Below are 112,401 nucleotides of genomic sequence, written 5' to 3'. Positions count from 1 at the left end.
AGTAGCCAATGCCGGAGGGGTTGCTGGTAGGTATGAATAAAAGGCTTTTAACGAGCAATTCTTGGTCGAACAGCGTCAGTGGAATTACGCCTGGCATATAGATCAACAGTGCCATGGTAATGATCGTGAAGATCCAATAGGCCGGCACAATGCGCGCAATCCGGTGTTTGGCGAATGTAACAGGCGTTACGATTTGCTTGGAAGCGGACAGGTAGATGACGAAGCCGCTGATGACAAAGAACAGATCCACGCCGATTGCACCGTATCGGTGAAGGGCGGTGGAGATCGGGTCTGTAGGCATTGTGCTGTACGTGACCTGTAAGTAGTGATGAAGCACCACTATCCATGCCGCGATCGCCCGCAGGATTTGGATTGAATTCAGCATTTTTCTGTTTTTCACTCGAATCAGAATGCTAGTCATCTAATGAATGCGGCAGCATCGTCACTGCCAGCCGCATGGCAAGCGGGCATAGTCTAACAAGGGAGCGGGGCATGCGCCCGTGCTGCTGATGCCTGGCGAACAATGCCCCATGCTAACCTACGTGCTCCTTACTCTCAGGCCCTGACGTCCATGTCCATCGCCGAAAACCTGATCGCCTTCACTTTCGCTGCCACGTTGCTGACCGTTACCCCCGGCCTCGATACGGCGCTGATCCTGAGAACTTCCACCGTCGAAGGCCGCAAGCAAGGCATTTACGCCGCGCTGGGCATCAATGCCGGTTGCATGCTCTGGGGCGCAGCGGTCGCGTTCGGCCTCGGGGCGTTGATTGCCGTGTCGGAATTGGCCTATGACATCCTCAAGTACTGCGGCGCTGCCTACCTGGCGTGGCTTGGCGTAAACATGCTGCTGCGGCCAAGGCAGTCACTGGGCACAGTCGAAACGGACGCTCGGCCACCAGCCAACTGGTTTTTGAAGGGCATGCTGGGCAATCTGCTGAACCCGAAGGTCGGGATTTTCTACGTCTCGTTCCTGCCCCAGTTCATCCCGCAAGGCCAGCCCCTGGTGGCTTGGACATTTGGTCTGATCAGTATCCACGTGATGCTGGGCTTGCTCTGGGCGATGATTCTGATTGGTGCAACTCAGTCGCTAGCGGGTGTGTTGCGCCGTGAAAAGGTCATCCAGTGGATGGACCGGGCGACTGGCCTGGTCTTTGTGCTATTTGCCGCGCGCCTGGCGCTGAGCCGGCGCTGACGGCTTCATCGTTTGTCGACACCTGCGCAAAGTCTTTACCAATACTTTCAGAGTGCTGTTTTTAACGGCTTTCTACATATTTAGAATCAGATTTACCCTCTAGTTTGTAGTCCCTTTCTGAATCACCCTTTGGGCCATTGCGGTGGATAACCGAGCGTCCTAGTCTCGCAGGGTCGCTGGCATCAGCGGCCGGGTCTGCAAGCCCGAACTTGGTTTGGCTTCAGCTTCCATTGGCTTTGCTCAATGGTGGCTGCGTGCGGGTGGTCTTCGGGCCAGCCGGATGTATGGCCTCCAAGTCCGGTCTTGCAGGCCCGCACGTAGCCGCCACCCAATCATCTGCAAGTGATATGGCGACGGCCCCACTCATTGTGTTTGGAGTTGCCATGATCAAAATCGTCCCCGATCCACCTTACTCCCCAGATGCCTCCCATTACCTCGAAGACACCCTGATCGAAGCCACCGAATGCGTGCTCTGCGGCCTTGCCGTGGCCCATCAGGCCATCACCACGTTACCCAAGTCTCCCGCCACGATCATGACAATGACCGTGATGCACGAGAGGGAAGCGGTGCGTACGTTGCTGGAGTCGGCAATTGCGCAGGTACAGTCGAAGAGCCAGCGACAGCTGCGCACGATGCATTGAAGTTTTGACGGTCTATGCGCCGCTCTTCGCGGTGTAACGCGAAGAGGACCGCTTAGCCCCAACAGGTCTGGAGGATTGAAAATGGATAAGGAACGCCCAGAAGACACCGGCAGGATGGGCTTCACAGTAGGCTCCGCTGTCTGCATGGCTAGCGGGGTCGAAGGCAAGCGATTGTTCCGCGTCGAGCCCGGCAATTGTTGTAGCCATGCCATCGAACAGGCGTCGCTACTGATGGACTGCTCGCGACGGGCGTCATTCATCGGGGTGATGGACAACGAGCCCTCTCTGGTCTGGGCTTCGCATTACCTGTGCGAGATGGCCAAGGCGTTGATGGATGATGCGCATATGGGGATGCGCAAGCACAGTTCCCACTGACTCGCTGGTCGGTTTCAGGATGCGCCTGGTCGCTCGCGCGCATCCCTTCGGCGCCACAAGTGCCATGCTTGTGAGATGCCCGTGAGCCCAGTGCGCGCAGACGCACGGCCATCGGCAAGGAGGCTGCCGACAACCACGCAACCGTGACGTGGGCGGTGTGCCGCAGCAGAACACGCCGGTCACCTGCCCACTACACAACAGGCGGGGCCGTGATGCCGAGGTCCGCTGTATGCCTGATGAACTGCTCCACCTGCCCGTGATTCATAGCATCCTGAGCCGCCACAAGGACACTCCCGGCGCGCTGTTGCCGATCCTTCATGCCATCCAGGAAAACATCGGTTACGTCCCCGATGGCGCCGTCGACGACATCGCCCATGCCCTCAACCTCAGCCTGGCCGAGGTGCGCGGGGTGATCAGCTTCTACCACGACTTCCGTACCTCACCGCCTGCACGTCACACCCTGCGTCTGTGCCGCGCCGAGTCGTGCCAGAGCCGGGGCAGCGAGACCTTGGCCGCGCAGTTGCGCGAACAGCTGGCGTTGGACGACCACGGCACCAGTGCCGACGGCGCTATCAGTTTGCGCCCGGTTTACTGCCTGGGCGCCTGCGCCTGTTCGCCGGCCCTTGAACTGGATGGCCAGGTGCATGCGCGCCTGACACCCGAGCGGTTGCGCTCGCTGGTCAACGGTTGCCTGGAGGACCCAGCATGCTGAAGTTGTTCATTCCCTGCGATTCGGTGGCCCGCGCCGTGGGTGCCGATCAGGTTGCCGAGGCCTTGCAGCGCGAGGCCGAACGTCGTCAGTTGCCACTGGACATCCAGCGCACCAGTTCACGCGGTTTGTACTGGCTGGAGCCGTTGCTGGAGTGTGAAAGCGCAGAGGGCCGCCAGGGCTTCGGCCCGGTCACGCCTGAAGACGTACCTTCGTTGCTGGATGCTCTGGCGGGCCTGCCCGGTGGCCACTCGCTGGCGCTGGGGCTGGTGGAGCAAATCCCTTATCTGAAAACCCAGCAGCGCCTGCTGTTCGCCCGTGCCGGTATTACCCGGCCACTGTCGCTGGATGACTACCGCGCGCACGGTGGTTTCAAAGGCCTTGAACGTGCTCTTGCGCTGGGCGGTGCCGACGTGGTCGCCGCCGTGCTCGATTCCGGCCTGCGTGGCCGTGGCGGCGCGGCGTTTCCGGCGGGCATCAAGTGGCGCACCGTGCGCGATGCCGGGGCAGGGCAGAAGTACGTGGTGTGCAACGCCGACGAAGGCGACTCGGGTACCTTCGCCGACCGCATGCTGATGGAGGGCGATCCCTTCCTGCTGATCGAAGGGATGATCATCGCGGGTCTGGCTGTCGGCGCCGACAAAGGCTACATCTATGTGCGCTCGGAATACCCCGACGCGATCCGCGTGCTCAACCAGGCGTTCGCCATTGCGCGTGACGCCGGGTACCTCGGCACTGACGTGGCTGGCAGCGGTCAGGCCTTCGACCTGGAAGTGCGTGTCGGCGCTGGCGCCTATATCTGCGGCGAAGAAACCGCGCTGCTCGAATCCATCGAAGGCAAACGCGGCATCGTTCGCGCCAAGCCGCCATTACCCGCGCTCGAAGGTCTGTTCGGCCTGCCGACACTGGTGCACAACGTGCTCACCCTGGCGTCGGTGCCGACCATCCTGGCCAAGGGCGCGGCGTTCTACCGCGACTTCGGCATGGGCCGTTCGCTGGGCACCATGCCGTTCCAACTGGCCGGCAACATTCGCCACGGCGGCCTGGTGGAGCGCGCTTTCGGCCTGACCCTGCGCGAACTGGTCGAGGGTTATGGTGGCGGTACCGCCAGCGGTCGGCCACTCAAAGCCGCGCAGGTCGGCGGCCCGCTCGGCGCCTGGGTGCCGCCCAGTCATTTCGACACGCCACTGGACTACGAGGCCTTCGCCGCCATGGGCGCGATGCTGGGCCACGGCGGCGTGGTGGTGGCCGACGACACCTTGAACATGGCCAGCATGGCGCGCTTCGCCCTGCAGTTCTGCGCCGAGGAATCCTGCGGCAAGTGCACGCCCTGCCGCATCGGTTCGACTCGGGGCATGGAGGTGGTCGACCGCCTGATCGCGACCAGCGATTTCACCGAGCGTCACGACCAGGCCCTGCTGCTGCGCGACTTGTGCGACACCATGCAATACGGCTCGCTGTGCGCCATGGGCGGCATGACCGCCTACCCGGTGGCCAGCGCCCTCAAGTACTTCCCCGCCGATTTTGGGCTGACCACCACGGAGGCCGCGCAGTGATCAACTACTTCGACCCCGAGAGCGACCTGGGCACGCCCGCTCGCGAGAGCGACGTGCAGATCAGCCTGAACATCGACGGCCGCAGCATCAGCGTGCCGGCAGGCACTTCGGTGATGCGCGCCGCCGCCATGCTCGGCACCAGCATCCCCAAACTCTGCGCCACCGACAGCCTGGAAGCCTTCGGTTCGTGCCGGATGTGCATGGTCGAGATCGACGGCATGCGCGGCTACCCGGCCTCGTGCACCACGCCGGTCAGCGAAGGCATGGTGGTGCGCACGCAAACGCCACGCCTGGCCGGCCTGCGCCGCAACGTGATGGAGCTGTACATTTCCGACCATCCGCTCGATTGCCTGACCTGCTCGGCCAACGGCAACTGCGAACTGCAGACGGTGGCCGGCCAGGTCGGCCTGCGCGAGGTGCGCTATGGCTATGACGGTGCCAATCACCTGGCTGAGAAAAAAGACGTTTCCAACCCGTACTTCGACTACGAACCCAGCAAGTGCATCGTCTGCAGCCGCTGCGTGCGCGCCTGCGAGGATATCCAGGGTACGTTCGCCCTGACCATCACCGGGCGCGGTTTCGAGTCACGGGTGGCTGCAGCCGGTGGCGACGACTTCCTCAGCTCCGAATGTGTGTCGTGCGGCGCCTGCGTGCAGGCCTGCCCGACCGCGACCCTGACTGAAAAAAGCCTGGTGCAGATCGGCCAGCCCGAGCGCGCGGTGATCACCACCTGTGCCTATTGCGGCGTCGGTTGTTCGTTCCGCGCCGAGATGAAGGGCGACCAGCTGGTACGCATGGTCCCGGACAAGAACGGCGGCGCCAACCACGGCCACGCCTGCGTCAAGGGTCGCTTCGCCTGGGGCTATGCCACCCACCCCGACCGCATCACCAAACCGATGATCCGCAAGCGTCTGGAAGACCCGTGGCAGGAGGTCAGCTGGGACGAGGCCGTCACCTACGCAGCCAGCGAGTTCCGGCGCATTCAGCTCAAATACGGGCGCGACTCGATTGGCGGCATTACCTCCAGCCGCTGCACCAACGAAGAAGCCTACCTGGTGCAAAAGCTGGTGCGCACGGCGTTCGGCAACAACAACGTCGACACCTGCGCGCGGGTTTGCCATTCGCCGACCGGCTATGGCCTGAAGCAGACGCTGGGCGAGTCGGCTGGCACCCAGAGCTTCGATTCGGTGATGCAGGCCGATGTGGTCCTGGTGATCGGCGCCAACCCCACCGATGCCCACCCGGTGTTCGGTTCGCAGCTCAAGCGCCGCCTGCGCCAGGGCGCGCGGCTGATCGTCATCGACCCACGGCGCATCGACCTGGTCGACTCGCCGCACGCCCGCGCCGACCTGCACCTGCAGCTGCGCCCCGGCACCAACGTGGCCATGCTCAATGCCCTGGCCCATGTGATCGTCAGCGAAGGGCTGCTGGCCCAGCGCTTCATCGACGCCCGTTGCGAAACCGAGGATTTCGCCCGCTGGCGCGACTTCGTCAGCCTGCCTGAAAACGCCCCGGAAGTGTTGGGGCCTGTGTGCGGCGTGCCCGCCGAGCAGATCCGCGCCGCCGCGCGGCTGTATGCCACCGGTGGCAATGCGGCGATCTACTATGGCCTGGGCGTGACCGAACACAGCCAGGGCAGCACGGCCGTGATGGGTATCGCCAACCTGGCCATGGCCACCGGCAACATCGGCCGTGAAGGGGTGGGGGTGAACCCGCTGCGTGGGCAGAACAACGTGCAGGGCTCGTGCGACATGGGCTCGTTCCCGCACGAACTGCCGGGCTACCGGCATATCTCCAACGAGGGCGTGCGCGCCGAGTTCGAGCAGGCCTGGGGCGTGACCCTGCAGCCCGACCCGGGCCTGCGCATCCCCAACATGTTCGAAGCCGCGCTGGATGGCAGCTTCAAGGCGCTGTACTGCCAGGGCGAGGACATTGCCCAGAGCGACCCCAACACCCAGCACGTTACCGCCGCGTTGCGTGCGATGGAGTGCGTAGTCGTGCAGGACATCTTCCTCAACGAAACGGCCAAGTTCGCCCACGTGTTCTTGCCGGGTAGCTCGTTCCTGGAAAAAGATGGCACCTTCACCAACGCCGAGCGCCGCATTTCACGTGTGCGCAAGGTCATGGAGCCGCTGGCCGGCAAGGCCGACTGGGAGGCCACCGTGGCCCTGGCCAACGCCCTGGGCTACCCGATGAGCTACCGCCACCCGTCCGAGATCATGGACGAAATCGCTCGCCTGACGCCGAGTTTCCACCGCGTCAGCTATGCAGAGATCGATCGCCACGGCAGCCTGCAGTGGCCGTGCAACGACGCCGCGCCCGATGGCACGCCGACCATGCACATCGACCAGTTCGTGCGCGGCAAGGGCCGCTTCATGCTCACCGGTTACGTGCCTACCGACGAGAAGGTCAACAGCCGCTACCCGCTGCTGCTGACCACCGGACGCATCCTCAGCCAGTACAACGTCGGCGCCCAGACCCGCCGCACCCGCAACACCGCCTGGCATGACGCGGATCGCCTGGAGCTGCACTCGAACGATGCGGAAAGCCGTGGCATCCGCGATGGCGATTGGGTTGGCATCGGCAGCCGCGCCGGCCAGACCGTCCTGCGTGCCAAGGTCAGCGCGCGGGTTGCGCCGGGGGTGGTGTACACCACCTTCCACTTCCCCGAATCCGGCGCCAACGTGATCACCACCGACAACTCCGACTGGGCCACCAACTGTCCTGAATACAAGGTCACGGCGGTGGAGGTGGTGAAGGTTTTCCATCCGTCTGAATGGCAGAAGCGTTACCAGGACTTCAGTGATGAACAGCGGCGCTTGCTCAAGGAGCGCCGTACAGCGGAGAAAGCCGAGGTGCGCCGATGAGCAGCGATAGCTTGGTCAAGATGGCCAACCAGATTGCCCATTATTTTGATAGCGAGCCGAATCATGAGCTGGCGGTGAAGGGGGTTCGGCAGCATTTGCAGAGTTTCTGGACACCGGCGATGCGACAGCAGTTGGGGGAGTGGGTGGAGGCCCATGCCGGGGAGGGGTTGGACTCGAAGGTGCTGGAGGCACTGGCTACATGAAATGTCCGTCATATTTGCCAGCCGAATCCCCGCGCAATGCTACGCTCGCGGAAACACTCGTCACGGACATCCACCATGGACATGAACTGGCACCAGGCCCTGCAAGAGAGCCTGAGCTGGCTTGCAATCGCTTCGTTCATCACGCTGATCGGCTTCACCGCCGCCGCTGCCTTGGCCGTGCGCTATACGCGCTGGGGCAGCCAGTTCTGGCAGCTCGCCGGGCCTTATTTCACCTTCCGGCGCAGCTGGAGGCCACTGCTGGTGTTCGCCGTGCTGCTGGTGCTGACGTTGTTCTCGGTGCGCATGAACGTGTTGTTCTCGTTCTGGTACAACGGCTTCTACAGCGCCCTGCAAGCACTCGATCAGACCGCGTTCTGGTATTTGCTCGGAGTGTTCGCGGTGCTGGCAACCATCCACGTGCTGCGCGCGTTGCTCACGTTCTACGTGACCCAGGCTTTCAGCATTCAGTGGCGGGTGTGGCTGACCGAGCGCCTGACAAGCGACTGGATGCACGGCGATGCCTACTACCGTGGGCAGTTCCTCGCCGAGCCGGTGGACAACCCTGACCAGCGTATCGAGCTGGACGTCAACGCCTACGTCACCAACTCGGTGTCGCTGGCCCTGGGCGCGGTCAGCGCGCTGGTGTCGTTGGTGGCCTTTACCGGCATCCTCTGGGGGCTGTCGGCGCCGCTTACGTTGGCCGGCATCGAGATCCCGAGGGCGATGGTGTTTGCGGTGTACGTGTATGTGCTGATCGCCACCTGGATCGCCTTCCGCCTCGGGCGGCCGTTGATTCGCCTGAACTTCCTCAACGAAAAACTCACCGCCAACTTCCGTTACGCGCTGATGCGCCTGCGCGAGAATGCCGAGAACATCGCCTTTTACCAGGGCGCGCAGGTGGAGCGGGGCACCTTGCTTGGCCGTTTCGGCGCGCTGATCGTCAACGCCTGGGCCTTGGTATTCCGGAATCTGAAGTTCAGCGGCTTCAACCTGGGCGTCAGCCAGGTGGCCGTGGTGTTCCCGTTCATCCTCCAGGCGCCGCGATTCTTCAGCGGTGCGATCAAGCTTGGCGATGTCATGCAAACCTCCCAGGCCTTCGGCCAAGTGCAGGATGCGCTGTCGTTCTTCCGTGAGTCCTACGACACATTCGCCCAGTACCGCGCCACCCTCGACCGTCTGACCGGCTTTCTCGATGCCAACCAGCAGGCCAGCGCGTTGCCGCGGGTCAATACTCATGCACAGTCGCAGGCCTTGGACATCGCTGGCCTGCAGGTGCTGCGCCCGGACGGGCACACGCTGATCGCCGACCTCGACCTGCGCCTGCACGCTGGCCAGGCACTGTTGATCAAGGGTCCTTCGGGCAGTGGCAAGACCACCTTGCTGCGTTCCCTGGCGGGCTTGTGGCCGTACGCCGAAGGCGAAGTCAGACGGCCCACGGGTACCCAGGCGTTGTTCCTCTCACAGCGTCCGTACTTGCCGTTGGGCGACTTGCGTACCGCCATTGCCTACCCGGCCGACAGCACATTCGACGACGAGCCGCGCATGCAGCAAGCGCTGCGTCAGGTCAACCTGGCGCACCTGGCCGAGCGGCTGGCGGTCAGTTGCGACTGGTCGCATATCCTGTCGATCGGCGAGCAGCAGCGGCTGGCCTTTGCCCGGGTGCTGTTCAACCGGCCGCAGGTGGTGTTTCTCGACGAGTCCACTTCGGCGATGGATGAGGGGCTGGAGCATGCGCTGTATTCGCTGTTGCGCAACGAGATGCCGCAGACCTTGCTGGTAAGCGTCGGGCACCGCAGCACGCTGGCCGGGTTCCATACCCATCGGCTGGAAGTGGACGGGCAGGGCGGTTGGTCGTTGCTGGAGCAACGGCCGGAGGTTGAGCTGCAGGTCTAGTTGGCCAATATGGCCCTTTCGCGGGGCAAGCCGGATCGCCGGACCGCCGCTCCCACAGGTACCTCATTGTTCTTGAGATCAGTGGGGTCCTGTGGGAGCGGCGGTCCGGCGATCCGGCTTGCCCCGCGAAGGGCCGGCACAGCCACTACAAAATCAGGGCTGCATCACGATCAGCTCTGCCCCCTCATTACGCACATTCCCGACCGCCTTATTCACTGCAAACCATTCGAACGCCTCCACCGGCAGGCACCGCTCACGCGCCAGCCGTTCGGCCTCTTCGGCAGGCACTTCGGGGTCGATCCACTGCCGCGCATCCACCGCCCCCAACACCAACGGTCGACGGTCATGGATATCGACCATCCCTTCGTCACTCGCCGCCGTGATGATCACGAACCCATCCCCCTCGTTCGGCTCAAGCCCGGCATGCACCTCGGCCAGTGCCGCCATGAACATCGGTGCCTGGCTTTTCAGGCGGATGAAGTAGGGCTGCTTGCGCTTGGGGTCATGTGGGTCGGTTACCCATTCGTACCAGCCATCGGCCATGACCAAGGCGCGCCCTTGTGGCCACAAGGCCTTGAAGAACTTGCCGGTGGTCACCGTCTCCACCCGTGCATTGATCGGCGCCGGCCGTTTGCCGGTGGCCCAGAACGGCGCCCAGCCCCAGTGGCACGGGTCGATGCGCAGGCCGTCGGCGGCGCTGTGCAAGATCAGCACACGGCTGCCGGGTGCCACGTTGTAGCGGCCGATGGGCACGTTGTCGTAGCCGCTGATCACATCCTGCTCGGCGTCCAGTTCACGCAGGTAGTCAGCCAGGCCCTGATACTGGGCGAAGCGTCCGCACATGGTATGTACCCCCTCCCGCTTGTCGAAATTTCCTACAGCTAAATTGCCGGATACCCGGCGCACCGATTACTGTATATGCATACAGTTTATTTTCAAAGGCCGTGTCATGACTACCATCCTGGGCCCCATCTCTGGCGGCAGCGCTGCCGTGTCGCGCTACCTGTTCCATGTGCCAGCGGGCTTCCCGTCGCCGGCTGCGGACCACATGGAGCAACCCATCTCGCTGGACGAGCTGTTCAACCTGCGCGCGCCGCACATGTATCTGGTCAGGATAGACGGCGACAGCATGCAGGGTGCTGGCATCTTCGACGGTGACCTGGTGCTGGTCGACCGCTCGATCGACGCCCGCCATGGCCATATCGTGATCGCCGCGGTCAACGGCGAGCCGCTGTGCAAGCGGCTGCAGCAGGTGGGTGGGCAGGTGCTGCTGCGCTCGGAAAACCCGCGCTTCGCGCCACGCTACATCATGGAGGGTGACGACTTCATGATCTGGGGTGTGGTGACCTTCAGTGTGCGCACCCATGACCCGCACTCATGACGGCCTCAGCGCCACCCCCGCCAGCGTGGCGCCAGCCAACCCCGCTCCGACCAGGAAGGTGGCCTGGAAGCCGACGCCATCCCACAACAGCCCGGCCACCACACTGGCAACCAACAACGCCACCCCGGTCAATAAGTTGAACAGGCCGAAGGCCGTACCGCGCAGGTTGGCCGGTGCACTGTCGGCGATCAGCGCGGCGAAGATGCCTTGGGTGAAGCCCAAATGCAGCCCCCAGGCTGCCACTCCGAGCGCCAGGCCGGCCCAGCCCGGCATCAGTGCCAGCAACAGGTCGGCGGCGATCAGCAGCCCAAGGCCGAGCATCAGTACGCCACGGCGGCCCACGCGGTCCGAGAGCGCCCCGGCGGGGTAGGCCGAGAGCGAGTAGGCCAGCGCCATTAACACCAGCACCGCCGGTGCCCACAGCGGTGCCAGCCCCATGTCCTGGGCGCGCAGTAACAAAAAGGCCTCACTGAAGCGGGCCAGGGTGAAGATCATCGCCAGGCCGATCAGGCGCCAGTAGCGCGGGCCGAGGCGGGCCAGCTCGTGCAGTGCCAGCGGTGCGCGGACGGAGCGTGCCGCAGGTGGTGTGCCCGGCTCACGCACGAAGGCCACGAGGATGTATACGGCAATGAACGCCGGGATTACCGCCACCCAGAACACCGTCTGGAAGTGGCTCGCCGTCAGCCACATCAGCGCTATCGCCAGCAATGGCCCGAGGAAGGCGCCGACCGTATCCAGCGCCTGGCGCAGGCCAAATGCCGCGCCGCGCAGCTCGGGCGGGGTAATGTCGGCCACCAGCGCGTCTCGCGGCGCCCCGCGAATACCTTTGCCGATACGGTCGACGAAACGCGCGCCGATCAGCCAGTCCAGCCCCGAGACCATCGGGAACACCGGCTTGGTCAGCGCCCCCAGGCCATAGCCCAGCACCGTCAGCAGTTTGCGCTTGCCCAGCCGGTCGCTGAGCGCACCAGAAAACACCTTGGTGATCGATGCAGTGGCTTCGGCGATGCCTTCGATAACGCCCACCGCCACCACCGAGGTGCCGAGCACGGTGACCATGTACAGCGGCAGCAGGGCATGGATCATCTCCGAGGAAATGTCCATGAATAGCGACACCAAACCCAGCGCCCAGACGCTACGGGGGATTTTCGGTATGGCCATGGGCTGGGTTTTTCCGACGCTGCGCATCGTGGGCCTCGGCAGTGTGGCTACGTTCGAACTGTAGGAGCCGGTGCGCAGGATGCAAATCGGATGAGTGGGTAGGGGCAACGACGCATTGGCATGATTAACTGTATATAAGTACAGTATTGGTGATGCCGCCAGATGAAACCGTTACCTGTTTTTGCGCTGATCGATTGCAACAGTTTCTACGCCAGTTGCGAGCGCGTCTTCCGCCCCGACCTGCTGCGTACGCCCATCGTGGTGTTGAGCAACAACGACGGCTGCGTGATTGCCCGCAGCGCCGAGGCCAAGCCGCTGGTGAAGATGGGCCAGCCGTACTTTCAAGTGAAGGACCTGCTGCGGCAGCACGGCGTCGTGGCGTTTTCGTCCAACTACGCGCTGTACGGTGACATGAGCCAGCGGGTGATGACGGTGATCGAGGGCATGGTCCCCGCTGTGGAGGTGTACTCCATCGATGAAGCCTTCGCTGACCTCAGCGGCATGCCCGGCGACCTCGACCGCTTGGGCCGCGATATCCGCGCCCGGGTGCTCAAGCACACGGGCATCCCGGTCGGCGTCGGTATCGCCAGTACCAAGACCCTGGCCAAGCTGGCCAACCACGCCGCCAAACGTTGGGCCTCGCACAGTGGCGGGGTGGTCGACCTGCGCGACCCGGTGAAGCGCAACTGGGTGTTGAAGAAGTGCGAGGTGTCCGAGGTCTGGGGCATCGGCGCCCGCATGACCGCGCATTTGCGTAGCCTCGATATCCGCAGCGCCTGGGACCTGGCGCACGCCGACCCCTGGCGCCTGCGCAAGCAGTTCAGTGTGGTGGTGGAAAAAACCGCCCGCGAGCTGGCTGGCACACCTTGCCTGCAACTGGAGGAAGTGGAGCCGCCGCGCCAGGAAATCTGCTGCAGCCGCATGTTCGGCCAGCGCCTGACCGAGCTGGCGCCAATCAAGGAAGCAGTGGCCACCTACGTGATGCGTGCAGCCGAAAAACTGCGCAAGCAGCGCTCGCTGGCGCGGCGCATGCGGGTGAGCATCCGCACCGGCATGTTCAACCCTGACGAGGCCAAGTACGCCAACGGTGTGGTGGTGCAGTTGCCGTACCCCACCGATGACGAACGGCTGCTCACGCGCATGGCGCTGGAGGCGGTGGCGCGGGTGTACCGCGAGGGGTTTCGCTACAGCAAGGCGGAGGTGCTGCTGATGGAGCTGTGCCAGCGGGGGGAGGTGACGGACGACCTGTTTGCGCCGGCGCAGACGGTGAAGGCGGAGCGGGTGATGGGGGTGATCGATGGTGTCAACGAGCGCTGGGGGCGGGGTACGTTGCGCAGCGCGGCGGTGCCGGCGGCGGCACAGTGGGCGATGCGGCGGGAGTTGATGAGTGCGGGGTTTACGACGCAGATGGCGGGGTTGTGGCGGGTGAGTCTGTGAGGGGCGGCGGGGGCGACTTTACACACTGTTCTGGCGCGTAAATTGAGTTGATGTGATTTTGAAAGCTCGCATTTTTACATGTGTCGTAGTAAAGCTTTGACATAAGACAGGGACTTGAGTATGTTTCGCCGCCGCAGTAAATTCAGCGGCACGGGATTGGCGTCCCGAGACAGATCCGCACCCAGCGGCTGCGCCCTGCATGGCTGCACCCGTTATGGGCGGGCCGTGTGTGGGAGCCTTCTGGCTCACCGGCCCTCTGTCCGGCACGCCAACCCGCACGGCACCGTCCACCCATATTGGCGTATGGGCTCGGAGCGTCATACAGAGAGCTGCAAGAAGTCGCACCATGCTCAAGAAGATCGTTCCAGATCCACCTTCAATCCTGGGCCACACTGAATCCTCATCGATACAATCACGCCAATCGGCGCTGCGAGAGGTCTGCCGATGACTCCGGAAAATCCCCTCACTGTGGGTACCCGCAAACCTCGCCCACTGACTATCAGATCTCAGTTCGGCACTTGTCATAATGCCCATCAACCGATGTTCTCGGTCCATGCCGGTATCGAGGGGGAGGATGCGATGGTTTGTGCAGTCGCGGCGTTAAAGGCCGCCTATGAAACCAATGCTCTGGCGTTGGAAAATGCAAAGGAACCAATGCGCAGCCTTCTGGCGGCAACGGAAAGCTCGCTGGAGAAAGGCTTGGCGCTGGCTGAGGCTGTGCTTCTAGGAATGGAACACGGGTAGGGGTTGCTGTACGGGCCGCAGATGCGGCCCATTCTGGTAGCGAAGTGAAGTGGGATGAGGATCGAAAGCCGGTCAACGAGCCTGAAGAACCTCACGAAACACATCCGGGCGAGAAGCCGCGATATGCAGAAGCGACCGGGCTGCCCCCGATGGCATGCGCCTCCCTTGCTCCCACTCTTGAAGTGTACGCACCGATACGCCCAGTAACTCGGCGAACTTCAGTTGAGAAAGCCCAGTCCTGCTCCGAGCCTCGGCTGCTTCGGTGACTTCCACTTGGTGCACCGCACCATAGCGACACGCTTTCACATCGCGGATGGACTCCAGCAATTCTTCGCCAATGTTGCGGGTGGCATCGCGCAGCATCAGTTCTTTTTCAGTCAGGGGCATAGTTGAGCTCCTTCGCAATCTTGCGCAGCACGTGCGCGGGTATATTCTCGGTGGCACCTTTACAATAAATCAGCAGTGCAACCAACGAACCGTTGGCTAGCTGGGCCATGTAAATCACCCGGACTGCTCCTCGCTTGACTTTGCCTTCCATGCTCCAGCGCACCTTGCGGCATCCACCGGAACCGGGAATCACTGCGCCGGCATCAGGTTCATTCGCAAGGAAGGACATGAATGCCCCGTGCTCTTCTGCGGTCCAGTAATCGGGCCATAGCCTTGAGAAAAGTGGAGCTTCAATGATCGTCAGCATACTGCATCCCTACGTCCCTGACGTAGAGATTTTGCTTGGAATGGTCAAAACCAAGAAGCATGAGGTTGTTTCGAGTGGTTGCCGACATCGCCAGGGACGTCAAAGCAGCCCCGTCAATCTCAAAGGCTCAACCGCACCGCCAACGCCGCCAACGTCACCAGCAACACCGGCACCGTCAACAACACCCCGACCTTGAAGTAATACCCCCAACCAATCGTGACCCCCTTGCGCGCCAGCACATGCAGCCACAATAGCGTGGCCAGGCTGCCGATCGGGGTGATCTTCGGCCCCAGGTCGCAGCCGATGACGTTGGCATAGATCATCGCCTCGCGCACCACCCCCTCCGCTTCGCTGGCCTGAATCGACAACGCGCCGATCAGCACACTGGGCAGGTTGTTCATTACCGACGACAACAGCGCCGCAATCAACCCGGTGCCGAGCGAGGCGGCCCACACGCCATGCTGGGCCAGCCCATTCAGCACATGGGTGAGCGAGTCGGTCAGGCCGGCGTTCCTCAGGCCGTAGACCACCAGGTACATCCCCAGCGAAAACACCACGATCTGCCACGGCGCTTCGCGCAGCACGCGGCGGGTGGAGATCACATGGCCGCGTGCGGCGACGGCGAACAGCACAGCCGCGCCGGCCGCGACCACGGCACTGACCGGGATGCCCATGGGTTCGAGCACGAACAGGCTGGCCAGCAATGCCAGCAACACCACCCAGCCGACACGGAAGGTGGCGCGGTCGCGCACGGCCATGGCCGGCAGTTTCAGCTCATCGAGGGCATAGCGCAGCGGAATGTCGCGGCGAAAATACAGCCACAGCACCAGCAGGGTGGCCGCGACTGCCGCCAGATTCACCGGCACCATCACAGAGGCATAGGCGTTGAAGCCCAGGTCGAAATAATCCGCCGAGACGATGTTCACCAGGTTCGACACCACCAGCGGCAGGCTGGCGGTGTCGGCAATGAACCCTGCGCCCATGACGAAGGCCAGGGTCGCTGCCGGGGAGAAGCGCAGCGCCAGCAACATCGACATGACGATCGGGGTGAGGATCAGCGCCGCACCGTCATTGGCGAACAGTGCCGACACCGCCGCGCCCAGCAGCACCATGAAGGCGAACAGGCGCCGGCCATCTCCCCGCGCCCAGCGCGCCACGTGCAGCGCCGCCCATTCGAAAAAGCCCGCTTCGTCCAGCAGCAGGCTGATGATGATCAGGGCGATGAAGGTGGCGGTGGCGTTCCAGATGATCGCCCACACCGCCGGAATGTCGTGCAGCGATACCACGCCGAACACCAGCGCCAGCACGGCGCCGAGGGTGGCGCTCCAGCCAACGCCGAGGCCTTTGGGTTGCCAGATGACCAAGGTCAAGGTGAACAGGAATATCAGCGCGGCTGGGAGCATGAAGACATTGTCTCGACGCAGTGAAAAGGGCTGACACGACTGTACACGGGCGGCGACAAACTCTGAAAAGTTCCGTTACAAACATGTAAGTTTCGTAAATAAGATTTAACCACAATTGAGAATCACTATATTTACCAACCCTGTTGGCCTCCAAGCAGTGTTTGCGGGGCCGGTGGGCGAGGGCCCCCGGCTTCCTGGCAGGGATGTGCCTTTTCGCTTACCGATAGCAGGAGATGTGTCGATGCAGTGCAGAACCTCACCCAACAGTCTGGCCCTGGCGTTTGTCGCGCTGGCGTCGCCGGCGATGATGGCGACCGCGGCTGAAACCGAAGAACGGCGCGCCGGTGAGGTGCTGGAAGTGCCGGTCGCCGACAATGCCCTGGTGATCCAGGACACCTTGGTCACCGCCGAGCGCGAGGCGCGCCAGGCCTTGGGTTCGTCGGTCATTACCGCCGAGGACATCAAGCGCCATCCACCCGCCAATGACCTGTCCGAGCTGATCCGCCGCGAGCCGGGGGTCAACCTGACCGGCAACAGCGCCAGCGGCGCGCGCGGCAACAACCGGCAGATCGACCTGCGCGGCATGGGCCCTGAGAACACCCTGATCCTCATCGATGGCAAGCCGTCCAGCGCACGCAACGCCGTGCGCTACGGCTGGAACGGCGACCGCGATACCCGCGGCGAAACCAACTGGGTGCCGGCCGAAGCGGTCGAGCGCATCGAGATTCTGCGTGGCCCGGCTGCCGCGCGCTACGGTTCGGGTGCCATGGGTGGGGTGGTCAATATCATCACCAAACGCCCCACCGAAGAATTCAAAGGCAACCTCAACCTTTTCACGCAAATGCCGGAAGACAGCGCCGAGGGCGTCAGCCGCCGTGTCAACTTCAACCTGGGCGGCGGCCTCACCGACAACCTCGGTTTCCGCCTGTACGGCGGCCTGGCCAAGACCGACGCCGACGACCTCGACATCAACGCCGACCACGCCAACAGCGCGTTGGTCGCCGGCCGCGAGGGTGTGCGCAACAAAGACATCAACGGCCTGCTGAGCTGGAAGCTCAACGACGAGCACCGCCTCGAAGCCAGCGCTGGCTACAGCCGGCAGGGCAACATCTACGCTGGCGACACCATGAACAGCAACGGTGGCGGCAACCCCGACTTGATCAACAGCCTGTATGGCCACGAAACCAATGTCATGCAGCGCAACACCTACGACCTGACCCACTTGGGCGATTTCACCTGGGGCACCAGCAAGACCAGCCTGGCCTACGAGTACGTGCGAAATTGGCGCCTCAACGAAGGCCTGGCCGGTGGCCCGGAGGGTGCGATCAACGACAGCGGCGCGGCCATGTCGCGGCTGCGCAATACCCGCCTGAGCAGCGAGGTGAACCTGCCGTTTGCGATGGGCAGCACCGAGCATGTGCTGACCCTGGGCGGCGAATACCTGTATGAGTCGCTCAACGACCAGGGCTCGTTGCGCCCACAGAGCTTCGACCCCAGCGGGGGTGGCAGTGACGTGATCAGCGGCTTCGACCGCGGCAACTCGAAGATGACCGCCAAGAGCTATGCGTTGTTCGTCGAAGACAACATCATCATTGGCGATACCACCGTGACCCCGGGCCTGCGCTTCGATCACCATGAAACCTTCGGCGACAACTTCAGCCCGAGCTTCAACCTGTCGCACAAGCTCACCGATGCACTGTCGCTCAAGGGCGGTATCGCCCGGGCGTATAAGGTGCCGAACCTGTACCAGTCCAACCCCAACTACCTGCTCTACAGCCGTGGCAACGGCTGCAGCGTGCAGCAGACCAACTCGGGCGGCTGCTACCTGCAGGGCAACGCCGACCTGAAGCCGGAAATCAGCGTCAACAAGGAAATCGGCCTGCTGTATGACCGCGGCACCTGGCGCACCAGCGCGACCTACTTCCGCAACGACTACAAGAACAAGATCATCGGCGACACCGATGTGCTCTACACCATCAACAGCGGCCGCCGCGTGACCCAGTGGGAGAACGCCGGCGAGGCGCGGGTGGAAGGCATCGAGGGCAACCTGTTCGTCGAACTGACGCCGACCCTGGACTGGAACACCAACCTGACCTGGATGCTCGACAACGACAACCGCGAGACCGGTGAGCCGCTGTCGGTGATCCCCGAGTACACCGTCAACAGCACCCTGGACTGGCGCGCTACCGACAAGCTGTCGTTCCAGGTGGCGGGTACGTACTACGGCAAGCAGAAGTCGCCGAGCTACAACTACCGGACCCAGGAAGACTACGACGTCGAGGCGCAACAGGATGTCGAGGCCTATGGGCTGGTGGACGTGAGCGCCGGGTACAAGTTCAACGCCAACTATGACGTGCGGGTGGGGGTGAACAACGTGTTCGACAAGCAGATCTACCGCGGCGGCAATGCCAGCAGTTCGGGTGCCAATACCTATAACCAGCCGGGTAGGGCGGTGTTCGCTTCGCTGAATATCTCGTTCTGATGCTGGGGCCGCTTTGCGGCCCATCGCGGATGAATCCGCTCCTACAGAATGGGGTGCCCTGTAGGAGCGGATTCATCCGCGATGGGCTGCAAAGCAGCCCCCGAGGAAACCTCAATGAACAACAAAACCGCCTGGCTGCAGATCCTTTCCCGCAGCGGCGCCGCGCTGCTCGGCGGCTACGCCTTCAGCTATGCCGCCAGCGCCTGCCTGGCCCGACTGCTGCCACTGGCCCCCGCCGACGCGGTCATCGCCGCGACCTTGCCGTCTTTCATCTTCTACACCGCAGCCATCCTCTGGGCCTTCGCCAGCCGTGACGCCTTGCGCGCCTGGGCGCCGCTGGCCGTGGCCGCGCCGTTGGCGCTGATCGGTTTTTGGCCGCAGGCTCTGGAGTGGCTGGCATGAAAAACACCTTCACCCAATCGATGGCCTGGCTGCACACCTGGGGCGGCCTGATCTTCGGCTGGCTGCTGTTCGCCATCTTCGTCACCGGCACCCTGGCGGTATTCGACAAGGAACTCAATCATTGGATGCAGCCGGAAATCCCGGCTCGTCAGGTGACCCAGGCCGAGGCCGCGCAGCGTGCCATCGCCTATCTGCAGCAATATGAACCGCAGGCTGGCAACTGGGGGATCAGCCTGCCCACCGAGCGCTCGCCAGGTTTGCGCGTGTCCACCGGCGACCGCCGCCATGGGGAAAGCGTGCAGCTCGATCCGCTGACCGGCGAGGCCATCCAGGTGCGTGACAGCGTCGGCGGCAATTTCTTCTTCCGCTTCCACTTCACCCTCGACCTGCCACGCAACTGGGGCATCTTCGTGGTCGGCGCGCTGGCGCTGGTGATGCTCGCGGCGCTGGTCACCGGCATCGTCATTCACAAGAAGATCTTCAAGGAGTTCTTCACCTTCCGGCCAAACAAGGGCCAGCGCTCCTGGCTGGACTTTCACAACGCCAGCGCGGTGCTGTTGCTGCCGTTCCACCTGATGATCACCTACACCGGCCTGGTGATCTTCATGCTCATTTACATCCCGGCGGGTGTCGATGCGCTGTTTGCCGGTGACAACCGCGCCTACTTCCAGGCCCAGGGCAACGCGCGCATGGAGCAGCCGCGCAGTCTGGCCAAACAGCCGGGTCAACTGATCGATGTGCTGCCGCTGCTGGCCCAGGCCGAGGCTCGCCTGGGGCCTATCGCCGGCTTCAACATTCGCAACCCCAACACCGCCGGGGCACGCATCGAAATTCGCCCGGAACTGGGCAATCGCATCGCCTTGTCCAAGGGCCAGGCGATGGTCTTCGACGGCGTCAGCGGTCAACTGCTCAGCGACGTCACCGAATGGCGCGCGGCTCCCTTGACTCAGCGGGTGATGGTCGGCCTGCATTTCGCCCAGTTTGGGGGTTACCCGATGCGCTGGCTGTACTTCGTCTGCGGGGTGGTCAGCTGCGTGATGATCGCCAGTGGCCTGGTGCTGTTCTGCGTCAAGCGGGGGCGCAAATACGCCACGGCCAGCGCGGACGCAGCGGCGCGACGTTGGTATCGGGTGGCCGAGGTGTGCAATGTCGGCTTCATCACCGGGCTGTTGCTGGCCTGCGTAGGCTTGCTGTGGGCCAGCCGGTTGCTACCGGTCGAGCTGGCGCAGCGCGAAGCCTGGGAGGTGCGAGCGTTCTTTGGCGTATGGCTGCTGGCGCTGCTGCATGCGGGTTTCAGGCCGGTGCGCCGGGCGTGGGTCGAACAGCTGGGGCTGACCGCACTGCTTTGTGTTGGCCTTGGACTGTTCGGCGGGATGGGTGATGCCCTGCGCCTGGGCGTCGTGGCTTGTGCGCTGGTGCTGGGTGTACTGCTCAGCGTGGTGGCGTGGCGTGTGCAGCACGCAGTGCCGGCGCCGCTCAAAGGCAGGGCGGGGCGAAGCGTGGAGGCGGGAGCATGATGCTGGTCGCGGGTGGTGTGCTGTTTGCCTACGCTGGAATGCTCGGGCTGTGCCAAGGGCTGGAGCGGCATTACAAGCAGGTCTGGAAAAAGGCCTGCCCAACGCTTTTGCGTCGTGCGCTACGCGCAGGGGGTTGGTTGTCACTGGCCTTCAGCCTGCTGCTCTGTGCCCAGGCATGGGGCTGGGCGATGGGGCCGGTGGCCTGGTTTGCGGTGATGTCGCTGGCGGGGCTGGTGTTGGTGATGCTGTTGCCCTATTGGCCACGCGTGGCAGTGGGATTGGTGGCGATGTTACCGGTGTGGGGGCTGCTGCAGGCATTTGCCTGAACCGACGGCAGGGCCGGTTCAGGCGGCTGACAGTCAGCTGGCAGTCACCTGGGCAAACGCTTCGCGAAAGCGCTGCATGTCGTGTTCGTCCCCCACGCTGACGCGCACCCAATTCGGCCAGCTCGGCCACACCCGGCCCACCAGCACGCCCTGTTTGGCCAGGCGTTCGACCACCGGCTGGGCGGGCCCGCGCAGGTCGATCATGAAACAGTTGGTGTGCGACGCGGTGCAACGCCAGCCGCGCTCGCCAAGCCAGGTCATGGTCTGGTCGCGCAGGCGTGCATTGTCCGCTTTTCGGCGGGGGATCAGCTGGCGGTCCTGGAGGCTGGCCAAACCGGCCAGCAGGGTGGGTGCGGGGGCGACGTTGTCACCATCATAGGTTTCCAGGCGCTGCAGCAGTGGCGCCTGACCGATGGCCAGCCCCAGGCGTGCGCCCGCCATGCCGTAAAGCTTGGAGAAGGTTTGCAACACCAGCAGCTCGGGGTGGTCCTTGACCAGATTGATGCAGCTCTGGGCATCGCTGAAGTGAATGTAGGCTTCGTCCACCAGGACCACGCTGCCGGTTGGTTTTTTCGCCAACAGGCGTTCAATGTCGCGGCGCGGGGTCAGGGTGCCTGTGGGGTTGTTCGGGTTGCACAGGTAGATCAGGCCCGGTGTGCTGTCGGCAGACAGCATGGCGTCGATGTCGTGAGCGTGCCGCGCATCCAACGGGACGAAGTGCACCGCTGTGCCACGGCCTGCGGCGGCATCGGAAGCCGCTTCGTAGGAAGGTTCGGCCAGCACCAGGCTACGTTGCCCGGTAAAGGCCATCACCGCGTGCTGCAACGCCAGCTTCGAGCCGCAGAACACCTGCACATGTGTCTGATCCAGGCCATGTTCGGCGGCGAAGGTATCGATCAGGCGGTACTGCGCTTCGTACGGGTAGCGCCCGCACTGGCTGACGCCTTCGCGCATCGCCGCTTGGGCGGCAGGGCTGGGCCCCCAGGGGCTTTCGTTGTAATTGATGCGCACCGGGCCGCGAGTGGGGGCTGGCGCGGGAGAGGGTTCATTGGCCCAGCTGAGCTGGCCGAGCAGCGGCAACGCCATGCCCAGGCCCACCAACGAGCGACGTGTCATATCGGTCATGGTTCGACTTCCCTGTTGTCATTGGACATAACAAGGGACGAGACACGCGCTTCGGGATTAATGGTGGCCAATTGCTCGATTTGTTGAGAGCGCCGCTCTAGCTCAATACGTTGCGCTGCCCGAGCCAGTGTTCGAAGCATTGGAATGTTTCGACGGCCGCTTGCACGGTGGCAGCTTGTGCGGCGGGTGCAGTCGATGCCTGACCAAGCCGATCGAGGAAGTCGCGCCAGTAGTTGCCGGTCAGTGCGCCATACACGTCGAAAAAGCCTGTGCCAGTTGCAGGCCCCATCCCAAAGCGTTCGGCCATTGCCCGTTTCAGCACCTGGCCGCCCAGGGTCGAGCCTTCCAGCACGTACATCACCCCCAGCGCGCAGGCCTCGTTGCGGATGGTCGGCAGTGCCTGACACAGAGGCAAGGCGTCGATGTCGGCAGCGCTTAATTGAAGGGCTTGCAGATCAAGGGTGAGTGCCGGTGTCTTGGCGCGAAGGGGCTCCTGATACTCACCCAGGCAGGCTTCCAGCGGGGCATGAAACCCATAGTAGGCCTGGATCAGTCGGCTGTAGGCGGCGACATCGAAGTCAGTGTCAAAGAAGGGTAGGCGTGCTTCCAGTGATTTGTGACAGTCACGGGTGCCTTCGCGCAGGGCGAGCAATAGAGGGCTGGGGGAGGAGGGGCTGACGGGCATCGGGTGGGCTCTGGTGGCATTTCGCCTAGGTAGGAGTGGTGATCGTAGCGCAGTGTTCCTCACCTGTTGCGACATTGTTGCGGAAAAAAACCGGTTGGCGTGATAAACCAGTCGGCCCAACCTTTCGAAGAAGCCTTCTGGTGAAAGCCATACGCCTGACGTTGATCTGCCATGCCCTGACCCAGGCCCAGAAGACCGGGTGCCTGCATCGTTTCCTCGACGGTATCTTGCCGCTGGACGATCAGCCATTTGCGGTGGTGCCCGACGTGCACGTGCTGGCTGCACCTGAGCGGCGCGCAGGGGAAACGGCGGCGTGGTTTTCGCCGCAGGCGAAGGTCGAGCCGGCCTTGGCCGATTGCGACCTGGGCAGTTGGCAAGGCCTTGCACTGAAGCAGTTGCAGGACGAGCAACCTGAGGCGTTGGCGCTGTGGCTGCAGGATCCGCACAGTGCGCCCCATGGCGGCGAGTCGTTCGCCGCACTGTGCCAGCGTATGGCGGGCTGGCTGGCGGCGTTCGATACCCCGGGCGAGTGGTTGGCGGTGACGCACCCGATGGTGATTCGTGCGGTGATGGTGCAGGTGCTGGGTTGCCCGATGTCGGCCGCGCGGCGAATCGATGTGTTGCCGTTATCTCGTCTTGAGCTGAGTTTTACCGAGCATTGGCGTTTGCGGCTTGTTGGCTTGAGAGAGGGTGGGGGCTAGAGGGTGCCCGTCGTGCGTTTTTTAGCGTTTTCGAAATCGAGCGCCGCCCGCGCGGTGCATCGCGGATGAATCCGCTCCTACATGTGTTGCAACGTACCTATGCCTGCAAGGCCATGGTTGTTCGCTTTGGCGCCAGTCGAAAAATCGTGTCGTGCTACCCAGGCCATGTAGGAGCGGATTCATCCGCGATGCGCCGCGCAGGCGGCGCTCGATCTGTGCGCCACTACAAATCTCACGACTGGCACCTAAACCTCAAAACGCCAATTTGTAGCCGATCAGCAGCAGCATCGTAGCCAGGCAAGGGCGCAGCACCCGGTCGGAAATGCGCCCGGTGAGGTGGCTGCCCAGGTAGATACCCGGCAGCGAACCGAGCAGCAGGTAACCCAGCAGCGACCAATCCATGTTGCCCATGCCAGCGTGCCCCAGGCCTGCAACCAGCGTCAGTGGCACGGCGTGGGCGATCTCGGTGCCGACCAGGCGGCGGGTGACCAGGAAGGGGTAGAGCAGGAACAGCGCCACGGTACCCAGCGCGCCAGCACCAATCGAGGTGAGCGTGACCATCACGCCCAATATCACGCCGGTCAGAACGGTGAGGATGTTCAGGTTGCGGTCGCTGAGGTGGTAGTGGTCACCGGCATGGCGATTGGCGAAGGCCTGCAGGCGCGACTTGAACAGGATCGCCAGCGCGGTGAGGATCAACACCACTGCCAAGCCTTGCTTGATGATGGCGTTGAGCGCCGAGGTGTCGGTGTGCAGGGTGCTGAGGAACCACAGCGTCACTGCTGCAGCCGGGACGCTGCCCAGGCTGAGCCAGCCAGTGATCTTCCAGTCGATGTTCTTGTTGCGACCATGAACCCAGACGCCACTGGCCTTGGTAATGGCGGCGTAAAGCAGATCGGTGCCGACGGCGGTGGCCGGGTTGATGCCAAACCACAACAGGATCGGCGTCATCAGCGAGCCGCCACCGACGCCGGTCATGCCGACGATGAAACCCACAACCAATCCGGCAAGGGTGAAACCGAAAGAACCTACATCCATACGCTACTCGACCGCCCAGCTTTGCCCGTTATCGGATGGGTGCCAGCATATAGATAGTTTTTTATAGCCAAATAGACTTGTTCGTTATTAGGTTATAACCACCCCATCGCCGGCAGGCCGACGATGGGGTTTGGCTCAGATTCTGAAGCTGCCCACCAACTGCTTCAAGCGCCCGGCCTGCTGCGCCAGCGCATCGCAATGCTGCAACGTCTGGTTGAGGTTCTCCACCCCTTGCTGGTTGAGGGCGTTGATCTGAGTGATGTCCAGGTTCAGGCTCTCGACCACGGCAGTCTGCTCTTCGGTCGCCGTGGCCACCGACTGGTTCATGCCATCGATTTCGCCAATGCGCTGGGTGACGCTGGCCAACCGCACGCCGGCCTGGTTGGCCACTTGCACGGTCTGTTCGCTGGAAACCTGGCTGGTGTTCATGGTGTGTACCGCTTCGCGGGAGCCGACCTGCAGGCTGGTGATCATGCGGTGGATCTCTTCGGCCGATTCCTGGGTACGGTGCGCCAGGTTGCGCACCTCGTCGGCGACCACGGCGAAACCACGCCCAGCCTCGCCGGCACGGGCTGCCTCGATGGCGGCGTTGAGTGCCAGCAGGTTGGTCTGCTGGGAGATCCCCTTGATCACGTCGAGAATCTTGCCGATTTCGTCGGTGCTGGCATTCAGCGTTTCGATCTGCTCGCACGACTCGCTGATGCGCTGCGACAGCGCGGTCATGGCGCTGATCGCCTCATCGACCACCTGCCGTCCGCCATTGGCCTGCTCACTGGCACCACTGGCATGTTGCGAGGCATCGGCGGCGTTGCGGGCGATTTCCTGGGTGGCGGCGCCCAGCTGGTTGATCGCCGCCGCCACGCTGTTGGTGCGCATGCTCTGCTCTTCGGAGCCGGTGATCGACGCATTCGAGGCGTAGACCACTTTTTCCGACAAGTCGTGCACCAGACGTGTGGCCGAGGACACTTCGCTGATCGAGGTGTGAATACGTTCGACGAAGCGGTTGAACGAGGTGGCCAGTTCGCCGAACTCGTCCTTGTTCTGCACATCCAGGCGGCGGGTCAAGTCGCCTTCACCCTCGGCAATGTCGCGCATGGCACGGCCCATGGTGGTCAGCGGGCGCATCAGCACCGGGATCAGCAGGCCCAGCAGGCCAGCGATGGCCGCGACGGCGATGAGCATGGCGATGATCGCCGAGGTGCGGAACTGGCTGAGTGCGGCGTAGGCCTTGTCCTTGTCGATCGACAGGCCAATGTACCACTGGGCCGAAGGCAGGCCGGCCACCGGGGTGAAGGCAATCAGCCGCTGCTGACCATTGAGGGTGACATCCTGCAGCTCGGCAGAGACGCGCAGCCCGGAGCCTGGGTAGATGTCCTTGAGGTTCTTCATCACCTGGTCTTTGTCGGGGCTGACGATGACCTGGCCGCTGCTGTCGGCGAGGAAGGCGTGGCCGATGCCGCCGAAGTCGACCGAGTTGATGATCTGCACCAGGGTGTCGAGGGTCAGGTCGCCGCCGACCACGCCGATCAGCTCGCCGTTCTGCTTGCTTTTGACCGGCGTGGCGATGGTCACCATCAGGCCGCCGACGGCGCCTTGGTAGGGGGCGGTGAGCACGGTCTGCCCGGCGCTTGCCGCACTCCCGTACCACGGCCGTTGGCGTGGGTCGTAGCCGGCCGGCATCTGCGTGTCGGGGCGCTGGGTGAATACACCATTGGCCTGGCCGAGGTAGGTGAACAGGAAGTTTCGCGTGTATGAAGGCTGCTCGATCAACCCTGCGAGGGTGTCGCCGGCCCCTTGTTGGGCGATGTCCTGAGCCAGGTTTTCCAGGACTAGGATGCGCCCGCTCATCCAGTTCTGCACACTGCTCGCTGTTAGCGCGCCGGACTGTTGCACCGACGATTCGATGTTCTGGCGCAGGGTGTTGCGTTGCAGGTAATCGTTGTAGAGCGTGAACAGGGCAAATGCCAGCACCACGACGCCGCAGGCGCTGAGCAGGATCTTGTGGCGGAATTTCAGGTTCATGTTTCGAGACCTTGAGCCAGGGAGGGTAGGGCGCCGCACGCTCGTGGCGCGATGGCGGGTCCTGTCCTCCGTGATATCGGCAATTGGCCTAGAAAATTGAAGCGCTTGGCGCTACAAACCGAAGCGCTTTCGACGGACGGTGCGCTAGCGTTTGGCTAGCTGTTCGATCAGCCAACGTGCGGCCTGACGCAACGGTTGCTGCTTGCGCCAAAAGGCATGAATCGGCAACTCAAGCTCGTTGCGGGTATTGCGAAAGTGCAGGCGCACCAAGCGCCCGGCGTCGATCAGCGGTGCCACCCGGGCCAACGGCAGGTCACCCCAGCCAAGGCCGGCCTCGACCATTTGCAAAGCGAAATCGAAACTGTCGGTGGACCAGTGCGTGGCACCAATGAGTGCGCGTGGGTCGGCCATTGGCAGGTCGCGGCTGCGCACCAGGATCTGGCGCACGTTGATCAGGTCTTCCAGATAGTGAATGCGCCCGTCGAGCAACGCCGGATGGGCGGGTGACAAGGTAGCCACCAGCGATTCCATGCCGATGTGCTGAAACCCCCGGCGGGCATCGACCTGCAGGCCGGCGAAGGCCAGGCACAGGTCGGCGCGGCCACTGTCGAGCAACTGCAGTGCTTCTTCTTGCGGGGCGCTGAGCAGCTGGATGTCCAGCAAGGGATAGCGCTCGCCGAGTCCGGCGATGGCGGCCAGCAGCGGGCGGTGGTCGATGTCGGGGACCACGGCGAGGGTCAGGCTGCTTTCCAGCCCTTGTGACAATTCCAGGGCGTGAACCTGCAGCAGCCCAAGTTGTTCGGCGATCAGCCTGGCGTGCGGTTCGAGTGCCCGGGCCTGGGCGGTGGCTTGAACTTCGCGCGCGCCGCGCTCGAACAAGGCATAACCCAGCTCGGCCTCAAGGTTGCCGATCGCCATGCTGACCGCCGAGGGCACTCGGCCAAGGGTGCGCGCAGCGGCGGAAAACGAGCCGCGGTCGAGCACGGCGAGAAATAGCTGAATGTTGTCGCTGGAAAAGTTCATGGCAGCCTCCTGTCAATGAATCTGAAAGCTGCCGACTTTATCTGTCAATAAGTTTGAAGCATTCTCCTGCGTCTTGGCTTTGTGACACATGAGGAAAAATCCCGTGCAGGGAGTGAAACGCAAACTGGTCTACGTGACCTTCTATGAATTGATCGGCCTGTGCATGTCGACCCTGGGTCTGGCCTACCTGTCGGATACCGAGGCTTCGCACACTGGGCCGCTGGCGGTGATGATCACCACCATCGCCATGCTCTGGAACCTGATCTACAACAGCCTGTTCGAGTACTGGGAAAGCCGCCAGGCCAAGCGTGGCCGCAGCGTGGCGCGGCGGGTGGCGCACGCCATCGGCTTCCAGTTGACCTTGGTGGTGTACCTGATCCCGCTGATCGCCTGGTGGCTGGACATGAGCCTGGTCGAGGCGTTCCTGGTGGACCTGGCGTTCATCATTCTGGTGCCGTGCTACACCTTTGCCTACAACTGGGCGTTCGACCGTATCTTCGGTTTGCCGACATCGGCGATGGCCACGGCCTGATCCGCACTAAGGGGGCAGGCGAATCAACAAAGGCTCTTGTCGTGCAGGTTGGATCGGCTGCTGTTGCTCTTGCCGTGGTCTTGGCGCACTGGCCAGCAAGCTGTCCTCGACCTGCCCCGAAAGGTAGTAGACCCCCGCCATGGCGCCGCTCTGGCGGTTCTCCATCAGCTCCTGCCACTCCTGGTTCAGCGCCACGTTGAGGATCACCCGCAGCTGCTCGACCATCTCCGGATGCTCGCGGTCATGGGTGACCATGCCATAACCCGCCGCCGCTATCGAAATCATCGCCCCAGCCACCTTGCCCACCGCGCTTGCCACGGCGCTGGCGATGCCGCGTGGGGCCAGGGTGGCCCCGAGCTTTTCGCTGGCGCGGGTGGCCACCGATGACAGGCCCACGTCGGTCTTGCCGGGGCCTTTGGCGGCTTGCTGGTGCAGGTGCTCGCGCAGAGCCGCCCAGGCAGGCTGCTGGTCGAGCGGCTTGGCCTTGAGCAATTGATAGAGGCTGGCGTTGCGCGCGGCCGGTGGCCCCAGGTTGATCGCGGGGATGCGGTTGAGGCGCTGGCTGAGCTGGTCGGCCGGAGCGTTGTAGCGCTCGATGATGGCTGGCAATTGCTGGCCGAACAGCTGCAGGTACAGCTCGCAAGCCCGGTCGCGAATGCCTTCGGGGTTGATCTGCTCGGCCACCGGTTCGATTACACGTTCCTGGTACTGCTCCTGCAGGTACAGGGCCAGGCGTTTTTCCGCCGGCTCGCGGCCCTCGCCGCTGTCGAGCTTGTACCAGGCCACTTTCAACGTCAGCCATTGCTGGGTCCAGTAGCCGGTGAACCACGGAATGAAATCGCTTTCGGTACGTTGTTGCACCTGCTCTTTCCACACGCGCATCGAGCGGCGTGCGTAGTCATTGGCTGAACCGGCGGCGCCGACGGAGGCGTCGATCAGTTCCTGGTCGATGCGTTGCCAGGCGGCGGGGGTCAGCACGGCGGGCGGCGGCGGGGCAGGCGGGCGCTTGCCGGCGCAGGCAGCGAGGGCCAGCAGAAGGCACAGCAGCAAAAGGATGCGCCGGTTCACGCGACCGCCTTCCGGGGCTGGGTGTGTTTACCGCAGTATAAGGGTGGCGCTGACGGGCTGCCGTGCAGCCCATCGCGTCACTGCCCCAGGTCGAGCTTTTCTTCCAGGCGGTCCAGGTGGTCGTGCATCAGCGCCAGGGCGGCCGCGGCGTTACCGGCCTCGACGGCGTCGATGATCGCGGCGTGTTCTTCCCAGGCGCAGTGGTCGCAGCAGGGTGATTCGTAGCGGGCGATGATCAGCGAGGTCATCGGCACCAGGCCATTGAGAAACCGCTCCAGCGGCGCGTTGGCGGCCACTTGAGCAAGCTTGAGGTGAAACTCGCCGCCCAGGCGGATGGCTGCGCAGCGCTCGCCACGTTCGTGATGCTGGCGCTCACGCTCGACCAGTGAACGCAGCTGCCGGACTTGCGCTGGCCGTGCGCGCTGTGCGGCCAGGCTGATCAAGGTGGTTTCGGCCAGGCGCCGGGCACTGAGCACTTGCCGCGCCTGTTGCGGGTCGGGCGCGGCCAGGTGCGCGGTGTGGCTGGGGCGCTGCACCACCACTTGCTGGTCCGACAGGCGCCCGAGCACCCGGCGGATCACCGTGCGGCTGACGCCGAAAGCGTTGCCCAATGCCTGTTCGGGCAGCAGGCTGCCGGGTGGCAGGCGTTGTTCGAGAATGGCATCGAACAGCCGCGGGTAGATCTGCTCGGCCGACAGGCGGGTTTCACCGGTGGCGAGCAGGGCAGGCAGGCGGGGTGCGCAGGCGGTCATGGGCACTGTCCTCGGGTCAGGGGCGCGGATGGTCGTCGGGGATGTTCAGTTCGATGCCCATGCGCTGGCCTTCGGCGAGGATGTGCTGGCGCATCTGGGCGCTGGCCTGGGCACTGTTGCGGTCGCGGATGGCGCGCACCACCGCTTCGTTTTCCTTGAGCCGCGCGGCCAGGTGTTCGGGGGAGTTGCGCAGCATTTCGGCGCTCTGCTTGAGGGCATTGCCGGTCTGCTGCACCACGCTCTGGAAGATCGGGTTGGTGGTCAGGGCGAACAGCGCCTCGTGGAAGGCGATGTAGGCCTTGGCTCCGGCTTCGCTGTCATCGGCGTCCAGGGCTTCGCGCATATCCATCAGCGTCAGGCGTAACTGGCCGATGTCCTGGCTGTTGGCCGATTGCGCCACCAGGCCGACGATGAACGGTTCGAGGGTGTAGCGCAGCTCCAGCACGTCGGCCAGGCTGGCAGCGGCGCTGTTGTCGACGGCCGGTTCCAGCTGTGCTGTTTCGGGGTCGAGCACCAGCACGCCCTTGCCCGGCAGCGAGCGCACCAGGCCCAGGGTTTCCAGCACGGTCACTGCTTCGCGCAGGCTGGGGCGGCTGATGCCCAGTTGTTCGGCCAGTTCACGCTGGCCGGGCAGCATGTCGCCGGTGCGCCACTGGCCGCGGGCCAGGGCTTGGCGCAGTTTTTCCACCACTGAGGTGACGACGGTTGATGAGCTGATCACGGTTCGCTCCTGAAAGGGCCGGCGCCAGCGCCGGCCTCGTGGGCTCAGAATTCCTGTTGATGGGCGTTGGGCTGTTTGCGCGACGCTGGGGCGAAGCCGGGTTTGTTATCGAGCACGTTCTGCGCACGTTCCAGGTCGATGTCTTTTTCCCAGCGGGCAATGGCCACGGTAGCGACGCAGTTGCCGATCAGGTTGGTCAGCGCCCGGCCAATGCCCATGAACCAGTCCACCGCCAGCACCAGCACCAGGCCCACTACCGGGATCGCCGGCACGGCGGTCAGGGTGGCGGCGAGGATCACCAGCGCCGAGCCTGGGATGCCGTGAGCACCCTTGGAAGTCACCAGCGACACCAACAGGATGGTCAGCAGATCGGTCATCGCCAGCGGCGTGCCAGTGGCATTGGCAATGAACACGATGGCCAGGGTCAGGTAGATGGAGAAACCGTCGAGGTTGAACGAGTAGCCGGTCGGGATCACCAGGCCCACGGTGGAGCTGCCGATACCCAGGTGTTCGAGCTTGCGCATGATCTGCGGCAGCACGGCGTCGGAAGAGGCGGTACCGAGAACGATGGTCAGCTCTTCACGCAGGTACTTGATGAACGGCAGCAGCTTCAGGCCGGAAAGGCGCATCACGGTGCCGAGGATGATCAGCACGAAGCCAGCGCAGGTCAGGTAGAACAGCGCCACCAGGCCGCCCAGGTGCTGCAGCGACTCAAGGCCATATTTGCTGGTGGTGAAGGCGATGGCGCCGAACACGCCGATCGGTGCCAGGCGCACGATCATGCCCATGATGCGGAAGATCACGTGGCTGAGTTCGTTGATCAGCCGGGAAATGCCGGCGGCCGAATCGCCCACCAGGTTCAGTGCACTGCCGAACAGCACCGAGAACAGCAGCACCTGCAAGATGTTGTTGTCAGCAAAGGCACCGACCACCGAGGTCGGGATCAGGTCCATGAAGAACGCGGTGGCGCCATGGATATGCTGGCCACGTTCGGCCAGGCCATTGGCGTCGGCGGTGGACAACTGGTCCAGATGGATGTTGGCGCCGCTGCCGATGCCGCTGCTGAAGGCGAACACCAGGCCGATCACCAGGGCGATGGTGGTCAGCACTTCGAAGTAGATCACTGATTTGAGGCCGATGCGTCCGACCTTTTTCAGGTCGCCGGCACCGGAAATGCCGCTGACCACCACGCAGAAGACGATCAGGCCGATGAGCATCTTGATCAGCTTGATGAAGCCGTCGCCGAGGGGTTTGAGTTGCAGGGAAAGGTCGGGGAAGCTGAGGCCGCAGGCGATGCCGAGGGCAAGGCCGAGCACGACTTGCAGGAAGATCGAACGCGAGCACCATTTGAGCATGGGAGTGATCTCTGATCGGTGTCCTTGCTTCGGTGCCGCACGGGGCGAAAGAGCGCAGGACTTCATTATTTTTGTGGTCTTACCGGTTTGTTCAGCGCTGGACCATAAAAGCGCGAAAAATCCGACATTGCAAGGGTTTTTGGCCTTACCGGTCTGACCAGTTGTGGGGCAATTCAGCTGGGCAAGCTCTAGTTCGGTGCGTGCTGTGCATTGCCACCGCATGTCGCCAGGCGCTTCTGCCAAGCCTCGCGCTATTGGTGCAATTGGCCTGCCAACCTGTGGCGAGTCAGGGCTGCAGCGCCATACGTTTGACTGAGGCCAGTTCCGGGTGAGCGACCAGTTTGTCGATGTGCAGCGCGGCGTCGTTCATCCAGCTTTCGCTCAGCACCCGGTAGTGCTCCATGTCGCGACAGCGCACGCGCAGGCTGTAGTCGAAATGGCCACTGATCAGTTGGCATTCATGAACGTCCGGGCAGGCCAGCATGGTGGCTTCGAAGGCCTTTTGCGCGGCCCGACCGCTCTGGCCGGACAGCGCCACCAGCACCAGCAGCGATAGGCCCGGAGATACTTTCTGCAGGTCGATGATGGCGCCGTATCCGAGGATCACGCCACGCCGCTCCAATTTGCGCACGCGCTCCAGGCACGGGCGCGGGGTGAGGTGGACCAGGGTCGAGAGTTTTTCGAAGGTGATGCGACCATCGACGCGCAGGACGTCGATGATCGCCTGGTCGATGCGGTCCAGCGTGTCTTTGGTGTCCATGCGCTGTGCTTCTTTGAAGACGGGGCATGGATAGGGTAGGCGTTTATTTAGCAGATGCCGCAATCAGAGCGCCGCTTACCCGGTGGGAGCGGCTTTAGCCGCGAAGCGAGCGACGCAGTGGATGGCACCGGCTTTGCCGGTGTTCGCGGCTGAAGCCGCTCCCACAGCAGCAGCGCATACAAGTCCTTCGGATCCTGCAGCGTCGGCACCAACGCAATGTCCTTCCCAATCCCCAATGCCCGCGCGGTATCCAGCACGTAACGCAGCGCCGAGTAGTCCTCTAAGGCGAAACCGACCGAGTCGAACAGGGTCACCTGCTCGGCACTTTCACGGCCTTGAACACGCCCAGCGACGACTTGCCAGAACTCGGTGACCGGCGATTTCGCTGGCATCTGTTGAATCTCGCCTTCAATCCGGCTTTGCGGTTCGTACTCGACGATCACCCGCGCCCGCTTGACGATCTCGCGGTGCAGCTCGGTCTTGCCAGGGCAGTCGCCACCGACGGCATTCAGGTGCATGCCTGGCTCGATCATGTTTGGCGTAAGGATCGTCGCATAAGCCTTGTCTGCCGTAACCGTGGTGACGATATCAGCGCCACGCACCGCCTCGGCGACCGAGTTGGCAACGATCAGCTTGAGCCCTGGGCGGCCCGAGAGGTTGGCCACCAGCTTCGCCGTGGCTGCCGGGTCGATGTCGTACAGGCGGATTTCGTCGATACCCAGCAGCATCTTGAAGGCGATGGCCTGGAATTCACTTTGCGAGCCGTTGCCGATCAGCGCCATGCTGCGGCTGTCTTCGCGCGCCAGGTAGCGCGCGGCCAAAGCCGAGGTGGCGGCGGTACGCAGGGCGGTGGTCAGGGTCATTTCGCTGAGCAGCAGCGGCGCACCGGAGTCGACATCGCTCAAGGCACCGAAAGCCATCACCGTGGGCAAGCCATTGCGGGTGTTCTTCGGGTGGCCATTGACGTACTTGAAGGCGTACAGGCTGGCGTCGGAAACCGGCATCAGTTCGATCACGCCGTCGCTGGAATGGTTGGCCAGGCGGGAGCATTTCACGAAGTCGTGCCAGCGCAGGTAGTCCTGGCGGATGTACTCGGCCATCTCCACCATGCAGGTGGCCAGGCCCTTGCGATTGGCCAGGCGGGCGAGGTCTTGCACATCGATGAAGCGGGTCATGGGGTTCTCCCTGCAGCGGTGATTCCTGAGTGGGCTGCAGGGATATTGTCGACGGGCGAGGGGGTAGATGTTGGCTGAAGTGGCTGCGGCGGGCAGCCGCTCCGGTCGATTTCACAAGGGCGGCAGCCGATTCGGCTGCGGGCTTGCGATCATTGCTCGCGCAGGCGCTTGTAGAGCGTTGTCCGGCTAATGCCCAGTGCTCTGGCCACGGCCGAAAGGTTGCCATTGGCGCGTTCGAGCAGGTCGTGCAAGTCCGCCTGATCAGTACTGTCGTTCATCACGACGGGAGGCTCATGTGCCTCGGCCAGAAAGCCAGCCGGCAGGTGCTCGACGCTGACCGGCGCATCGCCCGCCAACGCCAGCGCCACCTGTATCACGCTGGCCAGCTCGCGAACATTGCCCGGCCAAGGGTGACGGTCGAGCAGGTCGATGATGGCGTGCGACAAATGCATTGGCTGCTGAGGGTCGCGATAACGCGCATGGAGGTGCTCGATCAATTGCCGGCGGTCACTGCGTTCACGCAACGGGGGCAACACCACGGCCATCGCGGCGATGCGGTAATAAAGGTCCTGGCGAAAACGCCCGGCGCGGACTTCTTCTGCGAGGTCGCGATTGCTGGCCGAAACCACGCGGATGTCCACCATTACCGGCTCACCGCTGCCCAGTGGCTGGATGCTCCGCGATTGCAGCACGCGCAGCAGCCGCGCCTGGGTCGGAAGCGGCATGTCACCGATTTCATCGAGGAACAGAATGCCGTGGTCGGCCTTGCGGATCAGCCCCGGGTTGCCCTTGTGATGAGCACCGGTGAAGGCGCCTTTGTCATAGCCGAACAATTCCGATTCGACCAGTTCTGCGGGGATCGCCGCACAGTTGACCGCGATCAGCGGCTGCTGGGCGCGGCTGCTGGCGCGGTGCAAGGTTTCGACGAAGATCTCCTTGCCGACCCCGGTTTCACCCTGGATCAACACCGGGATGTCTTTTTCCAGCAACAGGCTGGCCTGGGCCAGGGCTTTCTCCAGGCGTGGGTCAGCCCCGCCCTCTACCGGACGCGCGGGGCTTTGCCGAGGTGCCTGCCATTGGCAATGGAAACGGTTGCGCCCGGCCGCTTGCAAGGGGAAGGGCTGCTGCTGTGCATGGGCGAGCAACTGGCGCAGCGGCATCTGGAACAACTGCTCGATATTGTGCCGCAGCGGGTTGCCGCCCAGCAGGCTGTCGGCGCGGTGATTGGCGGCGAGCACCTGGCCGCGTTCATCGAACACCAGCAGCCCGGCCCAGGGGCTGTCGAGGTTGTCGGAGGCGCTGTTGAACAGTAGCTGCGCGTGGTGGTCGGCATGTTGCGCGAGGATCAGGCGGTTCTCCAGGCTCTGGCCCATCATGCGCACCAGGCCCAGGGTCTGGGTCGCCGGCAGATAGCCGTCGCTGGCCACGTCGAGCACCCCGACCAGTTGCCGATCACCATCGAACAACGGTGCCGCAGCGCTGGACAGGTAGCGGTTCTGGCGCAGGAAGTGTTCTTCCTGGCCGACATGGATCGGCTCGGCGCAGACCAGCGCAGTGCCCAGGGCATTGGTCCCCACGCCGCGCTCGTGCCAGTGGGCACCGGGGTTGAAAGCATGCTGTTGCTGCGCTGCGACGAAGCGCCGCGAGCCCCAGGTGTCGAGCACGCAGCCGCTGGCGTCGGCCAGCATCACCAGGTAGCTGGCGTTGCCCAGCAGGTGGGTGTATTGCGGCAGCACTTGTTCACGGGTGAGGCGCAGCAGCGCTTCGCGCCGTTCCAGCAGGGCGTTGAGCTCGGCGCGTGTGAGGCAGTCGAAATCCGGCGCGCTCTGCGGCTGCAGGCCCTGTTCGCGGCAGCGGGCCCAGGAGGCCTGGATCAGTTGGGCATGGGTCGAAGCGGATGCGGCCATGGGCCTGTCCTGTGTGATTGTTGTTTTCAGACGACCGCTGTTCAGTGTTGTCCAGGGTTGTTCATTGTCAAACCCGCAACTGTTCAAGTGTTCAGCGAAACTGTCCAGAGGCGAACGAGGGGTGGCGGGTGTGCACCGTTGAAGCGCTGCGCCAGAGCCTTGGCGAGCAACTGGCACGGAACTGGCTGTGGCTGGCGCACAACAATCACAAGAAGGCCACGCCATGACCCTGGTGTTGGAGCAGGTCAGCCGTAGCGTCGATGGCCAGGACTGGATCATCGACGCGTCCCTGCGTTTCGAGCCCGGTTCGTTCAATGTGCTGCTGGGCCGGACCCTGGCTGGCAAGACCAGCCTGATGCGCCTGATGGCCGGCCTCGACCGCCCGGACCGTGGGCGCGTGCTGATGGCGGGGGAGGACGTCACGGGGGTGCCGGTACGCCGGCGCAACGTGTCGATGGTTTATCAGCAATTCATCAATTACCCGACCCTGAGCGTCTTCGAGAACATCGCCTCACCGTTGCGCCAGGCACGCCTGGGCGATGGGGAAATTCGTCGACGGGTGCAGGAAACCGCCGAGATGCTGCGCATCGAACCCTACCTGCAACGACTGCCGCTGGAACTGTCCGGCGGCCAGCAGCAGCGAACCGCGATGGCCCGGGCGCTGGTCAAGGATGCCGGATTGATCCTGTTCGACGAGCCGCTGGTCAACCTCGATTACAAGCTGCGCGAGGGGCTGCGCCAAGAGTTGCGTGAGCTGTTCGCGGCGCGCAACTGCATCGCCGTGTATGCCACCACCGAGCCCAACGAAGCGCTGGCCCTGGGCGGCACAACGACGATCCTGCACGAGGGTCGCATCATCCAGAGCGGCCCCACCGCCGAGGTTTACCAGCGGCCCTGCAGCGTGCTGGCCGCCGAGCTGTTTTCCGAGCCGCCGATCAACCTGGTGCCCGGGCGCATCAACGGCAACGAGGTGAGCCTGGCCCAGGCCGTGCACTTTGCCCGCAATGCCGACCTGCAGCGCTTGGGCGATGGCGACTACCGCTTCGGTGTGCGCCCCAGCCACATCACCCTGGTGCCGACCCACGATGATGACCTGGAACTGGCCGTGCTGGTGGAGTTGGCTGAGATCAGTGGTTCGGAAACCTTCTTGCACGTCCGTAACGAACACTGGCGGATGGTCCTGCATTTGCCGGGTGTCCATGAGTATCAGGTGGACACGCCCATCCGCGTGTTCATCCCCACCCACAAGCTGTTCATCTTCGACAGCGCCGGGGCACTGGTGCAGGCACCGGGCCTGCGTCAGGCGAGGAGTGCCTGATGGCCGAGATCCGTTTGCGCCAACTGGCGCACAGCTACAGCCGCCAGCCCAGCGCCGAAGGCGACTACGCCCTGCATGAGCTGGAACACGTCTGGGAGCAGGGCGGTGCCTATGCCTTGCTCGGGCCTTCGGGGTGCGGCAAGTCGACCTTGCTCAATATCATCTCGGGCCTGCTGACGCCGTCCCATGGCCAGGTGCTGTTCGACGGCAAGCCGGTCAACGACCTCACGCCGCAACAGCGCAACATCGCCCAGGTGTTCCAGTTTCCGGTGGTGTACGACACCATGACTGTGTTCGACAACCTGGCGTTCCCCTTGCGCAACCAGGGCCTGGACGAGGGCCGGGTGCGCACCCGGGTCGAGGAAATCGCCGAGGTGCTCGACCTGTCTGCTGTGTTGAAAAAGAAGGCACGCAACCTCAGCGCCGACGAAAAACAGAAAGTCTCCATGGGCCGTGGCCTGGTGCGCGACGATGTCTCGGCGATCCTGTTCGATGAGCCGTTGACGGTGATCGACCCGCACCTGAAGTGGAAGCTGCGGCGCAAGCTCAAACAGATTCATGAGCAGTTCAACATCACCATGATCTACGTCACCCACGATCAGCTGGAGGCTTCGACCTTCGCCGACAAGATCGCGGTGATGCACGGTGGGCGCATCGTCCAGTTCGGCACCCCGCGCGAGTTGTTCGAGCGGCCCCGGCATACCTTCGTCGGCTACTTCATCGGCAGCCCCGGCATGAACCTGATCGACGTGCGCGCCGAGGCGCAAGGCGTGGCATTCGGCGATATTCGACTGCCCTTGCCCGAGGGCTTGCGCGAGCGGCTGGCGGCAACCGGGGGCGGGCGCCTGCAAGTGGGTATCCGCCCGGAGTTCGTGCAACTGTGGGACAGCCCTTTCGATGACACCTACCCGGTGCAGGTGCTGGACATCGAGGACCTGGGCACCTACCGCATCGTCACCCTGATGCTCGGCGGCGTTTCGCTCAAGGCGCGCCTGGGCGAAGACCGACCTGTGCCAGTGGGGCAGGCCTGGGTCAGCCTGCCGACGCAGTGGCTGATGCTGTATGTCGATGACGTGCTGCTGGAGGCCGCGCCATGAACAAGGTGCCGAACAACAAGGCCTGGTGGCTGGTACTGCCGGTGTTCCTGCTGGTGGCCTTCAGTGCCGTGGTGCCGATGATGACCGTGGTCAACTACTCGGTGCAGGACATTTTCGACCAGTCCAACCGCTACTTCGTCGGCGCCGACTGGTACCGCCAGGTGCTGCGCGACCCGGCGCTGCACGACGCCTTGCTGCGCCAGTTCATCTATTCCGCCTGTGTATTGCTGATTGAAATTCCCTTGGGTATCGCCATTGCCCTGACCATGCCGACCAAAGGGCGCATGGCCTCGGTGTGCCTGATCGTCATGGCCATCCCGTTGCTGATCCCGTGGAACGTGGTCGGCACCATCTGGCAGATCTTCGGCCGCGCCGATATCGGCCTGCTCGGCGCCACGCTGGCCAAGCTTGGGGTCAGCTACAACTACGCGGGCGACCCGTTCGATGCCTGGCTGACGGTGTTGGTGATGGACGTCTGGCACTGGACCTCATTGGTGGCGCTGCTGTGCTACTCGGGCCTGCGTGCCATTCCCGACGTGTACTACCAGGCCGCGCGTATCGATCGTGCCTCGGCCTGGGCGGTGTTCCGGCACATTCAGTTGCCCAAGCTGAAGAACGTGCTGCTGATCGCGGTGATGCTGCGCTTCATGGACAGCTTCATGATCTATACCGAGCCGTTCGTACTCACCGGCGGCGGCCCCGGCAACGCCACCACGTTCCTCAGCCAGACCCTCACGCGCATGGCCGTGGGGCAGTTCGACCTGGGGCCGGCGGCGGCGTTTTCGCTGGTGTACTTTCTGATCATCCTGTTGGTGTCGTGGCTGTTCTACACAGCCATGACCCACGCCGACAAGGACTAGGCCATGAGCACGCGTAAAACGCTGGTCCTGCTGCTGTACTTCTTCTTTTTGCTGGTGCCGATCTACTGGCTGCTGAACATGTCGTTCAAGAGCAACAGTGAAATACTCGGTGGCCTGACCCTATGGCCACAGGCGTTCACCCTCGACAACTACCGGGTGATCTTCACCGATGCCAGCTGGTACAGCGGTTACATCAATTCGCTCTACTACGTGTGCTTGAACACGCTGATTTCGCTGCTGGTGGCGCTGCCGGCGGCCTATGCCTTCTCGCGCTATCGCTTCCTCGGTGACCGCCATCTGTTCTTCTGGCTGCTGACCAACCGCATGGCACCGCCAGCGGTTTTCCTGCTGCCGTTCTTCCAGCTGTACTCGTCCATCGGCCTGTTCGACACCCATATCGCCGTGGCCCTGGCCCATTGCCTGTTCAACGTGCCGTTGGCGGTGTGGATTCTCGAAGGGTTCATGTCGGGGGTGCCGAAGGAAATCGATGAAACCGCGTACATCGATGGCTACAGCTTCCCGCGTTTCTTCGTGAAGATTTTCATCCCGCTGATCGGCTCCGGCATCGGCGTCACGGCGTTTTTCTGCTTCATGTTTTCGTGGGTAGAGCTGCTGCTGGCGCGCACCCTGACCTCGGTGAACGCCAAGCCGATTGCCGCAGTGATGACCCGCACGGTGTCCGCTTCGGGGATCGACTGGGGCGTGCTGGCAGCGGCCGGGGTGCTGACCATCCTGCCGGGCATGCTGGTGATCTGGTTTGTCCGCAACCATGTGGCCAAGGGCTTTGCTCTGGGCCGGGTGTAAGGAGGGTTAGCGATGGAGTGGATGGCCTGGACCTTGCCCACGGCGCTGTTCTTCGCCGCCGTTGGGGTATTGCTGTTGTGCATGACTTTGTTCGAACTGCGCCGCCCCTGCGTGGAGCGGCGCGGCTTTCTGCCGATCGTCACCAGCCGTGGCGACCGGTTGTTCATCGGCCTGTTGGTCAGCGCCTACCTGCACTTGCTGGTGGTCGGGGTCAGCGACTGGCCGTTGTGGGTCGCCTCGCTGCTGTCGCTGGGCTGGCTTGTGGTGGTGCTGCGCTGGGGCTGAGCGACGGCTCCGGGGAATAACTCAATCGGGAGATCACAATGTTCCAAAACAAACACAATCGGCGACATTTGACCCTGGCCGCGTTGTTGGTGCTGGCTGGCGTACAGGGCTCGGCGTGGGCCGACCAGTACCAGGACGCGGCGAAAAAGTGGATCGGCAGCGAATTCAAACCTTCGACCCTGACGCCCGAGCAGCAACTGGCCGAGCTTGAGTGGTTCATCAAGGCCGCAGAGCCGTTCCGTGGGATGAAGATCAACGTGGTGTCGGAAACCATCACCACCCATGAATACGAGTCCAAGGTGCTGGCCAAGGCTTTCAGCGAAATCACCGGCATTCAGCTGACCCACGACCTGCTGCAGGAAGGCGATGTGGTGGAAAAGCTGCAGACGCAGATGCAGTCGGACAAGAACATCTATGACGGCTGGGTCAATGATTCCGACCTGATCGGTACGCACTTTCGTTACGGCAAGGTGGAGTCGATCACCGACCTGATGGCCAATGAAGGCAAGGCCTACACTTCACCGACCCTGGATCTGAAGGATTTCATCGGCATTTCCTTCACCACCGCACCGGACGGCAAGGTTTATCAGCTGCCCGATCAGCAGTTCGCCAACCTCTACTGGTTCCGCGCCGACTGGTTCGAGCGGCCCGACCTCAAGGCCAAATTCAAGGAGAAGTATGGCTATGAGCTGGGCGTGCCAGTGAACTGGTCGGCCTACGAGGACATCGCCAAGTTCTTCACTGAAGACGTCAAGGAGATCGACGGCAAGCGGGTCTATGGCCATATGGACTACGGCAAGAAAGACCCCTCACTGGGCTGGCGCTTCACCGATGCCTGGTTCTCCATGGCTGGCGGCGGCGACAAAGGTTTGCCCAATGGTCTGCCAGTGGATGAGTGGGGCATCCGCGTGGAGGATTGCCACCCGGTCGGGTCCAGCGTGACCCGTGGCGGCGACACCAACGGCCCGGCAGCCGTGTATGCCACGCAGAAGTACGTCGACTGGATGCGAGCGTACGCACCCAAGGAAGCGCAGGGCATGACCTTCTCCGAGGCCGGCCCGGTTCCGGCGCAGGGCAACATTGCCCAGCAGATCTTCTGGTACACCGCGTTCACCGCCGACATGACCAAGCCGGGCTTGCCGGTGGTCAATGCCGACGGCACGCCGAAGTGGCGCATGGCACCGTCACCCAAGGGGCCGTATTGGGAGGAGGGGATGAAGCTCGGTTACCAGGACACCGGCTCCTGGACCTTCTTCAAGTCGACTCCCGAGAAGCAGCGCCTGGCCGCCTGGCTGTACGCGCAGTTCGTCACCTCCAAGACCGTATCGTTGAAAAAGACCATCGTTGGCCTGACGCCGATCCGCGAGTCGGACATCAACTCCCAGGCCATGACCGACCTGGCGCCCAAGCTCGGCGGCCTGGTGGAGTTCTATCGCAGCCCGGCGCGGGTGCAATGGACGCCGACCGGCACCAACGTGCCTGACTATCCACGGCTGGCGCAGTTGTGGTGGAGCCATATCGCCGAAGTGGCCAGTGGCGAGAAAACTCCGCAGGAAGCGCTGGACGGCCTGGCCCGCGATCAGGACCGGATGATGGAGCGGCTGCAGCGCTCCAATGCCCAGGCCACCTGTGCGCCGAAGCTCAATCCGGAGAAGGATGCGCAGTACTGGTTCGACCAACCGGGTGCGCCGAAGCCGAAGCTGGCCAACGAGAAGCCCAAGGGCGAGACGGTCAGCTACGACGAGCTGTTGAAGTCGTGGGAGGCGGCGCGCAAATGATCCATTGCTAGCGCCGTTGCCGCATCGCAGTGATGCGGCACGGGCGTCATCCTTGTGGCGTCGTGCGTCACAAGGATGAAGCATGGCCGGGTGCTTATTGCCGGTTCAAGGTCTGCATGGTCAATTGCTCAACCAGCATTGCATCAGCGCGGGCGCGGGTCTGCAACAACAGGCGAGACACGTCGTCATAGATCGCGTTTTCGCCAGGATAGCGCCCCGATACCAGATCGACCCGTTGCAGTACACCGTTGCGCCGCCAGGCGACCTCTGGATGAGCAGCGCTTAACGCATCGATGAACGGCTCCGGTACCGGCGAACCGCTGTAAACGATGTCTGCATCGCCAGGCTCGGTCAAGGTATCAAAATACTCGGATGTTCCTGACCATTGGTTCGCCAGCTCGGTAAAGCGATCACTGTACAAGCGCCGCATCCACGCCTGCCAGAAGGACTGCTCGGCGGCCCAGTCGGCCAGATGCGTTGGGTCCACATAGGCTTCAACGCCCGTTGCCAGACGGTCCAGCGTTGCTGGCGACAGCTGCGCCAGATGGCCGAACATGATCTGCTCGGGCTGTGCAGGCAGTGCCAGGCGCTGACGAAGCTGCATTCGAGCGTCCAGCACCATTTCCACCTCGTCGAGCAGAAAGTCGGGGTTTGTAAGCTGCGCGTCGCCCAGGTCGTCGTCCGCATCCAGGGCCGGTGCGTTCTCGCGCGCAATCGGGTCCTGTGCGGCGGCGAGGGCGCGGCGCCTGGCCACCCGGTCGTTGAACAACTCGCCGACGCGGGTATCCAGATGCGTTTGGCGCAGCAGCGCGGTGGCGGTATCGATTGCCACTTGCAGGTCATCGAGGTGCGCTGGCGCGGTGGCCACGGCGCGCCATACCGTGGTCTGCGTCTCGACCTGCTGGAACAACAGCTCGGCCTGGTCGACACATTGCTCACCTGCATCGCGCAGCAGGTCGTTAACCTGTTGCTGCAGGGCCGTGCGCCCCCAGCCTGGTACGTCCTGGAGACCGGGCTCCAGGCCTGCCAGGGTGCTCAGGGCATGTTGCATGCGGCGGTTCATGGCAAGCGGGTGACGAACGTAGTCCGGTGTATTCTGCAAGCGCTCGAACAGCCCATACAGAGGTTGCCAATGGGGGTCCTGATCGGTTTCAGCGACGTGCTCTTGCAGGTTCTCAGGCCAGTCCAGGCGCCAGGCGTTCAATTCCGGCTGTGTTCCGGTCCTGTGCGTTGTCCCACAGCCAGCCTTGCTCGGCAGGAGGAAGCGCCTGTGCGGGGTACCATTGCGGCAGTGCTGCTTCGAGCAGTTGTTTGCCAAAGGTCTCCAGCGGTGCAACCTTCGCCAGTTGGTTGTTTACCTGGCGAGCAGCTCGCTGGCTGGCCAGAACGCGTTGCTCGAGCCTGGCGATTTCGCTGCGTGTGGCTCGGCGCAGCCAGGTGGGTAGGCGAGCATCGACGAGCGCGCTGATGGGGGGGAGGTTGGCGGGCATGGGCGGCAGTCCTTTGAGGGAAAGGCCGCCAAGCTAGCGTGTCAAGGGTGGCTGTTGTGGTAGAAGGAAACTACCCAGCCCACGGAAAAGAAAACGGCACCTGCGAGAGGTGCCGTTCGGGCGTGGCGCGCGGGGTGTTACGCGTGCAGCTCTTCTGCCGCATACAGCGTGTTTTCCAGCAGGCATGCCCGGGTCATCGGCCCGACGCCACCCGGCACCGGAGTGATCCAGCCAGCGCGCGGCAGGGCGGTCTCGTAGACCACGTCGCCGACCAGCTTGCCGTCATCCTGACGGTTGATGCCGACGTCGATGACGATGGCGCCTTCCTTGATCCACTCACCCTTGACCAACCCCGGCTTGCCGGCGGCTACCACCACCAGGTCGGCACGCCCGACGTGGCCAGCCAGGTCCTTGGTGAAACGGTGGCAGACGGTCACGGTGCAACCAGCCAGCAGCAGCTCCATGGCCATCGGCCGGCCAACGATGTTGGAGGCGCCGACGATCACTGCGTCCATGCCGTAAAGGTCCTGACCGGTGCTTTCCAGCAAGGTCATGATGCCTTTCGGCGTGCATGGGCGCAGCAGGGGGATGCGCTGGGCCAGGCGGCCGATGTTGTACGGGTGGAAGCCGTCGACGTCTTTGTCCGGGCGGATGCGCTCGAGCAGCAGAGACGCATCGAGGTGCGCCGGCAGCGGCAGTTGCAGCAGGATACCGTCGACTGCAGGATCGTCGTTGAGGCGGTCGATCAGCTCGGTCAGGGCTTGCTGCGTGGTATCGCTGGGCAGGTCGAAGGCCTGCGAAATGAAGCCGACCTCTTCGCAGTCCTTGCGCTTGTGCGAGACATAGACTTGGGAGGCGGGGTCGGTGCCGACCAGGATCACCGCCAGGCCCGGCGTGCGCAGGCCTTGCTGGCGACGCTCCTCGACACGTTGAGCGATCTGCTTGCGCAGGTTGGCGGCGATCGCCTTGCCATCGATTAGGTGTGCAGTCATAGACGCGTGATTAACCATCGAGAAAGGAACAATAAAGAAGGCGCATTCTCGCACGACACGGCCCGAGGGCAAAGGCGCGTGGTCGGGCAAATCCTCTAACCCCTTAAATATTTTGAATTTTTTAGAAAAAGGTGTTGACGCTCTTAGGGCTCGCCTATAAGATTCGCCGCACTTGTCGGGCACAGCCTAGCACTGGTTGGCGAGGTCGGGCAGAATGAGTGGTTTGTTTATTGCTCGTTCGGTTAGGCTTTATGCTTATGCGCCCGTAGCTCAGCTGGATAGAGCATCCGCCTTCTAAGCGGATGGTCGCAGGTTCGAGTCCTGCCGGGTGCGCCATTAGGCAGCTTGGTCAAGTAAGTCTGTATAGCGATATGGTGGGCGTAGCTCAGTTGGTAGAGCGCCGGATTGTGATTCCGGTTGTCGTGGGTTCGATTCCCATCGTCCACCCCATATTCTGCAAAGGCGCTCGATGTAGATCCGGCGCCTTTGCTTTAAGCGTTACGCGGACGTGGTGAAATTGGTAGACACACTGGATTTAGGTTCCAGCGGCGCAAGCTGTAAGAGTTCGAGTCTCTTCGTCCGCACCATGCTTCTGTAAAGTTGTACCGCAACACTGCATTATGGTGGGCGTAGCTCAGTTGGTAGAGCGCCGGATTGTGATTCCGGTTGTCGTGGGTTCGATTCCCATCGTCCACCCCATATATATGAAGGCGCCTTGGTCGTGAGATCGGGCGCCTTTTTTGGTTTTAGTCTTGCGGGTATCGCGCCCCTTGCAATCCTCTGGTGGCACCCCAATAAAAGCTGATAGATTTCAGCCGGTTGAAACACCGGCCCGGAGGCTGGTAGAGGATTACCCCATGATTGCAAAAGAAGCTCGACAGGCCCTGGCGCTGCAGCGCTTCGCCGAAGCCAATCCGCAATTGCTCGAAGAGATTCGCGAGTTGGATGCCCGTGAGCAGGCTCAGCAGATCGAGTGGGCATTCGAAGATGCAGCCGACGAGCAGGGCATTCAGCCTTGGGAGCTGGCGCTGCAACTGATCGCTGAAAACCCCGAGCAACTGCAGGCCATGCGCCTGGAGACCCATCGCGAAGTGGCCGAAGCGCTGGGAATGGAGTGGGAAGAGTACTGTCAGTTCAACGAGATCGACCCTGAATAAGGGCGTTTTCGCACGCTGCAGTTGTTTGACAAGGTATTTCGGTAGCGTGGCGCCGACGGCGTTGCGCAACCTCCATATATGAAGAGGCTCGGCGGTACGCCGCTTGGGCCTTGCAAGCTAATCGACCGGCGTGGTTTCCCGTCGTCCCGAGTGGGGTGACTTCTGCTGCGTGACTCACTAGAATGCTTGCCCTTGATTCTGGAGTCGGGCTAACGCCGGCTAACGTCTGTGCAACGAGGAATATCCATGCAAGTTTCTGTTGAAAACACTTCCGCTCTCGAGCGCCGCATGACCATCGCCGTTCCGGCCGAGCGCGTCGAGAACGAAGTCAACAAGCGTCTGCAGCAGACTGCCAAGCGCGCCAAAGTCGCGGGCTTCCGCCCAGGCAAAGTGCCGATGAGCGTGATCCGCCAGCGTTTCGAAGCCGATGCACGTCAAGAGGCGTTCGGTGACCTGGTCCAGGCTTCCTTCTACGAAGCCATCGTCGAGCAGAAGCTGAACCCTGCCGGCGCTCCGGCTGTCGAGCCGAAGTCCTTCGAGAAGGGCAAGGACCTGGAGTTCGTCGCCATCTTCGAAGTGTTCCCAGAGTTCGCCGTTGCCGGCCTGGAGTCGATCAACGTCGAGCGCCTGAGCGCCGAAGTGGCTGACGCCGACCTGGACAACATGCTGGAAGTCCTGCGCAAGCAGAACGTCCGTTTCGAGGCCGTCGAGCGCGCCGCCGAGAAAGACGACCAGGTCAACATCGACTTCGTCGGCAAGATCGACGGTGAAGCCTTCGCTGGCGGTTCGGCCAAGGGCACCCAGCTGGTGCTGGGTTCCGGCCGCATGATCCCAGGCTTCGAAGACGGCCTGGTAGGCGCCAAAGCGGGTGAAGAGCGCGTTGTCAACGTGGCCTTCCCTGAGGACTACCAGAACCTGGACCTGGCTGGCAAAGCTGCCGAGTTCACCATCACCGTCAACAGCGTTTCGGCCCCTGTGCTGCCAGAACTGAACGAAGAGTTCTTCGCCCAGTTCGGCATCAAAGAGTCCACCCTGGAAGGCTTCCGCACCGAAGTTCGCAAGAACATGGAGCGTGAACTGCGCCAGGCGATCAAGACCAAGGTGAAGAACCAGGTCATGGACGGTCTGCTGGCCGCCAACCCGATCGAAGTGCCGAAGGCGCTGCTGGAAAACGAAGTCAACCGTCTGCGCGTCCAGGCTGTTCAGCAGTTCGGTGGCAACATCAAGCCTGAGCAACTGCCGGCCGAGCTGTTCGAAGAACAAGCCAAGCGCCGCGTGGTGCTGGGCCTGATCGTCGCCGAGGTGGTCAAGCAATTCGAGCTGAAGCCAGACGACGCCAAGGTTCGCGAGATGATCGAAGAAATGGCTTCGGCTTACCAAGAGCCTGAGCAGGTCATCGCCTGGTACTACAAGAACGACCAGCAACTGAACGAAGTGCGTTCGGTTGTGCTGGAAGAACAAGTTGTAGATACTGTTCTGCAGAAAGCGACTGTGACCGACAAGTCGGTCTCGTACGAAGAAGCGGTAAAACCAGCCCAGGCGCCTGCCGAAGCTGAGTAATACGGTTTTCTCGTAGGAAGCCCCCACAAGCCAGCCTTCGCGCTGGCTTGTGCGTATTCAAGCCATGACTATTTGGGAGTGAGCGCAGGACATGTCCCGCAATTCTTATATTCAGCAGAGCTCTGACATCCAGGCCGCAGGCGGCCTGGTCCCGATGGTTATCGAGCAGTCCGCCCGTGGCGAACGTGCCTATGACATTTACTCGCGCCTGTTGAAGGAGCGAGTGATCTTCCTGGTTGGCCCGGTAGAAGACTACATGGCCAACCTCGTCGTAGCGCAGATGCTGTTCCTCGAAGCGGAAAACCCGGACAAGGATATCCATCTCTACATCAACTCCCCAGGCGGCTCGGTGACTGCTGGCATGTCGATCTACGACACCATGCAGTTCATCAAGCCGGATGTCTCGACCATCTGCATCGGCCAGGCCTGCAGCATGGGCGCCTTCCTGTTGACCGCAGGTGCCAAGGGCAAGCGTCACTGCCTGCCGAACTCGCGCGTCATGATCCACCAGCCGCTCGGCGGCTTCCAGGGCCAGGCTACCGACATCCAGATCCACGCCCAGGAAATCCTCAGCATCAAGGCGCGTCTGAATGAGTTGCTGGCCTACCACACCGGCCAGGACCTCGAGACCATCCAGCGTGATACTGAGCGTGACAACTTCATGAGCGCCTCGCGCGCGGCCGAGTACGGCCTGATCGACTCGGTATACGACAAGCGGCAACTGGTCTCCTGAACCCAGGCGCCAGAGCAGGTAGGTGCCGAAAGCGCCTACCTGCGGACTTGAAAAAGCCCGCAATTGCCTTCATCTTGTGTTGCAAGCCTACCGGATTGGATCGATCGAATGACTGACACCCGTAACGGCGAGGACAGCGGCAAATTGCTTTATTGCTCCTTCTGCGGCAAAAGCCAGCACGAAGTGCGCAAACTGATTGCCGGGCCCTCGGTATTTATCTGCGACGAGTGCGTCGACCTGTGCAACGACATCATCCGCGAGGAGGTGCAGGAAGCCCAGGCCGAAAGCAGCGCGCACAAATTGCCTTCGCCGAAAGAAATCAGCGGCATCCTGGACCAGTACGTGATTGGTCAGGAGCGCGCGAAGAAGGTGCTCGCCGTAGCGGTGTACAACCACTACAAGCGCCTGAATCAGCGTGACAAGAAGGGTGACGAGGTCGAACTCGGCAAGAGCAACATCCTGCTCATCGGGCCAACGGGCTCGGGCAAGACGCTGCTCGCCGAAACCCTCGCACGCCTGTTGAACGTGCCGTTCACCATTGCCGACGCCACCACCCTGACCGAAGCCGGTTATGTGGGTGAGGACGTCGAGAACATCATTCAGAAACTGCTGCAGAAGTGCGACTACGACGTGGAAAAGGCCCAGATGGGCATTGTCTACATCGACGAGATCGACAAGATCTCGCGCAAGTCGGACAACCCGTCGATCACCCGTGACGTCTCGGGTGAAGGCGTGCAGCAGGCGCTGTTGAAGCTGATCGAAGGCACCGTTGCCTCCGTTCCGCCGCAGGGGGGCCGCAAGCACCCGCAACAGGAGTTCCTGCAGGTTGATACCCGCAATATCCTGTTCATCTGCGGTGGCGCCTTCTCGGGCCTGGAAAAGGTCATCCAGAACCGCTCCACCAAAGGTGGTATCGGTTTTGGCGCCGAAGTGCGCAGCAAGGAAGAAGGCAAGAAGGTCGGCGAATCGCTGCGTGAGGTCGAGCCGGACGATCTGGTCAAGTTTGGCCTGATCCCCGAGTTCGTTGGCCGCCTGCCGGTGCTGGCGACCCTCGATGAGCTGGATGAGGCTGCGCTGATGCAGATACTCACCGAGCCGAAGAACGCCCTCACCAAGCAGTACGCCAAGCTGTTCGAGATGGAAAGCGTGGACCTCGAGTTCCGCAGCGATGCCCTCAAGGCCGTCGCACGCAAGGCTCTGGAGCGCAAAACCGGGGCCCGTGGCCTGCGTTCGATCCTCGAAGGCGTGCTGCTCGACACCATGTATGAGATCCCTTCGCAGAAGGATGTCAGCAAAGTGGTGATCGACGAGAGCGTCATCGAAGGTACTTCGCAGCCGCTGATGATCTACGAGAACAGCGAGCCGCAAGCCAAGGCCGCACCCGACGCTTGAGTTGGGTAGTGGTAGCAAGCAAGAAAGGGGCCTACGGGCCCCTTTCTGCTTTTCCTGCGCAAGCGCTTGTAATTTCGCAAGCGTGCCCCCACATTAGGTCCAAGCAACATTTCCACCGGTTTCCGGCCTTATGGCCGCTGTAGAGGCGAAATCATGAAGACCACCCTCGACTTGCCTCTTTTGCCATTGCGCGATGTCGTTGTTTATCCGCACATGGTCATCCCGCTGTTTGTGGGGCGTGAGAAGTCCATTGAGGCCCTTGAGGCCGCGATGACTGGCGAGAAGCAGATCCTTCTGCTGGCCCAGAAAAACCCTGCCGACGACGATCCGGGCGAAGACGCCCTGTACCGCGTTGGTACTGTCGCAACCGTGCTGCAGCTGCTGAAGCTGCCCGATGGCACCGTCAAGGTGCTGGTCGAGGGTGAGCAGCGTGGTGCCGTCGAACGCTTTACCGAAGTAGAAGGGCACATCCGTGCCGAAGTTTCCCTGATCGACGAAACCGATACCGCCGAGCGCGAATCGGAAGTGTTCGTGCGCACGTTGCTGTCGCAATTCGAACAGTACGTGCAGCTGGGCAAGAAAGTGCCCGCTGAAGTGCTGTCGTCGCTGAACAGCATCGAAGAGCCAGGGCGCCTGGTCGATACCATGGCCGCGCACATGGCCCTGAAGATCGAGCAGAAGCAGGAAATTCTCGAGATCGTCGACCTGTCGACCCGTGTTGAACACGTGCTGGCGATGCTGGATGGCGAAATCGACCTGCTGCAGGTCGAGAAGCGTATCCGTGGCCGGGTCAAGAAGCAGATGGAGCGCAGCCAGCGCGAGTACTACCTGAATGAGCAGATGAAGGCCATTCAGAAAGAACTCGGCGATGGCGACGAAGGCCACAACGAAGTCGAAGAGCTGAAAAAGCGCATCGAAGCTGCCGGCCTGCCAAAAGACGCGCTGGCCAAGGCCCAGGCCGAGCTGAACAAGCTCAAGCAGATGTCGCCGATGTCGGCCGAGGCCACCGTGGTGCGCTCTTACCTCGACTGGCTCGTGCAGGTGCCGTGGAAGGCTCAGAGCAAGGTACGCCTTGACCTCACCAAGGCCGAGGAGATCCTCGATGCCGACCACTATGGCCTGGACGAGGTCAAGGAGCGCATCCTTGAGTACCTCGCCGTGCAGAAGCGGGTGAAAAAGATCCGCGGTCCGGTGCTGTGTCTGGTTGGCCCGCCTGGCGTGGGCAAGACGTCGCTGGCCGAGTCGATCGCTGCCGCCACCAACCGCAAGTTCGTGCGCATGGCCCTGGGTGGCGTGCGTGACGAGGCCGAGATCCGTGGACATCGCCGTACCTACATCGGTTCGATGCCTGGCCGCCTGATCCAGAAGATGACCAAAGTGGGTGTGCGCAACCCGCTGTTCCTGCTCGACGAGATCGACAAGATGGGCAGCGACATGCGCGGCGACCCGGCCTCGGCGTTGCTGGAAGTGCTCGACCCCGAGCAGAACCACAATTTCAACGACCATTACCTGGAGGTCGACTACGACCTCTCGGACGTGATGTTCCTGTGCACCTCGAACTCGATGAACATCCCGCCGGCGCTGCTCGACCGCATGGAAATCATCCGCCTGCCGGGCTACACCGAGGACGAGAAAATCAACATCGCGGTCAAGTACCTGACACCCAAGCAGGTCAAGGCCAACGGTTTGAAGAAGGAAGAGCTGGAGATCGACGTCTCGGCGATTCGTGACATCATTCGTTACTACACCCGGGAAGCCGGTGTCCGTGGCCTTGAGCGGCAAATTGCCAAGGTCTGCCGCAAGGTGGTCAAGGAACATACCGGGCAGAAGCAGGTCAAGGTCAAGGTTGCCAGCGAGCAGCTCGAACACCTGCTGGGCGTGCGCAAGTTCCGCTACGGCCTCGCCGAGCAGCAGGATCAGATCGGCCAGGTAACAGGCCTGGCCTGGACGCAGGTGGGCGGTGAGCTGCTGACCATCGAGTCGGTGGTCATCCCTGGCAAAGGCCAGTTGATCAAGACCGGCTCGCTGGGTGACGTCATGGTCGAATCGATCACTGCCGCACAGACCGTGGTCCGCAGCCGTGCTCGCAGCCTGGGAATTGCCGCCGACTTCCACGAGAAGCACGACGTGCACATCCATATGCCAGAGGGCGCTACGCCGAAGGACGGCCCAAGCGCCGGCATTGGCATGTGCACCGCGCTGGTGTCCGCGCTGACGCAGATTCCAGTGCGGGCCGACGTCGCCATGACCGGTGAAATCACCCTGCGTGGCCAGGTGTTGGCCATTGGCGGTCTGAAGGAAAAACTGCTGGCGGCACACCGTGGCGGGATCAAGACGGTGATCATTCCCGAGGAGAATGTTCGCGATCTGAAGGAGATTCCGGAAAATATCAAACAGGATCTTCAGATCAAACCGGTCAAATGGATTGACGAAGTCCTGCAAATTGCGCTGCAATACGCCCCGGAGCCCTTGCCAGATGTGGCTCCTGAGATTGTCGCGAAAGATGAAAAGCGCGACGGCGATGCTAAGGAAAGAATCAGCACGCATTAGTAGTTTTTGGCTGGGGGGCTTTCCTTGACAGTTTTTTCGGGGCCTTGCTATAAAGCGGCACGCTATTGTCATTAAGCCACCCAGCACACGTTTCATAAGCTTTTCATTACATACTTAGAAACAAACTCAATAGAGAAATTAAGGGGACTTCGAGTGAACAAGTCGGAACTGATTGACGCTATCGCTGTATCGGCTGACATTTCCAAAGCTGCCGCCGGCAAAGCACTGGACGCTGTGATCGACTCCGTGACCGGTGCCCTGAAAGCAGGCGACGACGTCGTACTGGTTGGCTTCGGTACCTTCTCGGTCAAAGAGCGCGCTGAGCGCACCGGTCGCAACCCGCAAACTGGCAAGGCGATCAAGATCGCTGCCGCCAAGGTTCCAGGTTTCAAGGCAGGCAAAGGCCTGAAAGACGCCGTCAACTAAGTCGTCTCTTTCAGCCGGACCGGGCCTTGCCAGGTTCGAGCACGCTGAAGGCGGGTCGCAAACGTTCCCGCCTGACACGTTTGCTAAGAAAAGGCGCATCCTCGGATGCGCCTTTCTTTTATCAGGATTCTACCCACGCTCCGCGGTTGTCGACGCAGTGGTACAGCCGTTTCTGGGGGACGCATGCTGCAAAATATCAGGGACAATTCACAAGGTTGGATTGCCAAGACCATCATCGGCCTCATCGTCGTACTGATGGCGTTGACCGGCTTTGAAGCCATTTTCCAGGCCGCTACCCATAGCCAGGATGCCGCCAAGGTAAACGGCCAGACCATCAGCCAGAATGAGCTGAGCCAGGCCACAGACATGCAGCGCCGCCAGCTGATGCAACAGCTGGGCAAGGACTTCGACCCGGCACTGCTGGACGAAAAACTGCTGCGCGACGCCGCGCTCAAAGGGCTGATCGATCGCAAACTGCTGCTGCAGGGTGCCGAAGACGCCAAGTTCGCCTTCTCCGAGGCTGCGCTGGACCAAGTGATCCTGCAGACGCCGGAATTCCAGGTCGATGGCAAATTCAGCGCCGACCGCTTCGACCAGGTCATCCGCCAGATGGGCTATGGCCGTATGCAGTTCCGCGAAATGCTTGCCGAAGAAATGCTGATCGGCCAGGTGCGTACCGGTATCGCCGGTAGCAGTTTTGTCACCGACAAGCAGGTCGACGCCTTCGCTCGCCTGGAAAACCAGACCCGCGATTTCGCCTCGATGACCTTCAAGGCCAACCCGGCGGCGGTCAAAGTCAGTGATGACGAGGTCAAGGCGCACTACGATCAGCACGCCAAGGAGTTCATGACCCCTGATCAAGTGGTCATCGACTACGTCGAGCTGAAGAAATCGGCGTTCTTCGATCAGGTCAAGGTCAGCGACGACGAGCTAAAAGCCCAGTACGAGAAGGACATCGCCAACCTCGCCGAGCAGCGCCACGCCGCGCACATCCTCATCGAGGTCAACGACAAGACCAACGATGCCCAGGCCAAGGCCCGCGCCGAAGAAATCGAGCAACGCCTGGCCAAGGGTGAAGACTTTGCCAAGCTGGCCAAGGAGTTCTCTCAGGACCCAGGTTCTGCCAACAGCGGTGGCGACCTTGGATTCGCCGGGCCAGGTGTGTATGACCCGGCCTTCGAGGACGCCCTGTACAAGCTTGAAGATGGCCAGGTTTCGGCCCCGGTACGCACCGAGTTCGGCTACCACCTGATCAAGCTGCTGGGCAAGCAGGCACCAGAAGTGCCGAGCTTCGCCAGCCTCAAGGACAAGCTGACGCGTGACCTGAAGACCCCGCTGGTCGAGCAGCGCTATGTCGATGCCAGCAAGCAGCTGCAGGACGCTGCCTACGAGGCTGCCGACCTGGCCCAGCCGGCCCAGGACCTGAACCTCAAGGTACACACCTCGGCGCCGTTCGGCCGTGAAGGTGGCGAAGGCATTACCGCCAACCGTGCCGTTGTTCAGGCTGCGTTCTCCGAAGAAGTGCTCGAGGAGGCTGCCAACAGCACCGCCATCGAACTGGACCCGGAAACCACCGTGGTGCTGCGCGTCAAGGAGCACCGCAAGCCAGAGCAACTGCCACTGGAAGCCGTGGCCAAGAACATCAGCGAACACCTGGCCAAGGAGAAGGCGACCGCCGAACTCAAGGCCAAGGCGGACAAGCTGATCGCTGGCCTGCAAGACGGCTCCATTGCTGCCGGTACTGCCCACGACGGGCAGAACTGGAAGCCTTACGAGGCGGTCACCCGCGGCCAGGACGGTATCGACCCGGCCGAGCTGCAGGCGCTGTTCCGCCTGGCCAAGCCACAAGCCAAGGACAAGCCGGTATACGGCAGCGTGGTCCTGGCCGACGGCAGCCTGGTCGTGCTGCAGCTCAAGGGCGTCAACGAAGGCGCCGCCGCCAGCGATGAAGAGAAGCAGCAGATCCGCCGCTACCTCGCTTCGCGTGCTGGCCAGCAAGACTTTGCGGCCTATCGCAAGCAACTGGAAGGCAATGCGGACATCACTCGCTACTGAGTGAGTGTCTGCTAACGAAACAGGCCGCATGATGCGGCCTGTTTTATTTGTGTAGTTTGTGCTGGCCCCTTCGCGGGACAAGCCCGCTCCCTCAGCAAGCTTCGGCAGCGTACCTGTGGGAGCGGGCTTGTCCCGCGAAGAGGCCGCCACTGGCGAACAAAACTACCTTTTCTCCCCCTCATAGTTATCCAGCGTATCGCGCGCAATCTCCCGCCCCAGCGCAATCAGCTCCGGCGCTTTGTAGAACTCGAAAAACCGGCACACCCGCTTGGGCACGTTGATCAGCACATCCGGCGGGTAGCCGGCGATCTTGTACTGCGCCAACGACGTCTGCATCACCTCGAAGCTCTGGTTGATCAGGTCCAGCAGCGAAGCCGGCCCGACGTTGTCGATGATGAACGATCCGCTGGCCGATTTCGGCGCACCTTCGCTCTCCGGGGCTGCCGCCGGTTGCTGGCCGGCAGGGTCGGCTGTATCGGCCAGCCAGGGGTTGGGCGGCGCCAGGCCTTCGGCGGTTATCACCTGCTCGATGCGCATCAGCTCCTCGGCCGGTTTGCGCCGGAACGGCAGGCGCGATCCCAGCGAGCTGAGCAGCGCGTCGAAGCGCATCTTGAACGCCGCCGGCCGCTCGATCACGGGCAACTGATACTGCTTCTGGTTGGTGGAGTTGAGGTTTACGGCGATGATCAGGTCACAGTGGCTGGAAACCACCGGCACGATTGGCAGCGGGTTGAGAATGCCACCATCGACCAGCATGCGATTGCCTTGCACGACGGGCGTGAACAGGCTCGGAATGGCCGCCGAGGCGCGCATGGCCTGGTGCAGGCAACCTTCCTGGAACCAGATCTCCTGCTGGTGGGTCAGGTCGGTGGCCACTGCCGTATAAGGGATGCGCAACTGCTCGATGTTGATTTCGCCAACGATCTTGCGGATCTGGCCGAATACCTTGTCGCCGCGGATGGCGCCAAGCCGGAAGCTGACGTCGACCAGGCGCAGCACATCCAGGTAGTCCAGGCTTTCGATCCAGTTGCGGTACTCCTCCAGTTTGCCTGCTGCATAGATGCCGCCAATTACCGCGCCCATGGAACAGCCGGCGATGCAGGCGATGTCGTAGCCGCGCCGCTCGATTTCCTCGATCACGCCGATATGGGCGTAGCCGCGCGCGCCCCCCGATCCCAACACCAGTGCTACACGTTTACTCATGATCTTCCTCGGCCTGTACCAGCAGGGTTCTACAATGCACCGAGCGCTGCCTGTGCTTCAATGTAGACTCTAGGCAAAACACGCCAGTCGCGGCACTTTTCAGCTGCCCGCGCGTCGAACAGCCACTCTATTTCAACCTGTTGAGGTACCACCGATGAAAGCCTGGATCTGCCTTCCTCTGATTGCCCTGGCCCTTGCCGGCTGCGCGGGCAAGACGGCCTACCGCGACAGCTGCGCGACGCAGCTGGATGCCGCTTGGAAGGAGCTCGACCTGGCCAAGGCCGAAGGGTTCGCCGGTACTGTCAGCTATTCCAAGGCCTTGTCGCTGCTGACCGGGGCCAAGACTCAGCAGCAGTTCGAAGGCTTCGAAGGTTGCAGCAAAAAAGCCGAAAAGGCGCGTTTCTATATTCGTGAGTCGCGCGCTGGGCGCTGACCGAGGAGCGTTGTATGTCTGCCATGCTCGACCATGTGGTTGCCCAGGTGCTGGCGTCCCAGGTACGCCTGCTGGCCTGTCGTGAGCGCCTGGCCGCCGATACCGACAGCGAAGCGTTGCACGACCTGCGTACCAGCGTGCGGAGGCTGCGCAGTCTGCTGCGGCCGTTGAGAGGGTTGCCCGGGGTCGAGCAGTTGGAGGAGGCTGCCAAGGCGCTCGGTACCCTGACCACACCGCTGCGTGATCGTGAGGTATTGGGCGCCGAGTTGATCAATCGTGGTTTTGATGACGCCGGGCAGCGGCGTCTGCAAGGCCGCACCGAAACCTTTGCCAGTGTCGCGTCCAGCCTGCAGCTGGGGAGGGTGCTGACGATCGTCGATGCGTTCCCGCTGTTTCTGCGCGCGGCAGATCGCGAAGGGCTGGTCAGCGCGTTGGGCAAGCGCGTCGACAAGCGCCTGGTCAAGCAGTGGCGCAAGCTGAACCAGGCGTTGCAGGATCCCGCCCATGACCGCCATCGTTTGCGCTTGTTGATTAAGCGGGTGCGTTATGGCGATGAGGCATATCCCCAGCTCGACCATGCAGGCAAGCCGCTGCGGCGCTTGCTGAAAAAAGCCCAGGGCGATTTGGGTGACTGGCATGACCGTTTGCAGTGGTTGTTGCAGGCACAAACCCATCCGGACCTCGCCCCCTGCAAAGTCGATTGGGAGCAGGAACTGCATGAGGCGGAGCGCAAGTCCGATCTCACGCTGGAGGCGCTGCAAAAGGCACTGGCGCGGCGCAAGCCCGGCAAATGACCGATATGCGGGCTGATCGCGCGCGGTTTGCTGGATAGTATGGGCTGACACCTTTCGCTGTCGCAGGAGCCGGCCCATGAATTTCGATCAACTGCTCGACGCCGTCCGAGAAAACCCTGACGCCGTCAGCATCCCGGCCAACTGGGCCCAGGGGCGTGCCGCGTTCGGCGGCCTGATGGCGGCCATGGTTTACGAGGCCATGCGCCTGAAACTCTCCGATAACCGCCCCGTGCGCTCTCTGGCAATCAGCTTCGTCGCACCGGCCGCGCCGGATGTGCCCACCCGATTCGAAGTCGAAGTGCTACGTGAGGGCAAAGCGGTCAGCACGCTGCTTGGCCGAGCAGTGCAGGATGGCCAGGTGGTGACCTTGGTGCAGGGTAATTTCGGTGCCGGCAGGCCGTCGGTGGTCGATGTCCCGGCACTGCCGGCCAGGGAGATGCAAGCGCTTGAGGATGCGGCTCCGGAGTTGCCGTATATCAAAGGCGTGACGCCGGAGTTCATGCGCCATGTCGCCCTGCGCTGGGCGGTTGGCGGTTTGCCGTTCAGTGGCAATCAATCACGGCAAATGGGCGGCTGGGTACGTTTGCGAGACGTGGCTGAAGAGCCGGTCAATGAATCTCACCTGCTGGCGCTGGTAGATGCCTGGCCGCCCAGCTTGATGCCTTATCTGAAGCAGCCAGCGGCAGGCAGCACGCTGACCTGGACCATCGAATTCATCCAACCGGTTGCGAAGCTCTCGACGTTGGACTGGTGCCGCTATTGCGTCGAAACCGAGCATGCCCGGGAAGGATACGGCCATGCAGCCGCCGCCCTGTGGACAGCTGAAGGGGAATTGCTGGCACTGAGCAGGCAGACGGTCACGGTGTTTGCCTAGGTTTCAATGCCGATGCTTGTGGCGCTCACGCCACGCACGCCACCAGGCACCGCTGAGCACGAAGCGTGGGAAGGTAATGAACTGTTCGGTGAGCAGGCGCTGCATGGCGTCCTTGCGATTGGCGAACGGTTCTGGTTGCTCGGCTTCCAGACGGTGGCCCTGGCGCTGCAGGCCTAAACCTGCGATCAGGGCGATGACGCCGACGGCGATCTGGCCCAGGTCCAGGGCGAACAGGCCTGACAGTATCAGCAGGGCGCCGAGGATGAACAGCGGCACGGCAATCAGGTGCAGCACCAAATTGGTCGGGTGCCGGTGGTTATGGTGGTAGCCGCGCCATTGCCAGGCGGGCAAGTTGGGCAGTCGTTTGCTCATGGGCATGTCCTCGCAGTCATGCCCAAAGCTTAGTGCGGCCCTGTGATCGCAGCCAATCGAGGCTGGCTATGGTGACTATAGCTTGAGCTGGCCAATGGCCGTGTTCAGTTCGCCAGCCAGCGTCGCCAGCTCGCTGCTGGTGGTCGCCGAATCGACCGTCTGCTGCACGGTTTTTTCAGTGACATCGCGAATGCTCACCACCGCCCGGTTCATTTCTTCAGCGACCTGGCTTTGCTGCTCGGCGGCGACAGCGATCTGGGTGTTGCTCTCGCGCATTTGCGCCACCGCGCCGGTGATGTCGGCCAGCGCCGCGCCGGCCTCCTGGGCCTGGCGCACGCAGTCGTCGGCCTTGTACGAGCTTTCCTGCATGAACTCCACCGCATCGCGGGTGCCGGCCTGCAGTTCGGCGACCATGGCGGTGATTTCGTCGGTAGAGGTCTGCACACGTTTGGCCAGGCTGCGCACTTCATCGGCGACCACGGCAAAGCCACGGCCGAGGTCGCCAGCGCGTGCAGCTTCGATGGCGGCATTGAGCGCCAGCAGGTTGGTTTGCTCGGCGATACTGTGAATCACGTTGACCACGCCATTGATCTTCTGGCTGTCTTCGGCCAGCTGGCGGATCATTTCGGCGGTTTGCTGTACGCCGTTGGACAGCCCGGCAATCGAGTCCTGGACTCGGTTGACCACGTCCTTGCCGCTGCCGGCGAGGGTGTCGGCGGTCTGCGACTGGTCGCGGGTGGCGCCGGCATGCTGGGCGATATGGTGCACGGTGGCGGACATCTCATTGATGGCCGTGGCAGCCTGGTCGGTTTCGCTCTGCTGGCCGAGCATGCCATGGCGCACTTCGTTCATGCTCAACGCCAGGCGCGCGGCGCCCGAGTCGAGTTGCGCGGCGGTGCGCGCCACGGTGCTGACCACACGGTGGTAGGTCGACTGCATGGCGTTGAAGGCGCCGGCCATCTGGCCTACCTCGTCACCGCAGGCCAATGGCACGCGGGCCGACAAGTCGCCGGTCTTTTCCACGTGCAGCATGACGTCCTTGAGTGTGTTGAGCTGGCTCAGCAGGAAGCGGATCAGTAGCTGCGAGGCGCAGAGCATCGCCAGCATCAGGACGAGCACACACAGGGCGTAATTCTTGAACCGGTCGAGGAACACCTGGCGCAGGCTGGGCGCCTGGGCCAGGACCGCCACCTGTTGTTCTCCATGGCGTAGAACCTGGGCGCCACGCAGCGGGTTGTCCCCCAAGACCCAGGCCGCCGGCAGGGCGACCCAGCCCTGTGCATCGCGCAGGGCATCAAGGGCCTGGCCGGCATGAGTCGGGGTTTGCCCGGGTTGCCAGGCGATCACGTTGGCCTGGTGCGGCAGGGCCTGCTGGGAGGGCCAGGCAGCCAGCAGCTCGGCCTGGGATTGCGCCTGGGCTTGAGCGGCTTCGGCGCGGGCTTGCTGCTCAAGGTTTACCGCGTAGAGCACCAGCATCAAGGTCGTGACGAAGGCCACCGCGTTGACGGCCCAGAATTTGTACTTCAGGGAGATATTGCTAAGCCAGGCACCCATGGTAGGTCTTCTCTGAGTTGAGCGGAAACATTATTGGCAAGGTGCCATCATTGTGCCCGCTCACGCCAGGGAGGCTTTGATGTGTATCAACAAATGGTTTATGCCGAGCCTGGCTCAGGGAAGCTGAAAGAATGCTCGGGCGGTGGCGGTGGTATGCGCTGCGGTGATTTCAACGCTTTCATTCCGGTGCAAGGCCACCTCGCGCAGTACTTCCGGCAGAAAAGCCGGCTCGTTGCGCCCGTTCTTCGGTTTCGGCCGCAGGCTGCGCGGCAGCAGGTAAGGTGCGTCGCTTTCGAGCATCAGGCGGCCGGTTGGGATATTGCCTACCAGTGGGTGTAGGTGCGTCCCCCGACGCTCATCGCAGATCCAGCCGGTAATGCCGATGTGCAAATCCATGTCCAGGTAGGCGAATAACGCCTCGCGCTCGCCGGTGAAGCAATGCACCACGGCGGCAGGCAGGTGGTCGCGGTAATCCCGCAGAATCGCCAGCAAGCGTTCGCTGGCATCGCGCTCGTGCAGGAACACCGGCAGGCGTAATTCGGCCGCCAGCGCCAACTGGGCTTCCAGCGCTTTCTCCTGAAGCGGGCGAGGGGAGAAGTCACGGTTGAAGTCCAGCCCGCATTCGCCGACGGCGCGTACCCGCGATTCGGCCAGCAACTGGCGCAGTTGTCGCTCGCTGTTGGCGTCCCAGGCCTTGGCGTCGTGCGGGTGCACACCGGCCGTGGAGAACAGGTGCTGGCTGTCGGGGTCGAGCTGTTGGCACAGTTCCAGTGCCTGTTCGCTGACGGCCAGGCTGGTGCCGGTGAGGACCATCTGCACCACGCCGGCTTCGATGGCGCGCTCGACGATGGCGGCGTGCTGGTCGTGGAAACTGCTGTTGGTCAGGTTGACGCCGATATCGATCAGTTGCATGGTGCTACCTCGTGCCGCGGGACGGCCAGCATAGCAAAAAGCGCGATATTCGGAAAAAAACCAAGAACTTCAATCTGTTGCCGTGGTCTTTTACCGTCATTTATCACGAACCATTCGGATACATTTTCGCATGCTGCGATACCTGCTCACCCTGCTGCTGATGCTTGGGCTGATGACTGTCGGCCCCGCCTATGCACGCCTGCCTGGGCCTCAGCAGCACGTACCGGCGAGCAAGACCCGTGATCTGGAACAGATCCGCAGCAGTAAAGTGCTGCGGGTATTGGTCAACCAGAGCCGCAACAGTTCCGGCGAAGTCAAGGGCGAACCGGTTGGCATCGAGTATTACCGGTTGCGAGCGCTTGAGCATTACCTCAATGCGCGCGCGGGTGACGGCCAGCAGGTGCGCATCAAACTCATCCCGCGTGCCAAGGAGCAGCTGTTGGGCGCTTTGCAGCGCGGAGAGGGCGATCTCGCAGCGCCAGGTGAGTTGCTCGACCCAGCATTGGTGGGCGGGGTAAACAGTAGCGCTCCGGTGCTGGATCAGGTGCCGTTGTGGTTGGTCGGGCGCAAGGGCGAGCGCAGTTTTACCCGTGTCGAGCAACTGTCCGGGCGTACCGTCGCGCTGACCAGCGCGAGCGCCGCCGGTGCAGCTATCCAGCAGATCAACCAGCAACTGGCCCTGCGCAAGCGGCCGCCGGTGAAGATCGAATGGGTCGATTCAACCCTGGCGGTGGAGGACGTGCTTGAAATGGTCCAGGCCGGCATCTATCACCTGACCGTGGTGGAGCGCCCGATCGCTCAGCGTTGGGCGCGCGTGATGCCGCGCCTGCGCGTTGACAGCCGTGTGCAACTGGGCCAGCCACAAGCCATGCGCTGGTACGTGCGGCGTGATGCAAGCATGCTGCTGGCGACCGTCGACCGCTTCTTGCAGGGCTACCGTGCGCCGGAGAACCAGGATGCAGCGTTCGAGCGCATCTACCGGCGCCAGTACCGCGTGCACAATCCACTTGCGCAAAAGGACCGTCAGCGCCTGAGCTCGCTGCGTGCGGTGCTGCAAAAGCATGGTGAGGCGCAACAGATCGACTGGCTCAACCTGGCTGCCCTGGCCTTCAAGGAATCGACGCTCAATCCGGCGGCGCGTGGCAGCGGCGGGGCGCACGGCCTGATGCAGATCACCCCTTCGGCTGCCCAGCGGGTAGGGGTGAGCAACACCGCCACGGTCGATGGCAATGTCCAGGCCAGCGCCCGTTATCTGGCGTTGATACGTCGCAAGTTTTTCGCCAGCCCGAAGATCAACGAGCGTGAGCGCATGGCCTTTGTGCTGGCGGCTTACAACCTGGGGCCGGAGCGGGTTCAGGCCATGCGGGCTGAAGCGCGCAAGCGTGGCCTGAATGGCAACCAATGGTTCTTCCAGACCGAGCGTGTGGCCATGGAACAGGTGGGCATGGGGCCGGTCAATTTCGTCAACAGCGTGAACAAATACTTCCTGGCGTTCAACCGTGAACGCACCCGCCTGGAGCGCGTCGCCAAGCGCTGAGAAATCGATTTTATCGATTGTTATGTTGGGTTTTTTGCGATTTTCATATCAATCAGATTGATTATGATGGCGCCCATCCCAACACAACATTTCAGCTTCAAGGAAGTCACGCAATGAACAACGCAATCAGCAAAATCCTCTCCACCCGCGCTGGCCTGGGCCTGAGCGTAATCCGCATCCTGGTCGGCATCATCTTCATGGCGCACGGCGCGCAGAAACTCTTCGGCCTGTTCGGCGGCTACGGCCTGGAAGGCACCGGCCAGTGGATGGAGAGCATCGGCCTGGCGCCGGGCTACTTGATGGCACTGCTGTCTGGTAGCGCCGAGTTCTTCGGTGGCCTGGCCCTGGTGATCGGCCTGCTGGCTCGCCCGGCGGCGCTGGCATTGACCGTTACCCTGGTGGTGGCGATCTTCTCGGTGCACATCGGCAACGGCTTGTTCATGTCCAACAATGGCTATGAGTTCGCCCTGGCCCTGATGGCCGGTACCCTGGCGGTGTTGATCGAAGGTGCGGGCCGCTTCTCCCTGGACCGCCTGATCGCTCGCTGATCCAGGCTACGCCGCAAGCTGCAAGCCCCAAGCTGATCACTTGGGGCTTGCAGCTTGCGGCCAGTAGCTCTAGCATACCGTCTGCGCCGATTTAAACAGCTACTTGCGGGGCGCAGGGCAGCCCAGCCACGGGTTATCCGAAATACCGCTAAAGCGCTGGTTCGGTGACGCCTCCCACCGCTGCCCAGCGGGATTTGCGAGGCGGAGAAAAACTCCATGAGTTGTCCACGTACCAGTGTCTGCTTGAGCCCACTGCCTGCCAGCCAGGCCACCCGCACACCGCGCATCCTGCTCGGTGGTCAGCATCAGCCTACCCTTTTGCGTCACCTCGAAGGCTTGTCGCGCCGCAAAGGCCAGGTCCGCGCCTTTCTCATCCAGTTTGCCGAAACCGCGTGCCGCCTTGAGCAGTTCGGCAACGACCGTTTCGACCTCGCAGTGATCCAGGCGCCTGCTGCGCAAGACGCCGCCGAAGTGATTGGCCAGCTCACCCGAATCGCACGCCAGGGGCTGATTACCCGACGCTGAGGAGCGCGCCGTTGAGCACCAACATCATCACCACTGAAGGCCATGACGCGCTCAAGAAAGAGCTCGACCATCTGTGGCGGGTGTATCGCCCGGAAATTACCCAGAAGGTAGCGTGGGCTGCTTCGCTGGGGGATCGCAGTGAGAATGCCGACTACCAGTACAACAAGAAGCTGCTGCGCGAGATCGACCGTCGGGTCCGTTACCTGCGCAAGCGCCTCGAAGACGTGAAGGTGGTGGCCTATTCGCCGCAGCAGGAGGGCAAAGTGTTCTTCGGTGCCTGGGTCGAGATCGAGAATGATGATGGCGAAACCCTGAAGTTTCGCATCGTTGGCTACGACGAGATCTACGGGCGCAACGACTACATCTCGATCGATTCGCCTATGGCGCGGGCCCTGCTCAAGAAGGAGGAGGGTGATGAAGTGATGGTGCAAACGCCAACAGGCGAGGCGACCTGGTACGTGAACAGCATCACTTATCCGCAGTAAGTGATGCTGCCCCTTACGCGTTAGCCCTCCCGCAGCACTGCCAACGGGCTGGCATTGAGCGCCCGCCGCGTTCCCAGCACACCGGCCCCGCCAACCAGTAGCGCACCCACCAGCGGCAGCACCAGCAGCCAGGGGTGCGGACTCCACTGCAGGTCGAACGCGTAGCGATACAGCACCAGGGTTATCAGTTCACAGCCCAGTGCGGCCAGGGCGCCACTGGCCGCGCCCAGCAGGCCGAACTCGATACGCCGCGCTTTCACCAGCAGCGGCCGTGCCGCGCCGAGCGCACGCAGCAAGGCACCTTGACGAATGCGCTCATCCAGCGTTGCCTGCAGGCCCGCGAACAACACCGCCAGCCCTGCCGCCAAGACGAACAACAGCACATATTCGACCGCCAGAGTGACCTGGGCGAGGATGCTGCGCAGCTGTTCCAGCAAGGCATCGACCTGCAGAATGGTCACCGCCGGGAATGCCCGCGACAGGGCCACCACATCCAGGTCGTGACCCGGCGCCAGGTAGAAGCTGGTCAGATAGGTGGTTGGCAAGCCCTGAAGCGTTCCAGGTTGAAAAATCATGTAGAAGTTCGGCTGGAAGCTGTCCCAGTGCACGCTGCGCAGGCTGCTGACCCGCGCCTGGCGTTGCTCACCGCCGATGTCGAAGGTCAGCAGGTCGCCCAGTTGCACCTTCAGGCTGGTGGCCAGTTCGGCCTCGACCGAAACGCTGGGGATTTCATCGCCGGTCGGTAGCGTCTGCCACCAGTTACCTGCTGTCAGGGCATTGCCGGATGGCAGTTCGGCGGCCCAGGTCAGGCTGAGGTCGCGTTGCACCGCGCGCTCACCGGCGGAGTCCTTGCTGACGAGCTGTTGCACCGGTTGCTCGTTGATTTGGATCAGCCGGCCGGGCGTTACCGGATACAGGGGAGCCGAGGCGGCATTCACCTCGCGCAGGCGCTGGGCGAACGGTTCGCGATCGTCGGGCAGAATATTCAGCGCAAAATGGTTCGGCGCGTCCTTGGGCAACTGGGCCTGCCAATTGTCGAGCAGTTCCGCGCGCAGCAGGGCGACTAGCGCCATGGCCAGCAGGATCAGGCCGAAGGCCAGGGCCTGGCCGGCGGCCGCCATGGGATGACGTAGCAACTGGCCAAGGCCAAGGCGCCAGGTGAGCGGTGCGCCTGCCAGTAACCGCCGCAGGCTGCGTAGTCCAAGGAGCAGCAGGCCGCCCAGTACCAACGCGGCGATCAACCCGCCGCCGAGCAGGGCGAAGGTCAGCAGCAGATCCAGGCTCAGGCGCCACATGATCAGGCCCAGCGCGAGCAGGGCGGCGCCATACGTCAGCCAACTGCTCGGTGGCACCGGCAGCAGGTCGCGGCGCAGCACGCGTAACGGCGGCACCTGGCCGAGGGCGGCGAGCGGGGGGAGGGCGAAGCCAGCTAGGGCGACCAGGCCAGTGGCAATGCCGGCCAGTGCCGGCACGATCCCACCGGGAGGCACCACGCTAGGCAGCAGCCCATGCAGCAGCCGGAACAGTCCTAGTTGCGCCAGCCAACCGAGCAAGGCGCCTGCAATCGCGGCAACCAGGCCGAGCATCGCCAGCTGCAAGCAGTACAGGCCCAGAGCCTGGTGGCGCGACAGGCCCAGGCAGCGCAGCAGGGCGCTGGCGTCCAGGCGGCGTGCGGCATAGCGGCTGGCCGACAGGGCTACGGCGACGCCTGCCAGCAGCACCGCCACCAGGCTGGCCATGTTCAGGTAACGCTCGGCCTTGCCCAGGGCGCCGCCGATCTGCCGGTTGCCATCGCGGGTGTCGAGCAAGCGCTGATTGGCCGCAAGGTTCTTTTCCAACCCCTCACGGTACTGTGCCAGCGCTTGCGCCTCACCGCGCCACAGGTCGCGATAGCTGACCCGGCTGCCGGGCTGGATAACGCCCGTTGCCTGCAGGTCGGCCAGGTTCATCATCACCCGTGGCGTCAGGCTGTAGAAATTGTTGGCGCGGTCCGGCTCGTAGGTCAGCACGCGGCTCATGCGCAGGGTCTTCATGCCAACGTCGATGCTGTCGCCGATGCTCAGGCCGAGGGCGGCCAACAGGCGTGGCTCGACCCAGGCCTCGCCAGGCGCCGGGCCGCCACCCACTGTTTCCTCGGCATACGGTGCGGCCGCACTGCGCACCTGGCCGCGCAGCGGGTAGGCGGTGTCGGCGGCCTTGATGCTAGACAGCTGGATGCCGGCGTCCCCACCCACCACGCTGGTGAACTCGACAATCTGGGCGTGACGCAACCCGAGCGCCTGGCCGGCGCTGATCTGTTCTTCGCGCGCAGGTGCGCTACCTTGCAGGACCAGATCGGCGCCGAGGAACTCACTGGCGCGCAATTGCATCGCACCGTTGAGGCGGGCGCCGAAGTAGCCGATTGCGGTGCTGGCGGCGACGGCCACCAGCAAGGCGAAGAACAGCACGCGCACTTCACTGGCGCGGATGTCGCGCAGCAGTTGGCGCAAGGCCAGGCCGCACAGGCGAGAGAGCGGCATGCGGGTCATCTAGGCCTCCACCGGCGCCACCAGGTGGCCGGCCTCCAGGCGGATCAGGCGCCGGCAGCGGCGCGCCAGGCGTTCGTCATGGGTGACCAGCACCAGCGTGGTGCCGCGTTCCTTGTTCAGCTCGAACAGCAGGTCGCTGATGCGCTCACCCGTGTGGCTGTCGAGGTTGCCGGTAGGTTCGTCGGCAAACAGTACTGCTGGCTGCGCGGCGAAGGCGCGGGCGATCGCTACCCGTTGTTGTTCGCCTCCGGACAGCTGGCGCGGGGTATGGGTGAGGCGTTTGCCCAGACCGACCCGCTCGAGCAGGGTACGGGCTTGTTCACGGGCATCGCGGCGGCCATCCAGTTCCAGTGGCAGCATGACGTTTTCCAGTGCATTAAGGCTGTCGAGCAACTGGAAGGACTGGAACACGAAACCAACATGCTCGGCACGCACCCGGGCGCGCTGGTCCTCGTCAAGCGGACCCAGGTCGTGTCCGGCGAGAATTACTTTGCCTGCACTAGGGCGATCAAGGCCGGCCAGCAGCCCGAGCAGCGTCGACTTGCCCGAGCCGGAGGCGCCGACGATGGCGAGGCTGTCGCCCTGGTCGAGGTCGAGGGAGAGCGCGTGGAGGATGGTCAGATCACCTTCCGCACTCGGGACCACTTTGCTAAGGTGCTGCGCAACGAGAATGCTGGGGCCCATGGAGAATCCAATGCGAGTGTGGTGGTTGAGTGCCGGTCTGGCCCTGTATTGCCTGGGCCAGAGCGCGGCGGCGGGAACACTGCTGGTGGTTGGCGATAGTATCAGCGCCGGATTTGGCCTGGATACCCGCCAGGGGTGGGTCTCTCTGTTGCAGACCCGGCTCAAGGACGAAGGTTTCGATGATCAGGTGGTCAATGCCTCGATCAGCGGCGACACCAGCGCAGGGGGCCAGGCGCGGCTCCCGGCGCTGCTTGCAGCGCATAAGCCGAACCTTGTAGTGCTGGAGCTTGGCGGCAACGACGGCCTGCGTGGGCAGCCGCCAGAGCAATTGCAACAAAATCTTGCTTCGATGATCGAGCGATCGCGCCAGGCGGGTGCCAAGGTGCTGCTGCTGGGGATGCGCCTGCCACCTAATTATGGGGTGCGGTACACCCGCGCCTTCGCCCAGGTGTATGAACAGTTGGCGACGGACGAAAAGGTGCCATTGGTGCCGTTTTTCCTGGAAGGCGTTGGCGGTGTGCCGGAGATGATGCAGGCCGATGGTATCCATCCGGCGCAGGGCGCCCAGCAGCGTTTGCTGGAAAATGCCTGGCCGGCGATAAAACCCTTGCTCTGATGCTTTAAACGGGGCCGGCTTTCGGCTAATGTTGCGCCCCCCGTTTCGAGAGCCCCCGATGCCGCGCCCTGCCTGGTCCTTGCATGCCTACCAATTGATCGAGCCCGATGAGCAGCTCGACCTGTTCGCTTGCCAGGAAATCCGCGTCCACCTGGTCGCCCGTCAACTCGAATTGGGCGTGCCGGTCGATCGTACCCTGTGCGGAGGCCTGTTGCCGGCGCAACCTCGCTGGTCCGGCGTGCAGCGCGCGATCTACCGTGATGGCCGCCTGTGCGACCTGTGCCGGGCGATTCTCGATGCGCAGCGGCGCGGCATGCGGCCGGTCTGGCCTGAGCTGTGAAGGCGGCTTTCGCTCATGAACTCCGGGCGCCTTTCATCATCTGAAACGCATGCAGGCTGCCAATCCCTCCCGCTTGGCTTGGGGCGGGTGTACAATCGATCCTCTTGACCCACCTTTCGAAGGATTTACCGGATGTTGCCGCGCTTTCCTGCCGTCACCCGTTGCCTGACCCTGGCCGGCCTGCTGGTCGCTGGCCCCGTCGTCGCCCTGGAGCTGCCGCTGCCGCCGCCCGGTGAAGATGTCGTTGGCCAGGTGCAGGTGATCAAGGCCAAGTACGAGGACACCTTTGCCGACATCGGCACCGCCAATGACCTCGGCTACCTGGAAATGATCGCCGCCAACCCGGGTGTCGACCCCTGGCTCCCAGGCGCCGGTACCGAGATCATTCTACCGACCCGCTACGTGCTGCCGCCGGGGCCGCGTGAAGGTATCGTCATCAACCTGGCCGAATACCGCCTGTACTACTTCCCGAAAGGGCAGAACGTGGTGCACACCTTCCCGCTGGGCATCGGTCGTGAAGGCTGGGGCTCGCCCATCGCCAATACCAAGATCACCGCCAAGACCCCGAACCCGACCTGGACGCCACCGGCCTCGATCCGTGCCGAGCATGCCGCCGACGGCGACATCCTGCCTACCGTGGTACCGGCTGGCCCGGACAACCCGCTGGGGCCGTTCAAGTTCACCCTCGGCGTACCGGGTTACCTGATCCACGGTTCGAACAAGAAGTTCGGCATTGGCATGCGCACCAGCCATGGTTGCTTCCGCATGCTCAACAACAATGTGCTGGAACTGTCGAAGATGGTTCCCGTGGGTACGCCGGTGCGGATCATCAACGAGCCGTACAAGTTCGGTATCAGTGCCGGCAAGGTTTATCTCGAGGCGCACACGCCGCTGGATGACAATGGCAACCCATCAGTGGTCGACAAGCACACCGCCGTAATCAACGCGCTGCTCAAGCGCGAAGACCTGGCCAACAACCTGCGCATGAACTGGGACATGGTGCGTGATGTGGTCGCCGCTGAAGATGGCATGCCGGTGGAGATTGCCGTGCCTGTCGATAACCAGGGTGGTGCGCCCATGGTGTCGAGCATCCCGCCAGAACTGCAGTAAGCGTTCGACTAGTACGTACGAGGCCTGCCCAGGTTTACCCCTGGCGCAGGCTTTTTCATGTGTGCGGGTTCCTTTTGTCGGGGCAATAAAAAAGCCGATCCACAAGTGGATCGGCTTCTTAACAATCCGTGAGGATTATTTGCGGCTGGCTTTGTCCAGCATACGCAGAGCGCGCTCGTTGGCTTCGTCAGCGGTCTGCTGAGCCTTCTGAGCAGCTGCCAGTGCGTCGTCAGCCTTACGGTAGGCTTCGTCAGCACGAGCTTGAGCGCGAGCTGCTGCGTCTTCAGTCGCAGTCAGACGAGCTTCGGTTTCTTTGGATACGCTGCTGCAACCGGTAGCCAGAACTGCGGCCAGAGCCAGAGCAGAGAATTTCAGAACGTTGTTCATCGTGTTCCCCTTCAAGGACTTTCTATTAAATAGCCATCTCTCAGGAAAGAGAAACTGGCCGGCGTACATAGTACCCATTACTTGTAGTAAGTAAACTGACTGAGCGCAAGAACTGCAAAAAAAAAGTCGGGATAGGGGTAGCCGACGAGATTTGTAGGGGAATTGTGAAAGCGTTGTGTAGGAAGCGCAAGCGACTGTAGTTCGGGAACTTTTTGTTGAACTAACGGTGACTTTAACTGTCCTTCAGCGTCTTAAGCCCAAGAACATCCGGCTGTTGTTGTGGGGCAGGCAGGGCAAGGTATTCACCCTGATTTCCGCTATTTTTTAACCGCAACCACCTTGAGCAATCCTGCTTGGCGCGCCTACTATTTGAGATGCCCAGCCCGGCAGAACCATTGCAATCGGCCCGCGGTCCAAGGGGCAAGAGGTGGCGTAGAGGTTCCTCCGCCGGATAAATCACCATCGGTTAAGGTAAAGGTCTGCCGAAAGACCTGCGAGGAGTAGTGATGAGTGAAGCGCTGACCATCCACCATGACCAGGCTGGTCATCAGTTCGAGACCAATGTGGACGGTCATCGTGCCTATTTGACCTATATGGACCTGGGCAAGCAGACGCTGGATATTTATCGCACCTTCGTGCCCAACGCCCTGCGTGGCCGCGGGATTGCTGCAGCGCTGACCGAAAAGGCGCTGGAGTATGCCGACCAGATGGGTTACACGGTGATTCCTTCCTGCTCGTATGTAGAACGCTACATGGAGCGTCAGCAGCGCCATTCGAGCAAGGCTTGAGCGCTCTCAACAGCTGAACATCCAAAAACGCCGGGCATTGCCCGGCGTTTTATTTTCTGTGCAAAGTTCAGCCGCGCTGGCGCTTGGGCAGCACGTCCTTGAGTTTGGCGTGCATGCTGCGCAGGGTTTTCTCGGTCGCGGCCCAGTCGATGCAGGCGTCGGTGACCGAAACGCCATACTGCAGTTCGTCCAGGTTTTTCGGAATCGACTGAGCGCCCCAGTTCAGGTGGCTTTCGACCATCAGGCCGATAATCGACTGGTTGCCTTCGAGGATCTGGTTGGCGACGTTCTCCATCACCAGCGGTTGCAGGGCCGGGTCCTTGTTGGAGTTGGCGTGGCTGCAGTCGACCATGATATTGGCTTTGATCTTGGCCTTGTTCAGGTCCTGTTCGCACAAGGCGACGCTGACCGAATCGTAGTTAGGCTTGCCGTTGCCGCCGCGCAGCACCACGTGGCCGTACGGGTTGCCCTTGGTGGTGACGATCGACACGCCGCCTTCCTGGTTGATGCCGAGGAAGCGGTGCGGCTTGGACACCGACTGCAGGGCGTTGATGGCCACGGTCAAGCCGCCATCGGTGCCGTTCTTGAAGCCGACCGCCGAGGACAGGCCCGAGGCCATTTCCCGGTGAGTTTGGGATTCGGTGGTGCGCGCACCGATCGCCGACCAGCTGATCAGGTCCTGCAGGTACTGCGGGGAGATCGGGTCGAGTGCTTCGGTGGCAGTTGGCAGGCCTTTTTCAGCCAGGTCCAGCAGCAGTTGGCGGCCGATGTGCAGGCCGTCCTGAATCTTGAACGAGTCATCCAGGTACGGGTCGTTGATCAGGCCTTTCCAGCCGACCGTAGTGCGCGGTTTCTCGAAGTACACGCGCATCACCAGGTAAAGCGTATCGGATACTTCCTCGGCCAGCACTTTAAGGCGCTCGGCGTATTCGTGGGCAGCCTTGATGTCGTGGATGGAGCAGGGGCCGACCACGACGAACAGGCGATGGTCCTTGCCGTCGAGAATATTGCGCACCACTTCGCGGCCGGCAGTCACGGTCTGCAGGGCTTTGGCGCTGAGGGGGATCTCCTTCTTGAGCTGATCGGGGGTGATCAAGGTCTCGTTGGAGGCAACGTTAAGGTCGTCGATCGGTAAATCAGCCATCGTGTTACTCGTCAGGTCACGGTGCCGGCCGCCAGCAATCCCCGTGCGGCCCAGCAGCAGAATGTTCGCAGCGGGGAGCCGAACCTTAGCGCGTTACTGGGGTTGCGACAATGGGCTAAGCCGTGCCAGCGCAGGGTTTTTCCCTGCTGTAGCAGGGCTGCGCCGCAATTGGGGTGCGCTGAACGCTTTAAACGGTGTAAAAAAGCACACCGACATTTTTCAGGAGATCCGCATGGACCCTCGCAAACCGCGCATCGGTATCATCGGCAGTGGTGCCATTGGAGGCTTCTATGGGCTGATGCTGGCGCGCGCCGGTTTCGATGTGCATTTTCTCCTGCGCAGCGAATACGCGGTGGTCCGCGAGCAAGGCTTGAAGCTGGAAAGCGCGGTGCACGGCACCCTGCAGATGCCGGTTCAGGCCTATTCGAGCGCTGCCGACATGCCGTCCTGCGATTGGCTGCTGGTAGGTGCCAAGGCCACCAGCAATGCCGAGCTGGCGCCGCTGATCGTCCAGGCGGCAGCGCCTGATGCCAAGGTGGTGCTTTTGCAGAATGGCCTGGGCGTAGAAGATCAACTGCGGCCGGCATTGCCCGGCAGCCTTCATTTGCTCGGCGGCTTGTGCTTCATCTGCGTCAACCGTCTGAGCCCTGGTGTGATCCGTCACCAGGCGCTGGGCGCGGTCAATCTGGGTTATCACAGCGGGCCGGCCAGCGATGGCGGCGCTGCGATTGTCGAGGAGGGTGCAGAGCTGCTGCGCGCCGCAGGTGTCGATTCCCAGGCCATGGACAACCTCGGCCAGGCCCGTTGGCAGAAGCTGGTGTGGAACGTGCCCTACAACGGCCTTTCGGTGTTGCTGGCCGCCAGTACCACGCCGTTGATGGCTGACGCCGACACCCGCGAGCTTATCCAGGCACTCATGGCCGAAGTGGTGCAGGGCGCTGCGGCCTGTGGCCACGCGCTGCCTGCGGGCTATGCCGAACACTTGTTCCGCGTTACCGAGCAGATGCCCGACTACTGGCCAAGCATGTATCACGACCATGCCGAGCAGCGTCCGCTGGAATTGCACGCCATCTATGCCGAGCCGTTGGCCCGGGCACGTGCGGCGGGTTGTACGCTGCCACGCATGCAGATGCTCTACCAGAGCCTGGCCTTCATCGATCGCGCCAACCGCGCCGGCTGAAACCTCTGCAGCCCGCAGCATCAGTGCGCCAGACGGCCAAGCGAGGCTGTGGCGCGCTGCTAAGCTGAAGCTTGCTCTGCCGCAACGGCAGTCGAGGAGGTCGAATGATTCGCTCCATGCTGTACGCCACCGACCTCGGTGTCTATGCCCCTTTTGTCATGCAGCATGCGCTGGCCCTGGCGCGTACTTTCGACGCAGAGCTGTATGTGATTCACGCGGTGGAGCCTATGGGGCAGTTCGCCGAATCCCTCCTGCAAAGCTACCTCGACGAACAGACGCTGGATGAGTTGCACAGCGAGGGCGTCAACACGGTGATGGCCAACATCGAACAGCGCGTGCTGGAGAACTTTCGCGAGGAGTTGGGCGAGGATGCGGACCTTGCAGTAATCAAGGCGGTACGGGTGCGCCAGGGCGATCCGGCCCAGGTCATCCTGGAGCAGGCGCAGCGGTTGAGCGTCGACTTGCTGATCTTCGGCAGCCACAGCGCCGGTGCCGGGGTGGATGTACCCATTGGCCGAACCGCAGTGCGCCTGCTGCAATTGTCACCCGTGCCGGTGTACATGGTGCCGCTCTCGCAGCATCTCGGTCGTAGGAAAACGTGAAGCTGGCAATGGGCTATAACGGGGCGGCGTGTAACAAAATAGTTCTAGTTTTATTTCGTTAACCACTAATATAGTTATATCTCGTCGCTGCCTGCTGCCGCTGACTTACCGCTGATTCGAGGGAAACCTATGAAGCTTCAACAACTGCGCTACATCTGGGAAGTGGCGCACCACGACCTCAACGTCTCCGCGACGGCGCAAAGTCTATATACCTCTCAGCCGGGGATCAGCAAGCAGATCCGCCTGCTCGAGGATGAACTGGGCGTTGAAGTTTTTGCCCGCAGCGGCAAGCACCTGACCCGCGTCACTCCGGCGGGTGAGCGCATCATCAATACCGCTGGCGAGATCCTGCGCAAGGTCGAGAGCATCAAGCAGATCGCCCAGGAATTCTCCAACGAGAAAAAGGGCACGCTGTCCATCGCCACCACCCACACCCAGGCGCGCTATGCGCTGCCGCCGGTGATCAGCAGCTTCATCAAGCAGTACCCCGAAGTGGCCCTGCACATGCACCAAGGTTCGCCCATGCAGATCGCCGAAATGGCCGCCGATGGCACCGTCGATTTCGCCATCGCCACCGAGGCCCTGGAGCTGTTCGGCGACCTGATCATGATGCCGTGCTACAAGTGGAATCGCTGCGTGGTGGTGCCGCAGGGGCACCCGCTGGCCAAGCTGCCGAAGTTGACCCTTGAGGCGGTCGCCGAATACCCGATCGTCACTTACGTGTTTGGTTTCACCGGCCGTTCCAAGCTGGATGAAGCCTTCAATCACCGCGGCCTGACGCCGAAGGTGGTATTCACCGCCGCCGACGCCGACGTGATCAAGACTTACGTGCGTCTGGGCCTGGGTGTGGGCATCGTGGCCGGCATGGCGGTCGATGCCAAGCTCGACAGCGACCTGGTGGCCCTGGATGCCAGCGAGCTGTTCGAGGCCAGCATCACCAAGATCGGCTTCCGCCGCGGCACCTTCCTGCGCGGCTTCATGTGCGACTTCATCGAGAAGTTCGCTCCACACCTGACCCGTGAAGTGATGGCCAAAGCCATCCAGTGCCATAACAAGCAGGAGCTCGAAGAGCTGTTCGCAGGCGTCGAGCTGCCGGTGCACTGAGTGCGGCAGGTATGAAAAAAACCGGCCTTCGGGCCGGTTTTCTTTGCCTGCGAATCAGGCCTTGCTGATCAGGTTGCCGGCATGCAGCCCGCATTCTTTCTGGGTCGATTCTTCCCACCACCAGCGGCCTTCGCGCTCGTGCTGGTTTGGCAGCACCGGGCGGGTGCATGGCTCGCAGCCGATGCTGATGAAACCGCGCTCGTGCAGGCTGTTGAACGGCAGTTCGAGCATGCGGATATAGCCCCAGACTTCCGCGCTGGTCATCTGCGCCAGCGGGTTGAACTTGTACAGCGTGTGCTCGGGCGTTGAGAAGGCGCCGTCGAGCTCCAGGGCGGCAACCTGGCTACGCGTGCCGGGACTCTGGTCACGACGCTGTCCGGTGGCCCAGGCGCTGACGGTGGCGAGTTTGCGACGCAGCGGCTCGATCTTGCGGATACCGCAGCACTCACCGTGACCGTCTTTGTAGAAGCTGAACAGGCCCTTTTCCTTGACGAATGGGTCGAGCTTGGCGCGGTCTGGGCTGAGAATCTCGATCGGCAGGTTGTACTGCTCGCGGACCTGGTCGATGAAACGGTAGGTCTCGGGGTGCAGGCGGCCGGTGTCGAGGCTGAAGACCTTGACCTGCTTGTTCAGCTTCCAGGCCATGTCGACCAGCACCACGTCCTCGGCGCCGCTGAAGGAAATCCACAGATCGTCACCGAAGTGCTCGAAGGCAAGCTTGAGGATGTCCTGCGGGGACTTGCTGGCGTAGGTCGCGGCCAGGGCGGCGACGTCGAAGGGTTGGCTCATCAGGCGGTTTCCATCTTGGCTGTGGCGCTGTGCGCTCGTAATGAGGTGATGGTAACAAAAAATGGCAGGGTAGACGCCGTCTCAGAGGCGCTGCAGTGTTTCCATCAACATCCGCACCTTGGCGATCGACTCCTCAAATTCCGACTCCCAGTCGGAGTCCGCCACCACTGCGCCACCGCCCCAGCAACTGGCCTGGCCATCCTTGATCAGCAGGCTGCGGATGGCGATGGAGCTGTCCATTTCGCCGCGTACGTCGATGTACAGCAGCGAGCCGCAATACAGGGCGCGGCGGCTGGGCTCCAGTTCGTCGATGATCTGCATGGCGCGGATCTTCGGCGCGCCGGTGATCGAACCCCCCGGGAAGCTGTCGCCAATCAGGTCCAGGGCGTCCTTGTCATTGGCCAGTTGCCCGGTGATGCTGCTGACCAGGTGGTGGACGTTGGGGTAGCTTTCCAGGCTGAACAGTTCGGGCACTTTGACCGAGCCGATCTGGCAAGTACGGCCCAGGTCGTTGCGCAGCAGGTCGACGATCATAAGGTTTTCCGAACGGTCCTTGGCGCTGTGGCGCAGTTCCTCGGCATTGCGTGCGTCGATGGCCGGGTCGGCCGAGCGCGGGCGCGTGCCCTTGATCGGGCGAGTCTCCACCTGGCCCTGGCTGACGCGGACGAAGCGTTCAGGCGAGAAGCTCAGCAGGGCACTGCCATCGGCCAGTTGCTGGTAGCCGGAGAAAGGTGTCGGGCAGGCTTCGCGCAGGGCCTGGTAGGCACGCCAGGGATCGCCCTGGCAGGGCGCGCGGAAGCGTTGGGTCAGGTTGATCTGGTAGCAGTCGCCGGCCTGGATATAGCGCTGCACCTGGTCGAACGCAGCTTGATACTGCTCGGGCCGCAGGTCGCCTTGCATCGCGGCGAGCAGCTTGAAATCGCCACTTGCCGAGCCGTCAGGGGCCTCGAACAGGGCGATCAGGCGTTCGCGCTCAGCGGTTTCCAGGCTTGGGTGCAAGACCAGCTGGCTGGTGCGTAGCTGATGGTCGGTCACCAGCGCCCAGGCATACAACCCAAGTTGGGCATCGGGCAGGCCGAGGTCGTCGACGGACAGGCTGGGCAGGTGCTCCAGGCGCCGACCAAAGTCGTAGCTCAAGTAGCCGATCAAGCCGCCGGCGAACGGCAGTTCGATGCCATCAGGCAACTGTGCGGAGCCCAGTTGTTCCAGTCCGTCACGCAGACGCTGCAGGAATGCCCGACCTTTTTCTTCAGGCTGGGCTTGCAGCTGTTGCAGCGGCCACGCGCTGAGCAGGTCGAAGCGGCCACGCTCGGCACCGGGGCGGGCGCTGTCAAGCAGGATCGCACCGGGCGCCTGGCGCAGGCGGGCGAAGTAGGTGGCGGGGTCGGGCTGGTAGGGCAGGGTGTGAAGCGTACAGGTCGGCATCAGTGTGGACGGCGATGTAAAAGCGAGGAGGGCGATTGTAGACCTGTGTAGGAAAGGCGACCAGCTTTGTGACGACCTGGAAACATCGTGTTCGCCCAATTCGCGGGGCAAGCCCCACAGAGATCCATGCGGACGCTGTGGGAGCGGGCTTGCCCCGCGAATGAGGCTCAGCGCGGATGCACGTGGCCGAACAAGCTCTGTGCCACCTTCACACGCTGCTCCGCATCCTCGGTCACACCGTCCTTGGCCAGCGCCTCGATGTGCGCCTCGATGGCGTGGGTGCGCTGAGTCAGCCCGGTGTCGTTGGCGATCTGGATGTTCAGGCCCGGGCGGGCATTGAGTTCGAGAATCAATGGCCCCTTGTCCTGGTCCAGCACCATGTCGACGCCGATGTAGCCCAGGCCGCACAACTCATAGCAGCCGGCCGCGAGCTTCATGAAACCGTCCCAGTTCGGCAGTTGCACGCCGTCCACCGCATTGGTGGTGTCCGGGTGCTTGCTGATGATGTTGTTCAGCCAGGTGCCGCGCAGGGTCACGCCGGTGGCCAGGTCCACACCCACGCCGATGGCGCCCTGGTGCAGGTTGGCCTTGCCGCCGGACTGGCGGGTCGGTAGGCGCAGCATGGCCATCACCGGGTAGCCCATCAGCACGATGATGCGGATGTCCGGCACGCCTTCGTAGCTGATGCTCTTGAAGATCTGGTCAGGCGTCACCCGGTACTCGATCAGCGCGCGGTCGCGGTGCCCACCCAGCGAATACAGGCCGGTGAGGATGCTCGAGACCTGGTGCTCGATTTCTTCGTGGCTGATGATCTTGCCCGAGACCGTGCGATAGCGGTCTTCGAAACGGTCGGCGATGACCAGGATGCCGTCACCGCCGGCACCCTGGGCCGGCTTGATGACGAAGTCGTTGCGCCCGCCGATGATCTCGTGAAGCTTTTCGATCTGCTTCTCGGTCTCGATGATGCCGTACATCTCCGGCACGTGAATGCCGGCGGCGAGTGCGCGTTCCTTGGTGATGATCTTGTCGTCGACGATCGGGTACAGGTTGCGCTTGTTGTACTTCAGCACATAGTCCGCGTTGCGCCGGTTGATCCCCATGATGCCCCGGGCCTCCAGGGCTTTCCACGTCTTGATCAGGCCAAACATCAGGCGTCAGCCTTCTTCAGGAATGCTTTGAAGCGCACCAGCTCGGTCAGGCGGTAGCCGCGGTAGCGACCCATCGCCAGCATGAAGCCGACCAGAATCAGCAGCACCGCCGGGAAGGTGAAGACGAAGTACACCAGCTCCGGCACCATCATCAGCAGGTGCGCCAGCGACGCGGCGAACAACGTGCCGATCGCCACTTTCATGGCATGGCCACCGCCACGCTCTTCCCAGGTGATGGAAAGGCGTTCGATGGTCATGGTCAGGATCACCATCGGGAACAGCGCCACCGACAGGCCGCGCTCCAGGCCCAGCTTGTGGCTGAACAGGCTGATGGCGGCAATCAACACCACGACGAAGGTCAGCACCACCGACAGGCGCGGCAGCATCTGCAGCTTCAGGTGCTCCAGGTACGAGCGTAGCGACAGGCCCAGCGCGGTGATCACCGTGAACAGCACAATGCCGAAGCCCAGCTGGGTTTCGCGGAAGGCCAGGGCGATCAGTACCGGGGTGAAGGTACCCAGGGTCTGGATGCCGATCAGGTTGCGCAGCACCAGGATCACCAGCACACCGATCGGGATCATCACCATGATCATGAAGGTTTGTTGGGTCTGCAGTGGCAGGCCGTACAGCGAGTATTCGAGGAAGTCGGCGTCGGTATTCTCGTCGGTCAGCTTGGCCAGGCGGATGGCGTTCATCTCGCTGTTGTTCATGCTGAAGGTGACGTTGGCTTTCTTGCCGCCATCGACGGTGATCAGGTTGTCGTCACCGGTCCACCACAGCAGGCGGTCGTTGGGCAGGCCCTGCTCGCCGGTATCCGGGTTGAAGTACAGCCAGTCGTTGCCGTTGAAGCTGCGCAGCCACAGCTCCGGCGTTTGCGGGGTGTCGGCCACCAGGCGGATGGTGTGGACCTTTTCCATCGGCACGTGGGCGATCGACAGCAGCAGGTCGATGACCTGGGCTTTCTTCATCGACGAGGTGTCGCCGGCCAGCAGCAGCTTGACGTTGTCGTCGTTGAGGTTGTTGACCCGCTTGATGGTCTCGCTGACGAAGGTCTCGACGTCGGCCGAATGCTGGCGAATAGGTGCCATCAAGGCTTCGGCGGCGATCTTCTCGGGGCCTTCGACCGCCAGGCTGTCACGGAAGGTCGGGCCTTTGATCGCGGTTTTTTCGTTGCTGTAGCGCTTGGTCAGCACCAGGCGGTAGTACAGCGTCTGGTTGCCGCTGGCGCGACGGGCCGACCAGGTCACCTTGCGGTTGCCGTCGGCGCGGTTGACGCTGACCCCATAGTTATTGGAGATGAAGCTCTCGTTGAGGCTGACGAAGTCGCGGTTCAACGGCGGCACGAACATCTGGATCTTGACCGGGTCCTTGGTGCTGGCGACGAACTCGACCTTGGCGTCGATGTTCCAAAGGTCGTCGGTTTCATCCTCGGTCACCGGGATGCCGAGGGCGAAGATCTGATAAGCGGTGACCGCCACGCCCAGCAACACCAGGACGGTGATCAGGACTTTCAGATGGAGGGTAAGAGAGCGCATCGGGATTACTCTGCTTTGGGAGCGTCGGTGGCACAGGCAGGTTTGCCGGCCGCGTATTTAAGGCTTGGGTCGACCAGCGCGTCGAAGTGCTTGAGCGCCTCGGAACCGATCAGCAGCGGGAACTGGAACGCGCTGCGGTCGGTAAGGTTGACTTCGATGGTGCGCAGGGCCTGGCCCATGCAGATTTCGAGTTCGATGACCGGGCGGGCGGTGTAGGCCTTGCCCGATTCGGCATCATAGTCGCCTGCGCGACGCTTGATCTTGCTGACCCGCGCCAGCGGGCGCTCGATCGGGTGCGAATGGGCGGCGTCGATGGCCAGGTAGAAGCGCACCCAGCTTTCGCCATTGCGCTTGAACCGCTTGATGTCGCGGGCGCTGAGCGAGGCGGTCTTGGCGCCGGTGTCGAGTTTGGCGGCCACTTCAAGGTCGAGGTCGCCAAGCTTGGCGTATTCATTGAGACCGTACACGGTCTTGCCCGCCGCTTGGCCAAGGGCCGGCAGCAGGGTAAGGCAAAGCAACAAAAAAACGGGTGTAAGTCTCATAGTCCTGGCGCGGTGCTGTGCAAGGTTCGGGGCAAGGCGACTGGCAGGTACTGCGCAAGCTTCCTCGGTTTTCTGTCAACAACATGAAGCGATGACAGATACGCTATCCATACTCCGTTGGAGGCGCGGCATTCTATCACGCCGATGTCTTGACGCCAGCGCATCGCGATCAGACAGCGTGCCGACCGGGTAAGTTCGTTCTTAGACGATTGTCGACAATGTTCATTTTGTCTTTGACTGGAATGCCTTGATTCGCTAGTTTCTGTACAGTTGATTAGCAAGGTGTCGACAATATGCTGGATATCAGCACCCCCACCCCAGCGGTGTCAGATGATACGGAAACATTGTCCGAGCATGTTTTCCGGCGCATCCAGGCGGCGATCGTCAAGGGTGAAATCGCCCCCGGCAGCAAGATCTCCGAGCCGGAGTTGGCGCGCACCTACGGCATCAGTCGTGGCCCGTTGCGTGAGGCCATCCATCGCCTGGAAGGCCAGCGCCTGCTGGTGCGGGTGCCGCATGTCGGCGCGCGGGTGGTGTCGCTCAACCATGCCGAGCTGATCGAACTGTACGAAATTCGCGAATCCCTGGAAGGCATGGCCTGCCGCCTGGCCGCCGAGCGCATGAGCCAGGCCGACATCGACGAGCTGCGCCGGGTGCTCAACACCCATGAGCGCGACGCTGCATTCCAGGCTGGGCTGGGTTATTACCAGCAGGAAGGCGACTACGACTTCCATTACCGGATCATCCAGGGCAGCGGCAACCAGACCCTGGTCAAGATGCTCTGCGGTGAGCTGTACCAACTGGTGCGCATGTACCGCATCCAGTTCTCCGCCACGCCCAACCGCCCTCGCCAGGCGTTTGCCGAGCATCACCGCATTCTCGATGCCATCGCCGAGCGTGACGGCGAACTGGCCGAACTCCTGATGCGCCGCCACATCGGCGCGTCCAAGCGCAACATCGAGCGTCACTACCTGGACGCCAACAACAATAGCCTTCGAGGTGAGAAATGACTGTCAAGAGCACCCCTGGTCAGCGCTTTCGCGACGCCGTTGCCGCCGAACATCCCCTGCAGGTAGTCGGTGCGATCAACGCCAACCATGCGCTGCTGGCCAAGCGCGCCGGCTTCAAGGCCATCTACCTGTCCGGTGGTGGTGTCGCCGCGGGCTCGCTGGGCCTGCCGGACCTGGGCATTACCGGCCTGGATGACGTGCTGACCGACGTGCGCCGCATCACCGACGTCTGCGACCTGCCGCTGCTGGTGGATGTCGACACCGGCTTCGGCGCCTCGGCCTTCAACGTGGCGCGTACCGTGCGCTCGATGAGCAAGTTCGGCGCCGCCGCCATCCACATCGAGGACCAGGTCGGCGCCAAGCGCTGCGGGCACCGGCCGAACAAGGAGATCGTCTCGCAGCAGGAGATGGTCGACCGCATCAAGGCCGCCGTGGATGCCCGCCTTGATGACAGCTTCGTGATCATGGCGCGCACCGATGCCCTGGCGGTGGAAGGCCTGAACGCCGCCCTGGACCGCGCCGCCGCCTGCATCGAGGCCGGTGCCGACATGATTTTCCCGGAAGCCATCACCGAATTGCAGATGTACAAGACCTTTGCCGACCGGGTAAAGGCGCCGATCCTGGCCAATATCACCGAGTTCGGCGCCACGCCGCTGTACACCACCGAAGAGCTCGCGGCGGTCGACGTGTCACTGGTGCTCTACCCGCTGTCGGCCTTCCGCGCCATGAACAAGGCGGCCGAAAATGTCTACACCGCGCTGCGTCGTGACGGTACGCAGAAGAACGTGATCGACACCATGCAGACCCGCATGGAGCTCTACGATGCCATCGGTTATCACGCGTTCGAGCAGAGCCTCGACGCGCTGTTTGCGCAGAAGAAAGGCTAACCGCGCGCCACCAGAATCAGCCTGAAGCTTTCCATAACAAATTCAAGAAAGGAGAAACACCATGGCCGAAGCAAAAGTACTCAGTGGCGCTGGCCTGCGTGGCCAGGTGGCCGGCCAGACCACACTGTCGACCGTCGGCCAGGCCGGTGCCGGCCTGACCTACCGGGGCTATGACGTGCGCGACCTGGCGGCCGGCGCCGAATTCGAAGAAGTCGCCTACCTGCTGCTGTATGGCGAGCTGCCGAGCAAAACCGAGCTGGCCGACTACAAGCGCAAGCTCAAGGGCCTGCGCGACCTGCCGCAGGCGCTGAAAGAAGTGCTGGAGCGCATCCCGCGCGACGCCCACCCGATGGATGTGATGCGCACCGGCTGTTCGGTGCTCGGCACTCTGGAGCCGGAGTTGACCTTCGAGGCCCAGCGCGACAAGACCGACCGCCTGCTGGCGCTGTTCCCGGCGGTGATGTGCTACTGGTACCGTTTCACCCATCATGGCGTGCGCATCGACTGCAGCACCGACGAAGACACCCTGGGCGGTCATTTCCTGCACCTGCTGCACGGCAAAAAGCCGAGCGAGCTGCACGTCAAGGTGATGAACGTATCCTTGATCCTTTACGCCGAGCACGAATTCAACGCCTCGACCTTCACCGCCCGGGTGTGCGCCTCGACCCTGTCCGACCTGTATTCCTGCGTCACCGCCGCCATAGGCTCGCTGCGCGGCCCGCTGCACGGTGGTGCCAACGAGGCGGCCATGGAACTGATCGAACGCTTCCAGAGCCCGCAGGAAGCCACTGCCGAGCTGCTGCGCATGCTCGAACGCAAGGACAAGATCATGGGCTTTGGCCATGCCATCTACAAAGAGTCCGACCCGCGCAACGAGGTGATCAAGGGCTGGGCCAAGCAGCTTGCGGACGAAGTGGGTGACAAGGTCCTGTACCCGGTTTCCGAAGCCATCGACAAGACCATGTGGGAGCAAAAGCGTCTGTTCCCCAATGCCGACTTCTACCATGCCTCGGCGTATCACTTCATGGGCATCCCGACCAAGCTGTTCACCCCGATCTTCGTCTGCTCGCGCCTGACCGGCTGGGCCGCCCACGTGTTCGAACAGCGTGCCAACAACCGCATCATCCGCCCAAGCGCCGAGTATGTCGGCGTCGAACAGCGTCAGTTCGTGCCGATCGCACAGCGCTGAAACAGATAGAGAAAGGCAACCCGTTTCCCTCTGGGGGAGCGGGGGAGCCGTCCGACTCCCGTGACCGAGCCTGAATGATGAACACTGCATACCGCAAGAACCTGCCAGGCACCGCCCTGGACTATTTCGATGCCCGCGCCGCGGTCGAGGCCATCAAGCCCGGCGCTTACGGCAGCCTGCCGTACACCTCCCGCGTGCTCGCCGAAAACCTGGTGCGCCGCTGCGACCCGGCCACCCTGGACGCCTCGCTCGGCCAACTGATCGAGCGCAAGCGCGACCTCGACTTTCCCTGGTTCCCGGCCCGCGTGGTGTGCCACGACATTCTCGGCCAGACCGCCCTGGTCGACCTCGCCGGCCTGCGCGACGCCATCGCCGACAAAGGCGGCGACCCGGCTGCGGTCAACCCGGTGGTGCCGGTACAGCTGATCGTCGACCACTCGTTGGCCGTCGAGTGCGGCGGTTTCGACCCCCAGGCGTTCGACAAGAACCGCGCCATCGAAGACCGTCGCAACGAGGACCGCTTCCACTTCATCAACTGGACCAAGAAGGCGTTCAAGAACGTCGACGTGATCCAGCCCGGCAACGGCATCATGCACCAGATCAACCTGGAGAAGATGTCGCCGGTCATCCACAGCGACCGTGGGGTGGCCTACCCGGACACCTGCGTCGGCACCGACAGCCACACCCCGCATGTCGACGCCCTGGGTGTGATCGCCATCGGCGTCGGCGGCCTGGAGGCCGAGAACGTCATGCTCGGCCGCGCCTCGTGGATGCGCTTGCCGGAGATCGTCGGTGTCGAGCTGAGCGGCAAACTGGCGCCGAACATCACTGCCACCGATCTGGTACTGGCCCTGACCGAGTTCCTGCGCAAGCAGAAGGTGGTGGGCGCCTATCTGGAGTTCTATGGTGAAGGTGCCCGTGCGTTAACCCTCGGCGACCGTGCAACCATTTCCAACATGGCGCCGGAATACGGCGCGACCGCTGCGATGTTCGCCATCGACCAGCAGACCATCGATTACCTCAAGCTGACTGGTCGCGACGAGCAGCAGGTCCAGCTAGTGGAAACCTACGCCAAGGCCACCGGCCTGTGGGCTGACGCCCTGGCCGACGCCGAGTACGAACGCGTGCTGCAATTCGACCTGTCGAGCGTGGTGCGCAACATGGCCGGCCCGTCCAACCCGCATGCCCGCGTGGCCACCAGCGACCTGGCAGCCATGGGCATCGCCGGTGGCTGGGATGACGTGCCTGGCCAGATGCCCGATGGTGCAGTGATCATTGCCGCCATCACCAGTTGCACCAACACCAGCAACCCGCGCAACGTGATTGCCGCGGGCCTCCTGGCGCGCAACGCCAATCGGCTGGGCCTGGCACGCAAACCGTGGGTCAAGTCGTCGCTGGCGCCGGGTTCCAAAACCGTGCAGCTATACCTGGAAGAAGCCGGGCTGGAGAAGGAACTGGAACAACTGGGCTTCGGCATCGTCGCCTTCGCCTGTACCACCTGCAATGGCATGTCTGGTGCGCTGGACCCAGTGATCCAGCAGGAAATCATCGACCGCGACCTCTACGCCACAGCGGTGCTGTCGGGCAACCGCAACTTCGACGGGCGCATCCACCCTTACGCCAAACAGGCGTTTCTCGCCTCGCCGCCGCTGGTGGTGGCCTATGCCATCGCCGGCACCATCCGCTTCGACATCGAGAAGGATGTGCTGGGTGTGGTCGACGGCAAGGAAATCCGCCTCAAGGACATCTGGCCCAGCGACGAAGAGATCGACGCAGTGGTGCGCGCGGCGGTCAAGCCGGAGCAGTTCCGCAAGGTCTACATCCCGATGTTCGCCATCGAGGAAGACCGTGGGCCAAAAGTCACGCCACTGTACGACTGGCGCCCGATGAGCACTTACATCCGCCGCCCGCCGTACTGGGAAGGCGCCCTGGCCGGTGAGCGCACATTGCGCGGCATGCGCCCGCTGGCGGTGCTGCCGGACAACATCACCACCGACCACCTGTCGCCTTCCAATGCCATCATGCTGGACAGTGCAGCTGGCGAGTACCTGGCGAAAATGGGCCTGCCGGAGGAGGACTTCAACTCCTACGCCACCCACCGCGGCGACCACCTGACTGCGCAGCGCGCCACCTTCGCCAACCCCAAGCTGTTCAACGAAATGGTGCGCAAGGACGACGGCAGCGTGAAGCAGGGCTCGCTGGCGCGTATCGAGCCGGAAGGCCAGGTGACGCGCATGTGGGAAGCCATCGAAACCTACATGCAGCGCAAGCAACCGCTGATCATCGTGGCCGGTGCCGACTACGGCCAGGGCTCGTCGCGCGACTGGGCGGCGAAGGGCGTGCGTCTGGCCGGTGTCGAGGCGATCGTGGCCGAGGGCTTCGAGCGCATTCACCGCACCAACCTGGTGGGCATGGGTGTGTTGCCGCTGGAGTTCAAGGTGGGCACCGATCGCAAAACCCTGGGCCTGGATGGCAGTGAGACCTACGACGTGCTGGGCGAGCGCAAGCCGCGTGCGACCCTGACGCTGGTGGTCACCCGTCGCAACGGTGAGCGGGTGGAGGTGCCGGTGACTTGCCGCCTGGATACCGCTGAAGAAGTGTCGATTTACGAGGCGGGCGGGGTGCTGCAGCGCTTTGCCCAGGATTTCCTCGAAGCAACCGCTTGATGGAGCAGACCATGGCACATGCAGCACAAGTCAGAATTCCCGCCACGTATATGCGTGGCGGTACCAGCAAAGGCGTGTTTTTCCGTTTGCAGGATTTGCCGCAAGCGGCTCAGGTACCTGGCCCGGTCCGCGACGCCTTGCTGCTGCGGGTGATCGGCAGCCCCGACCCCTATGCCAAGCAAATCGACGGCATGGGCGGCGCGACGTCCAGCACCAGCAAGACGGTGATCCTGTCGCCAAGCTGCAAGCCTGACCATGATGTGGACTACCTGTTCGGTCAGGTCGCCATCGACAAGGCCTTCGTCGACTGGAGCGGTAACTGCGGCAACCTGTCCGCTGCCGTCGGCTCGTTCGCCATCAGCAGCGGCCTGGTCGAGCCTTCGCGTATTCCACGTAACGGCGTGGCCATTGTGCGTATCTGGCAGGCCAATATCGGCAAGACCATCATCGCCCATGTGCCGATCACCGAGGGTGAGGTTCAGGAGACGGGCGACTTCGAGCTCGATGGGGTGACATTTCCCGCCGCTGAAGTGCAGCTTGAGTTTCTCGACCCGGCCGCCGACGAGGATGGCGGCGGCGGGGCGATGTTCCCCACCGGCAACCTGGTGGATGATCTGGAGGTGCCTGGTATTGGCACGTTCAGAGCCACCTTGATCAATGCGGGTATCCCGACCATTTTCGTCAATGCCGCCGATATCGGCTACACCGGCAGCGAGCTGCAGGACGCCATCAACGGCGATGCCCAGGCGCTGGCGCGTTTTGAAACCATTCGCGCCTACGGCGCCGTGCGCATGGGCTTGATCGAGCATGTCGACCAGGCTGCCGGACGTCAGCACACGCCGAAGGTGGCTTTCGTTGCGCCGCCGAGCACCTACACTGCGTCCAGTGGCAAGGCGGTCGCGGCGGCCGACATCGACCTGCTGGTGCGGGCATTGTCCATGGGCAAGCTGCACCACGCGATGATGGGTACCGCTGCGGTGGCCATTGGGACCGCAGCCGCCATTCCGGGCACGCTGGTCAACCTCGCCGCAGGCGGGGGCGAGCGCAGTGCCGTGCGCTTCGGTCATCCTTCTGGCACCTTGCGGGTTGGGGCTGAGGCCAGCCAGGCAAATGGCCAATGGACGGTAACCAAGGCAATCATGAGCCGTAGCGCTCGCGTGCTGATGGAAGGCTGGGTGAGAGTGCCCGGCGATAGCTTCTGACGCACCACCTGCGCTGGGCTTTCGTAGATGGGGCTGTAACGCAGCCCCAATGCACAGGAGCTGACTATGAGCGCCAACGTGGACCTGAACGAGCGCCCCGACTACGACGGGGTGCTGCAAACCCTCGCCGACTATGTCCTCACCTACCGGGTCGAGTCGCCGGAGGCTTTTGACACCGCGCGCAATTGCCTCATGGATACCCTGGGCTGCGGCCTCCTGGCCCTGCGCTTCCCTGAATGCACCAAGCATCTAGGCCCACTGGTGGAGGGCACCGTGGTGCCCAACGGTGCCCGCGTGCCCGGCACCAGCTACCGTCTTGACCCGGTCAAGGCGGCCTGGGACATCGGCTGCACGGTACGTTGGCTGGATTACAACGACACCTGGCTGGCCGCCGAGTGGGCTCACCCCTCGGATAACCTGGGCGGCATTCTGGCGGTGGCTGATCACCTGTCGCAAAAGCAGGTGGCCAAAGGTGAAGCCCCGTTGCTGATGCGCGAAGTACTCGCGGCGATGATCATGGCGCACGAGATCCAGGGTGTGCTGGCGCTGGAAAACGCCTTCAACCGTGTTGGGCTCGATCACGTGATTTTGGTCAAGGTCGCGTCCACGGCGGTCTGTGCCAAGCTGATGGGGGCCAACCGCGAACAACTGCTCTCGGCCTTGTCCCATGCCTTCGTCGACGGCCAGGCGCTGCGTACCTATCGCCACGCGCCGAACGCCGGCTCGCGCAAGTCCTGGGCTGCCGGCGATGCGTCCAGCCGAGGTGTGCGCCTGGCCGATATTGCGCTGCGTGGCGAGATGGGTGTGCCCGGGGTGCTGACCGCGCCGCAGTGGGGCTTTTACGACGTTTCGTTCAGCCATACCAACAAGGACCTGGCGCTCAAACCCTCCGCCCAGCAGGCGCTCAGCCTGCCGCAGCCTTTGGCCAGTTACGTGATGGAGAACGTGCTGTTCAAGGTCAGCTTCCCGGCCGAATTTCATGCCCAGACGGCCTGCGAGGCAGCGGTAACCCTGCACCCGAAGGTGCGCAACCGCCTTCATGAAGTCGACCGTATCGTCATCACTACCCAGGAATCGGCAATCCGCATCATCTCCAAGGTCGGCCCCCTGGCCAATGCCGCCGACCGTGATCATTGCCTGCAGTACATGGTGGCTGTCCCGCTGATTTTCGGCCATTTGGTGGCCGAGCATTACGAAGATGCCTTTCATGCGGCCCATCCGAGCATCGACCGTCTGCGCGAGAAGATGGAGGTGGTCGAGGATCCGCGCTTCACGCGTGAATACCTGGAGGCGGACAAGCGCTCGATTGCCAATGGCCTTCAGGTGTTCTTCAAAGATGGCAGCAGCACCGAGCAGGTGGTGGTGGAGTACCCGGTCGGGCACCGGCGCCGGCGTGGGGAGGGGATTCCGTTACTTGAAGCGAAGTTCAGGGAGAACCTGGCAACGCGGTTTTCGCGCCAGCGCTGCAGGGAAATTTTCGAGCTGTGCGAAGATCAGCAGCAGCTTGAGCGCACGGCGGTGCACCGATTCGTGGACTTGTTCGTGATCTGAGTAATGCCTGCCATGCAGGCAAAAAAACGCCCCGAACCAGTCGGGGCGTTTTCAGTGTCGCTGCAGGGCCTTACTTGCCTTCCCAGCGCTTGAGCACCAGGGTGGCGTTGGTGCCGCCAAAGCCGAAGCTGTTGCTCATCACGGTGGTGAGCTTGGCATCTTCGGTCTTGCGAACGATTGGCAGGTCCGCAACTTCCGGATCCAGCTCGTCGATGTTGGCGGAGCCGGCGATGAAGTCGTTTTCCATCATCAGCAGGCAGTAGATCGCCTCGTGCACGCCAGCGGCGCCCAGCGAGTGGCCCGACAGGCTCTTGGTCGAACTGATCTTCGGTGCCTTGGTGCCAAACACTTCGCGCACACCTTTCATTTCCGCAACGTCACCGACCGGGGTCGAGGTGCCGTGGGTGTTCAGGTAGTCGATTGGCGTGTCGACGGTGGACAGCGCCTGCTGCATGCAGCGGATGGCGCCTTCGCCGCTTGGGGCGACCATGTCGTAGCCGTCGGAAGTGGCGCCGTAGCCGACGATTTCCGCGTAGATCTTGGCGCCACGGGCCAGGGCGTGTTCCAGCTCCTCGACCACCACCATGCCGCCACCGCCTGCGATGACGAAGCCATCACGGTCGGCGTCGTAGGCGCGCGAGGCCAGTTCCGGGGTTTCGTTGCGCTTGGTCGACAGGGCGCCCATGGCATCGAACAGGAACGACTGGCTCCAGTGCTCTTCTTCACCGCCGCCGGCGAAGACGATGTCCTGCTTGCCCCACTGGATCTGCTCCAGCGCGGTGCCGATGCAGTGCGCGGAGGTGGCGCAGGCCGACGAGATCGAGTAGTTGATGCCCTTGATCTTGAAGGGGGTGGCCAGGCACGCCGACACGGTGCTGCCCATGGTGCGGGTGACGCGGTACGGGCCGACGCGCTTGACGCCCTTCTCGCGCAGGGTGTCCAGCGCTTCCATCTGGTTCAGGGTCGAGGCGCCGCCGGAGCCAGCCACCAGGCCGGTGCGCGGGTTGGAAACCTGCTCTTCGGTCAGGCCGGCGTCCTTGATCGCGTCCTGCATCGCCAGGTAGGCGTATGCCGCAGCATGGCCGACGAAGCGATAGACCTTGCGGTCGATCAGTTCTTCGAGGTTGAGGTCGATGGAGCCGGAAACCTGGCTACGCAGCCCCTGTTCCTTGTATTCCGGGTTGTAACGGATACCCGGACGGCTGTTGCGCAGGTTTTCGGTGACGGTAGCTTTGTCATTGCCCAGGCACGATACGATGCCCAGACCAGTGATAACGACGCGGCGCATGCGAATAACCCTTAGAAATTGTCAGTGGAGGTGAACACGCCGACCCGCAGGGCTTCGGCCGTGTAGATCTCGCGGCCGTCAACGCTGACCGAGCCATCGGCGATGGCCATGTTCAGCTTGCCCTTCAGGACGCGCTTGATGTGAATGTTGTAGGTGACTTTCTTGGCGGTAGGCAATACCTGGCCGAAGAATTTCACTTCACCCGAACCCAGGGCGCGGCCACGGCCTGGCAGGCCCTGCCAGCCGAGGAAGAAGCCCACCAGCTGCCACATGGCGTCGAGGCCCAGGCAGCCCGGCATTACCGGGTCGCCTTCGAAGTGGCAGGCGAAGAACCACAGGTCCGGGGTGATATCCAGCTCGGCGACCAATTCACCTTTGCCGTACTTGCCGCCTTCTTCGCTGATATGGGTGATGCGATCGACCATCAGCATGTTCGGCGCGGGCAGTTGCGCATTACCTGGGCCGAACAGCTCACCGCGACTGCAGCGCAGCAGGTCTTCCCGAGTAAAGGCGTGTTGTTTGGTCATGCGAGCTCCTCAATAACCCCCTGTGGCAGGGGATGAATCTTCCCGGCCAACCCGGCATCTCTCCGGGTGGCAGCCTACAGGTAGACTATTGCGTTGTGGTGAAAGTCACAGCGCACCTGGCGAAAGAAGTACAGGTGTGCACTGAAACGTCTATTTTCAGGTCCGACGAAGGTCCTGTCCAGTCCTTAAGACTGCCGCACTTTAGCATTTATCGCCAGTCGCGGCTGTCCGGCCAGGTAGCCAGCGCTGTAATACCCGCTGCAACTCGGTGCGGCGGAAGGGTTTGCTCAAGTAGTCGTTCATGCCAGCGGCGATGCAGCGCTCGCGGTCGCCCTGCAGGGCATTGGCGGTCAAGGCGATGATCGGTAGCTCGCCACCGCTGGGCAGCAGGCGAATGCGCCGGGTGGCTTCGTAGCCATCCACGTGCGGCAGGCGGCAGTCCATCAGGATCGCGGCAAAGTGCTGTTGGCGGACTTGATCCACGGCCTGAATGCCATCGTGTGCCACGCTGACCTCCAGCCCCAGGCTGCGCAACATGGCCTCGATGACGCTTTGATTGACTGGATTGTCCTCGACCAGCAGGATGCGTTCACCTTCCGCCAGCATCCCTTGGGCCGGCGCGGCACCGGGCAATGCCGTCGGCACGCTGTTGGCCAGTGCCAGCGGCATCTCCAGGGTAAAGGTCGAACCCAACCCTTCGCGGCTTTCGCCACGCAACTTGCCGCCCATGCGTTCAGCCAGGGTGCGGGCGATGGACAAGCCCAGGCCGGTCCCCCCATAGCGCCGCGAGATCGAGCTGTCGGCCTGCTGGAAGGCGACGAACATCATTTCCAGGCGCTCGCTGTCGATACCGATGCCGGTGTCGCGCACGCTGCAGGTAAACCAGAGTGTCTGCCTGTCGAGCACCTGCCAGCGGGCGTCGACCTGCACCTGACCGCGCTCGGTGAACTTCAAGGCGTTGCCAACCAGGTTGAGAAGGATCTGGCGAATGCGCGTCGGGTCGCCGATCACGTGCGCCTGATCGCTTGCGGCTGGAAGGTGCACGTGCAGTTCCAGGCCCTGCTGCTGCGCGCTGTGCTGGAACGGCTGCACGCTGCTGATGATCAACTCGCCGAGGTTGAAGTTGATGTGTTCCAGCTGCAAGGTGGTGCGCTCGATCCGCGAGAAATCAAGAATGTCGTTGATCACCTTGAGCAAGTGCCCGGTGGATTCGCTGGCCACTGCCGTGTATTCGGCCTGTTCACCGGTCAGCGGGGTGGTTTCCAGCAACTGCAACATGCCCAGCACGCCATTCATGGGCGTGCGCAGCTCATGGCTCATCATTGCCAGGAATTCCGATTTGGCGCCGTTGGCCTGCTCGGCTTCCTCGCGGGCCTGGATCAACTGGGCCATGGCTTGCTTCTGTTCGGCACTGGCCTGTTCCAGGGCGCTGGCGAGGTTGTTGATGTGGCGCGCCAGGTGGCCCAGCTCGCTGTCATCGACTACCGGCAACGGTGCGTTGTACTCGCCCTGTTGGATGGCCTTGACCGCGTGCCCCATGTCGCTGATCGGCTTGGCCAGGCTCATGGCCAGGCGGCGGGCGAGGAGGAAGGTGAACAGCAGGGCAAACAGGGCCAGGATGCCGGCCTTGATCACGATTTCCTGCTGACGCTGGCTGAAGGCGTCATCCGACATCCCGACGATCACCCGCCCCAGGTAGTCGTCGCCAATCGACGGGGGCGGCGCATTGCCCTGCTGCAGGAAGTCGTTGTCCAGCCGGATCTGCTGCAGGCGAATCGGTGCCTGGAACACCTCCACCCGTTGCGCTCGGTTGGCGCTCTCACCGGACTGCTCGACATACACCAGGACGTTGTTGCGGCTGTCCTGAACCTCCAGGAAGCGCACATGGGGGATGCTCAATGTGGCACGCATCAGGCCTTCGAGCACTTCATTGTTGCCTGAAATCACCCCATATTCGGATGCCGGGGCCAGCTGATTGGCGATCAGTTGCCCGGTGTGATTGAGCTCCTGGCGCAAGTCCTGGATACGCACGAATGTGAAGAAGCTGATCAGCAGCAAGGTCAGCAGCAGCGCGGGGCCCAGGCTGATGATTTGGGTACGGGTGTGGATGTCCCAGCTCAGGCGTTTGCTCATGGGGTGGGTTCTCCTTCAGCCAAGGCTTTGGCAGTGGCGGTCGGATCGATAGGTTCAAGGCCCAGGGCGCGTGCCACCTGCTGGTTGCCGCTGACCCCGAAACGTGCCGGATACAGGCTGCGTGGCCAGCGCGACGGCGGGTGGTCGAGCAACTGGTCGAGCACCGCCAACCAGTCGTCCTGGTCGCTGTAGGTGCTGGCCAGGGCGCCGGCGCGAACGAAGCCCGCATTGGGGCCTATCAGCGCCATCTGCCGGCCATAGCTGCTGAGCAGCAGATTCTTTGCGGTCTTGGAGTTGTACAGGTCGGGGTCGTCGAGGCCGAGCAGCACGTCGCTGCTGCCCAGTACATGTTGCAGAGGGCGGCTGTCACGTTGGTCCGGCCAGTCCTGGGCAATGACTTCCAGGCCCAGCGGGCGGGCCGCCTGACGCAGCTCATCGAGCAGAAAATAGCTGTTTTCGCCATACAGCACGCCAATCCGCTGGGCCTGCGGCAGCAGATAGCGGGCGAGGCGCAGCTGCCGCGCCAGTGGCGCGTCACTCCACAGCAAGGTCAAGTAACCGGGGCGGGACTTTCCCAGGCGCTGTTCGGCCTGCACCCGGCTGATACGCATGGCCAGCGCTGGCGGCCCGCGGGTTTCGCCCAGACGCCATTCCAGCGCGGCGCTGTCCAGCAGCACCAGGCGTGTGTCTGCGTTGAGCTGGCCGGGATGGGGCAGTTCGCTGACGGTCTGGAAGCGCACGTGGTCGTGGCCGCGGCGGCTTTCCAGCGCCGCGACAAAGCTGCGGATGCCAGGCTGATCCTCGCCACCGACCAACAGGATCTCGCTGGCAGACAGCGAGCCCAGTGGCCATAGGCAGAACAGCAGCAGGCGCAGCAATCGAGCCATCAGAACTCCAGCTCCGCGCTCACGCTCAGGCGATGCCGGCTGTCGTAACGGTTCTGAACGGCGGTCGTGGGTTCGTCGTCCAGGCGCTGCTGCCATAACGCGGCTAGTTCAAGGTTGCTGCCCTGGATACGGAACCGCTTGGCCAGGCGCAGGTCGAGGCGCTCGAAGCGATACTGGTTGAGTGCATTGTCGCCATAGTAGAACAGCGCGCTTGACCAGCCCTGGCCCCATTCGCGCATCCAGCCCGCCGAGCCACTGTTGCGCGCCGTGTTGGTGCTGTCAGCACGGTTGCTGGCCCAGGCGTCGACGTAGGCGTAGGTGAAGCGCAAACGGTCACTGCGCGTCGGGCGCCAGTCCAGCTGCGCTTCACTGCCGCTGAAGCGCGCCTTGTTCGCGTTGCTGGCGATGTACTGATTGTTTTTCAAGGGTTCGCTGATCATCCCGGTGATCTCGTCGTAGAACAACTTCACATCCATGTTCAGGTCGAAGTCGCTGAACTGGCCGTTATACCCCAGTTCGCGCGAGCGCATGCGTTCCTGATCGAGATCCCCTGGCCCGCGGGTCTTGACGAAGTATTCGGCGTTCTGCTGGCCGAATGCGGGCGGGGTCAGATTCTTGACCGTATAGCTCCAGTTGACGTTGTTCTCGAACATGTCCGGCGAACGCACAGCCTCGGAGTACACCGCACGTAGGCCATGGCGCGGTGTGATCAGGTAGTTGACCGCCATGCGCGGGGTCAACGAGCTGCCGGACAGCTGCGAGTCTTCGAACATCGCACCGCCTTGCACGATCCAGTGCTCGTCAGCGCGCCACTCCAGTTGGCCGAACAGGCGCCAGGTCTGGTCGTCGAGGCTGCCGTCAAAGTAAGTCTGTGAGTCGGCGCGATCATAGCGGTAGTTCATGCCGCTGAGCAGGCGCAGGCTGTCGGTCAGGCTCAGGGTGTCCTGGATTTCCAGGTCGTAGCGGGTTTCCCGGGTGCTCTGATCGACGTCGCCACAGACCACGTTACTCCCGCCCTGGTTGTTCCACTGGTCCTTGATTGCATCGACCAGCGCCTGTTCTTCGGGGTTGTTGCTGCTGGGTGGATTGTTGGCTCCACGTGCGACCAGCTCGGCGAAATTCGGGTTCAGCTGCCACAGGCGGGTCAGCTCAGGGCTGAACGACAGCGCCGCATCGCAGGCGCGCCAGACCTGCTGGCGGTCGAAGTGCTGAGCCGAGCCCTGAACGTAAAGGCTGTGCTCCGGGTTGAAATCGATGTTCCAGCGCACCGAGCCTGCGTAATCCTTGGCATTGACGTCGGCGTTGTCGCCCCTTGTGGTCACGAAGGGGAAGACGGGCTGATACGTATAGGGCCGCTGATTGCTGCCTTCCTTGGCCGCCAGTTGCCATTCCAGCGTCTGATTCAGCGCCAGGTTATGGCTGACGCTGAGGTTGAAGCGGTTCAGGCGGCGGCTGTCGCGGTAGTCCTGGCCGTTTTGGTTTTCGTCGAAACCGTCATCTTTCTGACCCGACACCGACAAGCGCAGGTCACCCCCTTCCCAGCCGAGACCGTGGCTGAGGTAGTAATCATCGATGCCGTCCTGGCCACGGGTCAACTTCATACGGGTGCCGTGGCTGTCAGCGGGATTGCGGGTGAGGATGTTGACCACTGCCATCAGCGCATTGGCACCGTAGCTGACGGTGTTTGGGCCGCGAAACACCTCGATGCGCTCGATATCTTCCAGCGCCACCGGGATGTCGCTCCAGTCCACTGTGGCCAGGCCCGCGCGGTACACCGAGCGGCCGTCGATCAGCACTTGCATGCGCCGCGCTTCGTTGACATTGGTGCCGTGGTAGTTGACGGTCGGCTGGTTGCCGGCGCCGTAGCCGATCATCATGCCCGGCACCAGGCGCAGCAGCTCGGGGATGTCGCGGGCGCCGCTGGCGCGGATCAGGTCGCTGTCGATCACGGTCATGCTGCCCGGCACGGCCGCCGGGGATTGTTTCAGCCGGGTGGCGGTCAGAACCTGCGGCAGGTCGGAGTTGTCGAGGAACAGGTCGTCGGCCATCGCCGGGCCGCCGAGCAATGCGGTCAATAGCAGCAGGCGAGGGTAGGGGGGCGTGCCAGGGAACACGATACGGCCTTGTATCAGAGTTGAGACAGGCATGTTAACTGACCGTGACGGTTTTGCCAGTGATCTGCGGCACGGACACTGGTTCTGTCGCAAGCGCGCCGTATAATGGCCCGGTCGCCACTTAACTTATGGCTTTAACGGATTGAATATGACTGAACAGCAACCTGTTGCAGTTCTGGGCGGCGGCAGCTTCGGCACCGCTGTGGCCAACCTGCTGGCGCAGAACGGCGTGCCGGTGCGCCAATGGATGCGCGACCCCGAGCAGGCCGAGGCCATGCGTGTCAATCGCGAGAACCCGCGCTACCTCAAGGGCATCCGCCTGCATGACGGTGTCGAGCCGGTCAATGACTTGCTGGCCACCTTGCAGTCCAGCGACCTGGTGTTTGTCGCATTGCCTTCCAGCGCGCTGCGCAGTGTCCTGGCACCGCATGCCGATTTACTGCGCGGCAAATGCCTGGTCAGCCTGACCAAGGGCATCGAAGCGCAGAGCTTCAAGCTGATGAGCCAGATTCTCGAAGAGATCGCGCCCCAGGCGCGCATTGGCGTGTTGTCCGGGCCCAATTTAGCCCGCGAGATCGCCGAGCATGCACTGACCGCCACCGTGGTCGCCAGCGAAGATGAAGACCTTTGCCAGCGCGTGCAGGCCGTGCTCCACGGCAGCACCTTCCGGGTGTACGCCAGCAGCGACCGCTTCGGCGTCGAGCTGGGCGGGGCGTTGAAGAACGTCTACGCGATCATCGCCGGCATGGCGGTGGCGCTGGGCATGGGCGAGAACACCAAGAGCATGCTGATCACCCGCGCGCTGGCAGAGATGACTCGCTTTGCCGTGAGCCAGGGCGCCAACCCGATGACGTTCCTCGGCCTTGCCGGGGTCGGCGACCTGATCGTCACCTGTTCTTCGCCCAAAAGCCGCAATTACCAGGTCGGCCATGCCCTGGGCCAGGGCCTGAGCCTGGAGCAGGCGGTCAACCGCCTGGGCGAGGTGGCCGAAGGGGTCAATACGCTCAAGGTGCTCAAGGCCAAGGCCGAGGAAGTACAGGTCTACATGCCGTTGGTGGCCGGCCTGCACGCCATTCTGTTCGAAGGCCGTACGCTGAACCAGGTGATCGAACGCCTGATGCGCGCCGAGCCCAAGACCGACGTCGACTTCATTTCCACCAGCGGTTTCAACTGAGCCGAAACGAGCAAGGAGCGATACATGAATGATACCCCTGAGCAGGCCCAGCGCGAGTCGATCATCCTGCGCGTGCTGTGGATGCTGGTGTTCCTGGTGGTCTGGCAACTGGCCGAGCTGCTGCTTGGCGGCCTGGTGCTGGTGCAGCTCGTCTACCGCCTGATCTACGGCGCGCCGAGCGCCAGCCTGATGAACTTTGGCGACAGTCTTAGTCAGTACCTAGCACAGATCGGTCGCTTCGGCACCTTCCACACCGACACCAAACCGTGGCCGTTCGCCGACTGGCCAGCACCGCGTGCCCCGGAAGGCGAAGCACCGCACGCCGTGGCCCCAGCGCCGCACCCGGTGCGTGACGAGGAGCCCAAGCTGTGAAGCTGTGGGTGTTGCGCCACGGCGAGGCGGAGCCACGGGCCAATTCTGACGCTGAGCGGCGCCTGACGGCCCATGGGCGCGAGCAGGTGCTGCACAGTGCGGCGCATCTGCTGGGCCAGCCGTTGCAAGCGATCATCGCCAGCCCTTATGTACGCGCTCAGCAAACGGCGGCGTTGGTGCATGACAGCTTGGGCTTCACAGAGCCGGTGCGCACCGTTCCCTGGCTGACGCCGGAAAGTAATGTGCAGCAGGTGATTGGGGAAATTGAGCGGCTGGGGCTGGAGCATGTACTGCTGGTCAGCCATCAGCCACTGGTGGGCTCGCTGGTCGGCATGCTGGAGCATGGCCACGCCCAGCAGCCCGCGCCGTTGAGCACTGCCAGCCTGGCGGAATTGGAAGGTGATTGGCCGCTGGGGGGGCTGATGAGGCTTCTGTGTTTGCATCATGCGCCCTGAGTGATTGGCAACTGGCATTTTTGTCAGTTGCCGGCCCATTGGATCCATTGTTAGCGTTGCACCGTAATGACAGACGGATGAACCTGGCAGGGAGTGTCAAATGATTGGGCTGATACCGGAGTTGCTGCGCTCGCTGGACCTGCAGCCATCGTTGGATAAAGTGCAGGGTGGTGAGATTCTGGATTACGCCCAATACAGCATGTTGCGCGACTCTGTCGACGCCAAGTTTCATTTTCTGCTGGGTAACATCCGCCATCTGAACCGGCAGAAAACTCCAGGTCATCAGCATGTAGATGAAGAGTTGCGCAAACTGCAGGATGCCTGCCTGCGCGTCTCCCATCTTTTGCAGACCAGTTGCCTGGCCCTGCGTCGACTGGAGCTCGACTATCACGACCAGCGCTTGGCGCGTGAGGCGCTGGAAGGTCAGCTGGCCTACATGCAGGCCTGTTTGCGCCGCTCGCTGGTCAGTTTCGATAAGTTGGCATGACCTGATCGCCCTTGCCCATGACCTATCCGGACGTTGCCGTGTGGGCTGCGAGCGCTGACAATGGGCCATCATTCCCCTCCGGACCCGGCGCCATGTCGCAGCAGATCTTCTTCGCCCATGCCAACGGCTTCCCGTCTGCCACCTACGGCAAGCTGTTCGCTGCCTTGGCGCCGGACTATCAGGTGCAGCACCTGCCCCAACACGCCCATGACCCACGCTTTCCGGTGAACGAAAATTGGCAGAATCTGGTCGATGAACTTCTTCACCACCTGGCGCAACAGGATGCTCCAGTGTGGGGTGTCGGCCACTCCCTGGGTGGCGTCCTGCATCTACATGCCGCCTTGCGTTGCCCCGAGTACTACCGGGGCGTGGTCATGCTCGACTCACCGGTGCTGACCCGTGCCGATCAATGGCTGCTGCGCACCGCCAAGCGTTTCGGCTTCATCGACCGCATCACCCCGGCAGGCCGCACTTTGGGCCGCCGCGAAGCCTTTGCCGACCGCGACAGTGCCCGTGACTACTTCGCCAGTAAAAGCCTGTTCCGTCATTTTGACCCCGACTGCCTGGAAGCCTATGTGGAACATGGCCTGGAAGACGCCGGGCAGGGCCTGCGCCTGCGCTTCGATCCGGCCACCGAAATCAGCATCTACCGCAGCATCCCGCATGCCAGCCCTGCGCCGGCACGCCAGCTTCAGGTGCCATTGGCCATGGTGCGCGGTGACCGCAGCGATGTGATCCGTCGCCATCACACTCTCGCCGTGCGCGGCATGCCCAGGGGCGAATACCACAGCGTGCCGGGTGGGCACATGTTCCCGCTGGAGCGGCCTACCGACACTGCCAGCCTGATCAAGGGCCTGTTCGACCGCTGGAGCCAGGCATGAGCGCGCACGTCGAGGAGGTTCGCCTGAGCCTGGGCCATATCGAGCTGGCGGCCCATTTGTTCGGCCCCGAAGACGGGCTGCCGGTGATCGCCCTGCACGGCTGGCTGGACAATGCCAACAGCTTCGCCCGCCTGGCGCCGCAATTGAAAGGCCTGCGCATCGTCGCCCTCGACCTGGCCGGGCATGGTTATTCGGAGCACCGCCCTTTGGGTGGCGGCTACGCACTGGCCGATTACGCCCACGATGTCCTGCGGGTTGCCGAACAGCTGGGGTGGAAGCGGTTCGCTTTGTTGGGGCATTCGCTAGGAGCAATCATTTCGGTACAACTGGCCGGCGCTTTGCCGGATAGAGTCAGCCACCTTGTTCTGATCGACGGCGTCATTCCTCCGACCGGCGCCGAGGAAGACGCCGGCGAGCGCCTGGGGATGGCACTGCTGGCGCAGTTGCGCCTGGATGGCAAGCGCAAGACGGTCTACAAAACCCTGGAAGAAGGCGTGCAGGCGCGCATGAAAGGCATGGTTGCGGTCAGCCGTGACGCCGCCGAGCTGCTCGCCCAGCGCGGGCTGATGCCAGTGCCCGGCGGCTACAGCTGGCGCAGCGACAGCCGCTTGACCCTGCCATCACCGGTGCGCCTTTCCCAAGCCCAGGCCATGGCCTACGTGCGCCGGGTGAGTTGCCCGGCCTGCTTGGTGGTGGCGGCCGATGGCATGCTGGCGCGGCACACCGAGCTGCTGCAGCAGCTAACCTTCCAGCAGACGGTACTGCCTGGCGGCCATCACTTGCACCTGAACGATGAGCAGGGCGCGGCCCTTGTCGCAGACTGTATCAATAGCTTCTTTGCCTTTGCTTGACTTGCACCGGACAAGTGTCGAGGCTTGGCGGGTTGAAAGGGAGACAACCATGCAATTGCCAGACATCCTGGAGCTTCACTTCGGCGCCGGTCGCCGCCTGGGCCGCCGATGAGCGCGCCCGTTTCCATCCGCACTGCCGTTAGTGCCTGCCTGCTGCTTGCCAGTCCATTGCTGTGGGCCGGCAGCCTGCCAGTCCCTGTGGACGCCAAGGTGGTCGACCAGCGCCCGGCAGTCGAGCAGGAGCGCATCTACCCCATGGGCCCGCTGCGCAAGATCAGCGGCCGCCTGCGCGTCGATGACAAAGTCGAGAGCCGCGGTCAGGTCAGCTCCGTCACTTATGAACTGCCGGTCGAGCGTACGGCACGCGAAGCGTTCACCAGTGCGAGGGAAGAATTGCAGCGTGAGGGCGGTTATCCGCTGTTCTGGTGCCAGGGCCGCGATTGCGGCGAAGCCAGCCTATGGGCCAACGATGTGTTCGCCAATGCCCGTCTCAACGGCGGTGACGAGCAGCAGGCCTTCATCCTCCTGCGCCGTTCCGCCGAAGAGGCCGATACCCTGGTGGCGCTTTACAGCGTGACGCGCGGCAACCGCCGTGCCTACCTGCATGTTGAAGAGTTCGTCGCCGGCAGCCCGCTGGGCGAGCTGCTGCCCACCGCCGCAACGGTTCTGCGCGAAATGCGCGACACCGGCAAGCTCGACTACCCTGACTTGAGCACCCCGCAGCCGGCATGGGTCACCTTGCTGGGCCGCAGCCTGAACCTGGACAGCACCTTGCGTGCCAGCCTCAGCGGCAAAGAAGCCGAGGCCTGGCGCGAGCAATTGGTCAAGGCAGGGGTACGCAGCAACCGGCTCGAAGTCGGCACCGCCCCTACCGATGGCCTGCACCTGGAACTGATCCGTTGAATGAGCGCCACCATGGCCAACAATGATCGCCTGCTGATCCAGATCATCCTGCTGACCTTGCTCGGCGCTGCCCTGTGGGTAATGGCGCCGTTCATTTCTGCCCTGCTATGGGGGGCGATTCTGGCCTTTGCCAGCTGGCCGTTGATGCGCCTGCTGACACGTGTGCTGGGCGGGCGCGAAACGCTGGCCGCAAGCCTGCTGACCACAGCCTGGATCCTGATCGTAGCCTTGCCGCTGGTATGGCTGGGCTTCAACCTGGCGGATCATATTCGCGACGCCACCGCCTTCGTGCGCGATGTACAGGTGGACGGCCTGCCCGATGCGCCGGAATGGCTCGGAGGCATTCCCCTTGTCGGTGAGCGCCTGGTGCGCTGGTGGCAATCGCTCGACCAGCAGGGTGCGGCACTGATCGCTTCGGCCAAGCCTTACTTCGGCCAAGTGGGCAACTGGCTGCTGGCGCGCAGTGCGCAGATCGGCAGCGGTGTGCTGGAACTCACCCTGAGCCTGATCTTCGTATTCTTCTTCTACCGCGACGGGCCGCGTCTGTCAGCGTTCGTGCTGCGTTTGCTCAACCGGCTGGTGGGTGACCGTGCCGAGTATTACCTGGACCTGGTTGCGGGCACCGTGCAACGGGTAGTCAACGGTGTGATCGGTACTGCAGCGGCGCAGGCCCTGCTGGCCCTCATCGGTTTCCTGATTGCCGGCGTCCCTGGTGCGATCGTGCTGGGCCTGGTGACTTTCATGCTCAGCCTGATCCCCATGGGACCGCCGCTGGCGTGGATTCCTGCGACCGCTTGGCTGGTGTGGCAAGGCGATTACGGTATGGCGGTGTTCCTGGGCATTTGGGGCACCTTCGTCATCAGCGGCGTGGACAACGTGCTCAAGCCGTACCTGATCAGTCGGGGAGGTAACTTGCCGCTTGTGATCGTGCTGCTTGGGGTGTTCGGCGGGTTGATTGCCTTTGGTTTCATTGGCCTGTTCATCGGGCCGACTTTGCTGGCTGTCGGATATAGCCTGCTGTTGGACTGGAGTCGCAATTCGGCACCGGCTCAGCGGTAAGCTTGTGCCGGCCTCATCGCGGATGAATCCGCTCCTACACGGATCCCCGTAGGAGCGGATTCATCCGCGATGAGGCCGGCACAAACAACCCAAAAACCTGATCTTTACGCATTCTTTATTCCCACTCCACTCCCTCAATCTCGCCCCTTTACACCCCTCCCGCGGACAATTCCCCCAAAGCGGTCAACGCCGCACTACGGGGAGTTTCACTCATGTACATGCTCGACGGTCTGTCACTGCTTCTGGCAGTGGCCTTGGCGGTTTACCTGCTGGTCGCGCTGCTGCGCGCCGATCGCAGCTAGGGAGCGGCCATGCACAGTTACGATTACTTATTGCTGTTGGCTTTCTTTGCCATCGTGCTGCTGCCGGCACCCTGGCTCGGGCGGTTCTACTACAAGGTCATGGAAGGCCAGCGTACCTGGCTGACCCCCGTGCTCGGGCCGGTAGAGCAGGGCTGCTACCGGCTGGCCGGCGTGCGCGCCGAGCAGGAACAGAACTGGAAGCAGTACACCCTGGCCCTGCTGGCCTTCAACCTGGCCGGCTTCCTGCTGCTGTTCACCGTGCTCCTGCTGCAAGGCTACCTGCCGCTCAACCCGCAGCACCTGCCCGGCCAGGAATGGTCGCTGGCGTTCAACACGGCGGTCAGCTTCGTCACCAACACCAACTGGCAGGCCTACAGCGGGGAGGCGTCGGTCAGCTACCTGAGCCAGATGCTCGGCCTGACTGTGCAGAACTTCGTCAGCGCCGCTACCGGCCTGGCCGTGCTGGTAGCGCTGTGCCGTGGCATAGCCCGGCGCTCAACTACCAGCCTCGGTAACTTCTGGGTCGACATGACCCGCGCCACCCTCTACGGCCTGCTGCCACTGTGCCTGCTGCTGGCGCTGCTGCTGGTGTGGCAGGGCGTACCGCAGACCTTTGCCGACTACGCCCACGCCGTCACCCTGCAAGGCACTGACCAGACCATCCCGCTGGGGCCAGCCGCCAGCCAGATTGCCATCAAGCAGCTGGGCACCAACGGCGGTGGCTTCTTCGGCGTCAACTCCGCGCACCCGTTCGAGAACCCCACGGCCTGGAGTAACCTGTTCGAGGTCGCCTCGATCATTCTCATCCCGGTCGCCCTGGTGTTTACCTTCGGTCACTACGTCAAGGACTTGCGCCAGAGTCGCGCAATCCTGGCCAGCATGCTCGGCCTATTCCTGATCGGCGGCGCCACCGCGCTGTGGTCGGAGCACCAGCCCAACCCAGCACTTGAAAGCGCGCAGGTCCAGCAAAGCGCGCCGATGGAGGGCAAGGAAAGCCGCTTCGGCACCACTGGCTCGGTGCTGTGGACGGTGACCACCACTGCAGCGTCCAACGGCTCGGTCAACGCCATGCACGACAGCCTCAACCCGCTGACCGGCATGGTCGCCATGGTCAACATGATGGTCGGCGAGGTGATCTTCGGCGGCGTCGGTGCGGGGCTTTACGGCATGCTGCTGTTCGTGCTCATCGCCGTGTTCCTGGCGGGCTTGATGATTGGCCGCACGCCGGAATACCTCGGCAAGAAACTACAGGCGCGGGAAGTGCAGCTGCTGGTGGCTACCCTGCTGGTAATGCCGGTTGGCGTGCTGGTGCTCGGCGCCATCGCCGCCAGCCTGCCAGGCCCTGCTGGTGCAGTCACCAACCCAGGCGCGCACGGTTTCAGCCAGCTGCTGTACGCCTACACCTCCGGCACCGCCAACAACGGATCGGCGTTCGCCGGGTTCGGTGCCAACACGGTGTACCACAACGTGATGATTGGCCTGGCCATGTTGATTGGGCGCTTCGGCTACATCCTGCCGATCCTGGCCCTGGCCGGCAGCCTGGCGGCGAAGAAAAGCGCGCCGCAGGGGCTGAACAGCTTCCCCACCCACGGCCCGCTGTTCACCGGCCTGTTGCTGGTCACCATTTTGCTGGTGGGCGGCCTGACCTTCCTGCCGACCCTGGCCCTTGGGCCAATCGCCGAACACCTGAGCCTGGGTTTCTGAGGATCGAACATGAACATGCCCATTCCTGAAGTGAACGCCTCGCGCAGCGCCAAGGACCAGACCCGCTTCGCCGCGCTGTGGCGCCCGGCGCTGGTGCAAGCGTTCGTCAAGCTCGACCCGCGTCAGCTCAAACGCTCGCCGGTGATGCTGGTGGTCGCCCTGACCGCCGTGCTGACCACGCTGCTGTGCTTCGCCCCCGGCAGTGGGGTGAGCACTGGCGTTGCCGTGCAGATTGCCCTGTGGCTGTGGTTCACCGTGCTCTTCGCCAACTTTGCCGAAGCGCTGGCCGAAGGCCGCGGCAAAGCCCGCGCCGACAGCCTCAAGGCCGGTAGCCAGGGCCTGACGGCCCAGCGCCGCAAGCGCGATGGCAGCTTCGAGACCGTCACCGCCAGCCAGCTGCGCAAGGATGACGTGGTGCGGGTCGTGGCGGGTGAGATGATCCCCGGCGACGGTGAAGTGCTCGAAGGCATCGCCGCCGTCAACGAAGCGGCCATTACCGGTGAGTCCGCACCGGTGATCCGCGAATCCGGTGGTGACCGCTCGGCCGTTACCGGCAACACGCGGCTGGTCTCCGACTGGTTGCTGATCCGCATCACCAGCAATCCCGGTGAGTCGACCCTGGACCGCATGATCGCCCTGGTCGAAGGCGCCAAGCGGCAGAAGACCCCCAACGAGATCGCGCTGGATATCCTGCTGATCGGCCTGACCCTGATCTTCCTGATCGTGGTAGTGACGCTGCAGCCGTTCGCCCACTTCGCCGGTGGCAGCCTGCCGCTGATCTTCCTCGCCGCCTTGCTGGTGACGTTGATCCCGACCACCATCGGAGGGTTGCTTTCGGCCATCGGCATCGCCGGCATGGACCGCCTGGTGCGCCTGAACGTGATCGCCCGCTCGGGCCGCGCGGTAGAGGCCGCCGGTGACGTGCACACGCTGATGCTCGACAAGACCGGCACCATCACCTTCGGCAACCGCCGTTGCAGCGCCCTGCACGCGGCTACCGGGGTCACCGCCAAGGAACTGGGGGAGGGTGCCTTGCTCGCTTCGCTGGCCGATGACACCGCCGAAGGCAAGTCGATCGTCGAGTACCTGCGCCAGCTGCACGATTTCATCGAGCCTGCAGCCGGGGAATTTGAAGCCATTGCCTTCAGCGCCGAGACACGCCTGTCGGGCATCGACTTGCAGCAGCATCGCTACCGCAAAGGCGCGGTCGATGCGGTACTGGCCTTCGTCGGCATGCAACGCCTGGAGATGCCGGCGGCACTGGCCCGCGAAATCGAGCGCATCGCCCAGAGTGGGGGCACGCCACTGCTGGTGTGCGTGGACAAGCGCCTGCTCGGTGTGATCCACCTCAAGGACGTGGTCAAACCCGGCATCCGCGAGCGTTTCGCCGAGCTGCGCAAACTGGGCATCCGCACGGTGATGGTCACCGGCGACAACCCGCTGACCGCTGCCGCCATCGCCGCCGAGGCCGGTGTGGACGACGTGCTGGCCGAAGCCACACCGGAGAAGAAACTGGCGCGCATCCGCCAGGAGCAGAACGACGGGCGCCTGGTGGCCATGTGCGGCGACGGCGCCAATGACGCGCCGGCACTGGCCCAGGCCGACGTGGGCATGGCCATGAATGACGGCACCCAGGCAGCCCGCGAGGCAGCCAACATGGTTGACCTCGACAGCGACCCGACCAAGCTGCTGGACGTGGTGCAGGTCGGCAAGGAGCTGCTGGTGACCCGGGGTGCGCTGACCACCTTCTCCATCGCCAACGACGTGGCCAAGTACTTCGCCATCCTGCCGGCGCTGTTCGCTGCCATCTACCCGCAACTGGGCGTGCTCAACCTGATGCACCTGGCCAGCCCGCAGAGCGCGATCCTCTCGGCGATCGTGTTCAACGCGCTGATCATCATCGTGCTGATCCCGCTGGCGCTGCGCGGTGTGCGCGTGCAGGCGGCCAGTGCTGCCCACCTGCTGCGACGCAACCTGCTGATCTACGGCCTGGGCGGCATCATCGTGCCGTTTGCCGGAATCAAAGTGATCGACCTGCTGCTCAACGCCCTGCACCTGGTCTGAGGAGGCCACCATGAACACTTATCTACGTCCGGCGTTGAGCCTGATCCTGTTGATGACGGCGGTAACCGGTGCGCTGTATCCGCTGGCGGTGACCGGTATCGCCCAGGTGGCATTCCCTGAGCAGGCCAATGGCAGCCTGGTGCGCGACGAGCAGGGCCAGGTCCGAGGCTCGGCGCTGATTGCCCAGGATTTCCAGGGCGATGGCTGGTTCCATTCACGGCCATCGGCAGGGGCTTATGCCACCGTGGCCAGTGGTGCCAGCAACCTGTCGCCAAGCAACCCGGCATTGGCTGAGCGGGTGGGGAGTGATGCCGCGAAGCTGTACCAGGCTGAGCAGGGGCCGGTGCCGCAAGCGTTGTTGACGACATCCGGCAGCGGCCTGGACCCGCATTTGCCACCGGAAGCGGTTGCTTACCAGATTCCCCGTGTGGCGGCGGCCCGCAAGGTGCCGGTCGAACGCTTGCAAGCCTTGCTGGAAGAGGCCACCCTCCACCCATTGATCGGCCCGCCCGTGGTTAATGTTCTGGCGCTGAACCAGGCATTGGAGCGTTTAAGGATGAAGCATGAGTGACGCAACCCGCGCAGACGCGCTGTTGGCCAACCTGCCGCGTGAAGGGCGCGGCAGGCTCAAGGTATTCCTCGGCGCCGCCCCCGGTGTCGGCAAGACCTTCGCCATGCTCCAGGCCGCCCACGCCCAGCAGCGCCAGGGCGTTCAGGTGCTGGCAGGCGTGGTCGAAACCCACGGCCGCGCCGAAACCGAATCGCTGTTTGGCGGCCTGCTTCAGCAACCGTTGCTGCGCAGCGAATACCGGGGCGTCACCCTGGAGGAAATGGACCTCGACGGCCTGCTCAAGGCCGCACCTTCCCTGGCCCTGGTCGACGAACTGGCCCACACCAACGCGCCCGGCAGCCGCCACGCCAAGCGCTGGCAGGACGTTCAGGAGCTGCTCGCCGCGGGCATCGACGTGTACACCACGGTCAATGTCCAGCACCTGGAAAGCCTCAACGACAAGGTCCGCGACATCACCGGTGTGCAGGTGCGCGAAACGCTGCCGGACTGGGTGCTGCAGGAAGCCTTCGAGCTGGTGCTGATCGACCTGCCACCGCGTGAACTGCTCGAGCGTCTGCGCGAAGGCAAGGTGTATGTGCCCGAGCAGGCGAGGGCGGCGATCGATGCCTACTTCTCCCAGACCAACCTCACCGCGCTACGCGAACTGGCCATGCAGACCGCCGCCGCCCAGGTCGATGCCGACCTGGCCCACGGCTACCGCCAGCGTGGTCAGGAGGCCCCGGCCCTGCGCGGGCGCTTGCTGGTCGGCGTCGATGGCGATGACCAGGCCGAACGCCTGGTGCGCCATGCCTGTCGGGTCGCCCAGCGGCGGCACCTGCCCTGGAGCCTGGTGCACGTCGACAACGGCCGGCTGCGTGACGAAACCGCCCGGCAGCGTCTACAGGCCGCGCAGCAACTGGCCGAGCGTCTGGGCGGGGAAGTGGTGCTGCTGCGCGCCGGTGAAGTGGCGCGCACGCTGATCCAGCATGCCGGCGAACGCCGCGCCAGCCTGGTGCTGGTCGGGCAGTCGCGTGATCGCCTGCGCCGCCGCCTGTTCGGTGCAGGCGTGGCGGCGCGGCTGCTGCGTGAGAGTCACGGGCTGGAAATCAACGTGCTCGACCGCGATGCTCAGCCGGCTCCGGCGAGTACCGCTGTGCAGCGCGTGTGGGTATGGCGTCACTACCTGCTGGCACTGGTCGCCACCGCACTGGCGGCAGGCCTGTCCTGGGCCGTCTCCAGTGTGCTGGCGCTGCCCAACATCTCGCTGGTGTTCCTCGCTGCCGTGTTGCTGGTTGCGGTGCGCAGCAGCCTGGGTCCGGCCCTGGCGTGTGCTGCGCTGTCGTTCCTGACCTACGACTTCCTGTTCATCCCACCGAACTTCTCCTTCGCCATCCAGCGCGAAGAAGACGTGCTGACCCTGGTGTTCTTCCTGCTGATGGCCGCGCTCACCGGCAACCTCGCCGCGCGCCAGCGCCGCCAGTTGCAGGCGCTGCGTGAAACCCAGGCGCAGACCAATCAATTGCTCGACCTGTCGCGGCGCCTGACCGTGGCGGCCGACCGCCAGGCCGTGTTCAACGCCGCCGGCCAGCACCTCGACGGCTGGCAGGACGTGCAAGTCTGCCTGCTCGAACGCAACACCGAAGGCCTATTACAGGTGGCCAGCGGCGAAGCTCATGCCCTGAGCGATAACGAACGAGCCGCCGCCGAATGGGCCTGGCAACACGGCCAGGCCGCCGGACACGGCAGCGACACCCTGCCCAACGGGCGCTGGTGGTGGTGGCCGCTGAACGTCGATGATCAGCCGTTGGCGCTGCTGGGCGTGCGCCCACGCTCCGGCGACCCGCTCAGCGCCCAACGCCGCCGCCTGCTCATGGCCCTCGGCCAACCCCTGGCCCAGGCCCTGGCCCGCGCGCGGTTGGCCGAGCAATTGGAAGCGGCCCGCCTGCATGGCGAAACCGAGCAGTTGCGCAGCGCCTTGCTGGCTTCGGTGTCCCACGACCTGCGTACCCCGCTGACCGCCATGCGCGGCAGCATCGACAGCCTGCTGGCGCTGGGCGAAGCCATCCCCGTCGAAGACCGCCGCGAGCTGTTGGAAGGCACCCGCAACGAAGCCGAACGCCTCGACCGCTACATCCAGAACCTGCTGGACATGACCCGCCTGGGCCACGGCGGTCTCAAACTCGCCCGCGACTGGGTCGCCCCCGCCGATATCGTCGGCAGCGCTCTCAATCGCCTGCGCGTAGTGCTGGCGCCGCTGCGCGTGCACACCGACGTGCCCGCCGAATTGCCGCTGCTATTCGTGCATGCGGCGCTGATCGAACAGGCACTGATCAACGTCCTGGAAAACGCCGCGCGCTTTTCACCCGCCCAAGGCCGCCTGGACCTGCAAGTGTCGGTGGTTGACGAGCAATTGCGCTTCGCCGTCAGCGACCAGGGCCCCGGCATCCCCGTGGCCGAGCGCGAGAAGATCTTCGACATGTTCTACACCGCCGCCCGCGGCGATCGGGGCGGGCAGGGCACCGGCCTGGGGCTTGCCATCTGCCTGGGCATGATCGGCGCCCACGGCGGGCAGATCCTGGTCGGCGAAGGCATCGATGGCCACGGCACCTGCATCACACTATGCTTGCCGCTGCCCACTCAACCCGAAGCCGAAAGCGAAGCCCCATGAGCCAGTCCGCGACCCTCCTGGTCATCGATGACGAACCGCAGATCCGCAAGTTCCTGCGCATCAGCCTGACTTCCCAGGGCTACAAGGTGATCGAAGCCGCCACCGGCGGCGAAGGCCTGGCCCAAGCGGCCCTGGCCAAGCCCGACCTGGTGGTGCTCGACCTTGGCCTGCCCGACATGGACGGCCAGCAGGTGCTGCGCGAATTGCGTGAATGGAGCGCTGTGCCGGTCATGGTGCTGTCGGTGCGCGCCAGTGAAGTGCAGAAGGTCGATGCGCTGGATGGCGGGGCAAACGATTACGTGACCAAGCCGTTCGGCATCCAGGAATTCCTCGCCCGCGTGCGCGCGCTGTTGCGCCAGGTGCCGCAGGCGGGTGGCGGCGAGGTGGTGGCCAGTTTCGGGCCGTTGAGCGTGGACTTTGCCTTTCGCAAGGTGACGCTGAATGGCGAAGAAGTGGCGCTGACCCGCAAGGAGTACGCACTGCTGGCACAGCTGGCCGGTCATCCGGGGCGGGTGATTACCCAGCAGCAGTTGCTCAAGGATATCTGGGGGCCGACGCATGTGGAGGACACCCATTATCTGAGGATCGTGGTGGGGCATTTGCGGCAGAAGCTGGGGGATGATCCGACGGCGCCTCGGTTCATCATTACCGAGGCGGGGGTTGGTTACAGGCTGGTGGCGCCCTCTCACTGACGCTGCTGCTTATGGCGCTGTTCTTGATTCCTGGTCCATCTCCGGAGGCCAGGTGACTTTGGGAGCCAGGCGTAATGCGAACTCGCACCAGAGGACGTCGTTGTGGTTTTTGGGCGGCCCAGGCGGGGGGAGTGCGGATGGGCCTTTTTGCATGTAAGTGCACACATAGGCCCAGAGGTATTCGTCAGCGCACATTGTGCTCAGGCGGAAGCGGTCGATGACGTTGTTAGTGCCTGGCTCAACAATAGAGAGCATGACCCCCCATTTGAATATCACTCCGCCGTTGAGTGCGCCGACTTGTGACCAGCGTTCGGCGCGTACTTGGGACCAGTCATAGCTTACAGGTACCACTTCCCATTTTTCGAAGGGGTTCCACCATCGATGTTTGAAGTTGTAGGCGTAGATTTTTTGGCGGGCGCGGTTGAAGCGGATAGGTTCATCTCTGGGTGGCGATATGTCGACGCGGACAGTAATAACAATACCCCATATGCAAAGTGCTAGTACGATTGGTCCGATGATCATAGATGATATGTCGTTGTCGGTATAGCTATCTAAAATCGTTCCTGGGAGGGGTAGGGTTAAGATGCCCATAGGTAATGAGAGAAATGACATAAGTCCTCTTGCAGATGTGATTGGGCGCGATATCTCAAGGTATATAGTGTCTTGATGATTTGGCGTCTTATCACCCAATAACGGTTCGTGGGCTGGAGCGTCATTAGGAGTGGTAAGGTCTTGCTTCCACCCAGTACAAGGAGAGTCTAACAGTGGGCGTGTCATACGAAATCTCTCTGGATGGTCTCAATTTTGTCTTCAAGAATTGCTAGTGCTGGCGGTTTCTCACGCCATTGCGGCTACGTTTGTTGAGTTGAATTAAGTTCCGTGCCAATAGACGTTAGCTCTTGCGGTGCTGTTCTTGATTCCTGGTCCATGTCCGCAGGCCAGGCGACTTCAGGGGCGAGACGCAATGCGACCTCGCACCAGAGGACGTCGTTGTGGTCTTTCGGCGGTCCTGGTGGCGGGAGTGCGGATGGGCCTTGTTGCATGTAGGTGCACACGTAGGCCCAGAGGTATTCGTCAGCGCACATTGTGCTGAGGCGGAAGCGGTCGATGACGTTGTTAGTGCCTGGCTCAATGATGGAGAGCATGACCCCCCATTTGAAAATCAGGCCGCCATTTGGGAGGGTGCCGGTTTGCGACCAGCGTTCCGCGCGTACTTGGGACCAGTCATAACTTACAGGTATCACTTCCCACTTTTCGAAGGGGTTCCACCACCGATGCTTGAAGTTGTAGGCATACATTTTTTGGCGAGCTCGGTTGAAGCGGATTGGCTCGTCTCTCGGGGGTGAAATGTCGACTCGGAGGGTAAAAATCGTCATCCAGACACATAGTAAGATCAGGAGGGGGCCAGTAATCATAAAAGCAGTGTCGTGTTCGTGGTAGGCGTCTAAAATCATTCCTGGTATGGGTAAGACAGCCAGGCCCGAGGGTACGCTGAAAAGAGACATTAATCCCCGCACTAAAAGAGCGGGGCGAGAAATTTCAAGATAAATATCGTCTTGATGGTTTGGCGTCTTGCTTCCTAATGACGCTTCGATGATTGGAGCGTCATAAGGAGTGGGGAGATCTTGCTTCCATCCCGTACAAGGAGGATTTAGTAGTGGGCGTGTCATGAAAGATTGCTCCTAGAAGCATTAATTTTATCCTCAACTACCACAAGTTTCGCGATGGCTGAATGGTCACGCTTGTCGGGCCAGTAGGTGACTGTGAATACAAGTGCATTTATGTAGTGATCGTCCTTCAAAGGATGCGAGTTGTAGATTGTGAGTGCGCCACTTTTGGTGTCGTGACTTACTTCGCATACTGAAAAGTATCCATCGCTCCCGAAAGCGCAGAAATCACTCCGCCAAATTTGGCAATGGCGCGTCCCAGTGAAGCGGCGGGAAGTCTTCCAGGCAGGGTGTTCTCGGGCCTGAGCAGCTGTACTGCAAGCCCCGTTGCCTCGATACCTGCTCCTAACAGCCCCAGTGTCGAAGACCAAATCGCGGCCAGCGCCTCAGGATCGTTTGGAGAGGTTTTTTGCAGCGCCCCGAAGTTCCTGCCCAAGCTATCCTGGTGAAACCACATACTCCCCAACGCCAGCAGAAGCCCGGGGCCACTGGGACTGCCCGCGGCATCGCGCAACCCCCGAAACGCATCGCTCGCCACACTCCGCGCCGCTGACGCACTCACTTTCAACCCTTCAACCGCCTGCGCGGCACCGCGCTGCAAGGTTTGCCCTCCCACCGCGACGCTGCGCACCAACTCACCCACGCCCCCAGCTGCCCCGTCGCGCATCTTCAACAACCGCGCTCGCAGGCTCTCGGCACTTTCCAGCGTCCACACCATCACCTCGACCAGCTGACTTCGATTACCCGCCGCTGCGATGTGAATCGCCCCGCTGAGCACCATCGCCCGCACCTTGCGTCCGGCGGGTTTGCGGAATTGTTTGTCGAGCTGGCCAAGAAACGCGTCGTTGCGCTCTTGCATGGCTTCGTTGAGCAGGCTGAGGTACTCACCCACGGTGAGCGAGAGCCTGACCTGCGTCATGGGTTGCCCGGCATACAGCAGAAACGCGGCGCTGTGCACATGGCCGATCAGTTTGCGGGTCTGCGCGGACGCGTGCTGGCCGAGGGCATTGCTGGCGCTGGCGGTCGCGGCGAGCAGTTGGCCGATGGCATCCTGCACCGGCTTGATCATCAACAGCTTGCCTTCCTCACTGCCGCTGATGGCCTTGACGGCGTCGTAGACCTTGCCCAGGTCATCGCCGGACAGGGCCTTGGCCAGTTGCTGCAGCAGGCTCTGATTTTTCGCCAGGAGGGCCTGATACAGCAGGCTGTTGCGGTCTTCGAGCAGCTGGTACCAGATGGATTGCGTTGCTCCGAGGGCCGTGTCGGTGGACGACAGCGACTCGGTTGGCCCGCCCGCCAGGCAGGCGGCCATCATGATGATGAAGTCTTCCACGGACGCCGGATTGGTGGCGCTGTAGTCGAAGTGAGCGACCCGCTGGAACGCCAGGCTGGCGTACTGGTCGGCGTAGAGCTCGGCGACCTCATCGATCTTCGCCTGAAAGTGCTGGACCTCCCGGTCATAGGCGGCCTGGAACGCAGCGCGGGCGCTTTCGTCGTAGCGTTCTTCCAGGCGCTCACGCGCCTCTTCCTGCTTGTGTTGAGTCGTACGCCTGGCCTGGTCTTCGATGTCCACCGCCGGCAGGTGGGCTTTGTTGGCGATGATCGGGTTGAGGTT

The 112,401-nt window shown here is 62.9% G+C and carries 106 protein-coding genes, 4 tRNA genes and 2 pseudogenes (1 of these 112 only partly in view); 69 read left to right on the top strand and 43 right to left on the bottom strand.

Translation table 11 applies throughout. From position 1 onward, the window contains the following. Positions 1–421, bottom strand: partial view of an acyltransferase family protein gene (locus tag ACIQUF_RS15095; protein WP_403132739.1) — the start only. Its footprint begins 644 nt before the window's first position; the window shows 421 of its 1,065 coding nt (coding positions 1–421); the start codon lies at positions 419–421; its stop codon lies beyond the left edge, outside the window. Between the two features lie 150 nt (positions 422–571). Here ACIQUF_RS15095 and ACIQUF_RS15090 point away from each other — a divergent pair, with 150 nt between their 5' ends. The 8 genes from ACIQUF_RS15090 (at position 572) to ACIQUF_RS15055 (ending at position 9,436) form a co-directional block, all read left to right on the top strand. Then, positions 572–1,192 (top strand): LysE family translocator, encoded by a 621-nt coding sequence (locus tag ACIQUF_RS15090; RefSeq protein ID WP_403132736.1) that lies wholly within the window; start codon positions 572–574, stop codon positions 1,190–1,192. A 383-nt stretch (positions 1,193–1,575) separates the two neighbouring features. Further along, complete coding sequence (locus tag ACIQUF_RS15085; protein WP_403132734.1) at positions 1,576–1,833, top strand: hypothetical protein; 258 nt, start codon at positions 1,576–1,578, stop codon at positions 1,831–1,833. Between the two features lie 81 nt (positions 1,834–1,914). After that, positions 1,915–2,208, top strand: coding sequence for a DUF3077 domain-containing protein (locus ACIQUF_RS15080; RefSeq protein ID WP_403132730.1), 294 nt, complete (start codon positions 1,915–1,917; stop codon positions 2,206–2,208). Between the two features lie 229 nt (positions 2,209–2,437). Beyond that, positions 2,438–2,920: a formate dehydrogenase subunit gamma gene (locus ACIQUF_RS15075; protein ID WP_403132727.1), complete on the top strand. Its 483-nt coding sequence runs from the start codon at positions 2,438–2,440 to the stop codon at positions 2,918–2,920. Next, positions 2,914–4,473 carry a formate dehydrogenase beta subunit gene (locus ACIQUF_RS15070; RefSeq protein ID WP_403132724.1) on the top strand — a complete coding sequence of 520 codons (1,560 nt, stop codon included), beginning with the start codon at positions 2,914–2,916 and terminating at the stop codon, positions 4,471–4,473. Before ACIQUF_RS15075 ends, ACIQUF_RS15070 begins: the two co-directional genes overlap by 7 nt. Further along, positions 4,470–7,340 (top strand): formate dehydrogenase subunit alpha, encoded by a 2,871-nt coding sequence (gene fdhF / locus ACIQUF_RS15065; RefSeq protein WP_403132722.1) that lies wholly within the window; start codon positions 4,470–4,472, stop codon positions 7,338–7,340. The genes ACIQUF_RS15070 and fdhF overlap by 4 nt, the downstream gene beginning before the upstream one ends. Further along, on the top strand, positions 7,337–7,543 hold the full coding sequence (locus ACIQUF_RS15060) for a formate dehydrogenase subunit delta (protein WP_403132720.1): 207 nt from the start codon (positions 7,337–7,339) through the stop codon (positions 7,541–7,543). Before fdhF ends, ACIQUF_RS15060 begins: the two co-directional genes overlap by 4 nt. A 75-nt stretch (positions 7,544–7,618) precedes the next feature. After that, complete coding sequence (locus ACIQUF_RS15055; protein ID WP_403132719.1) at positions 7,619–9,436, top strand: ABC transporter ATP-binding protein/permease; 1,818 nt, start codon at positions 7,619–7,621, stop codon at positions 9,434–9,436. Between the two features lie 153 nt (positions 9,437–9,589). On the opposite strand, the gene ACIQUF_RS15050 is transcribed toward ACIQUF_RS15055, so the two are convergent. After that, the gene (locus ACIQUF_RS15050) at positions 9,590–10,279 is read right to left on the bottom strand and encodes an SOS response-associated peptidase family protein (protein ID WP_403132718.1); all 690 of its coding nucleotides are present in this window, start codon (positions 10,277–10,279) and stop codon (positions 9,590–9,592) included. A 106-nt stretch (positions 10,280–10,385) separates the two neighbouring features. On the opposite strand from ACIQUF_RS15050, the gene ACIQUF_RS15045 reads away from it, so the two are divergent. Further along, a complete protein-coding gene (locus tag ACIQUF_RS15045) occupies positions 10,386–10,817 on the top strand; it encodes a LexA family protein (protein WP_403132716.1) in 432 nt (143 codons plus the stop codon). Here the strand turns inward: ACIQUF_RS15045 and ACIQUF_RS15040 are convergent. After that, entirely contained in the window at positions 10,812–11,978 is a 1,167-nt protein-coding gene (locus ACIQUF_RS15040; protein ID WP_403132714.1) for an MFS transporter, read from the bottom strand. The two genes, ACIQUF_RS15045 and ACIQUF_RS15040, sit on opposite strands and share 6 nt — an antisense overlap. On the opposite strand from ACIQUF_RS15040, the gene ACIQUF_RS15035 reads away from it, so the two are divergent. The 3 genes from ACIQUF_RS15035 to ACIQUF_RS15025 all read left to right on the top strand — a co-directional run bounded on the left by ACIQUF_RS15035 (position 11,920) and on the right by ACIQUF_RS15025 (position 14,159). After that, the gene (locus ACIQUF_RS15035; RefSeq protein ID WP_403133570.1) at positions 11,920–12,042 is read left to right on the top strand and encodes a hypothetical protein; all 123 of its coding nucleotides are present in this window, start codon (positions 11,920–11,922) and stop codon (positions 12,040–12,042) included. The genes ACIQUF_RS15040 and ACIQUF_RS15035 overlap by 59 nt on opposite strands. A gap of 98 nt (positions 12,043–12,140) precedes the next feature. Continuing rightward, positions 12,141–13,415 carry a translesion error-prone DNA polymerase V subunit UmuC gene (umuC, locus tag ACIQUF_RS15030; RefSeq protein ID WP_403132712.1) on the top strand — a complete coding sequence of 425 codons (1,275 nt, stop codon included), beginning with the start codon at positions 12,141–12,143 and terminating at the stop codon, positions 13,413–13,415. A gap of 444 nt (positions 13,416–13,859) precedes the next feature. Beyond that, complete coding sequence (locus ACIQUF_RS15025) at positions 13,860–14,159, top strand: hypothetical protein (protein ID WP_403132711.1); 300 nt, start codon at positions 13,860–13,862, stop codon at positions 14,157–14,159. Positions 14,160–14,231: 72 nt separating this feature from the next. On the opposite strand, the gene ACIQUF_RS15020 is transcribed toward ACIQUF_RS15025, so the two are convergent. The 3 genes from ACIQUF_RS15020 to ACIQUF_RS15010 all read right to left on the bottom strand — a co-directional run bounded on the left by ACIQUF_RS15020 (position 14,232) and on the right by ACIQUF_RS15010 (position 16,256). Continuing rightward, entirely contained in the window at positions 14,232–14,546 is a 315-nt protein-coding gene (locus ACIQUF_RS15020) for a helix-turn-helix domain-containing protein (protein WP_403132709.1), read from the bottom strand. Then, a complete protein-coding gene (locus ACIQUF_RS15015; protein ID WP_403132706.1) occupies positions 14,533–14,853 on the bottom strand; it encodes a transcriptional regulator in 321 nt (106 codons plus the stop codon). Before ACIQUF_RS15015 ends, ACIQUF_RS15020 begins: the two co-directional genes overlap by 14 nt. 119 nt (positions 14,854–14,972) lie before the next feature. Next, positions 14,973–16,256, bottom strand: coding sequence for an arsenic transporter (locus ACIQUF_RS15010; RefSeq protein ID WP_403132703.1), 1,284 nt, complete (start codon positions 16,254–16,256; stop codon positions 14,973–14,975). A gap of 241 nt (positions 16,257–16,497) precedes the next feature. On the opposite strand from ACIQUF_RS15010, the gene ACIQUF_RS15005 reads away from it, so the two are divergent. The 4 genes from ACIQUF_RS15005 (at position 16,498) to ACIQUF_RS14990 (ending at position 20,983) form a co-directional block, all read left to right on the top strand. Beyond that, entirely contained in the window at positions 16,498–18,738 is a 2,241-nt protein-coding gene (locus ACIQUF_RS15005) for a TonB-dependent siderophore receptor (protein WP_403132700.1), read from the top strand. Between the two features lie 114 nt (positions 18,739–18,852). Further along, entirely contained in the window at positions 18,853–19,140 is a 288-nt protein-coding gene (locus ACIQUF_RS15000; RefSeq protein ID WP_403132697.1) for an iron transporter, read from the top strand. Then, a complete protein-coding gene (locus ACIQUF_RS14995) occupies positions 19,137–20,657 on the top strand; it encodes a PepSY-associated TM helix domain-containing protein (RefSeq protein ID WP_403132695.1) in 1,521 nt (506 codons plus the stop codon). Before ACIQUF_RS15000 ends, ACIQUF_RS14995 begins: the two co-directional genes overlap by 4 nt. Beyond that, positions 20,654–20,983, top strand: a complete 330-nt coding sequence (locus ACIQUF_RS14990; RefSeq protein WP_403132692.1) for a DUF3325 domain-containing protein — start codon at positions 20,654–20,656, stop codon at positions 20,981–20,983. Before ACIQUF_RS14995 ends, ACIQUF_RS14990 begins: the two co-directional genes overlap by 4 nt. A 33-nt stretch (positions 20,984–21,016) precedes the next feature. Here ACIQUF_RS14990 and ACIQUF_RS14985 read toward each other — a convergent pair whose 3' ends face one another. Both ACIQUF_RS14985 and ACIQUF_RS14980 read right to left on the bottom strand, forming a co-directional pair. Continuing rightward, the gene (locus ACIQUF_RS14985; protein WP_403132691.1) at positions 21,017–22,108 is read right to left on the bottom strand and encodes a pyridoxal phosphate-dependent aminotransferase; all 1,092 of its coding nucleotides are present in this window, start codon (positions 22,106–22,108) and stop codon (positions 21,017–21,019) included. A gap of 97 nt (positions 22,109–22,205) precedes the next feature. Then, the gene (locus tag ACIQUF_RS14980) at positions 22,206–22,793 is read right to left on the bottom strand and encodes a biliverdin-producing heme oxygenase (RefSeq protein ID WP_403132689.1); all 588 of its coding nucleotides are present in this window, start codon (positions 22,791–22,793) and stop codon (positions 22,206–22,208) included. 140 nt (positions 22,794–22,933) lie between these two features. On the opposite strand from ACIQUF_RS14980, the gene ACIQUF_RS14975 reads away from it, so the two are divergent. After that, positions 22,934–23,494, top strand: coding sequence for a histidine phosphatase family protein (locus ACIQUF_RS14975; protein WP_403132686.1), 561 nt, complete (start codon positions 22,934–22,936; stop codon positions 23,492–23,494). A 252-nt stretch (positions 23,495–23,746) separates the two neighbouring features. Here the strand turns inward: ACIQUF_RS14975 and ACIQUF_RS14970 are convergent, their stop codons facing one another. The 4 genes and pseudogenes from ACIQUF_RS14970 to ACIQUF_RS14955 all read right to left on the bottom strand — a co-directional run bounded on the left by ACIQUF_RS14970 (position 23,747) and on the right by ACIQUF_RS14955 (position 27,577). After that, on the bottom strand, positions 23,747–24,532 hold the full coding sequence (locus ACIQUF_RS14970) for a sulfite exporter TauE/SafE family protein (RefSeq protein ID WP_400799513.1): 786 nt from the start codon (positions 24,530–24,532) through the stop codon (positions 23,747–23,749). A gap of 135 nt (positions 24,533–24,667) precedes the next feature. Continuing rightward, positions 24,668–25,408 (bottom strand): methyl-accepting chemotaxis protein, encoded by a 741-nt coding sequence (locus tag ACIQUF_RS14965; RefSeq protein ID WP_400799720.1) that lies wholly within the window; start codon positions 25,406–25,408, stop codon positions 24,668–24,670. A 117-nt stretch (positions 25,409–25,525) separates the two neighbouring features. After that, positions 25,526–26,554: pseudogene (mcpA, locus tag ACIQUF_RS14960) on the bottom strand (methyl-accepting chemotaxis protein McpA); the annotation flags it as partial. Positions 26,555–26,698: 144 nt separating this feature from the next. Then, entirely contained in the window at positions 26,699–27,577 is an 879-nt protein-coding gene (locus ACIQUF_RS14955; RefSeq protein ID WP_403132683.1) for a LysR family transcriptional regulator, read from the bottom strand. Between the two features lie 103 nt (positions 27,578–27,680). On the opposite strand from ACIQUF_RS14955, the gene ACIQUF_RS14950 reads away from it, so the two are divergent. After that, positions 27,681–28,109 (top strand): PACE efflux transporter, encoded by a 429-nt coding sequence (locus tag ACIQUF_RS14950; protein ID WP_403132681.1) that lies wholly within the window; start codon positions 27,681–27,683, stop codon positions 28,107–28,109. Positions 28,110–28,115: 6 nt separating this feature from the next. Here ACIQUF_RS14950 and ACIQUF_RS14945 read toward each other — a convergent pair whose 3' ends face one another. The 7 genes from ACIQUF_RS14945 to ACIQUF_RS14915 form a co-directional block, all read right to left on the bottom strand. Beyond that, on the bottom strand, positions 28,116–29,177 hold the full coding sequence (locus tag ACIQUF_RS14945) for a hypothetical protein (RefSeq protein WP_403132679.1): 1,062 nt from the start codon (positions 29,175–29,177) through the stop codon (positions 28,116–28,118). 77 nt (positions 29,178–29,254) lie between these two features. Beyond that, complete coding sequence (locus ACIQUF_RS14940; RefSeq protein ID WP_403132678.1) at positions 29,255–29,929, bottom strand: GntR family transcriptional regulator; 675 nt, start codon at positions 29,927–29,929, stop codon at positions 29,255–29,257. Between the two features lie 16 nt (positions 29,930–29,945). Beyond that, positions 29,946–30,650: a FadR/GntR family transcriptional regulator gene (locus ACIQUF_RS14935; protein ID WP_403132676.1), complete on the bottom strand. Its 705-nt coding sequence runs from the start codon at positions 30,648–30,650 to the stop codon at positions 29,946–29,948. Between the two features lie 44 nt (positions 30,651–30,694). Then, complete coding sequence (locus tag ACIQUF_RS14930) at positions 30,695–32,005, bottom strand: C4-dicarboxylate transporter DctA (RefSeq protein ID WP_403132674.1); 1,311 nt, start codon at positions 32,003–32,005, stop codon at positions 30,695–30,697. Between the two features lie 286 nt (positions 32,006–32,291). Continuing rightward, on the bottom strand, positions 32,292–32,765 hold the full coding sequence (locus ACIQUF_RS14925; protein WP_403132672.1) for an Lrp/AsnC family transcriptional regulator: 474 nt from the start codon (positions 32,763–32,765) through the stop codon (positions 32,292–32,294). Between the two features lie 47 nt (positions 32,766–32,812). Continuing rightward, entirely contained in the window at positions 32,813–33,940 is a 1,128-nt protein-coding gene (locus ACIQUF_RS14920) for an ornithine cyclodeaminase (protein ID WP_403132670.1), read from the bottom strand. Positions 33,941–34,089: 149 nt separating this feature from the next. Continuing rightward, positions 34,090–35,847: a sigma-54-dependent Fis family transcriptional regulator gene (locus ACIQUF_RS14915; RefSeq protein ID WP_403132667.1), complete on the bottom strand. Its 1,758-nt coding sequence runs from the start codon at positions 35,845–35,847 to the stop codon at positions 34,090–34,092. A 223-nt stretch (positions 35,848–36,070) separates the two neighbouring features. On the opposite strand from ACIQUF_RS14915, the gene ACIQUF_RS14910 reads away from it, so the two are divergent. Genes ACIQUF_RS14910 through ACIQUF_RS14885 form a run of 6 tightly spaced genes read left to right on the top strand, consistent with a single transcriptional unit; the run spans position 36,071 to position 41,989 of the window. Further along, entirely contained in the window at positions 36,071–37,165 is a 1,095-nt protein-coding gene (locus tag ACIQUF_RS14910) for an ABC transporter ATP-binding protein (protein WP_403132665.1), read from the top strand. Next, the gene (locus ACIQUF_RS14905; RefSeq protein WP_403132663.1) at positions 37,165–38,262 is read left to right on the top strand and encodes an ABC transporter ATP-binding protein; all 1,098 of its coding nucleotides are present in this window, start codon (positions 37,165–37,167) and stop codon (positions 38,260–38,262) included. Before ACIQUF_RS14910 ends, ACIQUF_RS14905 begins: the two co-directional genes overlap by 1 nt. Then, positions 38,259–39,122, top strand: coding sequence for a carbohydrate ABC transporter permease (locus ACIQUF_RS14900; RefSeq protein WP_063914002.1), 864 nt, complete (start codon positions 38,259–38,261; stop codon positions 39,120–39,122). Before ACIQUF_RS14905 ends, ACIQUF_RS14900 begins: the two co-directional genes overlap by 4 nt. Before the next feature lie 3 nt (positions 39,123–39,125). After that, positions 39,126–39,926 carry a carbohydrate ABC transporter permease gene (locus ACIQUF_RS14895; RefSeq protein WP_403132661.1) on the top strand — a complete coding sequence of 267 codons (801 nt, stop codon included), beginning with the start codon at positions 39,126–39,128 and terminating at the stop codon, positions 39,924–39,926. 12 nt (positions 39,927–39,938) lie between these two features. Continuing rightward, on the top strand, positions 39,939–40,211 hold the full coding sequence (locus ACIQUF_RS14890; RefSeq protein ID WP_125923206.1) for a DUF2160 domain-containing protein: 273 nt from the start codon (positions 39,939–39,941) through the stop codon (positions 40,209–40,211). A gap of 38 nt (positions 40,212–40,249) precedes the next feature. After that, entirely contained in the window at positions 40,250–41,989 is a 1,740-nt protein-coding gene (locus ACIQUF_RS14885) for a carbohydrate ABC transporter substrate-binding protein (protein ID WP_403132657.1), read from the top strand. A gap of 94 nt (positions 41,990–42,083) precedes the next feature. On the opposite strand, the gene ACIQUF_RS14880 is transcribed toward ACIQUF_RS14885, so the two are convergent. The 3 genes from ACIQUF_RS14880 to folD form a co-directional block, all read right to left on the bottom strand. Continuing rightward, positions 42,084–43,193 carry an NEL-type E3 ubiquitin ligase domain-containing protein gene (locus ACIQUF_RS14880; RefSeq protein WP_403132654.1) on the bottom strand — a complete coding sequence of 370 codons (1,110 nt, stop codon included), beginning with the start codon at positions 43,191–43,193 and terminating at the stop codon, positions 42,084–42,086. Beyond that, entirely contained in the window at positions 43,165–43,479 is a 315-nt protein-coding gene (locus tag ACIQUF_RS14875; RefSeq protein WP_403132652.1) for a hypothetical protein, read from the bottom strand. The genes ACIQUF_RS14880 and ACIQUF_RS14875 overlap by 29 nt, the downstream gene beginning before the upstream one ends. Before the next feature lie 137 nt (positions 43,480–43,616). After that, positions 43,617–44,471 carry a bifunctional methylenetetrahydrofolate dehydrogenase/methenyltetrahydrofolate cyclohydrolase FolD gene (gene folD, locus ACIQUF_RS14870; protein ID WP_403132649.1) on the bottom strand — a complete coding sequence of 285 codons (855 nt, stop codon included), beginning with the start codon at positions 44,469–44,471 and terminating at the stop codon, positions 43,617–43,619. A gap of 259 nt (positions 44,472–44,730) precedes the next feature. Between folD and ACIQUF_RS14865 the strand changes: the two genes are divergently transcribed. The 11 genes from ACIQUF_RS14865 to ACIQUF_RS14815 all read left to right on the top strand — a co-directional run bounded on the left by ACIQUF_RS14865 (position 44,731) and on the right by ACIQUF_RS14815 (position 54,344). After that, a tRNA-Arg gene (locus ACIQUF_RS14865) sits at positions 44,731–44,807 on the top strand. Positions 44,808–44,845: 38 nt separating this feature from the next. Further along, positions 44,846–44,921 (top strand) — tRNA-His (locus tag ACIQUF_RS14860). 52 nt (positions 44,922–44,973) lie between these two features. After that, positions 44,974–45,058 (top strand) — tRNA-Leu (locus ACIQUF_RS14855). Between the two features lie 36 nt (positions 45,059–45,094). Continuing rightward, positions 45,095–45,170: transfer RNA gene (locus ACIQUF_RS14850), tRNA-His, on the top strand. Between the two features lie 158 nt (positions 45,171–45,328). Next, complete coding sequence (locus ACIQUF_RS14845) at positions 45,329–45,628, top strand: DUF6388 family protein (RefSeq protein ID WP_403132647.1); 300 nt, start codon at positions 45,329–45,331, stop codon at positions 45,626–45,628. A gap of 246 nt (positions 45,629–45,874) precedes the next feature. After that, the gene (tig, locus tag ACIQUF_RS14840; RefSeq protein ID WP_403132644.1) at positions 45,875–47,188 is read left to right on the top strand and encodes a trigger factor; all 1,314 of its coding nucleotides are present in this window, start codon (positions 45,875–45,877) and stop codon (positions 47,186–47,188) included. Between the two features lie 91 nt (positions 47,189–47,279). Further along, positions 47,280–47,921, top strand: coding sequence for an ATP-dependent Clp endopeptidase proteolytic subunit ClpP (gene clpP, locus ACIQUF_RS14835; protein ID WP_400799566.1), 642 nt, complete (start codon positions 47,280–47,282; stop codon positions 47,919–47,921). 108 nt (positions 47,922–48,029) lie between these two features. After that, complete coding sequence (clpX, locus tag ACIQUF_RS14830; protein ID WP_110744985.1) at positions 48,030–49,313, top strand: ATP-dependent Clp protease ATP-binding subunit ClpX; 1,284 nt, start codon at positions 48,030–48,032, stop codon at positions 49,311–49,313. Positions 49,314–49,466: 153 nt separating this feature from the next. Next, entirely contained in the window at positions 49,467–51,863 is a 2,397-nt protein-coding gene (gene lon, locus ACIQUF_RS14825; RefSeq protein ID WP_403132642.1) for an endopeptidase La, read from the top strand. 153 nt (positions 51,864–52,016) lie between these two features. Continuing rightward, on the top strand, positions 52,017–52,289 hold the full coding sequence (hupB, locus tag ACIQUF_RS14820) for a nucleoid-associated protein HU-beta (RefSeq protein ID WP_054883552.1): 273 nt from the start codon (positions 52,017–52,019) through the stop codon (positions 52,287–52,289). A 183-nt stretch (positions 52,290–52,472) separates the two neighbouring features. Next, a complete protein-coding gene (locus tag ACIQUF_RS14815; protein WP_403132640.1) occupies positions 52,473–54,344 on the top strand; it encodes a SurA N-terminal domain-containing protein in 1,872 nt (623 codons plus the stop codon). 162 nt (positions 54,345–54,506) lie between these two features. Here ACIQUF_RS14815 and ACIQUF_RS14810 read toward each other — a convergent pair whose 3' ends face one another. Beyond that, positions 54,507–55,547 (bottom strand): patatin-like phospholipase family protein, encoded by a 1,041-nt coding sequence (locus tag ACIQUF_RS14810; RefSeq protein WP_403132638.1) that lies wholly within the window; start codon positions 55,545–55,547, stop codon positions 54,507–54,509. A 154-nt stretch (positions 55,548–55,701) separates the two neighbouring features. On the opposite strand from ACIQUF_RS14810, the gene ACIQUF_RS14805 reads away from it, so the two are divergent. The 3 genes from ACIQUF_RS14805 to ACIQUF_RS14795 all read left to right on the top strand — a co-directional run bounded on the left by ACIQUF_RS14805 (position 55,702) and on the right by ACIQUF_RS14795 (position 57,648). After that, a complete protein-coding gene (locus ACIQUF_RS14805; RefSeq protein WP_346615432.1) occupies positions 55,702–55,980 on the top strand; it encodes a hypothetical protein in 279 nt (92 codons plus the stop codon). Positions 55,981–55,994: 14 nt separating this feature from the next. Beyond that, the gene (locus ACIQUF_RS14800; RefSeq protein ID WP_403132636.1) at positions 55,995–56,774 is read left to right on the top strand and encodes a CHAD domain-containing protein; all 780 of its coding nucleotides are present in this window, start codon (positions 55,995–55,997) and stop codon (positions 56,772–56,774) included. 76 nt (positions 56,775–56,850) lie between these two features. Continuing rightward, complete coding sequence (locus tag ACIQUF_RS14795; RefSeq protein ID WP_403132634.1) at positions 56,851–57,648, top strand: acyl-CoA thioesterase; 798 nt, start codon at positions 56,851–56,853, stop codon at positions 57,646–57,648. A gap of 3 nt (positions 57,649–57,651) precedes the next feature. On the opposite strand, the gene ACIQUF_RS14790 is transcribed toward ACIQUF_RS14795, so the two are convergent. The 3 genes from ACIQUF_RS14790 to ACIQUF_RS14780 all read right to left on the bottom strand — a co-directional run bounded on the left by ACIQUF_RS14790 (position 57,652) and on the right by ACIQUF_RS14780 (position 60,486). After that, positions 57,652–58,020 (bottom strand): Mpo1-like protein, encoded by a 369-nt coding sequence (locus ACIQUF_RS14790; RefSeq protein WP_403132630.1) that lies wholly within the window; start codon positions 58,018–58,020, stop codon positions 57,652–57,654. Positions 58,021–58,095: 75 nt separating this feature from the next. Continuing rightward, positions 58,096–59,574 (bottom strand): methyl-accepting chemotaxis protein, encoded by a 1,479-nt coding sequence (locus ACIQUF_RS14785; RefSeq protein ID WP_403132628.1) that lies wholly within the window; start codon positions 59,572–59,574, stop codon positions 58,096–58,098. 114 nt (positions 59,575–59,688) lie between these two features. Next, entirely contained in the window at positions 59,689–60,486 is a 798-nt protein-coding gene (locus ACIQUF_RS14780) for a TatD family hydrolase (protein WP_403132626.1), read from the bottom strand. Positions 60,487–60,616: 130 nt separating this feature from the next. Between ACIQUF_RS14780 and ACIQUF_RS14775 the strand changes: the two genes are divergently transcribed. The 4 genes from ACIQUF_RS14775 (at position 60,617) to greB (ending at position 63,581) form a co-directional block, all read left to right on the top strand. Continuing rightward, entirely contained in the window at positions 60,617–62,023 is a 1,407-nt protein-coding gene (locus ACIQUF_RS14775; protein ID WP_403132624.1) for a transglycosylase SLT domain-containing protein, read from the top strand. Between the two features lie 113 nt (positions 62,024–62,136). After that, positions 62,137–62,571 carry a DoxX family protein gene (locus ACIQUF_RS14770; protein WP_403132621.1) on the top strand — a complete coding sequence of 145 codons (435 nt, stop codon included), beginning with the start codon at positions 62,137–62,139 and terminating at the stop codon, positions 62,569–62,571. A 216-nt stretch (positions 62,572–62,787) separates the two neighbouring features. Continuing rightward, positions 62,788–63,096, top strand: coding sequence for a hypothetical protein (locus tag ACIQUF_RS14765; protein ID WP_403132620.1), 309 nt, complete (start codon positions 62,788–62,790; stop codon positions 63,094–63,096). A gap of 11 nt (positions 63,097–63,107) precedes the next feature. Next, the gene (gene greB / locus ACIQUF_RS14760) at positions 63,108–63,581 is read left to right on the top strand and encodes a transcription elongation factor GreB (protein WP_403132618.1); all 474 of its coding nucleotides are present in this window, start codon (positions 63,108–63,110) and stop codon (positions 63,579–63,581) included. 20 nt (positions 63,582–63,601) lie between these two features. On the opposite strand, the gene ACIQUF_RS14755 is transcribed toward greB, so the two are convergent. Together ACIQUF_RS14755 and ACIQUF_RS14750 are read right to left on the bottom strand one after the other, a co-directional pair. Continuing rightward, positions 63,602–66,109 carry an ABC transporter permease gene (locus ACIQUF_RS14755; protein WP_403132615.1) on the bottom strand — a complete coding sequence of 836 codons (2,508 nt, stop codon included), beginning with the start codon at positions 66,107–66,109 and terminating at the stop codon, positions 63,602–63,604. Continuing rightward, the gene (locus ACIQUF_RS14750; RefSeq protein ID WP_403132612.1) at positions 66,110–66,793 is read right to left on the bottom strand and encodes an ABC transporter ATP-binding protein; all 684 of its coding nucleotides are present in this window, start codon (positions 66,791–66,793) and stop codon (positions 66,110–66,112) included. 10 nt (positions 66,794–66,803) lie between these two features. On the opposite strand from ACIQUF_RS14750, the gene ACIQUF_RS14745 reads away from it, so the two are divergent. From ACIQUF_RS14745 to ACIQUF_RS14735, 3 genes are all read left to right on the top strand, one after another. Continuing rightward, positions 66,804–67,409 carry an arylesterase gene (locus ACIQUF_RS14745; RefSeq protein ID WP_403132611.1) on the top strand — a complete coding sequence of 202 codons (606 nt, stop codon included), beginning with the start codon at positions 66,804–66,806 and terminating at the stop codon, positions 67,407–67,409. Between the two features lie 58 nt (positions 67,410–67,467). Beyond that, positions 67,468–67,749 carry a hypothetical protein gene (locus tag ACIQUF_RS14740; protein WP_403132609.1) on the top strand — a complete coding sequence of 94 codons (282 nt, stop codon included), beginning with the start codon at positions 67,468–67,470 and terminating at the stop codon, positions 67,747–67,749. Positions 67,750–67,881: 132 nt separating this feature from the next. Then, positions 67,882–68,859: a L,D-transpeptidase family protein gene (locus ACIQUF_RS14735; RefSeq protein WP_403132607.1), complete on the top strand. Its 978-nt coding sequence runs from the start codon at positions 67,882–67,884 to the stop codon at positions 68,857–68,859. Positions 68,860–68,994: 135 nt separating this feature from the next. Here ACIQUF_RS14735 and oprI read toward each other — a convergent pair whose 3' ends face one another. Beyond that, the gene (gene oprI / locus ACIQUF_RS14730) at positions 68,995–69,246 is read right to left on the bottom strand and encodes an outer membrane lipoprotei OprI (RefSeq protein ID WP_003259780.1); all 252 of its coding nucleotides are present in this window, start codon (positions 69,244–69,246) and stop codon (positions 68,995–68,997) included. A gap of 506 nt (positions 69,247–69,752) precedes the next feature. Here oprI and ACIQUF_RS14725 point away from each other — a divergent pair. Then, positions 69,753–70,034 (top strand): GNAT family N-acetyltransferase, encoded by a 282-nt coding sequence (locus ACIQUF_RS14725; RefSeq protein ID WP_008095521.1) that lies wholly within the window; start codon positions 69,753–69,755, stop codon positions 70,032–70,034. Between the two features lie 67 nt (positions 70,035–70,101). Here ACIQUF_RS14725 and ACIQUF_RS14720 read toward each other — a convergent pair whose 3' ends face one another. Beyond that, complete coding sequence (locus ACIQUF_RS14720; protein ID WP_403132604.1) at positions 70,102–71,178, bottom strand: 3-deoxy-7-phosphoheptulonate synthase; 1,077 nt, start codon at positions 71,176–71,178, stop codon at positions 70,102–70,104. A 232-nt stretch (positions 71,179–71,410) separates the two neighbouring features. Between ACIQUF_RS14720 and ACIQUF_RS14715 the strand changes: the two genes are divergently transcribed. The 3 genes from ACIQUF_RS14715 (at position 71,411) to cysB (ending at position 74,064) form a co-directional block, all read left to right on the top strand. Then, on the top strand, positions 71,411–72,358 hold the full coding sequence (locus ACIQUF_RS14715) for a putative 2-dehydropantoate 2-reductase (RefSeq protein ID WP_403132602.1): 948 nt from the start codon (positions 71,411–71,413) through the stop codon (positions 72,356–72,358). Between the two features lie 104 nt (positions 72,359–72,462). Beyond that, positions 72,463–72,960, top strand: a complete 498-nt coding sequence (locus tag ACIQUF_RS14710; protein ID WP_400799620.1) for a universal stress protein — start codon at positions 72,463–72,465, stop codon at positions 72,958–72,960. A 129-nt stretch (positions 72,961–73,089) separates the two neighbouring features. After that, complete coding sequence (gene cysB / locus ACIQUF_RS14705) at positions 73,090–74,064, top strand: HTH-type transcriptional regulator CysB (RefSeq protein WP_400799623.1); 975 nt, start codon at positions 73,090–73,092, stop codon at positions 74,062–74,064. 54 nt (positions 74,065–74,118) lie between these two features. Here the strand turns inward: cysB and ACIQUF_RS14700 are convergent, their stop codons facing one another. The 5 genes from ACIQUF_RS14700 to ACIQUF_RS14680 form a co-directional block, all read right to left on the bottom strand. Continuing rightward, positions 74,119–74,853: a phosphoadenylyl-sulfate reductase gene (locus tag ACIQUF_RS14700; protein ID WP_403132597.1), complete on the bottom strand. Its 735-nt coding sequence runs from the start codon at positions 74,851–74,853 to the stop codon at positions 74,119–74,121. Between the two features lie 81 nt (positions 74,854–74,934). After that, on the bottom strand, positions 74,935–76,278 hold the full coding sequence (gene pabB / locus ACIQUF_RS14695; RefSeq protein WP_403132594.1) for an aminodeoxychorismate synthase component I: 1,344 nt from the start codon (positions 76,276–76,278) through the stop codon (positions 74,935–74,937). A 167-nt stretch (positions 76,279–76,445) separates the two neighbouring features. After that, complete coding sequence (locus ACIQUF_RS14690) at positions 76,446–77,426, bottom strand: alpha-L-glutamate ligase-like protein (protein WP_400799631.1); 981 nt, start codon at positions 77,424–77,426, stop codon at positions 76,446–76,448. Continuing rightward, positions 77,426–78,961 (bottom strand): inactive transglutaminase family protein, encoded by a 1,536-nt coding sequence (locus ACIQUF_RS14685; protein WP_403132592.1) that lies wholly within the window; start codon positions 78,959–78,961, stop codon positions 77,426–77,428. The genes ACIQUF_RS14690 and ACIQUF_RS14685 overlap by 1 nt, the downstream gene beginning before the upstream one ends. A 5-nt stretch (positions 78,962–78,966) precedes the next feature. Beyond that, complete coding sequence (locus tag ACIQUF_RS14680) at positions 78,967–79,503, bottom strand: ATP-dependent zinc protease (protein ID WP_403132590.1); 537 nt, start codon at positions 79,501–79,503, stop codon at positions 78,967–78,969. A gap of 293 nt (positions 79,504–79,796) precedes the next feature. Here ACIQUF_RS14680 and ACIQUF_RS14675 point away from each other — a divergent pair, with 293 nt between their 5' ends. From ACIQUF_RS14675 to prpD, 6 genes are all read left to right on the top strand, one after another. After that, positions 79,797–80,513: a GntR family transcriptional regulator gene (locus ACIQUF_RS14675; protein WP_403132587.1), complete on the top strand. Its 717-nt coding sequence runs from the start codon at positions 79,797–79,799 to the stop codon at positions 80,511–80,513. Continuing rightward, positions 80,510–81,400: a methylisocitrate lyase gene (prpB, locus tag ACIQUF_RS14670; protein ID WP_403132585.1), complete on the top strand. Its 891-nt coding sequence runs from the start codon at positions 80,510–80,512 to the stop codon at positions 81,398–81,400. The genes ACIQUF_RS14675 and prpB overlap by 4 nt, the downstream gene beginning before the upstream one ends. Before the next feature lie 61 nt (positions 81,401–81,461). Further along, on the top strand, positions 81,462–82,589 hold the full coding sequence (prpC, locus tag ACIQUF_RS14665) for a 2-methylcitrate synthase (protein ID WP_403132582.1): 1,128 nt from the start codon (positions 81,462–81,464) through the stop codon (positions 82,587–82,589). A gap of 77 nt (positions 82,590–82,666) precedes the next feature. Beyond that, positions 82,667–85,255: a Fe/S-dependent 2-methylisocitrate dehydratase AcnD gene (gene acnD, locus ACIQUF_RS14660; RefSeq protein WP_403133539.1), complete on the top strand. Its 2,589-nt coding sequence runs from the start codon at positions 82,667–82,669 to the stop codon at positions 85,253–85,255. Positions 85,256–85,266: 11 nt separating this feature from the next. Next, positions 85,267–86,457, top strand: a complete 1,191-nt coding sequence (gene prpF, locus ACIQUF_RS14655; RefSeq protein WP_403132579.1) for a 2-methylaconitate cis-trans isomerase PrpF — start codon at positions 85,267–85,269, stop codon at positions 86,455–86,457. A 66-nt stretch (positions 86,458–86,523) separates the two neighbouring features. Next, a complete protein-coding gene (gene prpD, locus ACIQUF_RS14650) occupies positions 86,524–88,008 on the top strand; it encodes a 2-methylcitrate dehydratase (RefSeq protein ID WP_403132576.1) in 1,485 nt (494 codons plus the stop codon). A gap of 70 nt (positions 88,009–88,078) precedes the next feature. Here prpD and fabB read toward each other — a convergent pair whose 3' ends face one another. From fabB to ACIQUF_RS14625, 5 genes are all read right to left on the bottom strand, one after another. Further along, the gene (gene fabB / locus ACIQUF_RS14645; RefSeq protein ID WP_403132573.1) at positions 88,079–89,296 is read right to left on the bottom strand and encodes a beta-ketoacyl-ACP synthase I; all 1,218 of its coding nucleotides are present in this window, start codon (positions 89,294–89,296) and stop codon (positions 88,079–88,081) included. An 11-nt stretch (positions 89,297–89,307) separates the two neighbouring features. Then, entirely contained in the window at positions 89,308–89,823 is a 516-nt protein-coding gene (gene fabA / locus ACIQUF_RS14640) for a 3-hydroxyacyl-[acyl-carrier-protein] dehydratase FabA (RefSeq protein WP_012315334.1), read from the bottom strand. A gap of 201 nt (positions 89,824–90,024) precedes the next feature. Continuing rightward, positions 90,025–91,956: an ATP-binding protein gene (locus tag ACIQUF_RS14635; RefSeq protein ID WP_403132570.1), complete on the bottom strand. Its 1,932-nt coding sequence runs from the start codon at positions 91,954–91,956 to the stop codon at positions 90,025–90,027. After that, entirely contained in the window at positions 91,953–92,843 is an 891-nt protein-coding gene (locus ACIQUF_RS14630; protein ID WP_403132568.1) for an ABC transporter substrate-binding protein, read from the bottom strand. Before ACIQUF_RS14630 ends, ACIQUF_RS14635 begins: the two co-directional genes overlap by 4 nt. Continuing rightward, positions 92,843–94,990, bottom strand: coding sequence for a TonB-dependent receptor plug domain-containing protein (locus ACIQUF_RS14625; RefSeq protein ID WP_403132566.1), 2,148 nt, complete (start codon positions 94,988–94,990; stop codon positions 92,843–92,845). Before ACIQUF_RS14625 ends, ACIQUF_RS14630 begins: the two co-directional genes overlap by 1 nt. Before the next feature lie 115 nt (positions 94,991–95,105). Here ACIQUF_RS14625 and ACIQUF_RS14620 point away from each other — a divergent pair, with 115 nt between their 5' ends. The 14 genes from ACIQUF_RS14620 to ACIQUF_RS14555 all read left to right on the top strand — a co-directional run bounded on the left by ACIQUF_RS14620 (position 95,106) and on the right by ACIQUF_RS14555 (position 109,119). Continuing rightward, a complete protein-coding gene (locus ACIQUF_RS14620; RefSeq protein ID WP_403132565.1) occupies positions 95,106–96,131 on the top strand; it encodes an NAD(P)H-dependent glycerol-3-phosphate dehydrogenase in 1,026 nt (341 codons plus the stop codon). Positions 96,132–96,155: 24 nt separating this feature from the next. Continuing rightward, positions 96,156–96,503, top strand: coding sequence for a DUF4389 domain-containing protein (locus tag ACIQUF_RS14615; protein ID WP_403132563.1), 348 nt, complete (start codon positions 96,156–96,158; stop codon positions 96,501–96,503). Next, entirely contained in the window at positions 96,500–96,958 is a 459-nt protein-coding gene (gene sixA / locus ACIQUF_RS14610) for a phosphohistidine phosphatase SixA (protein ID WP_403132562.1), read from the top strand. Before ACIQUF_RS14615 ends, sixA begins: the two co-directional genes overlap by 4 nt. A 100-nt stretch (positions 96,959–97,058) precedes the next feature. Next, positions 97,059–97,445 (top strand): hypothetical protein, encoded by a 387-nt coding sequence (locus ACIQUF_RS14605; protein ID WP_403132559.1) that lies wholly within the window; start codon positions 97,059–97,061, stop codon positions 97,443–97,445. A gap of 92 nt (positions 97,446–97,537) precedes the next feature. Then, positions 97,538–98,326, top strand: coding sequence for an alpha/beta fold hydrolase (locus ACIQUF_RS14600; protein ID WP_403132557.1), 789 nt, complete (start codon positions 97,538–97,540; stop codon positions 98,324–98,326). Then, the gene (locus ACIQUF_RS14595; protein WP_403132556.1) at positions 98,323–99,177 is read left to right on the top strand and encodes an alpha/beta hydrolase; all 855 of its coding nucleotides are present in this window, start codon (positions 98,323–98,325) and stop codon (positions 99,175–99,177) included. The genes ACIQUF_RS14600 and ACIQUF_RS14595 overlap by 4 nt, the downstream gene beginning before the upstream one ends. A 108-nt stretch (positions 99,178–99,285) precedes the next feature. After that, positions 99,286–100,080, top strand: a complete 795-nt coding sequence (locus tag ACIQUF_RS14590) for a DUF4892 domain-containing protein (RefSeq protein WP_403132553.1) — start codon at positions 99,286–99,288, stop codon at positions 100,078–100,080. Between the two features lie 12 nt (positions 100,081–100,092). Beyond that, positions 100,093–101,139 carry an AI-2E family transporter gene (locus ACIQUF_RS14585; protein WP_403132551.1) on the top strand — a complete coding sequence of 349 codons (1,047 nt, stop codon included), beginning with the start codon at positions 100,093–100,095 and terminating at the stop codon, positions 101,137–101,139. A gap of 212 nt (positions 101,140–101,351) precedes the next feature. Next, a complete protein-coding gene (gene kdpF, locus ACIQUF_RS14580; RefSeq protein WP_033696222.1) occupies positions 101,352–101,441 on the top strand; it encodes a K(+)-transporting ATPase subunit F in 90 nt (29 codons plus the stop codon). Between the two features lie 9 nt (positions 101,442–101,450). Further along, positions 101,451–103,145, top strand: a complete 1,695-nt coding sequence (gene kdpA / locus ACIQUF_RS14575) for a potassium-transporting ATPase subunit KdpA (RefSeq protein WP_403132548.1) — start codon at positions 101,451–101,453, stop codon at positions 103,143–103,145. 9 nt (positions 103,146–103,154) lie between these two features. Then, positions 103,155–105,209, top strand: coding sequence for a potassium-transporting ATPase subunit KdpB (gene kdpB / locus ACIQUF_RS14570; RefSeq protein WP_403132547.1), 2,055 nt, complete (start codon positions 103,155–103,157; stop codon positions 105,207–105,209). Between the two features lie 10 nt (positions 105,210–105,219). After that, positions 105,220–105,780: a potassium-transporting ATPase subunit KdpC gene (gene kdpC, locus ACIQUF_RS14565; RefSeq protein ID WP_403132544.1), complete on the top strand. Its 561-nt coding sequence runs from the start codon at positions 105,220–105,222 to the stop codon at positions 105,778–105,780. Beyond that, positions 105,773–108,427 carry a DUF4118 domain-containing protein gene (locus ACIQUF_RS14560; protein ID WP_403132542.1) on the top strand — a complete coding sequence of 885 codons (2,655 nt, stop codon included), beginning with the start codon at positions 105,773–105,775 and terminating at the stop codon, positions 108,425–108,427. Before kdpC ends, ACIQUF_RS14560 begins: the two co-directional genes overlap by 8 nt. Next, complete coding sequence (locus tag ACIQUF_RS14555; protein WP_400799689.1) at positions 108,424–109,119, top strand: response regulator; 696 nt, start codon at positions 108,424–108,426, stop codon at positions 109,117–109,119. The genes ACIQUF_RS14560 and ACIQUF_RS14555 overlap by 4 nt, the downstream gene beginning before the upstream one ends. Before the next feature lie 9 nt (positions 109,120–109,128). On the opposite strand, the gene ACIQUF_RS14550 is transcribed toward ACIQUF_RS14555, so the two are convergent. The 3 genes and pseudogenes from ACIQUF_RS14550 to ACIQUF_RS14540 form a co-directional block, all read right to left on the bottom strand. Next, positions 109,129–109,731 (bottom strand): DUF6708 domain-containing protein, encoded by a 603-nt coding sequence (locus tag ACIQUF_RS14550; RefSeq protein ID WP_403132539.1) that lies wholly within the window; start codon positions 109,729–109,731, stop codon positions 109,129–109,131. 239 nt (positions 109,732–109,970) lie between these two features. After that, entirely contained in the window at positions 109,971–110,789 is an 819-nt protein-coding gene (locus ACIQUF_RS14545; protein WP_403132537.1) for a DUF6708 domain-containing protein, read from the bottom strand. Positions 110,790–110,967: 178 nt separating this feature from the next. Continuing rightward, positions 110,968–112,401 (bottom strand): annotated as a pseudogene (locus tag ACIQUF_RS14540) (hypothetical protein); the annotation flags it as partial.

This window comes from Pseudomonas sp. NPDC090233 (assembly GCF_044772285.1).
Classification (GTDB): domain Bacteria; phylum Pseudomonadota; class Gammaproteobacteria; order Pseudomonadales; family Pseudomonadaceae; genus Aquipseudomonas.
The sequence above is the reverse complement of the archived record's forward strand: the minus strand, read 5'-3'. Positions and strand labels throughout refer to the sequence as shown.

Coding starts and splice junctions, on each gene's coding strand:
- ACIQUF_RS14775 (WP_403132624.1), top strand. CDS start 60,617: ATGCTGCGATACCTGCTCACCCTGCTGCTGATGCTTGGGCTGATGACT.
- ACIQUF_RS15060 (WP_403132720.1), top strand. CDS start 7,337: ATGAGCAGCGATAGCTTGGTCAAGATGGCCAACCAGATTGCCCATTAT.
- prpC (WP_403132582.1), top strand. CDS start 81,462: ATGGCCGAAGCAAAAGTACTCAGTGGCGCTGGCCTGCGTGGCCAGGTG.
- ACIQUF_RS14675 (WP_403132587.1), top strand. CDS start 79,797: ATGCTGGATATCAGCACCCCCACCCCAGCGGTGTCAGATGATACGGAA.
- fabA (WP_012315334.1), bottom strand. CDS start 89,823: ATGACCAAACAACACGCCTTTACTCGGGAAGACCTGCTGCGCTGCAGT.
- ACIQUF_RS14615 (WP_403132563.1), top strand. CDS start 96,156: ATGAATGATACCCCTGAGCAGGCCCAGCGCGAGTCGATCATCCTGCGC.
- prpD (WP_403132576.1), top strand. CDS start 86,524: ATGAGCGCCAACGTGGACCTGAACGAGCGCCCCGACTACGACGGGGTG.
- ACIQUF_RS14910 (WP_403132665.1), top strand. CDS start 36,071: ATGACCCTGGTGTTGGAGCAGGTCAGCCGTAGCGTCGATGGCCAGGAC.
- ACIQUF_RS14585 (WP_403132551.1), top strand. CDS start 100,093: ATGGCCAACAATGATCGCCTGCTGATCCAGATCATCCTGCTGACCTTG.
- ACIQUF_RS15055 (WP_403132719.1), top strand. CDS start 7,619: ATGGACATGAACTGGCACCAGGCCCTGCAAGAGAGCCTGAGCTGGCTT.
- acnD (WP_403133539.1), top strand. CDS start 82,667: ATGAACACTGCATACCGCAAGAACCTGCCAGGCACCGCCCTGGACTAT.
- ACIQUF_RS14735 (WP_403132607.1), top strand. CDS start 67,882: ATGTTGCCGCGCTTTCCTGCCGTCACCCGTTGCCTGACCCTGGCCGGC.
- ACIQUF_RS14985 (WP_403132691.1), bottom strand. CDS start 22,108: ATGACCGATATGACACGTCGCTCGTTGGTGGGCCTGGGCATGGCGTTG.
- ACIQUF_RS14770 (WP_403132621.1), top strand. CDS start 62,137: ATGAACAACGCAATCAGCAAAATCCTCTCCACCCGCGCTGGCCTGGGC.
- ACIQUF_RS14845 (WP_403132647.1), top strand. CDS start 45,329: ATGATTGCAAAAGAAGCTCGACAGGCCCTGGCGCTGCAGCGCTTCGCC.
- ACIQUF_RS14905 (WP_403132663.1), top strand. CDS start 37,165: ATGGCCGAGATCCGTTTGCGCCAACTGGCGCACAGCTACAGCCGCCAG.
- ACIQUF_RS14955 (WP_403132683.1), bottom strand. CDS start 27,577: ATGAACTTTTCCAGCGACAACATTCAGCTATTTCTCGCCGTGCTCGAC.
- ACIQUF_RS14560 (WP_403132542.1), top strand. CDS start 105,773: ATGAGTGACGCAACCCGCGCAGACGCGCTGTTGGCCAACCTGCCGCGT.
- ACIQUF_RS14740 (WP_403132609.1), top strand. CDS start 67,468: ATGCCGCGCCCTGCCTGGTCCTTGCATGCCTACCAATTGATCGAGCCC.
- ACIQUF_RS14725 (WP_008095521.1), top strand. CDS start 69,753: ATGAGTGAAGCGCTGACCATCCACCATGACCAGGCTGGTCATCAGTTC.
- umuC (WP_403132712.1), top strand. CDS start 12,141: ATGAAACCGTTACCTGTTTTTGCGCTGATCGATTGCAACAGTTTCTAC.
- ACIQUF_RS14555 (WP_400799689.1), top strand. CDS start 108,424: ATGAGCCAGTCCGCGACCCTCCTGGTCATCGATGACGAACCGCAGATC.
- ACIQUF_RS14875 (WP_403132652.1), bottom strand. CDS start 43,479: ATGCCCGCCAACCTCCCCCCCATCAGCGCGCTCGTCGATGCTCGCCTA.
- lon (WP_403132642.1), top strand. CDS start 49,467: ATGAAGACCACCCTCGACTTGCCTCTTTTGCCATTGCGCGATGTCGTT.
- ACIQUF_RS14710 (WP_400799620.1), top strand. CDS start 72,463: ATGATTCGCTCCATGCTGTACGCCACCGACCTCGGTGTCTATGCCCCT.
- ACIQUF_RS15080 (WP_403132730.1), top strand. CDS start 1,915: ATGGATAAGGAACGCCCAGAAGACACCGGCAGGATGGGCTTCACAGTA.
- ACIQUF_RS14715 (WP_403132602.1), top strand. CDS start 71,411: ATGGACCCTCGCAAACCGCGCATCGGTATCATCGGCAGTGGTGCCATT.
- ACIQUF_RS14810 (WP_403132638.1), bottom strand. CDS start 55,547: ATGAGTAAACGTGTAGCACTGGTGTTGGGATCGGGGGGCGCGCGCGGC.
- oprI (WP_003259780.1), bottom strand. CDS start 69,246: ATGAACAACGTTCTGAAATTCTCTGCTCTGGCTCTGGCCGCAGTTCTG.
- ACIQUF_RS15050 (WP_403132718.1), bottom strand. CDS start 10,279: ATGTGCGGACGCTTCGCCCAGTATCAGGGCCTGGCTGACTACCTGCGT.
- ACIQUF_RS14990 (WP_403132692.1), top strand. CDS start 20,654: ATGATGCTGGTCGCGGGTGGTGTGCTGTTTGCCTACGCTGGAATGCTC.
- ACIQUF_RS14940 (WP_403132678.1), bottom strand. CDS start 29,929: ATGACCGCCTGCGCACCCCGCCTGCCTGCCCTGCTCGCCACCGGTGAA.
- kdpB (WP_403132547.1), top strand. CDS start 103,155: ATGAACATGCCCATTCCTGAAGTGAACGCCTCGCGCAGCGCCAAGGAC.
- ACIQUF_RS14545 (WP_403132537.1), bottom strand. CDS start 110,789: ATGACACGCCCACTACTAAATCCTCCTTGTACGGGATGGAAGCAAGAT.
- ACIQUF_RS15045 (WP_403132716.1), top strand. CDS start 10,386: ATGACTACCATCCTGGGCCCCATCTCTGGCGGCAGCGCTGCCGTGTCG.
- ACIQUF_RS14765 (WP_403132620.1), top strand. CDS start 62,788: ATGAGTTGTCCACGTACCAGTGTCTGCTTGAGCCCACTGCCTGCCAGC.
- ACIQUF_RS14630 (WP_403132568.1), bottom strand. CDS start 92,843: ATGGCTCGATTGCTGCGCCTGCTGCTGTTCTGCCTATGGCCACTGGGC.
- ACIQUF_RS14805 (WP_346615432.1), top strand. CDS start 55,702: ATGAAAGCCTGGATCTGCCTTCCTCTGATTGCCCTGGCCCTTGCCGGC.
- ACIQUF_RS14915 (WP_403132667.1), bottom strand. CDS start 35,847: ATGGCCGCATCCGCTTCGACCCATGCCCAACTGATCCAGGCCTCCTGG.
- ACIQUF_RS14755 (WP_403132615.1), bottom strand. CDS start 66,109: ATGACCCGCATGCCGCTCTCTCGCCTGTGCGGCCTGGCCTTGCGCCAA.
- ACIQUF_RS15090 (WP_403132736.1), top strand. CDS start 572: ATGTCCATCGCCGAAAACCTGATCGCCTTCACTTTCGCTGCCACGTTG.
- clpX (WP_110744985.1), top strand. CDS start 48,030: ATGACTGACACCCGTAACGGCGAGGACAGCGGCAAATTGCTTTATTGC.
- ACIQUF_RS15000 (WP_403132697.1), top strand. CDS start 18,853: ATGAACAACAAAACCGCCTGGCTGCAGATCCTTTCCCGCAGCGGCGCC.
- clpP (WP_400799566.1), top strand. CDS start 47,280: ATGTCCCGCAATTCTTATATTCAGCAGAGCTCTGACATCCAGGCCGCA.
- ACIQUF_RS14895 (WP_403132661.1), top strand. CDS start 39,126: ATGAGCACGCGTAAAACGCTGGTCCTGCTGCTGTACTTCTTCTTTTTG.
- ACIQUF_RS14965 (WP_400799720.1), bottom strand. CDS start 25,408: ATGCGCACCAACAGCGTGGCGGCGGCGATCAACCAGCTGGGCGCCGCC.
- ACIQUF_RS14970 (WP_400799513.1), bottom strand. CDS start 24,532: ATGGATGTAGGTTCTTTCGGTTTCACCCTTGCCGGATTGGTTGTGGGT.
- ACIQUF_RS14600 (WP_403132557.1), top strand. CDS start 97,538: ATGTCGCAGCAGATCTTCTTCGCCCATGCCAACGGCTTCCCGTCTGCC.
- ACIQUF_RS14980 (WP_403132689.1), bottom strand. CDS start 22,793: ATGCCCGTCAGCCCCTCCTCCCCCAGCCCTCTATTGCTCGCCCTGCGC.
- ACIQUF_RS14605 (WP_403132559.1), top strand. CDS start 97,059: ATGATTGGGCTGATACCGGAGTTGCTGCGCTCGCTGGACCTGCAGCCA.
- ACIQUF_RS14620 (WP_403132565.1), top strand. CDS start 95,106: ATGACTGAACAGCAACCTGTTGCAGTTCTGGGCGGCGGCAGCTTCGGC.
- ACIQUF_RS14625 (WP_403132566.1), bottom strand. CDS start 94,990: ATGCCTGTCTCAACTCTGATACAAGGCCGTATCGTGTTCCCTGGCACG.
- kdpA (WP_403132548.1), top strand. CDS start 101,451: ATGCACAGTTACGATTACTTATTGCTGTTGGCTTTCTTTGCCATCGTG.
- ACIQUF_RS15005 (WP_403132700.1), top strand. CDS start 16,498: ATGCAGTGCAGAACCTCACCCAACAGTCTGGCCCTGGCGTTTGTCGCG.
- cysB (WP_400799623.1), top strand. CDS start 73,090: ATGAAGCTTCAACAACTGCGCTACATCTGGGAAGTGGCGCACCACGAC.
- prpF (WP_403132579.1), top strand. CDS start 85,267: ATGGCACATGCAGCACAAGTCAGAATTCCCGCCACGTATATGCGTGGC.
- ACIQUF_RS15015 (WP_403132706.1), bottom strand. CDS start 14,853: ATGCTGACGATCATTGAAGCTCCACTTTTCTCAAGGCTATGGCCCGAT.
- ACIQUF_RS14995 (WP_403132695.1), top strand. CDS start 19,137: ATGAAAAACACCTTCACCCAATCGATGGCCTGGCTGCACACCTGGGGC.
- prpB (WP_403132585.1), top strand. CDS start 80,510: ATGACTGTCAAGAGCACCCCTGGTCAGCGCTTTCGCGACGCCGTTGCC.
- ACIQUF_RS15035 (WP_403133570.1), top strand. CDS start 11,920: ATGAATAGCGACACCAAACCCAGCGCCCAGACGCTACGGGGGATTTTC.
- ACIQUF_RS14890 (WP_125923206.1), top strand. CDS start 39,939: ATGGAGTGGATGGCCTGGACCTTGCCCACGGCGCTGTTCTTCGCCGCC.
- fabB (WP_403132573.1), bottom strand. CDS start 89,296: ATGCGCCGCGTCGTTATCACTGGTCTGGGCATCGTATCGTGCCTGGGC.
- ACIQUF_RS14595 (WP_403132556.1), top strand. CDS start 98,323: ATGAGCGCGCACGTCGAGGAGGTTCGCCTGAGCCTGGGCCATATCGAG.
- ACIQUF_RS14550 (WP_403132539.1), bottom strand. CDS start 109,731: ATGTCATTTCTCTCATTACCTATGGGCATCTTAACCCTACCCCTCCCA.
- ACIQUF_RS14700 (WP_403132597.1), bottom strand. CDS start 74,853: ATGAGCCAACCCTTCGACGTCGCCGCCCTGGCCGCGACCTACGCCAGC.
- ACIQUF_RS15070 (WP_403132724.1), top strand. CDS start 2,914: ATGCTGAAGTTGTTCATTCCCTGCGATTCGGTGGCCCGCGCCGTGGGT.
- ACIQUF_RS14930 (WP_403132674.1), bottom strand. CDS start 32,005: ATGCTCAAATGGTGCTCGCGTTCGATCTTCCTGCAAGTCGTGCTCGGC.
- ACIQUF_RS14680 (WP_403132590.1), bottom strand. CDS start 79,503: ATGAGACTTACACCCGTTTTTTTGTTGCTTTGCCTTACCCTGCTGCCG.
- ACIQUF_RS14790 (WP_403132630.1), bottom strand. CDS start 58,020: ATGAGCAAACGACTGCCCAACTTGCCCGCCTGGCAATGGCGCGGCTAC.
- ACIQUF_RS14750 (WP_403132612.1), bottom strand. CDS start 66,793: ATGGGCCCCAGCATTCTCGTTGCGCAGCACCTTAGCAAAGTGGTCCCG.
- folD (WP_403132649.1), bottom strand. CDS start 44,471: ATGACTGCACACCTAATCGATGGCAAGGCGATCGCCGCCAACCTGCGC.
- ACIQUF_RS14795 (WP_403132634.1), top strand. CDS start 56,851: ATGAATTTCGATCAACTGCTCGACGCCGTCCGAGAAAACCCTGACGCC.
- ACIQUF_RS14900 (WP_063914002.1), top strand. CDS start 38,259: ATGAACAAGGTGCCGAACAACAAGGCCTGGTGGCTGGTACTGCCGGTG.
- ACIQUF_RS14885 (WP_403132657.1), top strand. CDS start 40,250: ATGTTCCAAAACAAACACAATCGGCGACATTTGACCCTGGCCGCGTTG.
- kdpC (WP_403132544.1), top strand. CDS start 105,220: ATGAACACTTATCTACGTCCGGCGTTGAGCCTGATCCTGTTGATGACG.
- ACIQUF_RS14745 (WP_403132611.1), top strand. CDS start 66,804: ATGCGAGTGTGGTGGTTGAGTGCCGGTCTGGCCCTGTATTGCCTGGGC.
- ACIQUF_RS14780 (WP_403132626.1), bottom strand. CDS start 60,486: ATGCAACTGATCGATATCGGCGTCAACCTGACCAACAGCAGTTTCCAC.
- ACIQUF_RS15040 (WP_403132714.1), bottom strand. CDS start 11,978: ATGGCCATACCGAAAATCCCCCGTAGCGTCTGGGCGCTGGGTTTGGTG.
- ACIQUF_RS15010 (WP_403132703.1), bottom strand. CDS start 16,256: ATGCTCCCAGCCGCGCTGATATTCCTGTTCACCTTGACCTTGGTCATC.
- ACIQUF_RS14925 (WP_403132672.1), bottom strand. CDS start 32,765: ATGGACACCAAAGACACGCTGGACCGCATCGACCAGGCGATCATCGAC.
- ACIQUF_RS14720 (WP_403132604.1), bottom strand. CDS start 71,178: ATGGCTGATTTACCGATCGACGACCTTAACGTTGCCTCCAACGAGACC.
- pabB (WP_403132594.1), bottom strand. CDS start 76,278: ATGCCGACCTGTACGCTTCACACCCTGCCCTACCAGCCCGACCCCGCC.
- ACIQUF_RS14800 (WP_403132636.1), top strand. CDS start 55,995: ATGTCTGCCATGCTCGACCATGTGGTTGCCCAGGTGCTGGCGTCCCAG.
- ACIQUF_RS15020 (WP_403132709.1), bottom strand. CDS start 14,546: ATGCCCCTGACTGAAAAAGAACTGATGCTGCGCGATGCCACCCGCAAC.
- ACIQUF_RS14690 (WP_400799631.1), bottom strand. CDS start 77,426: ATGTTTGGCCTGATCAAGACGTGGAAAGCCCTGGAGGCCCGGGGCATC.
- ACIQUF_RS15075 (WP_403132727.1), top strand. CDS start 2,438: ATGCCTGATGAACTGCTCCACCTGCCCGTGATTCATAGCATCCTGAGC.
- ACIQUF_RS14920 (WP_403132670.1), bottom strand. CDS start 33,940: ATGACCCGCTTCATCGATGTGCAAGACCTCGCCCGCCTGGCCAATCGC.
- ACIQUF_RS14785 (WP_403132628.1), bottom strand. CDS start 59,574: ATGGGTGCCTGGCTTAGCAATATCTCCCTGAAGTACAAATTCTGGGCC.
- kdpF (WP_033696222.1), top strand. CDS start 101,352: ATGTACATGCTCGACGGTCTGTCACTGCTTCTGGCAGTGGCCTTGGCG.
- ACIQUF_RS14590 (WP_403132553.1), top strand. CDS start 99,286: ATGAGCGCGCCCGTTTCCATCCGCACTGCCGTTAGTGCCTGCCTGCTG.
- ACIQUF_RS15085 (WP_403132734.1), top strand. CDS start 1,576: ATGATCAAAATCGTCCCCGATCCACCTTACTCCCCAGATGCCTCCCAT.
- ACIQUF_RS14635 (WP_403132570.1), bottom strand. CDS start 91,956: ATGAGCAAACGCCTGAGCTGGGACATCCACACCCGTACCCAAATCATC.
- ACIQUF_RS14815 (WP_403132640.1), top strand. CDS start 52,473: ATGCTGCAAAATATCAGGGACAATTCACAAGGTTGGATTGCCAAGACC.
- ACIQUF_RS14685 (WP_403132592.1), bottom strand. CDS start 78,961: ATGCGCTCTCTTACCCTCCATCTGAAAGTCCTGATCACCGTCCTGGTG.
- tig (WP_403132644.1), top strand. CDS start 45,875: ATGCAAGTTTCTGTTGAAAACACTTCCGCTCTCGAGCGCCGCATGACC.
- ACIQUF_RS15025 (WP_403132711.1), top strand. CDS start 13,860: ATGACTCCGGAAAATCCCCTCACTGTGGGTACCCGCAAACCTCGCCCA.